The sequence below is a fragment of the Lysobacter sp. 05T417 genome, assembly GCF_056396405.1.
In genome coordinates this window covers 113609-226652 of the sequence record NZ_JBFTLK010000007.1, presented here as the reverse complement: position 1 = coordinate 226652, position 113044 = coordinate 113609, and the positions used below count along the sequence as shown (strand labels likewise).

At 68.1% G+C, this 113044-nt stretch carries 100 protein-coding genes (2 of these 100 cut by a window edge); 36 read left to right on the top strand and 64 right to left on the bottom strand.

From position 1 onward, the window contains the following. On the bottom strand, positions 1-398 hold the 5' portion of the coding sequence (locus AC1DER_RS14575) for a fimbrial protein (protein ID WP_477358084.1). It extends 160 nt beyond the left edge of the window; only the first 398 of its 558 coding nucleotides appear in the window; the start codon lies at positions 396-398; its stop codon lies beyond the left edge, outside the window. Between the two features lie 180 nt (positions 399-578). Continuing rightward, the gene (locus tag AC1DER_RS14570) at positions 579-1211 is read right to left on the bottom strand and encodes a response regulator (RefSeq protein WP_477245348.1); all 633 of its coding nucleotides are present in this window, start codon (positions 1209-1211) and stop codon (positions 579-581) included. Positions 1212-1470: 259 nt separating this feature from the next. Here AC1DER_RS14570 and AC1DER_RS14565 point away from each other — a divergent pair, with 259 nt between their 5' ends. The 3 genes from AC1DER_RS14565 (at position 1471) to AC1DER_RS14555 (ending at position 7457) form a co-directional block, all read left to right on the top strand. Then, the gene (locus AC1DER_RS14565) at positions 1471-5727 is read left to right on the top strand and encodes an ATP-binding protein (protein WP_477245350.1); all 4257 of its coding nucleotides are present in this window, start codon (positions 1471-1473) and stop codon (positions 5725-5727) included. A 196-nt stretch (positions 5728-5923) separates the two neighbouring features. After that, entirely contained in the window at positions 5924-6535 is a 612-nt protein-coding gene (locus AC1DER_RS14560) for an outer membrane beta-barrel protein (protein WP_441815771.1), read from the top strand. A 283-nt stretch (positions 6536-6818) separates the two neighbouring features. Then, on the top strand, positions 6819-7457 hold the full coding sequence (locus AC1DER_RS14555; RefSeq protein ID WP_477245352.1) for a hypothetical protein: 639 nt from the start codon (positions 6819-6821) through the stop codon (positions 7455-7457). Positions 7458-7517: 60 nt separating this feature from the next. On the opposite strand, the gene AC1DER_RS14550 is transcribed toward AC1DER_RS14555, so the two are convergent. The 5 genes from AC1DER_RS14550 to AC1DER_RS14530 form a co-directional block, all read right to left on the bottom strand. Further along, a complete protein-coding gene (locus AC1DER_RS14550; RefSeq protein WP_441815769.1) occupies positions 7518-8546 on the bottom strand; it encodes an NAD(P)H-dependent glycerol-3-phosphate dehydrogenase in 1029 nt (342 codons plus the stop codon). Between the two features lie 13 nt (positions 8547-8559). After that, positions 8560-9078, bottom strand: coding sequence for a protein-export chaperone SecB (gene secB, locus AC1DER_RS14545; protein ID WP_441815768.1), 519 nt, complete (start codon positions 9076-9078; stop codon positions 8560-8562). Positions 9079-9284: 206 nt separating this feature from the next. After that, the gene (locus AC1DER_RS14540; protein ID WP_441815767.1) at positions 9285-9722 is read right to left on the bottom strand and encodes a rhodanese-like domain-containing protein; all 438 of its coding nucleotides are present in this window, start codon (positions 9720-9722) and stop codon (positions 9285-9287) included. A 125-nt stretch (positions 9723-9847) separates the two neighbouring features. Further along, positions 9848-10276 (bottom strand): hypothetical protein, encoded by a 429-nt coding sequence (locus tag AC1DER_RS14535; RefSeq protein WP_441815766.1) that lies wholly within the window; start codon positions 10274-10276, stop codon positions 9848-9850. Positions 10277-10340: 64 nt separating this feature from the next. Then, positions 10341-10844 carry a YiiD C-terminal domain-containing protein gene (locus tag AC1DER_RS14530; protein WP_441815765.1) on the bottom strand — a complete coding sequence of 168 codons (504 nt, stop codon included), beginning with the start codon at positions 10842-10844 and terminating at the stop codon, positions 10341-10343. 53 nt (positions 10845-10897) lie between these two features. On the opposite strand from AC1DER_RS14530, the gene AC1DER_RS14525 reads away from it, so the two are divergent. From AC1DER_RS14525 to AC1DER_RS14515, 3 genes are read left to right on the top strand one after another with little or no spacing between them, the layout of a single operon-like run. Next, entirely contained in the window at positions 10898-11674 is a 777-nt protein-coding gene (locus tag AC1DER_RS14525) for a uroporphyrinogen-III synthase (RefSeq protein ID WP_477245356.1), read from the top strand. Between the two features lie 54 nt (positions 11675-11728). Next, positions 11729-12730, top strand: coding sequence for a uroporphyrinogen-III C-methyltransferase (locus tag AC1DER_RS14520; RefSeq protein ID WP_477245358.1), 1002 nt, complete (start codon positions 11729-11731; stop codon positions 12728-12730). Positions 12731-12753: 23 nt separating this feature from the next. Beyond that, entirely contained in the window at positions 12754-14004 is a 1251-nt protein-coding gene (locus AC1DER_RS14515; RefSeq protein WP_477358081.1) for a heme biosynthesis HemY N-terminal domain-containing protein, read from the top strand. A 44-nt stretch (positions 14005-14048) separates the two neighbouring features. Here the strand turns inward: AC1DER_RS14515 and AC1DER_RS14510 are convergent, their stop codons facing one another. Further along, on the bottom strand, positions 14049-15326 hold the full coding sequence (locus tag AC1DER_RS14510) for an acetyl-CoA C-acetyltransferase (RefSeq protein ID WP_441815761.1): 1278 nt from the start codon (positions 15324-15326) through the stop codon (positions 14049-14051). 108 nt (positions 15327-15434) lie between these two features. On the opposite strand from AC1DER_RS14510, the gene AC1DER_RS14505 reads away from it, so the two are divergent. After that, complete coding sequence (locus tag AC1DER_RS14505; RefSeq protein ID WP_477245362.1) at positions 15435-16352, top strand: hypothetical protein; 918 nt, start codon at positions 15435-15437, stop codon at positions 16350-16352. Positions 16353-16371: 19 nt separating this feature from the next. Here AC1DER_RS14505 and AC1DER_RS14500 read toward each other — a convergent pair whose 3' ends face one another. The 12 genes from AC1DER_RS14500 to AC1DER_RS14445 all read right to left on the bottom strand — a co-directional run bounded on the left by AC1DER_RS14500 (position 16372) and on the right by AC1DER_RS14445 (position 26897). Continuing rightward, entirely contained in the window at positions 16372-16857 is a 486-nt protein-coding gene (locus AC1DER_RS14500; protein WP_477245364.1) for a GNAT family N-acetyltransferase, read from the bottom strand. A 22-nt stretch (positions 16858-16879) separates the two neighbouring features. After that, the gene (locus AC1DER_RS14495; RefSeq protein ID WP_477245366.1) at positions 16880-17443 is read right to left on the bottom strand and encodes a superoxide dismutase family protein; all 564 of its coding nucleotides are present in this window, start codon (positions 17441-17443) and stop codon (positions 16880-16882) included. A gap of 212 nt (positions 17444-17655) precedes the next feature. After that, a complete protein-coding gene (ntrC, locus tag AC1DER_RS14490) occupies positions 17656-19059 on the bottom strand; it encodes a nitrogen regulation protein NR(I) (RefSeq protein ID WP_477245368.1) in 1404 nt (467 codons plus the stop codon). Beyond that, positions 19056-20129 (bottom strand): two-component system sensor histidine kinase NtrB, encoded by a 1074-nt coding sequence (locus AC1DER_RS14485; RefSeq protein WP_477245370.1) that lies wholly within the window; start codon positions 20127-20129, stop codon positions 19056-19058. The genes ntrC and AC1DER_RS14485 overlap by 4 nt, the downstream gene beginning before the upstream one ends. Before the next feature lie 9 nt (positions 20130-20138). Continuing rightward, on the bottom strand, positions 20139-20336 hold the full coding sequence (locus AC1DER_RS14480) for an antibiotic biosynthesis monooxygenase family protein (protein WP_477245372.1): 198 nt from the start codon (positions 20334-20336) through the stop codon (positions 20139-20141). A 21-nt stretch (positions 20337-20357) separates the two neighbouring features. Further along, positions 20358-21272, bottom strand: coding sequence for a helix-turn-helix domain-containing protein (locus tag AC1DER_RS14475; protein WP_477245374.1), 915 nt, complete (start codon positions 21270-21272; stop codon positions 20358-20360). A gap of 106 nt (positions 21273-21378) precedes the next feature. Continuing rightward, entirely contained in the window at positions 21379-21759 is a 381-nt protein-coding gene (locus tag AC1DER_RS14470; RefSeq protein WP_477245376.1) for a hypothetical protein, read from the bottom strand. 83 nt (positions 21760-21842) lie between these two features. Next, the gene (locus AC1DER_RS14465; protein WP_477245378.1) at positions 21843-22196 is read right to left on the bottom strand and encodes a response regulator; all 354 of its coding nucleotides are present in this window, start codon (positions 22194-22196) and stop codon (positions 21843-21845) included. Then, a complete protein-coding gene (locus AC1DER_RS14460; RefSeq protein WP_477245380.1) occupies positions 22171-23961 on the bottom strand; it encodes a sensor histidine kinase in 1791 nt (596 codons plus the stop codon). Before AC1DER_RS14460 ends, AC1DER_RS14465 begins: the two co-directional genes overlap by 26 nt. Position 23962: 1 nt before the next feature. Continuing rightward, a complete protein-coding gene (locus AC1DER_RS14455; RefSeq protein ID WP_477245382.1) occupies positions 23963-25273 on the bottom strand; it encodes a tetratricopeptide repeat protein in 1311 nt (436 codons plus the stop codon). Then, positions 25270-25422, bottom strand: coding sequence for a hypothetical protein (locus tag AC1DER_RS14450; protein ID WP_477245384.1), 153 nt, complete (start codon positions 25420-25422; stop codon positions 25270-25272). The genes AC1DER_RS14455 and AC1DER_RS14450 overlap by 4 nt, the downstream gene beginning before the upstream one ends. Next, complete coding sequence (locus AC1DER_RS14445) at positions 25419-26897, bottom strand: glycosyltransferase family 2 protein (protein ID WP_477245386.1); 1479 nt, start codon at positions 26895-26897, stop codon at positions 25419-25421. The genes AC1DER_RS14450 and AC1DER_RS14445 overlap by 4 nt, the downstream gene beginning before the upstream one ends. Positions 26898-27061: 164 nt before the next feature. Here AC1DER_RS14445 and AC1DER_RS14440 point away from each other — a divergent pair, with 164 nt between their 5' ends. Genes AC1DER_RS14440 through AC1DER_RS14430 form a run of 3 tightly spaced genes read left to right on the top strand, consistent with a single transcriptional unit; the run spans position 27062 to position 29017 of the window. Beyond that, complete coding sequence (locus AC1DER_RS14440) at positions 27062-28030, top strand: ATP-grasp domain-containing protein (protein ID WP_477245388.1); 969 nt, start codon at positions 27062-27064, stop codon at positions 28028-28030. Next, positions 28006-28632, top strand: coding sequence for a histidine phosphatase family protein (locus tag AC1DER_RS14435; protein ID WP_477245390.1), 627 nt, complete (start codon positions 28006-28008; stop codon positions 28630-28632). The genes AC1DER_RS14440 and AC1DER_RS14435 overlap by 25 nt, the downstream gene beginning before the upstream one ends. Further along, entirely contained in the window at positions 28622-29017 is a 396-nt protein-coding gene (locus AC1DER_RS14430) for a hypothetical protein (protein ID WP_477245392.1), read from the top strand. Before AC1DER_RS14435 ends, AC1DER_RS14430 begins: the two co-directional genes overlap by 11 nt. Positions 29018-29041: 24 nt before the next feature. Here the strand turns inward: AC1DER_RS14430 and AC1DER_RS14425 are convergent, their stop codons facing one another. From AC1DER_RS14425 to AC1DER_RS14360, 14 genes are all read right to left on the bottom strand, one after another. Continuing rightward, positions 29042-30046, bottom strand: coding sequence for a PIG-L deacetylase family protein (locus AC1DER_RS14425; protein ID WP_477245394.1), 1005 nt, complete (start codon positions 30044-30046; stop codon positions 29042-29044). A 9-nt stretch (positions 30047-30055) separates the two neighbouring features. Continuing rightward, positions 30056-30928 carry an acid phosphatase gene (locus AC1DER_RS14420; protein ID WP_477245396.1) on the bottom strand — a complete coding sequence of 291 codons (873 nt, stop codon included), beginning with the start codon at positions 30926-30928 and terminating at the stop codon, positions 30056-30058. Between the two features lie 85 nt (positions 30929-31013). Next, complete coding sequence (locus AC1DER_RS14415) at positions 31014-32060, bottom strand: sialidase family protein (protein WP_477358078.1); 1047 nt, start codon at positions 32058-32060, stop codon at positions 31014-31016. A 31-nt stretch (positions 32061-32091) separates the two neighbouring features. After that, positions 32092-33651, bottom strand: coding sequence for a sodium/sugar symporter (locus AC1DER_RS14410; RefSeq protein WP_477245400.1), 1560 nt, complete (start codon positions 33649-33651; stop codon positions 32092-32094). After that, positions 33648-34571, bottom strand: coding sequence for an SMP-30/gluconolactonase/LRE family protein (locus AC1DER_RS14405; RefSeq protein WP_477245402.1), 924 nt, complete (start codon positions 34569-34571; stop codon positions 33648-33650). The genes AC1DER_RS14410 and AC1DER_RS14405 overlap by 4 nt, the downstream gene beginning before the upstream one ends. 2 nt (positions 34572-34573) lie before the next feature. Then, positions 34574-35365, bottom strand: a complete 792-nt coding sequence (locus AC1DER_RS14400) for an SDR family NAD(P)-dependent oxidoreductase (protein ID WP_477245404.1) — start codon at positions 35363-35365, stop codon at positions 34574-34576. Between the two features lie 7 nt (positions 35366-35372). Further along, entirely contained in the window at positions 35373-36521 is a 1149-nt protein-coding gene (gene dgoD / locus AC1DER_RS14395) for a galactonate dehydratase (RefSeq protein WP_477245406.1), read from the bottom strand. Continuing rightward, positions 36518-37168, bottom strand: a complete 651-nt coding sequence (locus AC1DER_RS14390; RefSeq protein ID WP_477245408.1) for a 2-dehydro-3-deoxy-6-phosphogalactonate aldolase — start codon at positions 37166-37168, stop codon at positions 36518-36520. Before AC1DER_RS14390 ends, dgoD begins: the two co-directional genes overlap by 4 nt. A gap of 10 nt (positions 37169-37178) precedes the next feature. Then, entirely contained in the window at positions 37179-37895 is a 717-nt protein-coding gene (locus tag AC1DER_RS14385; protein WP_477245410.1) for a FadR/GntR family transcriptional regulator, read from the bottom strand. Between the two features lie 102 nt (positions 37896-37997). Continuing rightward, positions 37998-39560, bottom strand: coding sequence for a sialidase family protein (locus AC1DER_RS14380; RefSeq protein WP_477245412.1), 1563 nt, complete (start codon positions 39558-39560; stop codon positions 37998-38000). After that, positions 39557-42319, bottom strand: a complete 2763-nt coding sequence (locus AC1DER_RS14375) for a TonB-dependent receptor (protein ID WP_477245414.1) — start codon at positions 42317-42319, stop codon at positions 39557-39559. Before AC1DER_RS14375 ends, AC1DER_RS14380 begins: the two co-directional genes overlap by 4 nt. Before the next feature lie 68 nt (positions 42320-42387). Next, on the bottom strand, positions 42388-43554 hold the full coding sequence (locus AC1DER_RS14370; protein ID WP_477245416.1) for a cellulase family glycosylhydrolase: 1167 nt from the start codon (positions 43552-43554) through the stop codon (positions 42388-42390). A gap of 127 nt (positions 43555-43681) precedes the next feature. Then, positions 43682-44785: an aldose epimerase family protein gene (locus AC1DER_RS14365; RefSeq protein WP_477245418.1), complete on the bottom strand. Its 1104-nt coding sequence runs from the start codon at positions 44783-44785 to the stop codon at positions 43682-43684. A gap of 164 nt (positions 44786-44949) precedes the next feature. Then, on the bottom strand, positions 44950-45879 hold the full coding sequence (locus tag AC1DER_RS14360) for a 2-dehydro-3-deoxygalactonokinase (RefSeq protein ID WP_477245420.1): 930 nt from the start codon (positions 45877-45879) through the stop codon (positions 44950-44952). Positions 45880-46069: 190 nt separating this feature from the next. Between AC1DER_RS14360 and AC1DER_RS14355 the strand changes: the two genes are divergently transcribed. Continuing rightward, positions 46070-47098: a glycoside hydrolase family 43 protein gene (locus AC1DER_RS14355; protein WP_477245422.1), complete on the top strand. Its 1029-nt coding sequence runs from the start codon at positions 46070-46072 to the stop codon at positions 47096-47098. 105 nt (positions 47099-47203) lie between these two features. Further along, positions 47204-48571, top strand: coding sequence for an amino acid permease (locus tag AC1DER_RS14350; protein WP_477245424.1), 1368 nt, complete (start codon positions 47204-47206; stop codon positions 48569-48571). A gap of 169 nt (positions 48572-48740) precedes the next feature. On the opposite strand, the gene AC1DER_RS14345 is transcribed toward AC1DER_RS14350, so the two are convergent. The 4 genes from AC1DER_RS14345 to glnA all read right to left on the bottom strand — a co-directional run bounded on the left by AC1DER_RS14345 (position 48741) and on the right by glnA (position 53150). Then, positions 48741-50105, bottom strand: a complete 1365-nt coding sequence (locus AC1DER_RS14345) for an ammonium transporter (RefSeq protein WP_477245441.1) — start codon at positions 50103-50105, stop codon at positions 48741-48743. Between the two features lie 241 nt (positions 50106-50346). Further along, on the bottom strand, positions 50347-50685 hold the full coding sequence (locus tag AC1DER_RS14340) for a P-II family nitrogen regulator (RefSeq protein WP_158732090.1): 339 nt from the start codon (positions 50683-50685) through the stop codon (positions 50347-50349). A 60-nt stretch (positions 50686-50745) separates the two neighbouring features. Further along, positions 50746-51504, bottom strand: coding sequence for a TorF family putative porin (locus AC1DER_RS14335; RefSeq protein WP_477245427.1), 759 nt, complete (start codon positions 51502-51504; stop codon positions 50746-50748). A gap of 236 nt (positions 51505-51740) precedes the next feature. Next, on the bottom strand, positions 51741-53150 hold the full coding sequence (gene glnA / locus AC1DER_RS14330) for a type I glutamate--ammonia ligase (protein WP_441815738.1): 1410 nt from the start codon (positions 53148-53150) through the stop codon (positions 51741-51743). Between the two features lie 265 nt (positions 53151-53415). Between glnA and AC1DER_RS14325 the strand changes: the two genes are divergently transcribed. Together AC1DER_RS14325 and AC1DER_RS14320 are read left to right on the top strand one after the other, a co-directional pair. Next, the gene (locus AC1DER_RS14325) at positions 53416-54270 is read left to right on the top strand and encodes an undecaprenyl-diphosphate phosphatase (RefSeq protein ID WP_477245430.1); all 855 of its coding nucleotides are present in this window, start codon (positions 53416-53418) and stop codon (positions 54268-54270) included. Between the two features lie 83 nt (positions 54271-54353). Continuing rightward, positions 54354-55193: a DUF4377 domain-containing protein gene (locus tag AC1DER_RS14320; protein ID WP_477245432.1), complete on the top strand. Its 840-nt coding sequence runs from the start codon at positions 54354-54356 to the stop codon at positions 55191-55193. Between the two features lie 13 nt (positions 55194-55206). On the opposite strand, the gene AC1DER_RS14315 is transcribed toward AC1DER_RS14320, so the two are convergent. The 13 genes from AC1DER_RS14315 to AC1DER_RS14255 all read right to left on the bottom strand — a co-directional run bounded on the left by AC1DER_RS14315 (position 55207) and on the right by AC1DER_RS14255 (position 69297). Then, on the bottom strand, positions 55207-56283 hold the full coding sequence (locus AC1DER_RS14315; RefSeq protein WP_477245434.1) for a diguanylate cyclase: 1077 nt from the start codon (positions 56281-56283) through the stop codon (positions 55207-55209). 47 nt (positions 56284-56330) lie between these two features. After that, positions 56331-56957 (bottom strand): YbhB/YbcL family Raf kinase inhibitor-like protein, encoded by a 627-nt coding sequence (locus AC1DER_RS14310; protein ID WP_477358075.1) that lies wholly within the window; start codon positions 56955-56957, stop codon positions 56331-56333. Between the two features lie 22 nt (positions 56958-56979). Continuing rightward, a complete protein-coding gene (locus tag AC1DER_RS14305) occupies positions 56980-59046 on the bottom strand; it encodes a tetratricopeptide repeat protein (RefSeq protein ID WP_477358072.1) in 2067 nt (688 codons plus the stop codon). Positions 59047-59206: 160 nt separating this feature from the next. Then, positions 59207-60199, bottom strand: coding sequence for a YheT family hydrolase (locus AC1DER_RS14300; protein WP_441815732.1), 993 nt, complete (start codon positions 60197-60199; stop codon positions 59207-59209). 55 nt (positions 60200-60254) lie between these two features. Next, positions 60255-61061, bottom strand: a complete 807-nt coding sequence (locus tag AC1DER_RS14295; RefSeq protein WP_441815731.1) for a lysophospholipid acyltransferase family protein — start codon at positions 61059-61061, stop codon at positions 60255-60257. 180 nt (positions 61062-61241) lie between these two features. Then, complete coding sequence (locus tag AC1DER_RS14290) at positions 61242-63629, bottom strand: glycoside hydrolase family 3 protein (RefSeq protein ID WP_477246962.1); 2388 nt, start codon at positions 63627-63629, stop codon at positions 61242-61244. 294 nt (positions 63630-63923) lie between these two features. Further along, positions 63924-64283, bottom strand: a complete 360-nt coding sequence (locus tag AC1DER_RS14285; RefSeq protein WP_441815858.1) for a hotdog fold thioesterase — start codon at positions 64281-64283, stop codon at positions 63924-63926. A 350-nt stretch (positions 64284-64633) separates the two neighbouring features. After that, positions 64634-64819 (bottom strand): hypothetical protein, encoded by a 186-nt coding sequence (locus AC1DER_RS14280; RefSeq protein WP_441815730.1) that lies wholly within the window; start codon positions 64817-64819, stop codon positions 64634-64636. Positions 64820-64863: 44 nt separating this feature from the next. Continuing rightward, entirely contained in the window at positions 64864-65061 is a 198-nt protein-coding gene (locus AC1DER_RS14275; protein ID WP_477246913.1) for a hypothetical protein, read from the bottom strand. Positions 65062-65413: 352 nt separating this feature from the next. Beyond that, complete coding sequence (locus AC1DER_RS14270) at positions 65414-67462, bottom strand: phospholipase D family protein (protein ID WP_477246915.1); 2049 nt, start codon at positions 67460-67462, stop codon at positions 65414-65416. Next, positions 67462-68082 (bottom strand): YceI family protein, encoded by a 621-nt coding sequence (locus AC1DER_RS14265; RefSeq protein WP_477246917.1) that lies wholly within the window; start codon positions 68080-68082, stop codon positions 67462-67464. Before AC1DER_RS14265 ends, AC1DER_RS14270 begins: the two co-directional genes overlap by 1 nt. Continuing rightward, a complete protein-coding gene (locus AC1DER_RS14260; RefSeq protein WP_477246919.1) occupies positions 68073-68549 on the bottom strand; it encodes a SixA phosphatase family protein in 477 nt (158 codons plus the stop codon). The genes AC1DER_RS14265 and AC1DER_RS14260 overlap by 10 nt, the downstream gene beginning before the upstream one ends. 115 nt (positions 68550-68664) lie before the next feature. Beyond that, entirely contained in the window at positions 68665-69297 is a 633-nt protein-coding gene (locus AC1DER_RS14255; protein ID WP_441815725.1) for a nucleotide-binding protein, read from the bottom strand. Positions 69298-69491: 194 nt separating this feature from the next. Between AC1DER_RS14255 and AC1DER_RS14250 the strand changes: the two genes are divergently transcribed. Then, the gene (locus AC1DER_RS14250; protein WP_477246921.1) at positions 69492-70979 is read left to right on the top strand and encodes an AAA family ATPase; all 1488 of its coding nucleotides are present in this window, start codon (positions 69492-69494) and stop codon (positions 70977-70979) included. A 26-nt stretch (positions 70980-71005) separates the two neighbouring features. On the opposite strand, the gene AC1DER_RS14245 is transcribed toward AC1DER_RS14250, so the two are convergent. The 6 genes from AC1DER_RS14245 to AC1DER_RS14220 all read right to left on the bottom strand — a co-directional run bounded on the left by AC1DER_RS14245 (position 71006) and on the right by AC1DER_RS14220 (position 81635). Next, positions 71006-72646: a putative 2OG-Fe(II) oxygenase gene (locus AC1DER_RS14245; protein ID WP_477246923.1), complete on the bottom strand. Its 1641-nt coding sequence runs from the start codon at positions 72644-72646 to the stop codon at positions 71006-71008. Position 72647: 1 nt separating this feature from the next. Further along, entirely contained in the window at positions 72648-74348 is a 1701-nt protein-coding gene (ggt, locus tag AC1DER_RS14240) for a gamma-glutamyltransferase (RefSeq protein ID WP_441815722.1), read from the bottom strand. 110 nt (positions 74349-74458) lie between these two features. Next, positions 74459-75067, bottom strand: a complete 609-nt coding sequence (locus AC1DER_RS14235) for a tetratricopeptide repeat protein (RefSeq protein ID WP_441815721.1) — start codon at positions 75065-75067, stop codon at positions 74459-74461. Positions 75068-75302: 235 nt separating this feature from the next. After that, on the bottom strand, positions 75303-77663 hold the full coding sequence (locus AC1DER_RS14230) for a family 20 glycosylhydrolase (RefSeq protein WP_477246926.1): 2361 nt from the start codon (positions 77661-77663) through the stop codon (positions 75303-75305). 123 nt (positions 77664-77786) lie between these two features. Further along, complete coding sequence (locus AC1DER_RS14225) at positions 77787-80465, bottom strand: TonB-dependent receptor (RefSeq protein WP_477246928.1); 2679 nt, start codon at positions 80463-80465, stop codon at positions 77787-77789. Between the two features lie 147 nt (positions 80466-80612). After that, the gene (locus tag AC1DER_RS14220) at positions 80613-81635 is read right to left on the bottom strand and encodes a glucokinase (RefSeq protein ID WP_477246930.1); all 1023 of its coding nucleotides are present in this window, start codon (positions 81633-81635) and stop codon (positions 80613-80615) included. Positions 81636-82009: 374 nt separating this feature from the next. Between AC1DER_RS14220 and AC1DER_RS14215 the strand changes: the two genes are divergently transcribed. From AC1DER_RS14215 to AC1DER_RS14200, 4 genes are all read left to right on the top strand, one after another. Further along, positions 82010-83314, top strand: coding sequence for a sugar MFS transporter (locus AC1DER_RS14215; protein ID WP_477246932.1), 1305 nt, complete (start codon positions 82010-82012; stop codon positions 83312-83314). A gap of 115 nt (positions 83315-83429) precedes the next feature. Further along, positions 83430-84464 carry a LacI family DNA-binding transcriptional regulator gene (locus AC1DER_RS14210; protein WP_441815716.1) on the top strand — a complete coding sequence of 345 codons (1035 nt, stop codon included), beginning with the start codon at positions 83430-83432 and terminating at the stop codon, positions 84462-84464. Between the two features lie 82 nt (positions 84465-84546). Beyond that, positions 84547-85878, top strand: coding sequence for a flavohemoglobin expression-modulating QEGLA motif protein (locus AC1DER_RS14205; protein WP_477246934.1), 1332 nt, complete (start codon positions 84547-84549; stop codon positions 85876-85878). Positions 85879-86152: 274 nt separating this feature from the next. Then, positions 86153-86515, top strand: a complete 363-nt coding sequence (locus AC1DER_RS14200) for a cupin domain-containing protein (RefSeq protein WP_477246936.1) — start codon at positions 86153-86155, stop codon at positions 86513-86515. Positions 86516-86586: 71 nt separating this feature from the next. On the opposite strand, the gene AC1DER_RS14195 is transcribed toward AC1DER_RS14200, so the two are convergent. The 5 genes from AC1DER_RS14195 to zwf form a co-directional block, all read right to left on the bottom strand. After that, positions 86587-88056, bottom strand: coding sequence for a DUF1254 domain-containing protein (locus AC1DER_RS14195; protein ID WP_477246938.1), 1470 nt, complete (start codon positions 88054-88056; stop codon positions 86587-86589). 92 nt (positions 88057-88148) lie between these two features. Next, positions 88149-88775 carry a bifunctional 4-hydroxy-2-oxoglutarate aldolase/2-dehydro-3-deoxy-phosphogluconate aldolase gene (eda, locus tag AC1DER_RS14190; protein WP_441815713.1) on the bottom strand — a complete coding sequence of 209 codons (627 nt, stop codon included), beginning with the start codon at positions 88773-88775 and terminating at the stop codon, positions 88149-88151. Between the two features lie 136 nt (positions 88776-88911). After that, positions 88912-90735, bottom strand: a complete 1824-nt coding sequence (gene edd / locus AC1DER_RS14185) for a phosphogluconate dehydratase (protein WP_477246940.1) — start codon at positions 90733-90735, stop codon at positions 88912-88914. Positions 90736-90749: 14 nt separating this feature from the next. Then, a complete protein-coding gene (pgl, locus tag AC1DER_RS14180) occupies positions 90750-91544 on the bottom strand; it encodes a 6-phosphogluconolactonase (RefSeq protein WP_477246942.1) in 795 nt (264 codons plus the stop codon). Continuing rightward, complete coding sequence (gene zwf, locus AC1DER_RS14175) at positions 91528-93003, bottom strand: glucose-6-phosphate dehydrogenase (RefSeq protein ID WP_441815710.1); 1476 nt, start codon at positions 93001-93003, stop codon at positions 91528-91530. Before zwf ends, pgl begins: the two co-directional genes overlap by 17 nt. A gap of 173 nt (positions 93004-93176) precedes the next feature. On the opposite strand from zwf, the gene AC1DER_RS14170 reads away from it, so the two are divergent. The 12 genes from AC1DER_RS14170 (at position 93177) to AC1DER_RS14115 (ending at position 107032) form a co-directional block, all read left to right on the top strand. After that, complete coding sequence (locus AC1DER_RS14170; RefSeq protein ID WP_441815709.1) at positions 93177-93920, top strand: GntR family transcriptional regulator; 744 nt, start codon at positions 93177-93179, stop codon at positions 93918-93920. A gap of 49 nt (positions 93921-93969) precedes the next feature. Next, complete coding sequence (locus tag AC1DER_RS14165) at positions 93970-95004, top strand: SIS domain-containing protein (protein ID WP_477246945.1); 1035 nt, start codon at positions 93970-93972, stop codon at positions 95002-95004. 10 nt (positions 95005-95014) lie between these two features. Continuing rightward, positions 95015-96145: an N-acetylglucosamine-6-phosphate deacetylase gene (nagA, locus tag AC1DER_RS14160; RefSeq protein ID WP_477246964.1), complete on the top strand. Its 1131-nt coding sequence runs from the start codon at positions 95015-95017 to the stop codon at positions 96143-96145. Positions 96146-96342: 197 nt separating this feature from the next. Next, positions 96343-100026 carry an indolepyruvate ferredoxin oxidoreductase family protein gene (locus AC1DER_RS14155; RefSeq protein WP_477246947.1) on the top strand — a complete coding sequence of 1228 codons (3684 nt, stop codon included), beginning with the start codon at positions 96343-96345 and terminating at the stop codon, positions 100024-100026. 194 nt (positions 100027-100220) lie between these two features. After that, the gene (locus AC1DER_RS14150) at positions 100221-100805 is read left to right on the top strand and encodes an RNA polymerase sigma factor (protein ID WP_477246949.1); all 585 of its coding nucleotides are present in this window, start codon (positions 100221-100223) and stop codon (positions 100803-100805) included. After that, on the top strand, positions 100798-101472 hold the full coding sequence (locus AC1DER_RS14145; protein ID WP_477246951.1) for an NrsF family protein: 675 nt from the start codon (positions 100798-100800) through the stop codon (positions 101470-101472). The genes AC1DER_RS14150 and AC1DER_RS14145 overlap by 8 nt, the downstream gene beginning before the upstream one ends. Positions 101473-101570: 98 nt before the next feature. Further along, positions 101571-102023 carry a BufA2 family periplasmic bufferin-type metallophore gene (gene bufA2 / locus AC1DER_RS14140; protein WP_441815703.1) on the top strand — a complete coding sequence of 151 codons (453 nt, stop codon included), beginning with the start codon at positions 101571-101573 and terminating at the stop codon, positions 102021-102023. 2 nt (positions 102024-102025) lie between these two features. Continuing rightward, positions 102026-102913 carry an MNIO family bufferin maturase gene (gene bufB / locus AC1DER_RS14135; protein ID WP_477246954.1) on the top strand — a complete coding sequence of 296 codons (888 nt, stop codon included), beginning with the start codon at positions 102026-102028 and terminating at the stop codon, positions 102911-102913. After that, on the top strand, positions 102910-103707 hold the full coding sequence (locus tag AC1DER_RS14130) for an HvfC/BufC family peptide modification chaperone (protein WP_477246956.1): 798 nt from the start codon (positions 102910-102912) through the stop codon (positions 103705-103707). The genes bufB and AC1DER_RS14130 overlap by 4 nt, the downstream gene beginning before the upstream one ends. Positions 103708-103789: 82 nt before the next feature. After that, a complete protein-coding gene (locus tag AC1DER_RS14125) occupies positions 103790-104188 on the top strand; it encodes an MmcQ/YjbR family DNA-binding protein (RefSeq protein WP_477246958.1) in 399 nt (132 codons plus the stop codon). A gap of 55 nt (positions 104189-104243) precedes the next feature. After that, the gene (locus AC1DER_RS14120) at positions 104244-105596 is read left to right on the top strand and encodes a M20 family metallopeptidase (protein ID WP_477246966.1); all 1353 of its coding nucleotides are present in this window, start codon (positions 104244-104246) and stop codon (positions 105594-105596) included. Between the two features lie 74 nt (positions 105597-105670). After that, on the top strand, positions 105671-107032 hold the full coding sequence (locus tag AC1DER_RS14115; protein WP_477246960.1) for a M20 family metallopeptidase: 1362 nt from the start codon (positions 105671-105673) through the stop codon (positions 107030-107032). 300 nt (positions 107033-107332) lie between these two features. On the opposite strand, the gene AC1DER_RS14110 is transcribed toward AC1DER_RS14115, so the two are convergent. Beyond that, entirely contained in the window at positions 107333-107974 is a 642-nt protein-coding gene (locus tag AC1DER_RS14110) for a glutathione S-transferase family protein (protein WP_477248453.1), read from the bottom strand. A gap of 128 nt (positions 107975-108102) precedes the next feature. Here AC1DER_RS14110 and queF point away from each other — a divergent pair, with 128 nt between their 5' ends. The 3 genes from queF (at position 108103) to AC1DER_RS14095 (ending at position 109884) form a co-directional block, all read left to right on the top strand. Then, a complete protein-coding gene (queF, locus tag AC1DER_RS14105; RefSeq protein WP_441815697.1) occupies positions 108103-108924 on the top strand; it encodes an NADPH-dependent 7-cyano-7-deazaguanine reductase QueF in 822 nt (273 codons plus the stop codon). Between the two features lie 116 nt (positions 108925-109040). Beyond that, a complete protein-coding gene (locus AC1DER_RS14100; RefSeq protein ID WP_441815696.1) occupies positions 109041-109340 on the top strand; it encodes a LysM peptidoglycan-binding domain-containing protein in 300 nt (99 codons plus the stop codon). Between the two features lie 52 nt (positions 109341-109392). Continuing rightward, positions 109393-109884 carry a hypothetical protein gene (locus AC1DER_RS14095; RefSeq protein WP_477248450.1) on the top strand — a complete coding sequence of 164 codons (492 nt, stop codon included), beginning with the start codon at positions 109393-109395 and terminating at the stop codon, positions 109882-109884. Between the two features lie 74 nt (positions 109885-109958). Here AC1DER_RS14095 and AC1DER_RS14090 read toward each other — a convergent pair whose 3' ends face one another. Continuing rightward, complete coding sequence (locus AC1DER_RS14090; RefSeq protein ID WP_477248448.1) at positions 109959-110339, bottom strand: YchJ family protein; 381 nt, start codon at positions 110337-110339, stop codon at positions 109959-109961. Between the two features lie 97 nt (positions 110340-110436). Here AC1DER_RS14090 and AC1DER_RS14085 point away from each other — a divergent pair, with 97 nt between their 5' ends. Next, positions 110437-111144, top strand: coding sequence for a UPF0149 family protein (locus tag AC1DER_RS14085; protein WP_441815693.1), 708 nt, complete (start codon positions 110437-110439; stop codon positions 111142-111144). Positions 111145-111359: 215 nt separating this feature from the next. Then, positions 111360-113044 carry the 5' portion of an NADP-dependent isocitrate dehydrogenase gene (locus AC1DER_RS14080; protein ID WP_477358069.1) on the top strand. Its footprint extends 541 nt past the window's final position, so only the first 1685 of its 2226 coding nucleotides appear in the window; the start codon lies at positions 111360-111362; its stop codon lies off the right edge, out of view.

The following is a 113044-nucleotide window of genomic DNA, read 5'->3' as shown; positions in this document are numbered from 1 at the left end:
CCCACGTTGATGACGGTGCCGTTGCCGTTGAGGAGCTGGATGCGCAGGCTGCTGCTGGCGCCCGCGCCGGACGTGATCAGTTCGCCGGACGCCGCGTGCACGGTGGCCCCGGGTTCAAACCGCGTGTGCACCCTGCCCTCTTCGGGCGTGCAGCCGGTGAGCGAGATGGTGAATGCGGTGTCGCCCGCGGTCGAGTTCAGTGCGGTCAGACTTGTCTGCGTTGCCCGTGGCAGCGACACCGAGATGTTCCGCGCGCCATCGGCCGCGGTGCCGTTGATCGAGCAGGTCTGGCTGGTGATCATTCCGGTGAAGGTGATCGTGCCATCGGAGGCGTTTGCGGCCCTCGACGTCATTGCCAGTCCGATCAGCGCAATTGCGCAGGAGAGCTTGTGGTCCATCATGCGACCTTCCCTGTGTGGCAGTTGATGGGCGGGCTCTGCGGTGGGACATGCCGCCTACCGGGCTTGGACATGTCAGTGACCCGCCTGCTGCAGAGCTGTTACAGGCTAGGAACCCGGCTGCATAGGCGGTATGAGAATCGTCTTGGAATACCCCCGATGGGCGCTTACGCGGGGCAATCAGGCCAGCAGGCCGTGCTCACGCGCGTAGGCATAGACTTCGAGATCGGTCTTGAGCCCCAGCTTGGACATGCCGTCCATTTTTTGCCGGCTTACGGTCTTGATGCTGCGGTCGAGCCGCTCGGCGATCTGCGACACGGTCAGCCCCGAGACGAACAGACCGAGCACTTCGGCTTCGCGCGGCGACAGAGGCAACCGGGTCGAATCATGCCCTTCCATCTGATCGAGCTGATGACCGCCTGCAGCGCTGACGTACTCGCGGCCATGCGAGACCGCCTGGATCGCCAGCGGCAACTCCGACAGTGCGTCGGACTTGTTCAGCAGCCCGCGCACGCCGGTGCCGAGGATGGAACTGAGCACGCCGGGGTTGTTCATCATCGTCAGGACGATGATCGGTACCTGCGGCCAGCGGCTTCGCAGGTGCTCGAGCATGGCCAGGCCATCGGGCAGCTGGCCGCCCGGCATGCTGAAGTCCGTCAGAAGTACGTCGCACGGGTGCTCGTCGAGGGCCTTGACCAGCTCGCCGGTGCTGCCGGCTTCGGCCACGACCTGCATGTTGTTGCGCTCCAGCAGGACGCGGACACCGCTGCGGACTATGGGGTGGTCGTCGGCCAGGATTATTCGTAGCGTCATGGCGTCGGTGCAGCCGAATCAACGTTGAATCATCGCTCTGGCAGTGCACGTACGCAACTCGGATGCGCGCAGTAAATTGAGACGATTCTGATGGATTTGCAGGAAGGCACTCACTAGCGTGGGCCGTTCAGGGGTCCTCTCAGTGCGATCGGTTATGCCACTCCGACATCGACCCGGACATAGTCCGGCGGTCCTCCTGTTCGTCACTCTGGTGGCGTTCTTTGGCGTGCTCGCTCCTGCGCTGGCTCAGGACACGGGCATGGCGTCGCTCAGCGCGGACGAGCTGGCGTGGAGGCGAAGCCATCCGGTCGTGCGCGTGGGCGTGTTCGCCGGCGACCACCTGCCGGCCGAGACCTGGGTGGCGGGGCACCCGGAGGGGCTCGGACCCGACTATGCGCGGCTGCTGGCATCGAAAGTCGGGCTGCGCCTCTCGTTCGATCCGTTCACGGACTGGGAACCGGTGTCGTGGCCGGCGGCTTCGGCGATGCCGCGTTACGACCTGTTGCTCGGACAGCCCAATACCGCGACGCGGCGCAGTCACTTCCAGTTCCTCCGGCCCTACCTCAAGGGCTACCTGATGCTCGTCGCGCGCCGCGGCGACGTGCGCATCCGCGACGAGGCCGACCTGGACCGCGCACGGATCGTGGTGGAGCGCCGCTATCTGGAGACGGCGACGTGGGCGGTAAAGCGGTTCCCGCGCGCCCTCATCCTGTACGCCGAGGACGGCCGCGAAGCTTTGCGCATGGTCGCCGACGGCGAAGCCGATGCCTACATCGGCCACACCGAGTACCGCACGCAGACGCTGTTGCACCAGCGGCCAGCCGATGATCTCGTCCTGCTGGGTGCGCTGAATGTTCCGGCGGTGCAGATCGGGCTGGCGATCCCGCTTCGCGATGCAATGCTCACGCGCGTGCTGCGCAAGGCCGAGGCCGCGGTCAAGCCCGCCGAGCTGCTGCGCCTGCAGCAGCGGTGGGGCGTGGACATGCTGCCGCAGGCGATGTCCCCCGTCGCCGGAATGACCGCCAATGACCGGCGCGTGCTCGACAATCTGCCGGTGCTGCGGCTCGGCTACGAAACCAATCGACCGCCGTACTCGTTCGTCAATGCCAATGGCGAGTTCGACGGGATGGCGGCCGACTATCTTGCCGCCGTGCGCAAGGTGCTTGGGCTTCGCCTGCAACTGGTGCCGGCGAGGGACCTGAACGAACTGCAGCAGATGGTGCAGGCCGGCGAAGTCGACATGGTCGCTGCGGCGATGATGGGCGACTTCCGTGGCGACGACCTGATGTTCAGTCGCGCCTACGAGCGTTTTCCCGAAGTGATCGTCGCGCGCGTGCACGGGCCGGTGATCGCCGGGCCCGAAGACCTGCGCGGGCGACGCGTCGCAGCGCGCGAAGAGGCCGGATTGCTGGCGCGGCTGAGCATCGTCCTGGACCAGAGCACGCTGGTGCCGGTGGGCAGCAATGAAGCCGGCCTGGCCCTGGTCGCGGATGGCAAAGCCGATGCTTTCATCGGCACGTTTCCGGCGATCGACGCCCTGATTCGCGACCGTTATGCGGCGCGTCTGCAGATGGTCGGCCCGACCGGGCTTGACCACGAGCTCGCCTTTGGCGTCCGCCGCAACCACGCCGCGCTGTTGCCGATGGTGGATCGTGTCCTGGCCGGCATCGGCGATGACGAGAAGCGTACGATCCGCGCGCGCTGGCTGAGCAACGAGTACCGGTTTGGCGTGCCGTGGGGCTGGGTGCTGGGCATCCTGCTCGCCGGTGGCGCCATCGTCGCGGTCATGAGCATCGCGCACCTGGGCATGCGCCGGCAGGTGCGCGCCCGCACCGCTGCCGAACGCAAACTCGCCGATCAGCTGCAGTTCCAGGAGCGGCTGCTCAACAACATCCCCTATCCGGTGTTCGTGAAGGACACCCAGGGGCGATACCTGGCGGTGAATCTCGCCTACTCGAAGCGCTACGGGGTCGATTCGCGCCAGCTGATCGGCCGCACGCTGCTGGAGACCCGGCACCTGCCAATCGAGATCGAGGCGATCCACGCCTTCGAGATGTCGGTGTTCGACACCGGCGAACAACTGACCAGGGAGTTGCGGACCGTATCGCCGGACGGCCCCGGAGGCGAGCGCTACGAGTTGTTGTGGATCCAGATGTTCGAGCTCGACAACGGCGAGCATGCCGGACTGCTGGGGACCGCGGTGGACATCACCGAGATCCGCGTCACCGAGGCGCGTGCACGCGCGTCGGAACTGCGACTGGCAGAGATCGCCCGCACCCTGCCCTCGGCCGTGTTCGAATTGCGGGTATCGGCTGACGGCAAACGCCGGTTCACCTACGCTGGCGGCGACACGCTGGGAACCATCGGGCTGACTCCGGAACAGATGGTGGCGGACGAGACGCTGGCGTTCTCGCACGTGTACGTCGACGATCGCCAGCTGCTGGCCAGCAACGTTGCCGCGGCTGCGGAAGCGATGGAGCCGATGCAGCAGTTCGACGTGCGCATGCACTCGGTGCATGGGCTGCGCTGGATCCGTACCGCAGGCGGACCACCACGGCGTGGCAACGACGGATCGGTGGACTGGAGCGGCTACTGGATCGACGTCACCGACAGCCACGAGCAGGCCCAGGCGCTGGCGCGCGCCAATGCCGAGGCCAAGGCCGCGGTCGCGACCAAGGCGGCGTTCCTGGCGATGATGAGCCACGAGATCCGCACGCCGATGGCCGGCGTGCTGGGCCTGGTCGAACTGCTCGCGCAGACGCATACCGACCGCGAACAGGCGAACATGCTGTCGATGGTGCAGGACTCGGCGCGGACGCTGCTGCAGATCCTGGACGACATTCTCGACTTCTCGCGGATCGATTCCGGCCGGCTTGAGCTGGAGAGCGCGCCGTTCGACCTGCGCGCCCTGGCCGACGGTGTCATCGGCCTGTTCTCCGCGCGGGCACGGGAGAAGGGGCTGCGCCTGTACTGCGTCATCGATTGGCGGCTGGCCGCGCAGTTCACGGGTGACGCGGTGCGGATCCGCCAGATCATCACCAACCTGCTCAGCAACGCGATCAAGTTCACCCACCATGGCCATGTCGAGGTGCAGATGGACCTGGTCGGGGAGAGCGAAGATGGACAACGCCTGTCGATCACCGTCGTCGACACGGGCATCGGAATTTCCGGCGAACAGTTCCTGCGCCTGTTCCGTCCGTTCACCCAGGCCGAATCGTCCACGACGCGGCGCTTCGGTGGGTCAGGGCTGGGGCTGATCATCTGCCAGCGCCTGGCCACCCTGATGGGCGGCACCGTACAGCTGCAGAGCACGCCCGACGAAGGCACGCGCGCAACATTCGAGCTGAAGCTGCCTGTCGCGGCGACATTGCAGCCGCTGCCTGGCTTCGCCGGCAAGACGGCCGTGCTGTGCACGCGGGATGCGATGTTCGCGCGCGAGCTGGCCAATGCGCTTTCTTCGATGGGGTTCAGCGTGGCCGAGGTGGAGCCTGCGGACTGGGACACGCTCGATTGCGATCGCACCGATCTGTTCCTGGTCGACCGCAGGCTGGTCGAGGGCGGCCAGGGTCCAAAGCACGGGCGCTGCCTGCTGCTGGATGACTCCGACGCACACGCGGGCGATGCGATCGCGGCGCGGGCCGATGGCGTGCTGCACGGCAACCCGCTGCTCTGGCGATCGCTTCGCGATGCCTGCCATGCAGTGTTCGAGCAGCCCGCGCCGATCGAAGCCGCTAGCGAACGCAGCGGGCCGCGTTCACGGCAGCACCGGTGGGCGCGCATCCTGGTGGCCGAGGACCATCCGGTCAACCGCGCGGTGATCTCCCGGCAACTGGGGCACCTGGGCTTCGACCATTCCCTGGCTACCGATGGCGAACAGGCGTTGGCCATGCTCGCCGACGATGCATTCGACCTGCTCATCACCGATTGCGACATGCCACGCGTGGACGGCTACGCCCTCACGCGGCGCATCCGCGCCAGTGAGCCGGGCGCAACAAGGCGCCTGCCGATCATCGCCTTGTCGGCCAGTGCGCTGCCCGAGGACGTGCAACGCTGCAACGATGCGGGCATGGATGGCTTCCTGGCCAAGCCGATGACGTTGCACGAGCTCGATTCGATGCTGGCGCGTCACCTCGATCCCGGCCCGGGCGGCAGGCCCTGGGATGTCGCGCCGCCGATGCTTGCCGACCCGATGGCATTGCTGACCGAGACGCTCGGCAGCGCCGATGATGCGCAGCGCTTGTTGAAGGAACTGCTGTCGACCTGCCGCGAGGACATGCGCGAGTTCGATGCGGCCGTCGCGGCCGGCGACACGCTTCGGCAGACCCGGCTGTTGCATCGTATGAACGGCGCGCTGGCATTGTTGCGCGACATGCCGCCGGCGAACCGCGACGGAATCGGAGCGCTCCCGCTCACGCGCCAGCGCGATCTGCTGCTGCGCTGCCTCGACCGGCTTGACCGCGTGTTGGACACGCCCGACGACGACGTCGCAGGCCATGTCGCCGATGGCCGGGCCTGAGCCCGCATGGCCTCCGCCCGGCCCCCGACCACGCCTTCACCTGATTGGTTCCTGCACGGGTCGGTTCAGTATTCAGGTTAAATTTCGGTTACGTATGGATACTCACGCCACCGGTGCCGGTCAACGTTTCCCCCGAATGACTCTGTTTTCGAGAGTCCGGCATCGGATCCAAACCAAAAAAACAGGCTGAGACCTTATGAAGCGTTCCCTGATTGCTGCCCTGACCCTGCTTGCCGCCGCCCCGTTTGCTGCTTCCGCCGCTGACGGCGTGTCGTACACCTACGTCGAGGCGGGCTATGCCGCCACCAATGGCGACAATTCGCTCGATTCCGATGGCTGGGCCATCAACGGTTCGGCTGCGATCGCGCCGAACTTCCACCTGTACGGTGGCTACAGCGGCCAGAAGACCGACGACTTCGATACCGGCCTGGGCCGCGTCAATGGCATCGATGTCGACCAGTGGAATGTCGGCGTGGGCTACAACCATGAGCTGAACTCGCAGCTCGACCTGCTGACCCGCGTTGGCTACCAGAAGGCCGAGACCGACAGCTTCAACGTCGGCGCCGTGAACTTCGGTGGCACCGATGCAGACGGCTGGAACGTCGAGGCCGGCGTGCGCGGCGCGTTCACGCCGAACTTCGAAGGCTACGCTCTGGCCGGCTACGAAGACTACGAACATGCCGATGGTGAGTTCTACGGCCGCCTCGGCGCCCAGGTGAAGTTCAACCAGACCTGGGGCGTCAACGGCGAAGTCAAGTTCGTCGACGGCAACACCTCGTACTTCGTCGGTCCGCGCATGAGCTTCTAAGCGTTACCCGTCCCTCTCCCGCGTTCTGCGAGAGAGGGACGAATGTGTTTCATCGCGATGGCTCTCTCTCCCCCACCTCGCGAACTGAAAGCCCGGCCTCGGCCGGGCTTTTTTTTGGCCCACGGCCAGTTGAGCGCCGCGGCGGTGGAAGCGCTCCAGGCGCAACTGGGACCGGCGTTGCAGTTGCCGACACCGGCCCGCGCCGGGTTGCCATGGGCGCGTGGCGTTCCGCGATAATGCGTTCATGCCGCGCAACCCGCGGGCATCCACTCTTGGGGACATCATGAACAAGCAACTCGTGCTGGCGCTCGCGCTGGCAGCGGCTCCGTTTGCCGCCAATGCCGGCAGCCACAGCTATACCTACCTGGAAGGCGGCTACGCCCAGCTCAACCAGGAACTGCCGCAGGTGGATGGCATCCACATCGACGACGTCAAGGCGGGCGGATTCTTCGTCGGCGGCTCGGTCGCGCTGGGCGAGTCGCAGTTCCATGTGTTCGGCAGTTACCGCAAGGGCGACGACGACGTTGGCGTGTCGGCGCCGATCATCGGCGACCTCGGCAGCGCCGGCATCGACATGGACCAGGGCATCCTCGGCTTCGGCTATCACCAGAGCCTGAACCAGCGCACCGACCTGGTCGCCGATCTGAGCTACCTCAGCACCAACATCGACGTGAAGGACGACGGTGAAGGCGGCCAGGACGGCGACGACTTCCGCGTCGCGGTCGGCGTGCGCCATTGGATCGCCAACGACGTCGAGATCTGGGGCAAGGGCAACTACACCGATGGCGATGTCTACGATGGCGCCTTCAGTGCGACGCTGGGGCTGCAGTACCGCATGACGCCGGTCTGGGGCGTGGTCGGCGAAGCCGAGTTTGGCGACGAGTTCTCGCAGGTCACCGTGGGCGTGCGCGCGAGCTTCTGAAGCCGGCGCCAGGTACACCAGGAAAAAACCCGGCTTGCGCCGGGTTTTTTTTGACCGCTGTCAGCCGAACAGATCGCGCGGATATTCCGGTTTCTGCTCGCGCGAGAGCAGCAGGCGCAGTCCTACGGCGGGCGTGATCTCGCCATGCAGAACCGCCTGCACGGCGCTGGAGATCGGCAGCTCTACGCCGTGCCGCTCGGCCTGGCGCATCACCTCATCGGCGGTCTGCACCGACTCCACCACCTGCCCGATCTCGCGTACGGCGTCCTCGATCGACTGGCCGCGGCCCAGGGCCAGGCCCAGGCGACGGTTGCGCGACAGGTCGCCGGTGCAGGTCAGCACCAGGTCGCCGAGTCCGGCCAGGCCCATCAGGGTCTCGGCCTTGCCGCCGATGGCGTGGTTCAGGCGCAACATCTCGTTGAGCCCGCGCGTGATCAGGCCAGCGCGTGCATTGAGCCCGAGCTGCATGCCGTCGGCGACACCGGTCGCGACCGCCAGCACGTTCTTCATCGCGCCGCCGAGTTCGGCGCCGAGCATGTCGTTGCCGGTGTAGGCGCGGAAGGCTGGGCCGTGCAGTGCATCGGCGACCTCCTGGGAGAAGTCGGCGTGGCTGCCGTGCACGGTCAGCGCGGTCGGCAGGCCCTGGGCGACTTCCTTGGCGAAGGACGGGCCGGTGACAACGGCCAGCGGCACGTCGGCGCCAAGCACCTCTTCGGCGACTTCATGCAGGAAGCGACCGCTGCCGGGTTCGAAGCCCTTGGTCGCCCAGGCCACGCCGGCATGGGCCGGTCGGTACGGGGCGAGGTTGCGCAGGGTCTGCGCGAAGGCGTGCGAAGGCACGACCACCAGCACCAGGTCGGCGCCCTGCAGGGAGTCGGCCAGGTCGGTGGTCGCGCGTAGCGATTCCGGCAGGGCGATGCCCGGCAGGTAGCGTGGGTTCTCGTGGCGGCCGTCAATGGCCGCGATGCCTTCGGCATCACGGCCCCACAGCACGGTCGGATGACCGTGCCGTGCGATCAGGGCTGCCAGGGCGGTGCCCCAGGAACCCGCTCCCAGGACCGCGACGCTGGGCAGTGGTTTCGCTTCCATGCCGCGGGCGCGATCAGGCGTTGCCGGCGGTCTCGGCGTCGGCCAGGCCGGCCTCGCCATTCTGCTGGGCGGCACGCTGGCGCAGGCCTTCGGCGTACAGCGCTTCGAAGTTGATCGGCTGCAGGTAGAACGGCGGGAAACCACCGGTCTGGATCAGCTCGCTGATCAGCTGGCGCGCATACGGGTAAAGCACGTTCGGGCAATGGGTGCCGAGCATGCCGTCGAGCGTCTGGGGGTCGAAACCGGCCAGGCCGAACACGCCAGCCTGCTTCACTTCGGCCACGTACAGGGTCTTGTCGCCGGCGTTGCAGGTCAGGGTGATGCCGAGCACGACTTCAAAGGCGCTGTCGTTGAGGCGCTGCACGCTCTGGTTGAGGTTCATCTGCAGCTGCGGCTGGGCCTGCTCGTTGAACACGGCCGGTGCGCCCGGGACCTCGAAGGAGACGTCCTTGGCGTAGATCTTCTCGACGGTGAATGCCGGGCCGTTGGCTTCAGCAGACGCGGCGCCGCCGTTGACGTTTTCTTCGGACATCTCGTAACTCCAGACAATTAATACGGAAAGAAATCGATTATGGCACGCGCCCTTGGCGCGGCCGGCTGTTCAGATTGCGCGAGGCCAAGCCGTTGCGGCAAGCCTCGATCGCGATCCCCACGAGTGGGTGTTGGGGCGTGGCGACGGCGATCAAGACCGCCGCCGCAAATGGCACCGCGATCGGCACCGCAACCCGGCGTGTCGCCTCAGGCGCGGCCCTTCACCAGCGGAAGATCGGCCTGCTGCCATGCGGCGATGCCGCCGTCGAGCCAGAAGACCTTGGTGAATCCGGCCTTCTTCAGGCGCTTGGCGGCGTCGCCCGAACCCTGGCCGGTACGGCAGACCACCACGACCGGCAGGTCCCTGGCATTGGCCAGGAGCTTGTTCTCGGGATCGAACTGGCTGGGCTGCACCGACTTGCTGCCGGCGATGTGGCCCTTCTCGAAGTCGTTGCTGGCCGACAGGTCGATGACCAGCGCGTTCTCGCGGTTGATCAGGCCGGTCAGTTCGGCCGGGCGCAATGCCTTGTAGCCGCGGAACAGCCGCGCGACCTCGGTGTAGATGATGGCGATCGTCAGGCCGGCCAGCGCCAGCGAGAGGGTGGTGTGGCGCTCGGCGAAGGCCAGCAGTTCTTGGAAGGTCACGGCATCACTGCAGATGAAACGGGGCCGGGATTGTCTCCCACGGCCGCCGGCTGCGCAAAATCCGCAGGTTCCAGGCGTCCAGGCATGCCTTGGCGGGCAGGCCCCCGGTCACGCCGGCGAGGCGGCTACTGGCCTTCCCAGAGGTCGGGCAGGCCGCCGACCACCCACCAGGTCTTGGCTTCCTCGTCCCAGCGCCATTGCTCGCGGAAACGCACGGTGCGCTCGGCCTGGGTGTGACGGTTGACCACCGCGATCTCGATTTCGCGGACGGCGACCCCGGCCTTCCAGTCCACGCTGCTGCCGTGGTCGCGGTAGGCGGTGATCTGGACCTGCTCGAAGCGGGCCAGCTCCAGTTCGCTGACGGGATGCTCGGCCAGGTATTTCGGGTCGACGAGGGTCAGCGCCGCATCGAAATCGCCCCAGCGGATCGCACCGGCCCAGGCGTACTGGTTGCGGTCCAGGGTGTCGGTCTTGCGGCTGGCCATGGCGCTGCCGGCGACCGCCAGCATGCCCAGCAGCAGGGCCAGGCTCATCAATCGGGTCAGGCGGCGCATCGGTGTTCCCCCAGGGCTCGGCGACATCCTAAGGGCAAACCGCGGCGCTGGTCCGCGCTGCGGTTCACGCCCGAAGGGGTTGCTTCAGGATCGCGACATAGCGGGCGACGAACTCGGTGGCGACCCCGCCGTCGGGCAGCATCGCCCGCGCGACCAGTCCGATACGGGCACGGCCACGCTCACGCAGGGTGGCGATGAAGCCGGGCCAGTTGGAATCGGCGGCCAGTTCGGCATGCACGTCCAGGTCGGCGAACAACGGTGCGAGGTAGCGGATCTGGCTGTCGGCGACGAACACCTCGGCCTCGAGCCCGGCCGCCTCGATGTGCAGGGACACCACGCCCCACGAGGCCAGCGTCATCATCGAGGCCAGGCTGCCACCGAACGCGCAGCCCTTGTCGTTGACATGGCGCGACAACGGCGCGTGCAGGCACAGGCGCTGGCCGTCGTAGGAGGCAATGCGCACGTCCATCGCCGCGACCGGCGGCATCGACTGGTAGTGGTGATGCAGGCGCTCCAGGGCGGAAGCGTGGTCGTAGTCCTGTTCGGGAACGGGCGATGGCTGATTCATGCGGCGTGCGTGCGAGCGGTGGGGGATGCGGGCGGGGCGGCTATGCTGATGGCATGCCAGCCCCTGCGCCGCCCGGATGGTACGTGATCTCGCTGCGTCCGCGCGGCGAGCACGACGCGTTGCGGCGTGCCGTCGCCCGCGCGGGAGGCGGCATGGTGGCGCTGTCGCCGTGGCGCCTTCGGCTGCGCGACGACGATGGCACGCGCCAGTCGCTGCGCGTCGCCCTGGATGCCGCGCGCGTGGTGGTGACCAGCCCGGCCGCGGTGCGGGCGGCGCGCGCGTTGCAGCCGCTGCGGACGCAGCCAGGCCAGCAATGGTTCGCCGTTGGCGCAGGCACCGCGGCGGCGCTGCGGCGCGCCGGCGTGGACGACGTCTCGGCGCCATCGCGGATGGACAGCGAAGGCCTGCTGGCCCTGCCCGGGCTGCAGCAGCTGGCCGGGTCCGATCTGGGCTTCGTCAGCGCTCCGGGGGGCCGCGGCGTGCTGGTGCCGGCACTGCAGGCGCGCGGCGCGCAGGTGCTGCGGGCCGATGTGTATCAACGCGACACGGTCGCACCGCCGCCGCGTGCGGTCGCGCAGCTGGTCTCGCTGACGGCGCCCACGGTGATCGCACTGTCGAGTGGCGAGGCGCTCGAGGCGATCCTCGACGCCTTGCCAGCAGCGGCTCGCGAGCGGCTGCTGCAGTCTTCCGTCGTTGCCGCCAGCGAGCGGCTGGCGGAGCTGGCGCGGCTGCTTGGCTTCACTGGTGTGACGACTGCCCGCAGCGCGCGCCCGAACGATCTTGTGGCGGCGGCGGCAATGGTGATCAGCCGCCTGAACGACGGGGCGTGACGCACATCGTCATCCGGTAGCATGGCGGCCGTCCTCCCGCCCCAGCCAGCAGCCGTGTCCTCCACGCCGGAATCAACCCCCGCTCCCGCCCCCGCGCCTGTCGCTTCCGCAACGCCACGCCGTTCGCGCGGTTGGCTGTGGCTGGTGGTGGTGCTGATCGTCGCGGCCGCTGCCGGCTACGGCTGGATGCAGTGGCAGGCGAAGCTCGAACGCGACCGTGCACAGGCCAGCGATGCCGGACAACGGCTGGACGCCCTGGACGGCCGCATAGACTCGATCCGCCGCGACCAGCGCGCGCAGGTTCAACGCCTGCAACAGGCCGACGCCACCAACCGCGTGCTGCGCGACGAACTGCTCGGCGTCGGACAGCGCGCGGCGCTGCTGGAGGACACCGTTTCCAAGCTGGCCGATCCCGATCGCCATGGCGCGCAGGCGTTGCGACTGGACGAGACCGAACTGTTGCTGAGCCTCGGCCAGCAGCGCCTTCTGATCGCCGGCGACCTCGATGGCGCGCGCCGTGCCTATGCGCTTGCCGGGCATGTGCTCGACGGCGTCGACGACCCTGCCTACCTGAGCCTGCGGCAGACGTTGCAGCAGGAGCGCGCCGGTCTTGATGCACTGGGCGTGGAGCCACGCGTGAAGGCGATGGCCGAACTCGACGCGCTGGCGCAGACGGCAATGGCCGCGCCAAGCGCGACCGTCGCGCACGACGAACCCCTGGCGCCGTGGTGGCGGCGCGCGTTTGCGAGCCTGATCGACGTGCGTCCGAGCGATCGCACGGTGGCGGTGCAGCCGTCGGATCGCATCGCGGCGACGGCCGGCCTGCAACTGGAGATTTCGCTGGCCCGTGCCGCGGCCGAACGCCGCGACGAGGCCGGCTTCCGCGCTGCGCTGCAACGTGCTGAAGCCTGGCAGGCGCGACTGTGGCCGGAGTCGCCATCGCTGCAGCAGCAGCGCACGCGCATGCGCGAGCTGGCGCAGCGCCCGCTTTCACTGACGCTTCCGACGCTCGGCAGCACACTGCAGCAGCTGCGCCAACTGCGCGCGGCGGACTGAAGGACGCAACGGAGCAGGCGCCCATGAACATCTTCCGCAACCTGCTGTTCTGGATCGTGCTGGCGCTCGTCGGCGCACTGGTTGCGCAGGTGCTGCTGCAGGATCCGGGCTACGTGCTCGTGCGCTACGGCGGCAACGACTACATCACCAACGTGCCCAAGGGCGTGGCGATGCTGTTGCTGCTCGCCGCCGGCCTGTGGCTGGTGTGGAAGCTGCTGAGCCTGCCGTTCGCGGCGATGCGCCGGCACCGCAAGCGCCAGGCGCGGGCGCAGCTGATCGATGGCCTGAGTGCGCTGGACCAGGGTCAGTGGAGCCGCGCCGAGAAACTGCTCACGCAGGCGTCGGCGCAGGCGGAGGTTCGCGCACTTGCCCATGCCGGCGCAGCGCGCGCGGCGGCCGCGCGCGGCGACGACGCGGCAGCGCAGCGGCACCTGGCTGCACTCGCTGACGGCCATGCAATCGAACGCGCGCTGGTGACTGCCGAACTGGCCCTGCAACGCGACCGTCCGGCCGATGCGCTGGCCGCGCTCGACAGCGTGGCTGCGGCGCCGCTGCCGCCGCGTGGACTGGCGCTGCGCGCGCAGGCGCTGGTCGCGCTTCGCCGCAGTGGTGAGGCCTATGGTCTGCTTGGGGCTTTGCGCCAGCAGCAGGCGTGGCCCGGCGATCGCCTGGCAGCGCTGGAAGCGCAATGGGGTGCGGCCTCACTGCGTGAGGCCGGCGACGCCAATGTCCTGGCCGACCGCTGGGAAGCGCTGCCCAAACCGCTGCGCAACGATCCGGCCGCAGTGGCCGCGTATGCAGAGCGCGCCGCGGCGCTGCGCTGGGACGAAGCGGCGGCCAGAAGCATCGAGCAGGCGCTGGATGCACGTTGGGACGAGTCGCTGGCGGGACTTTACGGACAACTCCCGATCGGGCGCCTCGACGCCCGTCGTGGCAATGCCGAGCGCTGGCTGCAGGCGCACCCGGCCAGCCCGGCGTTGCTGGTGACGCTGGCGCGACTGGCGCGCGCGCAGGGCCAATGGCCACAAGCGGAGACGTACCTGCATCGGGCACTGGCGCAGGGCGCCAACAGCGAGGCCTGGGAAGAACTTGGGCACGGCTTCAGCCAGGCCGGCGACGAGAAGCTCGCGCGGTTGTGTTACGCCAATGCGCTCAATGCCGCGCGTGGCGCGGCGACACAGGAATTGCCGGGGCGCGACCTGCGCCAGAAGATCTTCGACCAGGCCGTGGTCGAGGAGCGCAACGAGCACGGCGTGCCGCGTCTGCGCGGCTGAGCAAGGCTTGCGCCTGCCCCGCGGCGTCCGCGTCGGCGCTTGCGTCAGCGCTCCAGGATGGCGACCACGCCCATGCCGCCGGCGGTGCAGATCGACACCAGGCAACGTCCGCCGCCGCGCTGCTTGAGTTCCTTCGCCGCCGTGGCGACGATGCGAGCACCGGTTGCTGCGAACGGATGTCCGGCCGCCAGCGAAGAGCCATTGGGATTGATCTTCGCCACATCGATACGGCCCATCGGTGCCTCCAGGCCGAGGCGGTTCTTGCAGTACTCCTCGCTCTCCCAGGCGCGCAGCGTGCACAGCACCTGTGCTGCGAAGGCTTCGTGGATCTCGTAGAAGTCGAAGTCCTGCAGGGTCAGGCCATTGCGCTTGAGCATCTCCGGCACGGCCACCGTCGGCGCCATCAGCAGCCCCTCGCCGTGGACGAAGTCGACCGCGGCCACGTGGGCGTCGCGCAGGTAGCACAGCACTTCGTGCCCGCGCGTGCGCGCCCATTCTTCCGAGGCGAGCAGGCAGGCCGACGCGCCATCGGTGAGCGGGGTCGAGTTGGCGGCGGTCAACGTGCCGCGACCGGAGGTCTTGTCGAAGGCCGGCTTCAGCGAGGCCAGCTTTTCCAGGGTGCTGTCGGGACGCAGGATGTTGTCGCGCGAGACGCCACGGAAGCTCACCACCAGGTCGTCGAAGAAGCCGCGCTCGTAGGCGGCGGCGAGCTTCTGGTGCGACGACAGCGCCCACTCGTCCTGCGAGTCGCGCGAGATGTTCCACTGCTTGGCCATGTCCTCGCAGTGGTCGCCCATCGACTTGCCGGTGCGCGGCTCGGCCACGCCCGGAAACTCGGGCTTGAGCTCGCGCAGATGGAATCCCTTGAACGCGGCCAGCTTGTCGCGCGGGGTCTTGGCGCGGGCGGCTTCGAGCAGGCGGCGACGCAGCTTCTGGCCGTAGACGATCGGCACGTCGGAGGTGGTGTCCGATCCACCACCAATGCCGACCTCGATCTGGCCGGCGGCGATCTTGTTGCCGATGTGGACGATCGAGTCGAGCGAGGTGCCGCAGGCGCGCTGCAGGGTGATGCCCGGGGTCAGCGGCGACAGTCCCGACGACAGCGCCGCTTCGCGACCAAGGTTCCAGTCGCTGGAGTGCTTGATGACCGCGCCCATCGCCACTTCGCCCAGTTGCTGGCCATGCAGGCCGTATTTCTCGACCAGGGCGCCCAGCGTCCGTACCGACATGCCCAGGTTGCCGACGTCCGCATAGGCCGTGTTCTGGCGGCAGAACGGGATACGGACGCCACCGAGCACGGCAACGGGACGGGCAGGCTGCATCGCAACACCTCATGCGGATGGGGGGATCACCCGGCCGTTAACGGCGGCACGGGCATAATGGCCGCAGTGTAGCGCCGCCTTCGCGTGCGACCAAACGCCACCGTATCCATGAGTCTTGCCGAACCTGCCCCGACTGCCCCTTCCACCACGCTGCACGTGCTCGGCGCGCTGGCGCTGGAGCTGCGTGGCGACGCCCCGGTGTTCCGCCAGGCCCTGGCACAGGCCGAGGTCGGGGCCCTGGCCGGGCTGATCGCGCACGACCTGGCCGGCTTCGCCCCGGAAGCGGCAGCGCTGGAGCTGGTGACGGTGGGCGCCCACTACGACCCGGTCGAATTGTTGCGGCCGGGCTGGCCGCTGCACCTCGAACTCGACCAGCTGGCTGCACGCGCACCGCGCACGGCAGCCGATGGTGGCGGCCGGATCATCGCCTTCGGCGCGCACGACGCGCAGCTGCCTGGCGCGCTGACGCCATCGCCGGACTTCGTCGGCGGACCGCTGCGGCTGGTGCCGTTCGTGCTCGGTGGCGATGCCGCGATCGCCACGCGCGTCGGCGACGCCTTCGAGCGTGAACTGCTCGAGCGCGGCATGGCCGGTGCGGCCACCGCACTGGCGGCGCAGGAAGCGTTTGGCCTGCAGGTGGAGCACGCACGCTACCTCACCGTGCACGACCTCACCGCGATGATGGCGATGCAGTACGACCACGCCGGCCTGGGCCCGCTGTGGCCGCTGCTGGAGACCGCGCTGCTGCAGCCCGAGGGCGAGCACTGGCTGGACGCGCCGCCTGAGCCGCTCGTGCACTACGCCAACGGCGAGGCGCGCATTGCCCTGTTCGAGCCGCGCGCATGGAAGGCGCGCTACGCCACCGACGCCCCCTGCGCGACGCAGGAGTGCCGCGACAAACTCGAACGCCTGCACCAGCATTTCCAGGCCAGGCAGCGCCAGATCGCGGCGGTGCTCGGCGCGCATGGGGTGCCGGTGAATTTCGTGCACTGCGGTGATGAGCAGGCGCGCGAGGCGCTGGACTGAAGCAGCCCCGGCTGAAGCCTCAGAACTGGCTTTCGTAGATCGCGTAACCGGCGTCGACCATTCCCAGGGCCTGGTAGGTCCGCTGCGCGTCGGCGTTGTCGCGTTCGACATACAGGCGCAGGCCGATCACGCCGGGCGTTGTCCGCGCCAGTTGTTCGACGTGCCGGTACAAGGCCGCGAACACCCCCTGCCGCCGATGCGCAGGCGTGACGTAGACGCTCTGGATCCACCACCAGTCGCCGTTGCGCCAGTCGCTCCACTCGCGCGTGAGCATCAGCGTGCCGGCGGCGCTGGCAATGGTTTCGCGGCCGGCGACGGTCGCTTCGCGAACCGCCACGAAGTAGCGGGCCTTGGCCGGATCGGCAATCGCCGCCTCGACGCCGGCCAGCACCGTGGCCGGGTCCAGGTGCTTGTGCTCGGTTTCCAACGCCATTGCCGCCGCCCACTGCGCGAGCAGGTCGCGGTCGTGCGCGCTGGCCGCGCGTATGCGCAGCGGGGCATGCATCGGGCGATCGGGCACGGTGCGGTTACTGGGTGACGGTGATGACGCCGCAGGCCACGCGGCCGCCGGCATTGCCCGTGGGCTGGGTCTTGTAGTCGTCGGGACTGGCGTGGACGATCACCGCCTTGCCGGCGACGTCGTTGCCGGCACCGCCGCCGAGGGTGACGCCACTGGCGTGCACGTCGACCTTCGCCACGCCGTCGGCATCGGCGACGATGTTGTTCATGTCGCCGCCGTGGTGCGCGCTGCTGTCCACCTTTCCGTGCGGCGAACCCGTCGGATTGAAGTGGCCGCCGGCGCTGCTGGCGTCGGCTGCGCTGCAGTCGCCCTTCTCGTGGATGTGGATGGCGTGGGTGCTGTTGGGAGCGAAGCCGCCGATCTCGCCGGTGATGTGCACGCCATCGCCCATCGGCACCACGCTCAACTTGCCGCTGACCAGGCTGGCCGATGCCGCGGCGAGATTGACGGTTGCGGCCTTGGCGGTCGACACCGCGGTCGGCGTGGCTTCCCTGGTCTTTGGCGTGGAGCTGCAGGCAGCCACGACCACCACTGCGGTGGCGGCGAGCAAAGTGTTCAGCGTCTTGTTCATCGACTTCTCCGTGGGGTGACGGGTCCGGCGCACCGGGCCGCGTCGTTTGATCCGAGCCGGATCGCATCGCAGCCTAGCTGCGCGGCGGTCATCCAGCGGTGAAATGGCAACCGGCCGGCGTTCACGCCGGCCTCGCAAACCTCGGCGCGCCTGCGCCGCGGGCATCACGACATCTTCCGCTGCGGGCGGCGGCGAGCCGTTGCAGCGACGGCTCAGGATCGACGCCGGCCGGGGCCAAGCTTGCGTGTCAGCGTGTTGCGACCCAGGCCCAGCCGCGCCGCCGCCTCGGTGCGGCGGCCGCCGGTGTGCTCCAGGGCCGCCTCGAACAGCGCCCGTTCGAAGCGCTCGCGCGCCTGCGCGTGGATGTCGTCACTGCCGAGCGCCAACTGCGCCCGCGCCCATGCCGCCAGCCGCGCGTCCCAATCATGGTCGTCGCCAGCGGCGCTGTCCTTGCCCGGCGTGGCGGCAAGCGCTTCGTCCAGGTCGGCGCGCGCGATGGTTTCGCCCGGAGCGAGTGCGGCCAGTCGCCAGCACAGGTTTTCCAGCTGACGCACGTTGCCGGGCCAGTCGTAGGCGAGCATGCGTTCCAGCGCCGGTTTGGCCAGGCGCTTGGGTGGCGCATCGAATCGCACTGCCGCCGAGGCGAGGAAGCGTTCGGCCAGGCGCGCGATGTCCTCGCGCCGCTCGCGCAGCGGTGGCAGGTGCAGCCGCACGACATCGAGCCGGTGCAGCAGGTCGGCGCGGAAGCGACCGTCGGCGACCAGCGCTTCGAGGTCCTGGTGGGTGGCGGCGATCACGCGCACGTCGACGCGGATCAGTTCGCGTCCGCCGACGCGGAAGAACTCGCCTTCGGCCAGCACGCGCAGCAACCGCGTCTGCAACGGCAGCGGCATGTCACCGATCTCGTCGAGGAACAGCGTGCCGCGGTGGGCCTGTTCGAAACGGCCGGTGTGACGGCGCTGGGCGCCGGTGAAGGCGCCGGCCTCGTGGCCGAACAGTTCGCTTTCCAGCAGCTCCGACGGTATCGCCGCGGTGTTCAACGCAACAAACGGCTGCCCGGCGCGCGGCGATTCGCGGTGCAGCGCGCGAGCGACCAGTTCCTTGCCGGTACCCGTCTCGCCGGTGATCAGCACCGACAACGGCGCCTGCGCCAGGCGCCCGATCGCGCGGAACAAGGTCCGCATCGCCGGGGTATCGCCGATCAGGGCATCGTCCTTGGGCAATTCGGACGGCGCCGGCGCTGCGCTCTCGCCAACCGCCGCCAGCGTGCGCGCCGCCAGTGCGACGGCTTCGTCGAGGTCGAAAGGTTTGGAGAGGAATTCGTGGGCGCCGCCGCGGAAGGCGCCGGCGGTGCTGGCGACGTCGGTGTAGGCGCTCATCACGATCACCGGCAGTTGCGGCACCTGCGCCTTCAGGCGTTCGAGCAGGACCAGGCCGTCATCGCCCGGCATGCGCACGTCGGTGAAGAGAAGGTCGGGCGCGCCGCGGTCGGCCAGCGCGGCCAGGGCATCGGCCGTATTCTCGAATCCGTCGACGCTGTAACCGCCCTCGCGCAGTGCCGTGGCGAGCACGAAGCGCACGCCACGATCGTCGTCGACCACCCAGATCCTTTTCACGTGCCTTCCTCTTCCTCGATCTGCAGCGGCAACAGCAGGGTGAACACGGTGTGGCCGGGTCGCGAACGGTACGCCAGCGAGCCGCGGTGCTCGCGCGCGACCTGCTGGGCCAGGGCAAGGCCCAGGCCGCTGCCTTCTGCACGGCCCGAGACCAGCGGCAGGAACAGCTGTTCGGCCAGCTCGTCGGGAACGCCGCGGCCGTCATCGACGATTTCCAGGCGCATGGCGATGGGGTGCACGGCATCGCCGATGCGAACTGCGTGCTCGGCGCGCGTGCGCAGGGTGATGTTGGTGGCGCCGGCTTCGATGGCGTTGCGCACCAGGTTCCATACCGCCTGCACCAGGCGATCGGCGTCGCCGCCGAATTCGGGCAGGCTGGGGTCGTAGTCGCGGACCAGGCGCACGGCCCAGCCGGCGTCGCTCTCGGCCAGGCGCAGCACGCGTTCGAGCACAGCGTGGATGTTCAGCGGCGCATGCGGGCGCGGCGGTGCGGGTGTGAGCAGCTGGTCCACCAGCGCGGTCAGGCGTTCGACTTCGCTGCCGACCAGGGCCACCAGTTCGCCGGCGTCGCTGTTGACGGCGGTGTCGGCGTCGATGCGCCGGGCCAGCAGCTGCGCGGCGCCCTTGAGGCCGGCCAGGGGATTGCGCAGTTCGTGCGCCAGGCCCTTGAGCGAGGCCGACAGGGCCGACGGCAGCAGCAGCGCCGGGTCGTCGCCGGGAAATTCGTCGACCGGATGCGCTTCGAGCAGCCAGCCGCCTTCTTCACGGCGGCTCAGCCAGACATCGGCGAAGCACTCGTCACCGTCGGCGAAGCGCAGGCGGCTGCGGCGCAGTCGCAGCGGCGCATCGGCGGCCGCATCGAGACGGCGCATGGCATGGGCGAAGTGGCCGTCACCGCCATCGAGCCCGGCCAGTGGCCAGGCCACCAGCCGCCTCGCACTGACCCCGAGCCAGCGCGAGAACGCGGCATTGCAGCCGACGATCGCGCCTTCCTCGTCGCTCCACGCCAGCGGCGTGGTCAGGCCGTCGAGGTCGGGCCGGTCGAAATCGGTCGGGGCGGGCACGGACATTGCACCATGTTAGTGCAAGAGCGCGGCCCCGGTCGCCGTCGTGTAGCTGTACCAGACGTCGTCCGGGCCTCGATGCAGCCGCGAGCCGAGTGAGCCGCGCTCGGTCAGCAGCAGGTGGGTGACCTTCGACCAGGCCTCGACGAACCCTTCTTCGCGGCCAGGATGCAGGCGCCAGCGATAAAGGGCGCAGAAGACAGGCGTCGACATCACTTCGAGTCTTTGTCAGTGTCACGTTGATCGCGTTGTGCCGGGCGTTGCTGCCAGCTGCGATGGGCTGACGCCGAGCATGCGCCGCATGCATCGTGCCATGTGGCTGGGATGGGCGAAGCCGGTTGCCAGTGCGATGCCGGTGATGTCCAGGTCGCCCTGGCTCAGCAGCAGGCGCGCGCGCTCCACGCGACGCTGCATGACGAAGCGATGCGCGGGCATGCCCACCGCATTCCTGAACAGCGGCTTGAAGTGCGAAACGCTGTAGCTGGCAACCGCGGCGAGGTCGGCCAGCGACAGGTCTTCGTCCAGGTGCGCTTCGATGTAATCGACCACGCGCTGCAACCGCCACGCCGGCAACGCACTGGCCTGACCAGGCAGTCGTGGCAGATGCGCATCCGCGGAGGACCTGCGCGAACCGACTGCCAGCACGCGCGCCGCCAGTGTGCACGCCAGGCTGTCGGCGAAGAGGCGACCGGATGGATAGCCGTCGAGGGCCTCGCTGCGCATCATCCAGCCGATCCGTTCGATCTGGGGATCGCGGACATGGATCGCAGGCGCGGGATCGGACGCGTCCGCACCCAGGCGCATTGCATCGGCTGCCTGCCGCATCATCTCCGGCGCCAGCCGCAGCAGCAGCGATGTGGCGGGCGCGGACAGGATCCAGCGCGTGCTGGAACCGGCGGGCACCACGCAGAACTGTCCATGCAGGCGGGTTCCGCGGCGCTCGGCCCGCTCGGCCCGGTACGAAACCGGGACCGGACCACCGACGTGCAGGCAAAGGACGTGGCGATGGTCGACGGGCGAATCAAAGCGCCCCGATGGCACGGGCGAGGTGAGCACGTCGAGCCATGGCAGGCGCGATCCCGGCGGGGAACCCGCCAGGGCTTGTGTCGGAGCAACCGGGTAGCACGAGGGCCGGGCGGCGTCGGTCATGGCCGTCATGGTTCTACCTCCCCCGGGGAGCGAAGAAGGCCCGAAAGTCACCCTTCGTGCCTGCAGCTCCGTATCGCCGACGTTGCCGTCGCGGTGGCTGCCACGCCTAGTGCGCCCCCGCCAACCTGGCGCACTTGGACATGGTGTCGAACACTTTCTTCTCCGCCGCGGGTGGCGCGGGGAGGGTGTTGAGCGCCTTGAGTTCTTCGATGGTGCTGGTACTTGCGATACCTGCTGCCGAGCATCGGCAATAGACCTCCCGTCGGGCCGCGGTCAGTCCGCGTTTCAGTTGCGTCTTGCTCAGGCAGCTGTCGAGTGTGGTCTGGCGGAAGTTTTCCCTGAAGGCCTGGTCCGCCTTGTCCGCCTGGTCAGCGCAGGCAGCGATGGACAGGCAGGCGGCCACCAGCAGCGCTGGAAGGCACCTGCGAATCCGCTGACCTGTAACCCTGACCGCAGCAGGACCATCCCCGAGCCTGACCAGTTGCATGCGCTTCCCCAGATGGGCGCGGCGTGGCCCCGCTGCGGATTGTAGGTCCAACGCAGGGGCATGCAAGGCGCGCAGGCATACGCTCACATTCCTTTGAACGCCGCTTCCACCGCGCCGATGCTGACCGGCTTCTGCAGGACTCCATCGAAGCCGCTCTCGAGCAGCGCCTCCATCTCCTCTGGCAGCACCGAGGCAGTGTAGGCGACGATCCGCAGCGACCCGCGCTGTTGTTGTCGCAACGCCCGGCAGACCGCACGGCCGTCCATGCCCGGCATGCCGATGTCGAGCAGCACGGCGTCGAAGGGCTGGTGCTGGAAGCATTCAAGGGCGGATGTCCCGTTCTCGCATTCGACCGTCGACCAGCCAGCGCGCTCGAGGATGGCGCGGGCGAGTTTCCGGTTGACCAGGTCGTCATCGACTATCAGAACGTGCGGCATGGCTTGCGCCCTCTGTGGTTGCGGCCTGCACCGGTGCGCCCGGATCGCCTGCGTGCGGCCCGCGTAGCGGGATCCAGAACGTGACCGTCGTACCTTCCGATTGCTTCGACACCACCTCGATCCCGCCGCCGTGCAGGGCGATCAGTTCCCGGGAGAACGCCAGGCCCAGCCCGGCGCCGGCCTGGGCCATGGCCTCTTCGTCGCGGCCTTCGCTGAAGGGTTCGAACAGATGGCTCTTGACCGTATCGCTCATACCTATGCCGGTATCGGAGACGCGAACCGTGACCTGTTCGCCCTCGATGTAGAGGTCCATGCCGATGTGGCCGGTGCGGGTGAACTTGACGGCGTTGTGCAGCAGGTTGTTCATGACTTCGCGGATGCGCACGCCATCGCAGATCACCGTTTCGGGGAAGTCGGCGGCGATGTCGAGGCGATACTCGAGTCCCTTGCCTTCGGCGACGATCGCGTGCGTCCTGGACACGCTCATCGCGGTCTGGCGCAGATCGACTTCGCGCAACTGCAGATGCAGCTTGCCGTGCCGCAGCTTGGTCAAGTCCAGGATCATGTTGACCAGGTCGAGCAGATAGCCGGCGCTGTCGTGGATGTATTGACCGTACTGGCGCTGTTCGGCTTCGCCGGAAGTGGTCTTGACCAGCTCCGAGAAGCCGAGGATGCCGTTGAGCGGCGTGCGCAGGTCGTGCGAGATCTTGGCAAGGAATTCGGACTTGAGCTGGTTGGCTTGCCGTTCGCTCCTGGCCAGGCGCTGCAGTGTCCGCCGCTCGCGCCTGGCGAGCACGGCCGCGAGAACGGTGAGCATGCCCACGCCCAGCGTGAACGCCGAACTCCCGATCAGGTAGATCCGCCGATGCCGATGGAACTCGCGCAACGCGTCGTGGCGGGAGATGCCGACCACGAGGATCAGCTGGTAGTCGCCGAGGTAACCGCCCGACCACAGCCGCGGAACGGCATCGACTTGCGGTTGCGAGACCTGCTGGATGGTGCCGTCCTTGAGGCGGTAGATGACCGGACCCTTGGGCCACCGCGACATCGAGATGGGTGCGCCGCCGACCAGCACCGCGCGCACGCGTCCGTCCAGGCCGAGGATGGCGGCGATGTCCCGGGGACCGAGCTCGACCGTCCCGAACTGACGTGACATCGGACCGACGTTGAGTTTGCGCAGGTTGCTGAGGATCTGGTCCGGGCGGATGCTGGCAATGGCGGCGCCGGAGAACGAACCATCCGGCAGCCTCACCGGCCGGCTGAACACCAGCGTGTCCGGATGCCCCGCATGCGCCGGCAGCGGCGTCGACACCCGTGGCCGGTCGACCACCGGCATGCCCGAAGGCAACACCTTCGACAGCCATGACTTGTCCACCGGAACTTCGCCCAGGACGGTCCGGTTGGCGGCATCGACCACGCCCAGCCGGACCCGATGCGGCCTGACATACCCGGCGCTTCTGAGCAGCTCGATGATGTCGAGGTCGGCATCGTCGGCGACATAGGCCTGCCGGACCACGCGCACCATCCGGTCGAGATCGTCGAGGCGATGCTGGGTCTGTTCGGCGAAGGAGCGGCTGAGTCCATTGGCCTCGCGGTAGCCCTCGGCCAGCGCGCGGTTGCGGTCCTTGGTGATCTGTCCGAGGGTGACGATCCAGGCGAAGCAGATCATCAGCGGACCGATGAGCAACATCAGCACGGCCGGATCGATCCGGCTCGTCCAGCGGCGCAGGCGTGACTCGCGCAGGGGAGGCGCCCCGGTCGTCATGCTATTGCCACTCCAGCCGCCAACCCGCGATCAGCTCGGTTTCGTTTCCCAGCGTGCGGTGTTCGATGCCGAAGGTGATGGCCTGGCGATGCGGCAATGGCCACACACCACGTACGTGCGAGATGAAGTTGTCCGGGTCCGTGCCGTAGCCGACGCCGGCGGTCAGCTGCAGGCGTTCGCGCTCATGGGTGAGGTCGGCAACGTAGGCGGTCGTGTTCGTGCCGAAGGTCGGATCGCCGTGGTACGCGACCAGCGTGGCGTAGGTCCAGGTCGACGTCGGCACGCTCAGACCCAGGTGCCAGAGCCGGTCGTGCGCGGGCGTGGCGCCGAATTGCTGGCGCACGCCGGCAAAGCCCTGCACGCGGCCGCCGAGTTTGTGGCCGACGTTGAGCTCGACGCGTTGTTCGTCCTCGACGCTGTCGTGTTGCCGGTACTCGTAAGCGACTTCCCAGAAGTACTGGCCCGGAACGCGCCGAAGCCAGCTGAGGCGGCCGGCATTGAGCGGCAGCACGGCCCGGTCCCTGGGGTCGAGCGAAACCAGTTCGCGATCGTTGTTGACGTACGTCGCGCGGAAGACGTCGCGCACGTTCGGCGCGATCTCCAGGTCGGCGAGCAGGCGGTTGGAATCGCCCGCCGCCAGATCCTCCCGGCCCGCCATCAGGTCGAGTCGATAGCGCCAGCCCTGCGCCAGCTGGGCAAATCCGGCCTGCACCTCCGGATCGTCGGGCCATGCCGCCTGCAACGGTTGCAGGCGCTCGCGCGCGAGGGCGTAACGGCGCTGTTGCAACGCCACCATCGCCAGTCCCGTTTGCGCATCGCGGTCGTCGGGGCTGGTGGCCAGCAATTGCCGATAGATCGCTTCGGCCTCGTCGGGGCGGAACTGCTGGCGCGCGACCCGGGCAAGGCCCAGTCGTGCCGCGCGCGACGACGGATCGGCCTGCAGTACCTGCTCGTAGAGGGTGCGTGCCTTGTCGGGACGTTGCTGGAATTCGTAGGTGACGGCCAACTCCAGCGTTGGCGCCGGCTCACCCGGCGCCTGCTGGTGGGCGCGGGACAGGGCGGCGGCGGCATCGCCCAGGCGCCCCTCGTCGCGCGCACGCACACCGGTCAGCAGGTCGACGCGGTAGTCGGCGGCGGCGACGTCGCGGCACTGGAGCAGCAGCGCGTCGATCTGCGCCGTCGGTGGCGGCTGCTGCGCCATCAGGCGCTGTGCACGGTCCAGATCACACTGCGCGGCAGCGGCGAGCGGTGCAGCGCACGATGCGGCCAGCAGTGCGGCGAGCAGCGGCGGCGGCACGATCGCGGCCTTCATTGTCCGATCCCGTAGCGCAGCAGGACCAGCCCCGCCAACAGGACGAGGATGACGATCTCCGCGTACAGCAGCTGCCGCTCGCGCCGGATGTCGGCCTGCAGGTCTGCGCGGAAGCGGGCCGCGGCTGCGGTGGAGTCGGGTGCGCTCATTCCAGTTGCCTCACCCGGCCGATCTTCACGGTCTTGTCCCAGCTGCGCTCGGCGCCGCGCAACTCGGCGACATAGGCGGCGAACGAAACCGCGCACAGCACCGGGCCATAACCCACCACCGCCAGCAGCGGACGCACCAGCCAGGGCGGTGCACCGGCGCGCTCGAGCCGGTACAGGCCCCAGCCGGCGACCATGCAACCGCCGACCCAGGCATACAGGAGCACCACGACAACGGCGCGCCAGTCCCAGGCCTGGTGCAGCGTCGGGAACGAATTGATCAGGTAGTGCGGCCGATCCGGGAAGATCGACAACGCCATCAGGCCGAGCGACACAAGACCGGGAAACAGGATCCCTTCCAGCCAGGCGCGCCTGGCGGTGAACGGATCGATGAGGCACGAGAACAGCAGCACGAACAGATACACGAATGCGTTGATCAGCCACAGCAGGTGGAACGCGCGCCATGCCCAGCCGTGGTGCAACAGCAACAGGGTCAGGCATGCCGCCATGGCCAGCAGCATCAGGATCGGTGTGAGCACGGTGGCGAACCAGATCAGCCCGAACATCCAGCCGCCGATGCCGCGGTGCGAGAACGGGCGGAACCAGGCATGGCGGAAGGCCCAGGTCAGTTGCAGGTTGCCGCGCGCCCAGCGCAGGCGCTGCTTCCACAGGCTCGACAGCGCATCGGGCTCTTCGGCCCATACGATCGCGTTGCCGTCGAACAGTGCGCGCCTTCCTTGGAGCTCGGTCAGGAAGGTCGTATAGGTGTCCTCGGCCAGTGTCGAGGTGTCGATTGCGCCACCGATGGCGATCAGGTTATCGCGTGAGTGCAGTTGCGCGCCGCCGGCGACGCAGGCCATCACGCCCATCACGTTCTGCGCGCGGCGCGAGGCCGCCTGGGCGGTGATGTACTCGAAAGCGATCGAGCGCGAAACAAACCCGCCCGGCGCGCTGCCTTCCTTGATGTACGCCGTGACCGCACCCACCTCGGGATCGGCCAGGTGGCGCACCATCTTCGTCAACGCGTCGCGGGAGAAGACCACGTCGGCGTCGGTGATCAGCACCGCCTCCATCCAGTCGTCGTCCAGCACGTGCGCCAGGCCGTAGTTGAGCGTGTGCGCCTTGCCCTGCCCGCCCTTCTCGCGACGCAGGTGGAAAACGGTGCCGGGATAGCGCAGGGCCGCCTCGCGCGCCACCTGCGGGGTCTGGTCGGTGCTGGCGTCGTCGATGACGTAGACGCGCAATGCATCGCGCGGGTAGTCCAGCGACATCATGTGCTCGATGGTGTTGTCGATCACCAGGCCTTCGTTCCAGGCCGGGATCAGCACGGCGACGCGTCGCCTCACCGGTGCGCAGCGCGCGTAGTGGTTGCGCACGCCGTGCACGCCCACCAGCAGGAACTGGATGAACGCTGCCAGCTGCGGCGCCGTGCCGAGGAAGACGGCGACCACACACACCCATACCCAGGATTCCTGCATGCGCGTCGCCTCCGGATCGCCTGCGGGCACGCATCCGGCGATGACCGTGGCGCCTGTTTACCACAACGCCTCGTTGCGGCCTGCGAATGCCGCGGCACGTGAAGGCAACCATCACAACGAAGCGGATAGCGTTTCCACGCACCAGCTCCCGGATACGAAGAACCATGCGCGTGTTGGTCACCGGTGCGGGCGGACCTGCAGCGGTCAGCGTCTGGAAATCGCTGGCCGCCGAGCATGAACTGCTGCTCGCCGACATGGACCCCGATTCGCCGGGTCTGTACCTGGTGCCCGCGCAGCAGAGGTTCCTGATTCCGCGGGGCGAATCGCCCGAACTGGTTCCCGCCCTGCTCAAGCTGTGCCGCGCGAACTCGGTGGAAGTGCTGATCTCCACCGTCGATGCCGAACTCGCCCCGGTGGCCGAGGCCACGGCTGCGTTTGCCGCGATCGGCACGCGCGTGCCGCTGTCGCCCGCGCAGGTCCTGCACCGCTGCCGCGACAAATGGGCGCTGCTGTCGCACCTGTCCGGGAATCCCTTCGTTCCGTCCTGCGTGCAGCTTTCGGCAGAGACGTTGCCCACCATCACGCGCTTTCCGTGTTTCGCCAAACCGCGCGCAGGCTCGGGCTCGCGTGGGATTGCCCTGATCGAGAGCGCGCAGGACCTGGCCGACCTGCCGCTGGACGATACGTATCTGGTGCAGGAGCTGTTGCCTGGCCCGGAGTTCTCGGTCGATGTCTATGTGAGCCAGCACGGCGAGCTGGTCGCGGCCGTGCCGCGGGAAAGGATCCGCACCGACTCGGGCATCGCCATCACTGCGCGCACGCTGCACATGCCCGAGCTGATGGAGGCCGCGGCAAACATCGCGCGCACCGTCGGCATCCGCTACGTCGCCAATGTCCAGTTCAAGCAGGCCGTCGATGGCCATTACAAGTTGCTGGAGATCAACCCGAGGTTTCCCGGCAGCCTGCCGTTGACCGGCGCCGCGGGCGTCGACATCCCGCGCCTGCTGATGGACGATCTGCAGGGCAGGCCGCTGCCGGCCGGGCCGATGCCATTCACGGAAGTGTTCATGGTCCGCTATTGGACGGAGAAGTACCTGGACCCGTCGGAATGGCAAGCGCTGTGCCGCCGCTGAGCGTCCAGCTCATCCGACATGCGCAAACCACGGCCAATGCCGGCCAGGTCACGGACAATCACGCCGACATCCGCTTGACCGAACTGGGCGAGCACCAGGCACGCAAGGTGGCCACGTCAATCCGGAATGCGCCGGACCTGATCGTGGTGTCGCCATACCGCCGCACCCTGGATACGGCCCTGCCGCTGATCGAGGCCTATCCGGGGACGGCCGTGGAGACGTGGCCGATCCAGGAGTTCTCCTACCTGGCGCCGGCGCGGGCGAACCGCACCAGCTTCGCCGAACGCAAGCCGATGATCGCCGAGTACTGGCAACGCGCCGACCCCGGGCACGTCGATGGCGAAGGCGCGGAGTCGTTCGCGCAGTTTGTCGCGCGCTTGCGCGCCTTCCACGAGCGGCTGTGGCAACAGTCCGGCCGCGTGGTGACGTTCGGCCACGGCCAGTTCCTCCGCGCCTTCACGCTCGGTCTTCGCGATGGCTTTTCCGGCTCGCGCGAGGCCATGCTCAAGTTCCGCCAGGCCGAGGTCTCCAAGCCGGTGCGCAACGGCGAGATCATTACCGTGACGCTGCCGCCGCCGGGCGAGGTGATCGGTGGACGCTGATGGCGATCTTGATCTGGCTTCGGCGGCGCGCCTGCTGGGCGATGCCGCGCTGGTGCCGCTGGTGGTCGAGGCATTCGCGGCATCCGCGCCACCGCTGCTGCAGCAACTCAGGCAACGCGTGCTGGCCAACGACGAAACCGAAGTGCGACGCCACCTGCATCGCCTGACGCCGACGTTGGCCCTGCTGGCCAGCGGCGACCTGCAGGACCAGTGCGGGCAGGTGTTTTCGATGTGGCACGCGCCGCAGACCGCCGAACGCGAGGCGCGCTCGCTGGCGTTGGTCGACCGCATTGAGTCGCTCGTGCACGAGGCCGCGCACGCTGCCGATCGAGCGGGCGACGACGATCCGCTGACGAAGTTGCGTCCTGACGACGATCCGTCCTGACTGGCGCGAACCTCTCCGTCGAGTTCACGGCCCCCGCTGCCGGACCACTTCCAGCGGTTCGGCCATGACATAACCGGCGAATCGCCCCCAATAGCGCGCAGTTGCCACGATCAGGTCCGGCGCAAGGTAGGCACGCAGCGACGTCTGGCTGGAATAGGCCTCGATGGCCTGGAGCTTGCGCTGCAAATGGTCGCTGATGTCGATGAACTGCCCGGGACGGAATTCGACCGTGGCGGACGGCGTCTGGTAGCAGAAGATGTTGCCGACCGAACGCGCGGCGACCATGCTCGCGCGGTAGGTATTGCGGTGGTCCTGGTGGGTGTCGTACTGGGAATGCGTGTAGATGTGGGTCGGCTGGATGTCGGCGATCGCCTGTTCGATCAGCTCGATGCTGGCGCCGCCCTCGGGCACCATCGTGTCGTTGAGTTCGGCCAGGATCAGGCGCGCCTGCAGCAGCTCGGCTGCAGCGTGCGCCTCGCGCGCGCGGATCCTCGCGTCGCCGCCCTGTGAACCGTGACTCAGGGTAAGGATCGTCACCTCGTCCTGCCTGGCCGCGTGCATCGACAAGGTGCCGCCGCAACCAATCTCGACATCGTCGGGATGCGCGCCCACGGCCAGCACCGAGCGGCGCTCCTGCTTGCGGCGCCGGCGCGTGAGCTGTGCCAGCTTGTGCACCTGCTCCAGGAACACGTCCTTGGCGAAGGGCTTGAACAGCATGCCGTCGGCATGGTTCTGCACGGCGGTGCGCGCGTACTCGGCGCTGACCACGCCGGTCATCACCAGCACGCAGGTCCATTTGTGCGCCGCCTTGACCTCCTGGATCAGCTCCAGCCCGCTGGCGCCGGGCATTTCCACATCGGTGATGACCAGGTCCCAGTCACGGGCGGGCAGCGCCGCCCTGCCCTGCGCGGTGTCCCCGGCGAGTGTCACCTGCGCCAGGTCGCCCTCCTCGAGCCATTGCCGCACGATCAGGGCGTACTCGGGGCTGTCTTCCACCACCAGCACCTGGAGCGGCGGGTTGGGGGACATGTGCGCGGCCTACAGCACGCGCTCGAGCTTGCGCTGCAGCGCGGTCGATTCGGCCGCGCAGTCTCGGCCCGGGGTCAGCCCCTGGCTCCGCGCGGCGGCAATCTCGGCCTTCGCTGCCGCCATGTCGGCCTCGAACGTCGGATCGGCGTGCAGCCTGGCAACGGTCGCCGCTCCCATGAAGCGACCTTCGAGGATGTCGCTCTGCCAGTGCACGTTGCAGACCAGGCGGCTTTCGCCGAACGTGCGCCCGCGCGCGATCACGGCGTCGGCGCGATCGGGGGCCAGCTCGGTGAGGATCAGCGCCCATGCCCAGCCGATCGTCGTGTGACCCGAGGGATACGAGCCATCCTTGCGCAGCGCGGCTTCGTCGTCCGGCGTGCAGCTGGCTTCCTTTGCGAGCACGAACGGACGCGTCCGGTTGTATTCGTTCTTGGCGCCGTAGGTCGAAAGGCCAGCGTCGACCATGCTGCGCTGGAGCAGCATGTACAGGCGCGGCGTCGCCTGTTGCGACACCGGGATGCCAAGCGCGCACTCGAACGTGCCGGCGGCGTGGGGGAAATGCAGTTCGGCATCGCTGACCGCCTGCTGCCAGCGCGGTGTGCCACGCAGGGTGATGGCTTCCTCGCGCACGGCCTGGTCGTGGGCGAACGCGGCCGAACCGGCCGTCGGCGGCTTGGGCACCAGCGCAAGACTGTTGAGGTACTGCTCCTTGTGCAGGTAGCCGGCGGGGATGCCGGGGCGGATTTCGGGTACGGCCGACGGTGCGGGCATGGCCGGTTCCGCGGCGGCAGCGGGCGGGGCCTTGTGTGCCTGGCTGGCGCAGCCGGCGAGCAGGGCCAGGTTCATGCACAGGGCGACATGCAGGACGTGGTGATTGTTCATCGGATGTCTTGGCGGCTCGCTCGACGGTAGACGGAACCTTCCCGACGACGCGGTGAAAGCACCGTGACAGCCGCTGCGCCGTGGCTCAGTGCCCGCTGGATTCCACCACGCGGCCGAAGCGGATCTTCACCGCTCCCGCCTCCACGTTGTTGACGACACCGATCTCGCCGGGCGCGAGTTCATACACGGCCGGCCAGGTATGGCGGAAGCCGAACGGCCACGCCGGCTGCGGCAGGCGCTGCCAGTGCGCGCCGCCATCTTCGCTCCAGCTGACTTCGTTCTGGCAGGAGCTGACAAACGCGGTACCCGCTGCAGTGACCATCACGTGCGGTCCGCAGCGCTGATCGGGAAGCGCGCTGCCCAGGCCCTGCGGCCATCGCGTCCCGTCGGGCGAGACCTTGAAGGACACCGGACAATGCTTGTCCTCTCCGCAGATCTCGAACACAAGCAGATAGCGGCCATCGGGCAGGCGCGCCATGACCGGCATGCCCGGACGCAGCTTGCCGCCGCCGGTTTGGGCGACGATCGATGCCCGCGGTTGCCAGGTCTTGCCGCCGTCGCGCGAGATCCGCTGCGATACCACCTGGTTGTAGGCGGGCGTCGCGTCGGCCAGCGTCTCGTCGGCGTAGAGCACCGACAAGGCGCCATCGGCGAGCACGGACAGCATGGGCTCCCACAGGCCGCGGTCCTTGCGTCCGTTGGGCGCTTCGTTGCGGTCGATGGTGCTCAGGAAGTTCCAGCTGCGCCCCTGGTCATCGCTTGCGTAGAGGTTCAAGCGGTATGACGTGCCATCCACGAGAGAGCGCATCGCCAGCAGCACGCGGCCATCGGCCAGCACCCGCAGTTCGCCGTTGTCGATCTGGCGCCCCGCTTCCGCCCCCACTGAAAGGGGCTGCCACGTTCGCGCGCGATCGCTGCTCGAGGAGATCGCCAGTGTCGACGGCGCGCCCTTCTGGAAGCGGGTTGTCACCGCAAGCCAGCGACCGTCCGGCAAGCGCGCCAGCCGGCCCCAGCCCGCATCGCGCGCTGCAATCGTGGCCGTGTCGCCCCATTCGACCGTGGCAGCGGCGACAGCGATCGACGCCGTCGTCGCGAAGAGGGCGAGGAAGGCGCATGCGAGCCGCTTCCCCATCTGTCGAGCCGCGTCGCCGGGCCGCATGGCGTCACCAGAACGTCGCGTAGAGCGCCACCAGGATCGCCACGACGGCGAACGCGGCGATGTTGAACGACGGCGCGGTGGCATAGCTGACATCGCCGGTGCGGATGCGGTCGCGATGGCCGCTGGCCGTCGTCGCCAGCGCCACCACCGTGGCCAGTGCGAAGGAGAGCAGGAACACCACGCCGATGCGATCCATGAATGGCAGCGTCGGCCAGGCAAACTTGAGCACCAGCGACAGCACGAACGAACCGCTGGCTGCCGCGAGCGCGCCGGCTTCGTTCGCGCGCTTCCAGAACAGGCCTTGCAGGAAGATCACGACGATGCCAGGGGTGAAGAAGCCGGTGAATTCCTGGATGTACTGGAAGCCCTGGTCGAAGCTGCCCAGCAGCGGCCGCGCGGTGAGCACGGCGATCACGATCGCGGTCGCCGCGGCGATGCGGCCGACCCTGACCAGCTTCGCCTGCGGCGCCTGCACGTCGCGCTTGGCATAGAAGTCGAGGGTGAAGATCGTCGCCACCGAATTGATCTTGGATGCCAGCGAGGCCACGATCGCGGCCACCAGCGCGGCGAACACCAGCCCGAGCACGCCACTGGGCAGCAAGCGCATCATCGTCGGGTACGCGGCGTCGGGACGCTCCAGGCCCGGCGCCAGCATCACCGCGGCGATGCCCGGCACGACCACGATCACCGGCATCAGCAACTTCAGGAAGGCGGCGAAGACGATGCCCTTCTGCGCCTCGCGGATGTCCTTGGCGGCGAGCGCACGCTGGATGATGTACTGGTTGAAGCCCCAGTAGCTCAGGTTCGCGATCCACATGCCGCCGATCAGCACGGAGATGCCCGGCAGGTCCTTGTAGAACGGGTTGTCGCGGTCGAGGATCATCTCGAACTTGCCCGGATGCTGCGACCACAGCGTCATGAAGCCATCGGCGATGCTGCCGTGCCCGATCTGCCCCAGGGTGATTCCGGTCACCAGGAGGCCGCCCAGCACCAGCAGCGTCACCTGGACGATGTCGGTCAGCGCCACGGCCTTCAGGCCGCCGTACAGCTGGTACACCAGCGCGAACGCGCCCAGCAGCACCAGCGCCAGCGTCTGGTTGATTCCGGCCACCTGCGACACGGCGATCGATCCCAGCCACAGGATCGAGGTGAGGTTCACGAACACGTACAACCCCAGCCAGAACACCGCCATCAGCGTGCGGATGCGGTTGCCGTACCGCTCCTCGAGGAACTGCGGCATGGTGTTGATGTCGTTGCGCAGGAACACCGGCAGGAACCACTTGCCGACGATCAGCAGCGTCAGCGCGCCCATCCATTCGTAGGACGCGATCGCCAGACCGATGGCATAGCCGGACCCTGACATGCCGATGATCTGCTCGGCCGAGATGTTGGCCGCGATCAGCGACGCGCCGATCGCCCACCACGGCAGCGCGCGGCTGGCGAGGAAATAGTCCTGCGCGGATTTCTGGTGCCCGCCTTTCTCGCGCGAGACCAGCTGGGCCAGGATGAAGATGCCGGCCAGGTAGGCGAGCACGATACCGACGTCGAGAGTGGAAAGGCTCATGCCTGGTCTCTAGCAAGGTGGAGTTTGGTTGCCGCGTGCGGATCGCCGGCAAAACGCGGTTCGGCCAGTCCGGTCACACCCGGTTCCAGCGCGAACACATCGCCGGCATGGCGGTCGGTCGCGCGCGCGGCGGCGTCCATTCCGTCGTGGGCGCTGGTGACATAGAGCGTGCGCAGGTCCGGGCCGCCGAAGGCCGCGCGCGTGGGCTGCGCGGTGGGCAGCCGGATGCTGCGGTCCTGGCTGCCATCGGGGCGGTAACGGACAAGGCGCGATGCGCCCCATTGCGCGTTCCACAGTCCGCCCTCTGCATCAACGGCGGAGCCATCGGGTTCACCCTGGTGCGCCGACAGGTCGACGAAGGTCGAGACCGGGCCGAGCTCGTCGCCGTAGGCGCAGCGATCGATGCGCTGTCGCAGCGAGTCGCAGAAGTACAGCGTGCCGCCGTCCGGGCTGAAGGCGACGCTGTTGGCGATCGCCACGCGCGGCAGCGGCAGGCTCTGCAGCGACAGGTCGGCATTGAGCCGGAAGAACTGGCCCAGCGCCTGTTTCGGCCCCGCGGACGGCTCGTGCATCGTGCCGAAGACGAAGCGGCCCTGGCGATCGCACGCGCCGTCGTTGGCGCGGGTTTCGGGCGCCTGTTCGAGGTGGAGCAGCTCGCGCAGTTCGCCGCTGTCGAGGTGGAAGAACGCCAGCCGCGACGCCAGCGCCAGCAGCAACCAGCCATCGGCCTCGCACAGGGCGAACGAGGCCAGGCGTTCGGGCATCGGCCACGAGCGCACCGCGCCGTCGGCCGGCACGTAGCGCCACAACATCGCGGCGTGGATGTCGGTCCAGTACAGCGCCTGTGCGCGTGGGCACCACACGACGCCCTCGCCCAGCCGGTTGCCGGCGGGCACCGCCACGCGCAGGTCTTCGCCCATGGTCAGACCCAGCCGCCGTCGACGATGAAGCTCTGGCCGGTGCACATGCGGCTGTCATCGGCGGCCAGGAACAGCGCCATCCGCGCCAGGTCGTCGGGCTGCAGGTGGCCGGGCAGGCACTGGGCGCGGCGAATCTGTTCCTCGCCTTCCTCGTCGAGCCAGAGGCGTCGCTGCTTCTCGGTGATCACCCAGCCGGGCACCAGTGCGTTGATGCGGATCCGCTCGTGCCCCAGTTCGCGCGCCAGGCCGTTGACCAGGCCGTGCACCGCCGACTTGTTCATCGCGTACATCGGGTAGCCGGCGTTCTTGATCATCCAGCCGGTCGAGCCCAGGCAGATGACCGAGCCGCCGCCGAGGGCGCGCATGTCGGCGGCCACCGCCTGCGTGGCGAAGTACTGGTGGCGCAGATTGACGGCGACGTTGCGTTCGAAATCGGCGGCGCTGGTCGCGCCGAAGGCATGGCGCACATCGTTGGCGGCGTTGTTGACGAGGACGGCGATCGGACCGATGCGTTCACGCGCCTGCACGATCGCGGCATGCAGCGCGTCCAGGTCGGTGACGTCGCAGCGCAGGTAGAGCGGCGCGTGCTCGACTTCGCCCAGGCTGGCGATGAGGGCCTGGGCGCCGGCGTCGTCGATATCGAGGAACGCTACCCGCGCGCCCTGGGCGGCGAAGTGCGCGACGAAGCTGGCGCCGATGCCGGTCGCGCCGCCGCTGACCAGCACGCTGCGTCCGGACAGGCTGGGGTAGCGGGCCATCTGCCCGGAACCGCCTGGGTTCGTGTGGTCGCTCATCGTCGCCTCACCATTCGGCCACGCTGCCGTCGGCATGGCGCCAGATCGGATTGCGCCAGCGGTGGCCCTCGACGGCGCGTTCGTCAACGTAGCCCTGGTTGATCTCGATGCCCAGCCCGGGGCCGGTCGGCATGGCGACGTAGCCGTCCTGGTAGGCGAACGGCGAACGGTCGGCGAGGTAGTCGAGCAGGTCGTTGGCGGCGTTGTAGTGGATGCCCAGGCTCTGTTCCTGGATGAAGGCGTTGTAGCAGACCGCGTCGAGCTGCAGGTTCGCGGCCAGCGCAATCGGCCCCAGCGGGCAGTGCAGCGCCAGGGCGACGTCGTAGGCTTCGGCCATGGCGGCGATCTTGCGCGTCTCGGTGATGCCACCGGCGTGCGATGGGTCGGGCTGGATGATGTCGACGCCGCCCATCTGCAGCACCCGCTTGAAGTCGAAGCGCGAGTACAGGCGCTCGCCCAGTGCGATGGGCGCGGGCGACAGCGCGGCCAGCTCCGGAATGGCCTCGAGGTGTTCCGACAGCACCGGTTCCTCGATGAACATCAGGCCGAACGGCGCCAGCTCGCGCATCAGCACGCGCGCCATCGGCTTGTGGACGCGGCCGTGGAAGTCCACCGCCAGGCCGATCTCCGGCCCGACCGCATCGCGGACGGCCTGCACATTCTCGAGCACGTGCGTGACCTTCTCGTGCGAATCGACGATCTGCACTTCCTCGGTGGCATTCATCTTGACCGCGGTGAAGCCACGCGACACCGCTTCCTTCGCCGCACGCGCGGTGTCGGCCGGGCGATCGCCGCCGATCCACGAGTACACGCGGATGCGATCACGCACACGGCCACCGAGCAGTTCGTACACCGGCACGCCCAGGGCCTTGCCGTGGATGTCCCACAGCGCCTGGTCGAGGCCGGCCAGGGCGCTCATCAGCACCGGGCCGCCGCGGTAGAAGCCGCCGCGGTAGAGCACGTTCCAATGGTCCTCGATGCGGCGCGGGTCCTTGCCGATCAGGTAGTCCGACAGCTCGTCGACCGCGGCGGCGACAGTGTGCGCGCGGCCTTCCACGATCGGTTCGCCCCAGCCGCTGATCCCCGCATCGGTGTCGATGCGGACGAACAGCCAGCGCGGCGGAACGAGGAAGGTGGTGATGGCGGTGATCTTCATGGATGGGGGTCCGTGTGGGTGCTGCTGGTATTCGTCTGGTGCCAGCCGTCGACGAAGGCGCGCGCACGGCGCCCCACCTCGACGGAATCCATTCCAGGTGCGTAGAGCGCCGAGCCGATGCCGAACCCTGCGGCGCCGGCCTGGCGATAGGCGGACATGCGCTCAGGGGTGACGCCGCCCACGGGCAGCAGCGCCGTGCCGGCAGGCAGCACGCTGAGCCAGGCCTTCAGCACCGGCGGCGGCAACTGCTCGGCCGGGAACAGCTTCAGCGCGTCGGCGCCGGCGTGCAGCGCGGCGAATGCCTCGGTCGGCGTGGCCACGCCGGGGGTGCAACGCATGCCCGCGGCGTGTGCGGCGGCGATGACCGCGGTGTCGGCATGTGGCATCACGATCAGGCGGCCGCCTGCGCGTGCGACCTCCTCGACCTGTCGCGGCGCCAGCACGGTACCGGCACCGACCAGGCAGTGCTCGCCCAGGTCGCGGGCCAGCAGGGCGATGCTTTCCATCGGCCGCGGCGAGTTCAGCGGCACTTCCAGGATGCGAAAGCCGGCATCGAACAATACGGCGCCAATAGCCGGCGCTTCTTCCGGCGTGAGCCCGCGCAGGATGGCAACCAGCGGAAGCGGTTGCAGCCAGGCGGCGCTCATGCGAACACCTTCAGCGCGCGGGTTTGCGGGCCTTGCCGCGTCCCCGTATGTTCGCGCGCGAATCGACGATCATCCCGTGCATCGCGTCGCGCGCCAGCTCGGGGCGCTTGAGCCGGATCGCGTCGTAGACCGCGAAGTGTCGCGGCAGCGAATACTTGAAGTCGACCGCGGTCTTGGCCGAGAGCAGGAAGTACGCACCCAGCGCGGTATCGATGACCGAGAACAGCGACCCCATCAGCTCGTTGTTGGCCGCGTCGAGTACGCGCTCGTGGAAATCCAGGTCGGCCTTCGCCCACTCGTCCAGGTCGGCCGCGGCCGCCATGGCCTCGTAGGCCGTCTTGATTCGCGCCAGTTGCTCCGGCGTGCGCCGGCGCGCCGCCGCCGCCGCCGCGGCCGGCTCGATGATCTCGCGCATCTCCACCAGCTTCTCGACGAAGTCCTCGGTGGGCATCGATGCGCAGCGCCAAGCCAGGATGTCGGCGTCGAGCTGGTTCCAGTAACGGGTGTCGCGCACACGCGATCCGGTCTTCTGCCGGGTCTCGATCAGGCCCTTGGAACCGAGCACCTTGAGCGCTTCGCGCAGCGCCGTGCGGCTCACCGCCATGCGCTGGGCGAGTGTCTCCTCGCGCGGCAGCAGCTCGCCGGGCTTGAGCTCGCCACTGACGATCAGCCGGCCGATTTCCTGTATTACCTGGTCGTGCAGGTTGCGTACCGCGATCTGTCTCACTGGTTCCCCTTTGGCACGGCGCCGGGCACGTGGCAGCCACTCGTATTATCCGACAATAGGGGTATAGCACGACTGTGGTCGGGCCGGAGATGGGGTCCTGGGTCATGGCGCGACCTGCGTGAGTTCGATGTAGTCGTAGTCGAGCGGGCGCTGATCGTTGGCAATGACGATCCGGTTGCTGCCGGCCTGCAACGGCGCGTCGAATTCGGCAATCCGCCAGCCTTCGGCCGTGACTGCTGCGGCGTTGCCGGCCAGCTTGCGACCGTTGACCTGCACCTGCGGCACCGCGGCGAAGCCGATGTCGGCGTAGCGCACCTGCAGTCGGCGCGTAGCAGCCTTGCCGGCATTGACCTCGAAGCTGAGGTCGGCGCCGGCGCCGCTGGCCAGCCGCACCTTGCGACCCGCCGACGCGGCCGCATCGTCGATCTGCGCGCCGCGCCTGCGCACGGCGTCCTCGGCTTCATAGCGATTGAAAGCCAGCGGCACCGATGCGTACAGGATTTCGTTGGCTTCTTCGCTGGCGGGGGCTGCCGCAGTAGAGGACGACGTCACATGCAGAAGCTTGCCGTCACCGCGCATGACCATGGCCTGGGTCCAGCCGGCGTGGATGTTGCCGGTGAGCTTCTGCACCGGTGCCGGCATTTCCCACCAGGGGCCGCGGCCGCCGTTGTCGTTCCAGTACAGCGTGCGACCGCCGGCATCACCGCCACCGCCGGCGCGCTGCGCGGCGACCAGCAACACGCCGTCGGCGGTCTCGCCCGGGAACCAGCGCACGGTCGGGCACGCCGATGGCCAAGCGCCGGATGCAGTGCGGATGGCCACGCCCGGGTCGGCCGGGTTGCCCCAGTCGAGCCCGTCGCGGCTGGTTTTGAGATGCACCTGACCATTGCGCTCGCCGTCGATGTTCTCGTAGACCATCGCGTAGCCGCTGCCGGTCCGGGTGACGATGGCCATGCCTGGCCGTTCGACGCCGCCCGGCAGGGCGACGTCGACCTTTTCCTGGCCCCAGCTGCGGCCACCATCGTTGGATACCTTGTGCCCCAGCAGCTGGTTGAAACCGCCCTGCTTGTGCTGCTCGCTCGAGTAGTAGGCGACCATGCGGCCGTCATCGAGAACGACGATGTACGGCTCCCACACGCCCTGGTTGAGCCGGTCGCTCGGCTGGCCGCGGCCTTCCACTATCGTGCTGCGCCCGGACCAGCTCTTGCCGCCATCGTTGCTGGCATACAGCTGCAGGTCCTGCTGGATCAGCTGGCCCTGGTCGTTGCGATGGATGGCGTTGGCCGCCAGCAGCAACGTGCCCGCCGCCAGGTCGCCGCTGGCGCGGACCAGCTCGCTCAGATGCGGCTGCCAGCGCAGTTGCCAGTGCTTGCGGTCACCGTGGGACTGATCGTCGACTTCACCGATCTGCTTCCAGCGATCGCCATCATCGCGACTTTCGTACAACGGAATGCCACCGGCGGACGATGGCTCGAACACCAGCAGCATCCGGCCGTTGTCCTGCGCGCCCGGCTGATGGGCCAGGCGCACGGCCGATGCGTAGCCGACGCCGGCAGCGAGGCGCTCGCCGACGGCCACGGCCTTGTCTTGCGCGGCCGCAACCGCACCGGTGCACAGCAGCACCGGCAGCAGAAGGCTTGCAGCGTTGGCCGCGCGCAGGGTCACAGCTTGAACCGGAAGCCCAGGCCGATGGTCTGGTCCTGGAAGCGGATATCGCGCGGACGCGTATCGCCGTCGCCCCAGAACTGGTGCAGGTTGTTGCCCAGCAGGTTGGTGGCCGACAGCACGATGGTCGACTGCTCGGTCACGTCGTAGCTGATCGAGAAATCGAGCGAGCTGGCCGGCTCGATCTGGTCTTCGTTGCTGGCCACGGTGGGCTGGGTGAAGAAGTCGATGTAGCGACTGCGGTAGCCATAGGCCAGTCGCGCCGACACGCCGAAGTTCTCGTAGAACAGCACCGCGTTGTAGTTGTTCTTGGAGACGTTCTGCAGCGGCTGTTCCACCTCCGGCCCGCCGATGAACTCCGGCGAGCGGGTGGAACCGTCGATGTAGGTGTAGTTCAACTGCGCGCCCAGGCCGTTCCATGCGCCGGGCAGGAAGTCGAAGGTCTGTTGCCAGGCCATTTCCACGCCCTGCAGGTGGCCGCTGCCGGCGCTCTGCGGCGACGACAGCTCGAATGGTTCGCCGCCGATGGTGACGTCGGTGACGTAGTTCTGGATGTAGCCGTCGATGTCGCGGTAGAACAGGCCGGCGCTGACGTAGCCCACCGGCGAGAAGTACCACTCCAGCGAGGCGTCGTAGTTCTTCGACTCGATCGGGGTCAGGTCCGGGTTGCCGCTGGCGGCGATGCCGGCGCGGTTGATCGTGCCCGGGTTGAGCGAGATCGACGGATTGAGGGCGCCGAAGTCCGGATAGCTGAGGGTCTTGGCCGCGACCAGGCGCAACTGCCACTCGTCGTTGAAGTGGATGTTGGCGCTGGCGTTGGGAAGTGTGTTGGTGTCCTTGGTGTTGCGCGTGATCGGGCTGTAGACGCCGGTGCTGGCGTCGAACGAGAACGCATCGAGGTCACGTTCGACCTTTTCGACGCGCACTCCCACCAGGCCGTCGACGCGCACGCCGAACAGGTCGGTGTCGTACTTGGCCTGCAGGTAGCCGGCGAACTTTTCCTCGCCGATGTCGAAGAAGCGGCCCGGATTCTCCGGCGCCAGACCGGTCGGCAAGCCGTACAGCGTGCGCAGGTAGTCGGAGCTGTCGATCAGGTAGTCGTAGCAGGGCACGAGGAACTTCTGGTGCAGCGCTTCGTTGCCGCGCTTGCTGCAGAAGAAGTTGGCGCCCGGGAAGCGGCTGACCACCTGGTTGTCGGGATTGGGGTTCTCGACGATGTTGCCGGTGCCGGCGCCGCCCGGCGGCGGCGTCGATATCTCGACGCTGCCCTTGGCGGTGGAGGTGCGGTCGGCGTAACGCAGGCCGAACTGCAGCGAGGCGATCGGACCGTCGGTGAAGTCGAAGTGGCCATCGCCGCGCCAGTCGTTTTCCTCACCGTAGGAGTAGCCCCAGGTCTGAAACAGGCCGTTGAGGTAGAAGCGCGACGGATCCAGTGCCGGATCGCCGGCCAGGTACCAGTTCTGGTGGGCGCCCGCGGTGCCTTCCCAGACCGTGGTGATCGGCCCGGCCAGGAAGGTGTCGATGATGAAGTTCTCGTCGCGGTAGTAGCCCGACGTGCGCGACAGCTCGGTCGACAGGTGCAGCTGGTCGCCGTCCCACTTCACGCCCAGCGCATTCTGGATGTCCTGGCCGCGCTGCTTGTGCGCCTGGGTGCTGGTGGCCGAATAGGTGTCGCCGGTCCAGGAGCCGCTGGATGCGTCGCACACGGTCTGGCCGGCCAGCGGCCCGTCGAGCTGGTTGGCGTAGCAGTTGTTGCCGACGCCAAGCTGCGTCGGCGTGACCACGCCGACCGGGAAGGTGAAGTAGAAGGCCTGCGAGAAGCTGTCGCGGACCCAGTCGTACATGCCTTCGAGGTAAACCTCGGTGTCGTCTCGCGGCTTCCATTGCAGGGCGTAGTTGAACGCGCCGCGCTCGCGGTAGCCGTCGTTGTAGGCGGTGCCCCAGCCATTGGGCGCGGCAATCAGGTCGCCGCCGTCGGTGCGGATCGGCGCGCCGCTGCCGTCGGTCACGATCTTGGGGAAATCGCCCCAGACCGCGTCATAGGCGTATTCCTTGGCCTGGTAGCCGAAGTTGACCAGCGCACCGAACTCGCCGGCGTCAGTGTCCCAGCGGTCGGAGAACAGCAGGCTGGCGTTGGGGTCGACCTTGCCACCGTACTTGCTGTGGGTGGCGGTATAGGTGCCGGCGATTTCGCGGCCATCGAAATCGAACGGACGGCGGAGCTGGATGTTCACCAGGCCAGCGATGCCACCGAGAGGGAGGGTGGCGTCGCTGGTCTTGTAGACGTTGAGCTCCCTGACCGCGGTCGCCGGCAGGTTCTGGAAGGCAAAGCCACGGCCGGATGCGCTGAATATCTCGCGGCCGTTGAGGGTGCTGATGACATTGGGCAAACCGCGGATCACCACCGAGGTGGCCTCGCCCTGCCCGCCCTGCGCGATCTGCACGCCGGTGACGCGCTGCAGGGCGTCGGCGACGCTGTTGTCGGGCAGCTTGCCGATGTCCTCGGCGACGACGGAGTCGACGATCATGTCCGACTCCTGCTTGATGTTCTGCGCGGTCTCCAGGCTCTGGCGCAGTGCCGTCACCACCACCGTGTCGAGATCGGTCGCCTGCTGCGAGTCGGAAGGGCTTCGATCGTCGGGCTGCGCCTGTTGCACTGCGGCGCCAGCCGCGGCCTCCTGCGCTTGCGCCATCACCGGCAGCATCAACGCGGACAGGATCGACAGCGACAACAGCGAGCGGGAATAACGTCGGTTCATGGCATCGTCTCCGGACGAAGGCGTGAGCGTTCCGCGCCGGTCGCACATGCGACCGGTGGAAGCTCGAGTCAGAGGGCGGGAACTTCTTTCTTGGGGGCCTTGGTGAGCGTGCGGATGATCTCGATCTCGCGTGCCCGGTATGGCTTTCCGTCGCCGTGCAGCAGGTCATGGAACCAGAGCGTCGGCGGCTTCTGGGTGTACGGACGCTCCCACGAATCCCACGGGAAGCGGGTCTGGGTCTTGCCGTCGACGAAGCCCCAGTTGTACATCGCGATGTTGTGGCGCTTGGCCACCGGCAGCACACCGTCGATGGTGGAGCCGGCGCCGCGGGCGAGGTACTCGGTGCACAGCAGCGGGCGTCCATAGACCTCGAGTTCGCGCACGCGCTGCTCGAAGTCCTCCGGCCACGAATAGGTGTGGAACGAGATCACATCCGACTGCTCGATCTGCACCTTCTCGACGCGATTGAGCTTGTCGAGCTGGTTCCAGTCCGGGTTGTGCCAGATGCCGCTGGTGAGCGGCTGGCTCGGATTCTGCGAGCGCGCCCAAGTGAAGACCTGCGGCAGCAGCTCGGCGACGCGGTCGAACTTGTGCTTGGACTCGCGCGGCGTGTAGTAACCGCTGCCACCGCCTTCGTTGTCGGGCTCGTTCCACACGTCCCAGGCCAGCACGCGGTCGTCCTTGCCGAAGCTGGCGACGATGTCCTTTACGTAACGCTCCAGGCGCGCGTGCTGCTTCGGGTCGTCGAGCGCGGCGGTGCCCGGGCTCTGCACCCAGCCGGAGTTGTGCACGCCGGGGATCGGCGGGCGCTGCGGGCCCAGCGCGGGATCGGGGTCCCAGCACGAATCGAACAGCACCAGCATCGGCCGGATGCCGCGCTTGGCGGAGATCTTCAGGAAGGTATCGAGGCGGCGCTTGAAACCGGCCGGATCCTTCTGCCAGGCCAGGTCGTGCAGGAACACGCGCATGGTGTTCATGCCCATGTCCGCGGCCCAGCCCAGTTCCAGATCGATGCGCTCGGGGTCGAACGTTTCGGCCTGCCACATCTCCAGCTGGTTGATCGAGTTGGCCGGGATGTAATTGCTGCCCACCAGCCACGGCTGGCGCTCGTACCACTCGTTGGCCTGGGTCTGCGACCAGCGTGCGCCGTCGGCGGCCTGCGCCAGTGGCGCTGCCGCGAGCAGCACGCCAGCCAGCAGCGCGCCTGCCAGCGAATGCGTAAGCCACTTGTGCATCGGATGCTTCTCCTTTCACTTGGATTCGGACATGCCTCCGGCATCCACGATGGTCTGGACCATCGCGCCGCGGTGGCATCGACGCCTTCCAGGCCGCCGCTCAACCGTTGTTTTGAAACACTGCTCTTCAGCGGGTCTTGCTTGCGCCCTGGTCGACCGAGAACCGGTACACCATCCGGTTCACGTATTGCTGGCCAGGCGCCAGGCGCGCCGAACCGAAGCTGCTCTGGTTCGGCGTGTCGGGGAACAACTGCGGTTCAAGCACGAAGGCATCGCCCTGCCGGTACACGTGGCCGCTCTTGCCGACCGTGGTGCCGTCCAGGAAGTTGCCGGAATAGAACTGCAGGCCAGGCTGTGCCGACGACAGCGACATCACCCGGCCGGAACGCGGATCGTGCACGCGCGCGACTTCGCGCAATTGCTTTACCGGTGCACGGCTGATGACCCAGTTGTGGTCGTAGCCGCGGCCATACAGCAGCTGCTGCTCCGAGCCGGTGCGCAGGTCGCGGCCAATCGCCTTGGGCGTGCGGAAATCAAAGACGGTGCCGGCAACCGGCGCGATCTGGCCGGTCGGGATCAAGGTGTCGTCGACCGGCGTGTAGGCATCGCCGGCGATCATCAGCTCCTGGTCCATGGCCGCGCCCGAGCCTTCGCCGGAGAGATTCCAGTAGGCGTGGTTGCTCAGGTTGACGATCGTGGGCTTGTCGGTGCGGGCGCGGTACTCGATGGCCAGCTGGCCGTTGCCTTCCAGCGCGTAGGTGGCGGTGACGGTCAGCTTGCCCGGGTAGCCCTGGTCACCGTCGGCGCTGACGTAGCGCAGCGTCACGCGATCGGGCTTGGCTTCCACCACTTCCCACACGACCTTGTCGAAACCGCGGGTACCACCGTGCAGGCTGTTGACGCCGTTGTTGACCGGCACCGTGTACTGGCGGCCGTCGAGGGTGAACTTGCCCTTGGCGATGCGGTTGGCGAAACGGCCGACCGTGGTGCCGAAGTACTGCGGCGTGGCAAGGGTGGCGGCGAAGGTGGCATCGCCGAGCACCACGTCGGCGTAACGGCCGTCGCGATCGGGAACATCGAGGGAATACAGGGTGGCGCCGAGCGTCGACACGCGCGCCTTCATGCCGCTGCCGTCGCTCAGCGCGATCGTTTCAACGGTGCTGCCATCGGGCAGCGTGCCCAGTGGTGCGCGCTCCTGCGCGCTCGTCGTCGCGGCAGCCGCAAGCGCCATTGCGCCCGCGCACCACATCGCCTTCGCGTTGCCTTGCCCCGTCACTGTCGACCTCCCAAATCGGCGTGGACGTTACAAAAACATATAATCAGACAATACGCACGTTGCGCCGCAACAACGGACGAATTGCCCGGTTCTGCCCGAGATCCAGCCCCGTGCCGGCCCTACTTCGAGGGCCGGCCGAGCGCGTCGATTTCGAGGAATCCGCGCACCACCGCATCGGCCGACGGGACCGGGCGCGACGCGATCCCTGCTTCGTCCAGCGCGGCCTGGTACAGCGCGCCGACCGCGGCGGACCCCACCAGTGGGACCTCGGTGCCGCACATCTCGGGGAACAGCGCCAGCGCATCGGCGATTTCCGCCCCGATCAACAGTCCGCGCAGATAAGCGCTGGCGTCCGTGCGCTCGAGCACGCCGCGGATCACCCGGGCGCGGGCACCGAACAACAGCGCGCCCAGGCCCAGCGCGCGTGCACTGGCGTTGCGCACGCCTTCGCGGAAAGCGGGTCCATCGTGGGCCGGGCCGTCGATGATGGAAGCGAGCAGGCCGGCGGCGGTGAGGCGATCGAAGATTTCCCCGGACATCGCGGTCATGAACTCGGTGACGAGCCCGTCGTGCATGCGCACCCATTTGGTATGGGTCCCCGGCAAGGCGACCACAGGGGCAGCGCCGAGTTGCCCGGAGGCGAGCAGTCCGAACAGTTCGGTTTCCTCGCCGCGCATGATGTCGGGCGAGCCGTCGGCGCTGCGGACGCAGGCGATGCCCGGCACGATCGACACGTCCAGATCGCCGATGGCAACCGGCAGCAGGCCGCGCGACAACTGTTCGAGGCCGGCGGGACTGTCGATGTAGCCCGCGTCTGCCCAGCCGATGTTGGAGCCGATCATGCCGGCCGCGTAGACACGCGATGCCTGCGGCCAGCGCGCGCGGACTTTCGCCGCCATTGCCATCATGCCGTCGCGCGACAAACCTGCCACGCCGGCCGCCTCCTCGAGCGTGTCATGCACCTGGCCGTCTTCGCCGATGAGGTACGCGCGGAAATTGGAGCTGCCCCAGTTGATGCCGACGATGGCGTCGCTTTGCAACTCACTCATGCTGGTACTCGCGATGGGCGGACGATGGCCGAGCGCATTGCATGGCTCGGCGCTGGCAAAGGGCCACTGCTGCGGCGCAGCTTTGCATTTGTCGGATTATATGATTATGTCGCCGACCACAGGCAATGTGCCGATCCACCCTGGTCCGGGCCGACTGCGCCCGATGGCGATCCATGCAGGAGTAGAAGTCATGTCCCACTGGATGTTGCGAGCCGCAGCCGGCCTGCTGATGCTGGGCTCCACGATGTCGCACGCGGCCGACGCCGACACGTTCGTGAATCCGCTGCTGCCGTCCGGTCCGGACCCCTGGATCGTTCGACACGGCAACAGCTACTACTACATGAACACCCTGGGCAACCGGCTGGCCATACGCAAGACTGGCGACGTCACCCGCCTGGCGGATGCCGCGGAGATCACGGTATGGCGGCCACCGGCGACGGGGCCGAATGCGATATCGATCTGGGCACCCGAACTGCATCGCATCGACGGACGCTGGTACATCTACTACACCGCCGCAGCCAGCGGCCATGACGACGACGACCATCGCGGCATCTTCGTGCTTGAGAACGGCAGCGACGATCCGACGCGGGGGACGTGGACCGATCGCGGCCAGCTGAAGACGCAGCACACGGGCATCGACGGCACCACCTTCGTCCATGGCGGCAAGCGCTATTTCGTCTACTCGCCGTATGTGGGACCGGACAGCGTCCTGTCGATCGTGGCGATGTCCGACCCGTGGACCCTGAGCGGCGCGGAAACCGTGATCGCACGGCCCGACCACAGCTGGGAGCGCCAGGGCGGCCGGCAGATTCTCGAAGGGCCGGAGTACCTGGCCGGCCCCAAGGGCGATCTTTTCCTGTCCTATTCCGGCAGCGCCTGCTGGTCGGACGACTACGCGATCGGCCTGCTCAGCGCCGCACCGGGCAGCGACCCGCTCGATGCCTCCGCCTGGCGCAAGGCGCCTGCGCCGGTGCTGGCCAAGGATGCGCAGCGTGGCGTTTTCGCGCCGGGACACAACGGCTTCTTCCAGTCGGCCGATGGCAGCGAAACCTGGATCGTCTACCACGCCAACCCCGGGCCGGACATGAAGTGCACGGCCAAGCGGTCGCCGCGTATCCAGCGCGTGTTCTGGACTGACGACGGTCGACCACGGTTCGAGCGCCCGGCCGGCTCGAGTATCCGATTGCCCAAGCCGGCGCAGGGTGCGGGCTCGAAGTAGGCCCGTCGCGGGGCCCAGTCCCACAAAGTCGCGGAACAGGCTCGGCCAATGCGGCGTGGGCCGGACACGCTATTGTGGCGGCCCGACCGTTGCCCGGACCCGTTGATGCCCGCACCCGCCGCTCCAGCCGCCGCACCGACCCGACTCAGCCACGCGCTCAAACCCCGTCAGCTGATCATGATGGGGCTGGGCAGCGCGATCGGCGCCGGCCTGTTCCTCGGCTCCGGTGTCGGCGTGCAGGCAGCAGGGCCCGCGGTGCTGGTGTCGTACCTGGTTGCCGGCGCGCTGGTGATCATCGTCATGAACGCCCTGGGCGAAATGGCCGCGGCCAAGCCGGCCAGCGGCGCATTCTCGGTGTATGCGGCCGACGCCATGGGCGCCACCGCCGGTGCGACGGTGGGCTGGTTGTGGTGGGCGCAGCTGGTGATCGTGATCGCCGCCGAGTCAGTCGGCGCCGCCGGATTGCTCTCTACGGTGTGGCCATCGCTGTCTGTGCCGTTGGCGTCACTGACCTTCATGCTGTTCTTCACCGCCATCAACCTGATGGGCGTGAAGAACTTCGGCGAGTTCGAGTTCTGGTTCGCGATCCTCAAGGTGGTCGCGATTGTCGCCTTCATCCTGGTCGGCATTGCGCTGCTGCTGGGCCTGCTGCCCGACGTGGCATCGCCGGGCCTGTCGAACTTCTTCGACCACGGCGGCTTCGCGCCCAAGGGCCTGGCCGGCATCGGCGCGGCCTTGCTGGTGGTGGTGTTCGCCTTCGGCGGCACCGAGATCGTTGCTGTCGCCGCGGCCGAGACGCAGGACCCGGAGCGCAGCATCGCCCGCGCGATCCGCACCGTGGCCTGGCGCATCCTGGTGTTCTACATCGGCTCGCTGAGCGTGATCATCGCGGTGGTGCCGTGGACGAGCACGGCGTTGTCGTCGCCGTTCGCGGCGGTGCTGGAGGCGGCGCGGATTCCCGGCGCGGCCACGGCCATCACCCTGATCGCGGTGATTGCGCTGCTGTCGGCGCTCAATGCCAACCTCTATGGCGCTTCGCGCATGATCCATTCGCTGGCCGAGCGTGCCGAGGCGCCGCGCTGGCTGGCGCGCGTCAATGCCCGCCACGTGCCGGTGGCCGCGGTGCTGTCGTGCGTGGTGTTCGGATTCATCGCCACCGGCATGGAGCTGCGCTACCCGGGCAAGGTGCTGCCGGTGCTGCTCAACGTGGTCGGCTCGACCTGCCTGCTGGTGTGGACGATCTCGCTGCTGTCGCAACTGATCCTGCGTCGCCGCGCCGATCGCGCCGGTACGCCGCTGCCGTTCCGCATGCGCGGCTTTCCTTACCTGACGGTGATCGCGCTGGCGATCCTCGGGCTGATCTTCCTGCTGCTGCTTTCCGGCTCCGACACGCGGTTCCAGTTCCTGTCGATGCTGGGGCTGACGTTGGGGATTGCGGCGGTCAGCGAGGTTGCGCGGCGGCGGCGGGGGTGAGTGGCGGGCGGTTTGGCAGTCGACTTCTTGTCGTAGCTCGGGCACCCATCCCCTCCCAACCCTCCCCTTGAAGGGGAGGGCCGGTGCTCCGGACCTTGTCGGTGGGAGCGCTTGTGCTCCGGACTTTGATGTTGCCCCTCTCCATTGCGGGAGAGGGGCGTCGTCTGCATCAGTTCTCGTACGCCGACTCACCGTGTGAGGTGATGTCGAGGCCTTCGCGTTCGGACTCTTCGCTGACGCGCAGGCCGACCGTGTACTTCACGATCAGGAAGCTCGCCAGGGCGACCACGCCCGAAAGCACCACCGTCACCAGCACGCCCTGCAGCTGGATCCAGACCTGCGAGGCGATCGAGTACTCCGGCAACGCAGTCTCGGTGACGTAATCCCAGATGCCCGAACCACCCAGCGCCGGCGATGCGAACACGCCGGTGAGCAGCGCACCGAGAATGCCGCCGATGCCGTGCACGCCGAAGACGTCGAGCGCGTCGTCCGCGCCCAGCAGGCGCTTGAGACCGTTGACGCCCCACAGGCACACCGCACCGGCCAGCGCACCGATGATCATCGCGCCGCAGATGCCGACGAAGCCGGCCGCCGGCGTGATCGCCACCAGGCCCGCAACCGCGCCCGACGCCGCACCGAGCATGGACGGCTTGCCCTTGCTGATCCACTCCAGCACCGTCCAGCCCAGCACCGCAGCGGCCGTGGCGAGGAAGGTGTTGACGAACGCCTGCGCCGCCACCGCGTTGGCCTCGAGCGCGGAACCGGCGTTGAAGCCGAACCAGCCCACCCACAGGATCGACGCGCCGACCATGGTCTGGGTCAGGTTGTGCGGCTTGATCGCCTCACGCCCGTAACCCACACGCTTGCCGACGACATAGGCGCCGACGAGGCCGGCAACGGCCGCGTTGATGTGCACCACCGTGCCACCGGCGAAGTCGAGCGCGCCCTTGGCGAACAGGAAGCCGGACTGGGCCAGCACGCCCGGGACGGCATCGTTGCTGGTGAACGCATCCGGGCCCGGGAAGAACCAGACCATGTGCGCCATCGGCGTGTAGGCGAAGGTGAACCACAGCACGGTGAACAGCATCACCCCGGCGAACTTGATGCGCTCGGCGAAGGCGCCGACGATCAGCGCGCAGGTGATGCAGGCGAACGCGCCCTGGAACACGAAGAACACCAGCTCCGGGATGTAGACCCCCTTGGTGAACGTCGCGCCCATCGCCGTGGCATCCAGGCCCTTGGCGAACAGCCGGTCCCATCCGCCGATGAAGGCATTGCCGCTGGTGAAAGCCAGCGAGTAGCCATACAGCGCCCACAGCACCGCCACCAGCGAGAACACCAGCAGGCACTGCATCAGCACCGACAGGACGTTCTTGCTGCGCACCAGGCCGCCATAGAACAGCGCGAGCCCGGGCAGGGTCATGAAGATCACCAGTGCCGAGCAGACCAGCAACCAACCGACGTCGCCCTTGTTGGCGACCGGCGCGGCAGCCGCGACCGCTGCGGCGTCCTGTGCGAGGGCAATGCCGGGCATCGCCAGCGCGGCGAAGGCGGCCAGCAATCGCGGATGGCGGAAGGCGTCGACCAGTCGACTCTGCTCGCGTTTGTGTGCATCGTCATTCCCGCGAAGGCGGGAACCCAGTGTCGTTGCGTGTGCCACGTCGGCGTTCTCCGTGGAGGCGATATCAGGCGAAGCGGAGTCGCTGGGTCCCCGCCTGCGCGGGGATGACGGCTCCGGAAGGTGATGGGAGGTGTCGAGGTTCATGGCCGCCTCCTCACAACGCATCGTCATCGAGCTCGCCGGTGCGGATGCGCACCGTGTGCTCGAGGGCTTGAACAAAGATCTTTCCGTCACCTACCTTGCCGGTGCGCGCGGCCGTCTGCAGTGCTTCCAGCGCCGCCTCGAGCACCGACTCGGCAACCGCGCACTCGACCTTGAGCTTGGGCAGGAAATCGACGACGTACTCGGCGCCGCGATAGAGCTCGGTGTGACCTTTCTGTCGTCCGAACCCCTTTACTTCGGTGACGGTGATGCCGGACACGCCGACTTCGGTGAGCGCTTCGCGCACCTCGTCGAGCTTGAACGGCCGGATGATCGCGGTGATCAGTTTCATCTCGCAGCTCCGTGGGTCTGGATGGCTCGTCTGTGATGGTTCATCTCGGATGCGCCTGCCTCAGAAGGTCTTGGTCAGGGTCAGCACCACCGTGTCCTCGCCGAGGAAATTGCCGTAGCGGTTGGTGTACAGCGCCTCTTCGGCATCGGTGTCGAGATAGGCAAGGGCAATGGCGAAGCCGCCGTCGAAAGACTTGGTGACGCCGAGCTTCCAGTCGACGTATTCGAAGTCCTCGTTGTTCTCGATCCACTGCTTGCCGGCGTGGGCGTTGAGCGTCCACGTCGGGACGAACTCCCAGTTCACCGCGGCGTCGAGATAGCCGCTGCCATCCGAATCGGCGTAGCCGAACAGATCGGTGAGGGCATAGGAGTACTTGGCGGAGAACACTCCGGCGCTGATGCCGAAGTAAAGCTCGCCGGTGTCTGGGCTGTTGAAGCCCGAGGGGTAGTCGCCGGGATACCAGTAATAGAGCGCACCGACGTCGAAGCCGACGGACTCGCCGATCTTGCCGCGATAGCCGCCGTAGAAGTCGAGCTCTACGCTGTTGGAGATCGAATCAGGGAAGACGTTTGTGTCGGACAGCCAGCTGACATTGCTGCCCCAGCTGCCGACGTAGAAGCCACTGTCGGCGGCATACTCGATGCCACCCTGCAGGGCCGGTTCCTGGTTGTTCTGCGAGATGCCGCGGAAGAGATAGTCACTGGTCAATGCCAGTGAGCCGGACGTGCCGGCGTGTGCGCTTGCCATTCCCATGCCGACGAGCGCGATGGAGACGATGGTTGCAGCGCAGGTCTTGCTTGCAGTGGTTCGAGACGACATGACGCAGGCTCCTCATAAGCGGTGGCCCCTCCCCGGTCATTGCTTCGTGCTCTTGCAACGCGGACGTTGGTGTCGTCTCCCGCGCCATCACAGGGACGCACTTCGCCTTGCGGCGGGCGCAGCCCGTCGATCTGGGTTACCTCATGGATTAGTTGAAGCGGTGGCTGGCTGGAAGGGGGCTCGAAGAGCGCCCCTCCCCAACCCTCCCCTGCATTCGCGGGGGAGGGAGTCGGGCGTCAGACGGTGTAGTACATCTGGTATTCGAGCGGGTGCGTGGCCGCGCGGAACTTGGTCACTTCCTGCATCTTCAGCGCGATGTAGCCGTCGATGAAGTCGTCGGTAAACACGCCGCCGGCCTTGAGGAAGTCGCGATCCTTGTCGAGTGCTTCCAGCGCCTGGTCGAGGCTGTGGCACACGGTCGGGATGTTCTTCTCTTCTTCCGGCGGCAGGTCGTACAGGTCCTTGTCGCTCGGAGCGCCCGGGTCGATCTGGTTCTTGATGCCGTCCAGGCCGGCCATCATCAGCGCGGCGAAGGTCAGGTAGCCCGACTGGATCGGATCCGGGAAACGGATCTCGATGCGGCGCGCCTTCGGGTTGGCCACGAACGGAATGCGGCAGCTGGCGGAACGATTACGGGCCGAGTAGGCCAGCATCACCGGCGCTTCGTAGCCCGGCACCAGGCGCTTGTAGCTGTTGGTGCCCGAGTTGGTGAAGGCATTCAGCGCGCGGGCGTGCTTGAAGATGCCGCCGATGTACCACAGCGCCATCTGCGACAGGCCGCCGTAGCCGTCGCCGGTGAACAGGTTGACGCCGCCCTTGGCCAGCGACTGGTGCACGTGCATGCCGCTGCCGTTGTCGCCGACGATCGGCTTGGGCATGAAGGTCGCGGTCTTGCCGTTGCGGTGGGCGACGTTCTTGATGACGTACTTCATCGTCATCAGCTCGTCGGCCTTCTTCACCAGCGAGTTGAACTTGGTGCCGATCTCGCACTGGCCGGCGTTGGCCACTTCGTGGTGGTGCACTTCCACTTCCATGCCGACCAGTTCCAGGGTCTTGCACATCTCGGCGCGCAGGTCGTGCAGCGAGTCTAACGGTGCGACCGGGAAGTAGCCGCCCTTCACCATCGGACGGTAGCCGGTGTTGCCACCGTCGTATTCGCGGCCGGAGTTCCAGTGCGCTTCTTCCGAGTCGATGTGGAAGAAGGTGTGGCCCATTTCATTGGCGAAGCGGACCGAATCGAAGATGAAGAATTCCGGCTCCGGGCCGAAGAAGGCCTGGTCGGCGATGCCGCTGGACTTGAGGAAGGCCTCGGCGCGCTTGGCGACGCCGCGCGGATCGCGCGAGTAGGCCTGCATGGTCGCCGGGTCGAGGATGTCGCAGGTCAGGACCAGGGTCGGATCGGCCGTGAACGGGTCCAGGAATGCGGTGCTGGCGTCCGGCAGCAGGACCATGTCGGACTCGTTGATGCCCTTCCAGCCGCTGATCGAGGAACCGTCGAACATCTTGCCGTCCTCGAACAGGCCCGGCTCGACGATCGACTTGGGGAAGGTCACGTGGTGCTGGACGCCGCGCATGTCGACGAAGCGCAGGTCAACGAATTCGACCTTGTGGTCCTTGATCAGCTTTTCTACGTGTTCGAGCGACATGGGTACTCCGGGACAGGGGATGGCTACTTGGGAAAAACTCGGCCGCGTCGGCCGCACTTGTCTATATCAAAGCAATGAACGTGCCAATGTTTCAGGTTTCGCAAGTCGTTGATTTTCAAGACCTCGCCAGGGTCCAGCCAGTACCACTGCACCAACATGGTGCGGTTTCGAGTGCGACTTGCCTCAACCGGGTGCATGAGCCCTATCCGGTATGCTGCCGCGTCGCGCGTCCTTTCCCACCCCAGTTTTCCTGACGGCCCATTGCATGACTGACCTGTTCGCCGCGCTGCTGCTCGGCATCATCGAAGGCATCACCGAATTCCTGCCGATCTCCAGCACCGGCCATCTGCTCATCGCCGAACGCTGGCTCGGGCACCGCAGCGATCTGTTCAACATCTCGATCCAGGCCGGCGCGATCCTAGCGGTGGTGCTGATCTACCGGCAGCGGCTGTGGGACCTGGCGATGGGCTTCATCGGCCGCGGCGCCGGCGCCGGGCACAGCCCGGCCGGCACGGCGCTGACGTCGGCACAGGCGCGCGACTACGCCTTCAAGCTTGCCGTGGCATTCGGCGTGACCGCAGTGCTCGGCCTGGTGGTCAAGAAGCTGGGCTTCGAACTGCCCGACCACGTGACTCCGATCGCCTGGGCGCTGATCCTCGGCGGCGTGTGGATGATGGCGGCCGAGTACTTCGCCGCCAAACGCGCCGACAAGCTCGGCGAGCGCGCCGCGATCACCTGGACGGTGGCGATCCTGGTCGGCATCGCCCAGGTCGTCGCCGGTGTGTTCCCGGGCACCTCGCGTTCGGCGGCGACGATCTTCGTCGCGCTGCTGGCCGGCACCACCTCGCGTGCGGCGGCCACCGAGTTCGCCTTCCTCGTGGGTATCCCGACCATGTTCGCGGCGACCGGTTACGAGTTGCTGCACGTGCTGGGCAATGGCGAAGCCGCGCATGAGGACTGGACCGCGCTGGCGGTGGCATTCGTCGCTTCGGCGATCACCGCGTTCGTGGCGGTGAAGTGGCTGCTGCGCTACATCCAGAGCCATCGCTTCACCGCGTTCGCGGTCTATCGCCTCGTGCTTGGCGCGGCGCTGCTCCTGCTGGTGCCGTCGGGAAGCTGAACCGGCACCGGCTTGCGCCGGTGCGCCTTCACCCCGTTTTAGGCCGTGTTGCGTTCCCATTGGCACCCGCAATGGAGACTGCAATGAAACGATTCGTGATGCTCGCCCTTCCCCTGGCCCTCGTCGCCTGCGCCAAGGCGCCGGCTCCGCCGGAAGCAGCGACGCAACCTGCTGCGCCGACGTCGGTCGTGGCGGCACCGGCCGAGCCTGTCAGCGCGATCGATGCGACGCTGCTGGGCAGCCAGCACTGGCAGCTCGAGAAAGCCGTCGACGCCAAGGGACAGGCCATCGAGGCGCTGTTCGCCCGCGCCGACAAGCCGCTGCAACTCGATTTCCGCGACGGCCGCGTCAGCGTGAGCAATGCCTGCAACCGCATGGGCGGCGGCTACACGCTCACCGGCGACCGCCTGCAGGTGGCACGCATGGCCGCGACGCTGATGGCCTGCACCGACCCGAAACTGATGGCGCTGGACCAGGCCATCGGCAAGCGCCTGGAAGCGGCGCAGACGGTCGCGCTGCGCAATGACGGCCAGCCGCAGCTGACGCTGACCTCCGCCGATGGCGAGGTGCTGACGTTCCGCGGCGAGGCCACGGCCGAAACCCGTTACGGCGGCCCGGGCGAGACGGCGTTCCTGGAAGTGGCCGCGCAGGCCAAGCCGTGCAGCCATCCGCTGATCCCGAACAAGCAGTGCCTGCAGGTACGCGAGCTGCACTACGACGATCACGGCCTCAAGACCGGCACGCCCGGCCAGTGGCAGCCGCTGTACGAGGACATCGAGGGCTACGAGCACACCGATGGCGTGCGCAACGTGGTGCGCGTGAAGCGCTACACGATCAAGAACCCGCCGGCAGATGGTTCATCGATCGCCTACGTGCTCGACATGGTGGTCGAGTCGGAGAACGCGGCAGCCGGCAAGAAGTAAACCGGCGCGCAGGTCAGGCCGGCACGCGCGAAGGCTTGCCGGCCTTGATCGCATACATCGCCGCGTCGGCCTGCACCAGCAGTTCGGCGAGGCTGGCACCCGGTGTGTCGGCCGGGTCGATCACGCCGACGCTCAGCGACAACGTATAGGGCTGGTTGGCGTGCATCGCCGCCAGCTGTGCCGCGCCGACCTCGACCCGCCGGCGCACGCTGGCCGCGTCGATGGCGTCGAGCGCGAGCACGGCGAACTCGTCGCCACCCCAGCGTGCCAGCACGTCGGCTTCGCTGAACACCACGCGCAGCAGTTCGGCGGCCTGGCGGATCATGATGTCGCCGGCGGCGTGGCCGTGGCGATCATTGACCGGCTTGAGGCCGTCGAGGTCGATGAAGATCAGGCGACACGGCTGCTGCAGGCGCCGCACCACTTCCAGTTCCTGCGTCGCCAGCAGCTGGAAACCGCGGCGATTGTGCAGACCGGTCAGTTCGTCGGTCAGCGACAGCAGGCGCACTTCGTGCTCGGCGCGTTCACGTTCGGCCATCTCCTCGCGCAGCAGCTGGTTGGTGCGCGCCAGCTCCTCGGTGCGGTCGAGCACGCGCTGTTCGAGATCGGCGTGCATCTGGATGTTCTCCAGCGCCACCGATGTTGCGTTGGCCAGCGTCTGCAGCAGGTGGGTCTCGTCGGCGCTGGGCGTGTGGTGCTCCGCCCAGTAGCTGCCGATCGCGCCGATCGGCTCGAGGGTGCGGATCGGCGTCATCAGCAGGCTGCGGACGAACGTTGGCCGGTACGCTGCGTGCGGGATGCGATCGTCGGCGTAGATGTCCTCGATCGCCACCGCGGTGCGGTTGAGCATGCACCAGCCGCTGATGCACTGGTTCAGCGGGAAGCGCTGGCCTTTCCACAGCGGCGAGATCGCATCTTCGTCGAAGTAGTAGCACTGCCCGGCGTCGCGCAGGACCAGCGACGCGCCGTCAGAGCCGGCCAGAGTGCGGGCGGTGCCGCGCACGATCGCGGCGACGCTGTCGAGGTCGCGCGCCAGCGACAGCTGCTGCACGGCCTCGACGAGCGATTCCAGTTTTGCCTGGTACTGCATCGCAACCCCCCTGGTGCGATGTCTGCCCGCGCAGGCGGGCAGGTCGATCAGTCCTTGACCTGTGGATTGAGCGAATACGTTGCGTAGATCGAGACTTCGTCCAGGACGTGGCCGTGCATGGCCTCGAACACCTGCGCGGCGGTGAAGCGGTCCGGCACGGTCAGGTGATCGATGTCGAGGGCGAACAGACGGAAGAAGTAACGGTGCAGACGCAGATCGTTCGGCGGCGGGAACGGCCCGTCGAAGCCGTACCAGTCGCCCGCCATGGAGGCGTCGTCGGCGAACCAGCCGGTGTAGTCGTTCAGGCCCTGGCGCGCGCCGGCCGGTCCGGACGGTCGGGTCTTGCCGTGCGGCACGACACCGTCGCTGCAGCTGCCGGCGACGATCTGGCTGACGCCGGCGCCAATGTCGACCATCGCCCAGTGCACGAAGTCGCACCGCGGTTGCTCGGATGGGATCAGCACGCCGGGCTTGCCGACCATCTCCGCCATCGTCGGCACGTCCGGATCGATGCACAACAGCACGAACGACTTCGTCCCCGCCGGGGCATCGCCCCAGGCCAGGTGCGGATTGCGGTTGGGCGCAAAACCAAAACCGTCGGCCGTGGCCTGGCCGGCGGCGAATTCGGCCGGCAGGCGCTGGCGGTGTTCGAAGCTGTCGCTGCGGATGTGCATGGATCGTCCTCCTTGCTTCAGTTCATTCCGCCGGATAGCCCAGGCGCTGGGCAACCGGCGTCAGCACTGCGAACTCCTCGGCCAGGGCATCGCGGAAGTCGCGCCAGTGACCGGCGGGGAAGTGCGGCGGGCCGAGCATCTGCTGCGGGGCGACGGCCACATTCGCGCCCAGCGCATCGGCGATCGCCTGGGCGATGCCGGCGGGGTTGGCGTCGTCCATGCGGATCAGGCGATGCGGGAACAGGTCATGCTCGCTGAGCTCGGCGATCTGCTCCATCGTCCTGGCCATCCAGCGCGCGCCTTCCAGCGGCGAGGCCAACGCCAGCGGCACCGGGCCACCGAAGGCGAGCCAGTCCAGCAGCATGTCGCGCGGGTCGCGCACGGCCACCATCAGCACCGCCTCGGGCAGCTGCGGGCGCAGGCCCAGCAGCAGCGCGTTGTCCCACCACAGCAGCCAGTCGAAGGCATTGCCATCGTGGATGCCGCGCGCGGGCAGGCCGGCGCGCCACAGGCTGACCAGGTAGGCCGGATCGAGCGAGCCGTCGAGCAGGCCCGACACGGTGTCGTAGCGCTGCAGCGGATCGGTCGGCGGCTGCGCGCCGAAGCGGTCCACCAGCAAAGGCGCGGCGGAGTGCTTGATGGTCGCGGCGATGTATTCGACCAGCGAGCCCGGCGCGCCCCACAGCAGCAGCACGCCCGGGGCCGGATCCGGCAGCGGCGCCAGTTCCGGCCACTGCGTGATCGGCGCGCTCGGCTGCGGCAGCGGCAGGCGCTCGCCGACAACCTCGGCGTGCAGCTCGGCCCAGGTCGCGGCGGCGGCATCGGGCTGGCCGGCGGCGTCGAAGCAACGGCCCAGCAGCTGGCGCAGGCTGCGCTTCACGTTCGGGTCCGGCGCCTGTGCAAGCAGGCCTTCCACGCGCAGGACCGCGGCGTCGGGGTCGCTGCGCAGCAGCTGGTCGATGATGCGCAGCTCGGCCATGGTGTGGCCCGGCTGCAGTTCGGTGATGCGCTGCGCGGTGGCGTAGGCCAGTTCCGGCTCGCCGGCCTGGTCGTGCAGGGTGGTCTGTGCTTCCAGCGCCGGCACGAAGTCGGGCATCGCCTCGCGCCAGCGCGCGATCACTTCGCGTGCCGGGTCGCTGGCGAACTCCTCGAACAGCAGGCGCGCGCGCCACAGGTCGGGCGCCTGCGGGTGCTCGAGCAGAACCGAGTCGATCGTGGTGCGGGCTTCATCGAGCAGCTCCAGGCGGCGCCAGGCTTCGATTAGCGGCAGGATGCTGCGGCGGTCCAGCGGCTGGGCGAGGAAGGCCTGGCGCAGGCGCGGCAGCGCGCGGTCGTTGCGGCCCGCATCCAGTTCAAGCTCACCGACCAGGCGATGCATGCCCGGCGTGCCGGTCTCGCCGTCGAGCAGCGGCGCCAGTTCGTCGGCAGCCTCGCCCGGACGCGATTGCAGGCGCATCAGGTTGGCGACCATCAGGCGCAGCGGGCGCGAACCCGGATCGCCCTCGAGCAGGCTGCGGAAGGCCTGCTCGGCGAAAGCGTAATGGCCCTTGCCGAGGTAGGCGAAGGCGAGCGCGTGGCGCAGCTGGGCGTCGCCCGGGGCGCGCTCGGCGGCGCCGCTGAGGATCGCCAGGGCGCGGTCGGGTTCGCCGCGGCGCAGCGCCAGGGTGCCTTCGACCGCGGCCACGTGCGGGTGCTCGGGGGCGATGCGCGCTGCGGTGCGGATCAGGCGCTCGGCCTCGTTCAGGTCGGCGCGGCCGATCGCCAGGTGGGCCTGGATGATGTAGGCCGGGAACTGGTTCGGATCCAGTCCGGTGGCGCGGGCCAGCGCAGCCTGGGCTTCGTCGAGCTGGCGTTCGGTCAGAAGCAGGCCGGCGCGCTCCAGGTGCAGGTTGGCGTCGTCAGGCGCCAGCTCGATGGCCTGGCCAATGGCGGCAAGCGCGCCTTCGCGGTCGCCGTCCAGGCGCAGTGCAGCGGCGAGCAGGCGGTGCGCGGTGGCGTCCTGCGGTTGCGCGGCGATGGCGTCGCGCGCGGCGCTGAGCGCTTCGCTGGCCACGCCGCGGCGCAGTGCGTCAATGATCGGTTCGTACATGGACTGCTCGATGATTCAGGCGAAAGCGCGATTGTAGCGGCAGCAGGCGCCATGCCCGGCCTGCCAACAGGGGTTTATCGGCAGTTGCGGCGGGGACTTGAGCCGCGCCGGGGCGTGGCGGCGCGATTTCGGGGGCCGGGGCCCGGCCAGGCCCGGTCCTTCAGGCGCTATCGGCCGCGTCGAGCATGCGCTGGGCGATCCAGCGTTCGGCAAAGCCGTCGAGGGTGGCGCCTTCGAGGAAGCCGCAATGGCCGCCCCAGGGTGCGATTTCCAGCGCCGCGCTGCGCGGCAGGGTCAGGGCGTGGAATCCCGCCACCGGAATCACCGGGTCGTCCTGCGCCATGAGGATGCTGGCCGGGACCTGCAGCGCGGTCAGGCGGTCGCCGGCGATCGAGTACCCGTCGAAATAGCGCTCGAGGGTGCCGAAGTCGGTGTGGCGCTCGACCATCCACTGCGTCAGCGGTCGCATGCGCAAACCCAGGACCTCATCGTCGAAGGCATGCACCTGGGGGAACAGCTCGCGCTTGCGCGCCAGCGAACCGCGCCATTTGCGCTCGAAGTACCACAGGTACAACGGCAGGCCCTGTTCCATCTGCTCCATCGTGCGGGCCGGATCGAGTACCGGGCATACCGCCGCCACGTGGGTCAGCGCCAGGCCGGCGTCCGGCGCGCGCAGCGCCAGGCGCAGGGCGAAGTTGCCGCCGAGCGAATAGCCGGCCACGGCCATCGGCCGGCCCGGGAAACGGCGCGCCACTTCCACCGCCGCGCGCACGACTTCGTCGATGCGGTTGGAATGGAACAGCCCTTCGTTGAGGTGATGGGTGTTGCCGTGGTCGCGGAAGTTGAGGCGGAACACTTCGAATCCGGCCTTCAGCAGCTGCACCGCGGTCAGGCGCATGTAGCTGGAATCGACGCTGCCCTCCCAGCCGTGCAGCAGCAGCACCAGGCCGCGCGACTCGCGATCGGGCATGACGCTGTGCAGGCCGTGCAGGCGGGCGTCGCCGGCGTCGATCAGGTGTTCGCTGCTCACTGCGCCCAGCTCGGCCAGGCTGCGTTCGCCATGGCGGCGACGCAACACACTGGAGCCGAGCGCGGACTGTACGTGCGCGTTGCGCAACCAGCGGGGTGGTTGGTAATCGGCGGCGGTCAGCATGCCTGGGACCATAGCGGTACGAATTCGAGTGCGCCCACTAAACCCAACGTACTCTTCAACTCGTCATGGCCTCGACAATGCGCGATCGGGCCAGATCGGCGAGACGGCGGCGTCCGTCGGCCTGGCCAGGCGCGATTGGTTCGAGGAAATGCACTTCGGCCAGCCGCGTCGGCTCGCCGAGCAGGCGCACGAAGTTGCCCAGGAAGCTCTCGCCGGGCTGGAACGCGACCACCTGCTGGGCCTGGCCGCCCTCGCCGTAGCGCAGCGCGACCGGCTGCACGGGGACTCCGGCTTCGACCGCGGCCAGGAAGATGCGGGCATGGAACGGGCCGATCTCACGACCGCCGCGAGTGCCGCCCTCTGGGAACACGCCAACCGAACGGCCGCCGCGCAGTCGCGCCAGCATCTCGTGCAGGACGCCGCCGAGCGATTCGGTGCTGCCGCGCGAATGGAAGATGGTCTCGCCGCGCGAAGCCAGCCAGCCCACCACCGGCCAGCCCTCGATCTCGCGCTTGGCGACGAAGCCCATCATGCGCTGGCTGTGCAGGGTCTCGATGTCGATCCAGCTGACATGGTTGGCGACGAACATCGCCGCGCCGGGCAGAGGTTCGCCGTAGCGGCGCAGGCGGAAGCCGAAGATCCACATCAGGCCGGCAGACCAGGCGCGGATCGCGCGATGGGCCAGGTTCTCGTTGCCGACGCGCACGCCTGCTGTCAGCGGTGTGCCAAGCAGCAGCACCAGCGGCAGGTCGACGAGGATGTGCCACACCAGCAGCGGCACGCGGATGAGATAACGGAGGGCGCGCGCGGCGGGCGCCGCGGTCGGCGCCGTCGCGCCGGCATGGGGGGACGGCGCATTCATTGATGGCACGATACCGAAGCGATGTCGCTGCGGCCAGAACTGTTTCGCCATACGTCGATGGATGTTGCGGGCGTGAATGGCCGCCACGGCCGGTCGACCGCATCGCGGGACGGGGTCGCCGGCAACCCCGTCCCTGCGGCAATCGCGTCAGGTCATTTCAACGCGAACATTCCAGCGCGATCATTTCAGCGCGCACGCCATCACCTTCTCGGCGTCGCCCTGCGCGCCCAATGCCACCTTCGACAGCGACAGCTGCGCCTTGCCCTTCGCCCGCAGGCTGAGCAGGGTGTCGAGCTTCGAGGTGTCCGCGCCGGCCGCGGCGAAGCACTTCAGCGCGATGCCGAGCGTGGTCCAGCGCGCGGGTTCGAGGCTGGCCAGCGACTCGGCCAGCGGCAGCTGCGCGCCGCAGCCCGGGCCGCAACCCACGCCGACGGAAACATCGCCCGGCGCATCGGCGCGTACCGTCAGCACCAGCATCACATCGCCGTTGGTTTCGCGGGTGAGGTCCTTGGCGGCGTCGGAATGCAGCGACACGGTGGCCTCGCCGCTACCGGTCCATTCGATGCGGCGAGCATCTTCCTGGGCCAGGTGGTCGATTGCGCGCACGCGCACGCTGCCGTCGGGCGACGCGGCCGGCAAGGCGGCGACGTCGACCGCCGCGCCCTTGGCGCCCTGCAGCCGCATCACGATGCCGGGCGTCAGCACGCCGCGGGCGTAGTACACGCCCGGCCGCCCCATCGCCGCGGAAACGCCCGGCTCTTCCGGCAATGCCGCCAGGGTGCCGTCATCGCCATAGGTCAGGCCGAAGCCGAAGGCGAACTGCGGTGAATAGTCCGGCTGGCCAACGTTGTTGGCGTACTGGTCGGCGCGGCGCGGCCACGAGAAGCCGAGCTTGCCCTTGAAGTCGTGGGCGAGCTTGCCGTCGGCGCCGCGCAGCAGCACGTCGGCGATGCCGCCGCCTTCGCTGCCGGGCAGCCAGGCGGCGACGAACGCATCGGCGGCGTTGATCTCGCGGTTCATCCACAACGGCCGGCCGCTGAGGAACACCGCCACGACCGGGATGCCTTCGGCCTTCAGGCGCTGGATCAGTTGCAGGTCGCGATCGTCGCCCGGCTTGTACCAGAGCGTTGGAATGTCGCCCTGGAATTCGGCATACGGATCCTCGCCGAAGACGACGATCGCGGCGCCGGGCTTGCGCGTGTAGCGGCCGTCGATGGCCAGTTCGGCGTGGCCACCGGCGCTGCGCACGGCTTTGTCGATGCCTTCCCAGATCGTCTCGCCGTTGGGGAAGTCGGCTCGCGTGCTGCCCACGCCCTGCCAGTTGAGTGTCCAGCCGCCGCTCTGCTTGCCCATGTCGTTGGCGCCGTCGCCGGCCACGAGCAGGTCGAGTTTGGGATCGAGCGGCAGCACGCGGTGGTCGTTCTTCAGCAGCACCAGCGATTCGCGCACGGCCTGGCGCGCGACCGCACGGTGTCCGGGCGCGCCAAGCAGTTCGAACTTGCCGCCGAGCGGCCGCTGCGACGGCTTGCCGGCGTCGAACAGGCCGAGGCGGTACTTCACCCGCAACACGCGGCGCACGGCATCGTCCAGGCGCGCGCGCGGCAGCTCGCCGGACTGGGCCGCCGCCAGCGTGCTTTCGTAGATGCCTTTCCAGGTATCGGGCGCCATCACCATGTCGATGCCGGCGGCGATCACTTCGGGGCAGCGGTCGTTGCTGCAGCCCGGGACCTGGCCGTGGGCGTTCCAGTCGGTGACGACGAAACCGTCGAAGTTCATCCGCCCTTTGAGGACGTCGGTGATCAGGGGTTTGTCGGCGGCGAGCTTGGTGCCGTGCCAGCTGCTGAAGGAAGTCATCACCGCCTGCGCGCCGATCGCTATCGCGGTGGGATAGCCGGCGCCGTGGACGTCGCGCAGCACATCCTCGCTGGACTGGTTGTCGCCCTGGTCCTTGCCGTCGGCGGTGCCGCCGTCGCCGAGGTAGTGCTTGACCGAGGAGATCACATGCTGGCCGTCGAGGAAGCCCGGCGTGCCGGGCTTGCCCTGCAGGCCTTCGACCATCGCGGCAGAGTACGCGGCGACGACTTGCGGCTGTTCGGAATAGCCTTCGTACGAGCGCCCCCATCGGTCGTCCTGCGGCACGGCCACGGTGGGTGCGAACGCCCACTCCATGCCGGTGACGCGGGTCTCGATGGCGGTGATGCGGCCGATCTGGCGGATCAGCTCGGGGTCGCGGGCAGCGCCAAGGGCGATATTGTGCGGAAACACGGTGGCGCCGACGACGTTGCTCTGTCCGTGCACGGCGTCGATGCCGAACAGGATGGGAATGGCCTTGCCGCCGCCGCTGGTGTCCATCGAGGCTTCGTAGAAGGCATCGGACAGCGCGAGCCACTCTGCGGGGGCGGCGTTGTACTTGCCTCCCGGATCGGAGTTGCCACCGGCGAGCACGGACCCGAGGCGGTACTTGCGGACGTCGTCAGGCGTCAGGCTGGCGATGTCGCCCTGGACGATCTGGCCGACTTTTTCTTCCAGCGTCATCGACGCCAGCAGTTTGTCGATGCGGCGCTCCATCGCGCGGTCCACTGGCAACGCGCACGCCACCTTCGGCCAGCGCTCGGGATGGATGGCGCTGTCGTCGGCGGCAATGACGGCGCCGGCGCCTGTCGCCAGTCCCGCGGCCAGCAGGCAGAGCCAGATTCGCTTCGTGCGCGGGCACGCCGCGGTTGCTGCAGTGTCCAAGGGCCGTCTCCGTGATCCCCACACCAGGCGCTTTCGCTGGCGGGGCAAGACTGCGGCCCTCGTGCCTGCTGCGTCAATCAACCCTTGGTCTAGCGGGGTGTGTTGGCGGGGGAGTGGGCGCTGCAGCTAGGTGCGGGCGACCACGGCCAGGGTCAGGCGGGAGATGCAGACCAGGCGGCCGCGTTCGTCTTCGATGCGGATGTCCCAGACCTGGGTGCGGGCGCCGATGTGGATCGGGCGCGCGGTGCCGGTGACGATGCCATCGCGGGCGGCGCGCAGGTGGTTGGCGTTGATCTCGATGCCGACGCAGACTTCGTCGTCGCCGACGCACAGGTTGCCGGCACTGCTGCCCAGCGTTTCGGCGAGCAGGACCGAGGCGCCGCCGTGCAGCAGTCCGTACGGCTGGCGGGTGCGCTGGTCGACCGGCATCGTGCCGCGCACGAAGTCGTTGCCGATCTGGGTGAAGACGATGCCCAGCGGTTCCATCGCGGTGCCCTTGGACAGCGCGTTGAGTTCGGCCAGGTCGGGAACGCCGCGGAAAGGCGAGCGCTGCGGTGCGGGGGAAGTGTCGTCGCTCATTGCGCCACATTAGCCCAGCGGGGGCAGTGGCAGCCAGCCGTTGCGGTGGCTCAGGCGACAGTCGCGAGGCGTGCGCCCGCGGAGGAAAAAATGGGCCCGGTGGACGGCACGTCGCCACGGAGAGAGTCCGACGTGCCGGCCCCGGGCCAGGGGGAAGCGGGAAGTACCGTTGTGTGTTGCGGTGTTGCCGGTGGTGCTACAGCGCGATGGGGTGCGTCATCCGTTTTTTTCATTCGTTGCGATCACGTCCGGGCCAATCACGCGCAACGGAAGCGCGGCTGCATCCAGTCCTGGGCATAGCGACGGTTGCTGGCGTAGCCGCTGCTGTTGCCGTAGCCGACGCCAAAGTCGCGCTCGCGGTGAACATGGCGCTGCGGCATCGGAACAACGTTCGAGCGCGTGGCAGTGGCGGGGACGGTCGGGGTGCGGGTGAAGGCGTTCATGGCGTGATCCTGGCGAAGAGGTGGTGCGGTGTGGCGAGGTGCGGTCAGGCGCAACGGAAGCGCGTCGGGCCCCATTCGGAGGTGTAGCGGCGGTTGCTGGCGTAGCCGCTGCTGTTGCCGTAGCCGATGCCGAAATCGCGTTCGCGATGCTGGCGGGCCGGGGCGGCGTTGAGCAGGTTGGCGGTCAGGCGGGCCGGGGCTACCGACTTGGCAAACAGGCTGGAGAGGCGGATGGCGTTCATGGCGGTGTCCTGTGTCAGCGGGGGAGTGACTTGGTGTGTTGGTAGACTACAACACCAGATCTATTCCGCCATGGGCCAGAAGTCACCCCACCTAAGACCTACCTGGTGAAGCGGGACCACATTCGGAACTTGCTGATATAGATAGCTATTTGGAGCGAACCGTTGCCATGACTGATGGCAGGGGTCCGGGCCCGGGGCGCGGCTGCCGGGCTGGAGGGGCCCGATCCGGGCCAACGGGGACAGTGACGAGCGTCACGGTCAGCACACTGAACGGGGCGCCACGCCAGGGGGGCGAAGCGGCCAGTGCGCGAAACCGGCGCGAGAAGCGGGCCTGGAAGCGGCGAAACCGGCCTCAGAGGATCGGTGCGAGCCCGGCGCCGAACGCGGTGAAGATCCGCGTGGTGATGCCTTTCAGGCCCAGCGCCACTTCCGGGAAGTCACCGACCGGCTCGTAGCAGGCGCGGAAGCCCGGATCGCTCGGCAGCATCGGTTGCGGGCAATGCGGGCCGGGGGCGAATTCGTAACTGGTGGCGTAGCGCATCGGCCACAGGTCGAAGATCGGCATCGCCTCGAACATCTTGCCCAGCGAGTAGTCCAGGCCCGAGAACACCGGCGGCTTGTCGCGACGCGCGATCACCCACGAGTTGCCCGGCTCCATGTCGCGGCGGATGCTCTGCGCCAGCGCCTGGGCGAATGCCGCATCCTCGATCACCACCGCGCTTTCGGTGTTGTAGTGATCGCCGCGCGGATCGAAGTTGTGCGTACCGACCACGCCGATCTTCTCGTCGATGACCATCGACTTGGCATGCATGCCGATGCGCACGCCGGCACGCTCGAGCGGCACCGGCTGGTTGGCCTTGCGCGAGCCATAGCGCAGCGCGGTGTACTCGCGCGACAGCGCGCGCCGGTACTGCTCGCGCTCGACGGCGCTGCGGCGGTCGTAACGTTCGCGCAGCTCGCGGTGGGTTTCCTGTGGCGTGGCCGAGCCGCGCTGCGTCGTTTCCGGCTCGATGCCCTCGCCCGTCAGCGCGCGCTCGGGCTCGAGGGCGGCCGGATCGATGTCCGGATCGTCGTCGTCGATCCCGCTGCCGGCGTTGTCGAAGGCCGGCAATGTGGCGCCGGTGGTGGCGACATCGATCGGCGCATCGCGCGGGAACGGCTTGTACTCGAAGATGTTGAAGCCGAACTCGCGCAGGTAGCGCCGCTTGTACTTGTACGACAGCGCGTAGGCGATGAAGGCGTCGGTCGCGGCCAGGCTGTTGGTCGACACGATCACCCGCGGGCGCTCGCCCGGCGGACGCTTGTGCAACTGGCGGAACATTTCCTGCGCGGAATCCGACAGCACCAGGTAAGGGGTCTGCAGCAGCACTTCCGTGCGCGCCGACTCGATCAGCTCACGCAGCGAGCCCGATGCCACCGCCTGCTGGGCGGCGCCGTTGCTGCGGTGCTTTTCCGGGGTGTCGGAGATATAACGCACGTCGCCGACCGGCAAGGCGCGCTGCGCCAGCCGTTGTTCGACCAGGCTGGCATCGGCGGCATCGCGCTGCATCGCCTGCGCGCGCTGCGGCCGTTCGTACTGGATGTGCGGCAGCGCCGGCACGCCGCCGCGGAGCAGGCGATCGCCAACGTCGTTGAGGCGTTCGACCGGCACGCTGCGGCGATCATTCCAGAACAGCGAGAAGTCCTCGCCCATCACGTGCGCGACCGGTCCGGCCACGAGCAGATCACGGTCGCGGAAGTTGTACTCGTCGTCCCAGTCGTAATAGTCGTCCTGGTAGTTGCGCCCGCCGGTGATGCCGACCGCGCCGTCGACCAGCAGCAGCTTGGTGTGCATGCGCTGGTTGAGCTTGTTCCAGCAGCACGCCGCGGCCAGCGCGTACTGCGGGTAGCTGGTCTGGGCGCGGCCGAGCACCGGGCTGTACAGGCGCAGCTCGAAGTTGACGTGCGCGGCCGCCAGCGCGGCCAGCGTGTCGACATGCTTGAGCGCGGACAACTGGTCGATCAGCACGCGCACGCGCACGCCGCGGCGCGCGGCGGCAAGCAGTTCGTCCATCACCAGCCGGCCGGCATCGTCTTCGTCGAAGATGTAGGTCTGCAGGTCGATGGCGGTGGTGGCGCTGCGGATCAGGTTGATGCGCGCCAGCAGGGCATCCGGGCCGACGTCGATGATCAACGCGTAATGGCGCGGAGCCTGCGGGGTGGATTCGGCGAATGCGCGCGCCGCCAGCTGGCGCAGTGGCGAGGATTGCGCGCAGGCGTCCTCGCGGGTGCAGTCGACCCGGGTCGGTCGCGCCGCGGCCGCGATCGCGCTGGCGCGGTCGCGCTGGGCGTTGGACAGCGAGGCGCAGCCGGACACTGCCAGCGCGAATACCACCGCTGCCAACTGCACGAACCTGGACATCACCGTTCCTCGACCAGGCGCACGCGCATGTTGAAGCGAACGCGGTCGGTCAGCGCCAGTTGCCAGCCGTCCAGGCCGTAGTCGGAGCGGTTGATGCTGCCGCTGGCGACCACATCGCAGTCCTTGCCGGGCAGGTCACAGGTGGCCGGCGACAGGTAGAACGACTCGATGCGGCTGACACCGTGCATGGTCAGCCGCCCACGCAGGCGGCCGCCGGCGCGGATCAGCAATTCGGGGTGCGGATCGGACTCGAACTGCACGCTGGGGTAGTGGGCCGAGTCGAAGAAACTGTCGCCACGCGCCATCGCGGTGTAGCGCTCGGAGCCGGCAACGGTGACGGCCCCGGTGCGCAGGACGATGCGCACGACGTAGCGGCCGTCGGCCAGCTTCGTCACTTCGCCGTCGTACTGCGGGAACATGCCGACGACCTTCTGCCCCCAGCGCGTGCGCAGTTCGAAACCGAAACGGGTGAAGCGGCCGTCGAACGCCTGCGTGGTCGAAGCCCCCGCAGCGGCGGGCGCCGCCGACGGCGATGCCTGGTAGGCCAGCGCCGGCCAACCCGTCAGCACGCACGACAACAGCGCCACCAGGGCGCATCGCGAACTCGACGTCACGGCCACCAGAAGGCGCTGAGCTGGGCTACCCCCGGTTCCAGGCTGGTGTCGGCCGGAACGCTCAGCACGGCAATGCCACCGGGCGGCATGCCGCGGTAGTCGCCGGACTGGCCGCTGTGGAGCAATGCGGCCAGGCGCTCCAGGCCCGGGTTGTGCCCCACCACCATCAGCCGCTCGGACTCGCCGTGGGCGTCGGCCAGGGCGATCAGCGTGCCCGGGGTCGCCTCGTAGATCGACGGTTCGATGCGCTGGTCGACGTAACCGATGGCGCCCAGTACCGCTTCGAGGGTTTCGCGGGTTCGCCGCGAGGGCGAGCACAGGACGCAGTCGGGCACCAGCTTGTTGGTCGCCAGCCAGCGGCCGGCGGCTTCGGCCTCGGCCAGCCCTTCGGCCGACAGGGGACGGTCCAGGTCGGCCTGGCCGTTACCGGCGGGTTCGGCGTGGGCATGGCGCAGCAGGATCAATTCACGCATTCGCGTCACTACCTTTTTCGCGTCTGGACCGGGGAATCGGAGGGAGATCGTGCGGGCATTATCCTCGACCGGCGTGACGCCGCGCTGATTGATGTCGCACAGAGCGACAACGCCCTCACGCTTTCTTCAACCACTTCAACAGGGGCTGCCAGTCGTCCTGGTGGTCGCGCACCTGGGCGGAGTGGTAGTCGAAAAGGCTTTTGCCCAGTCCGGTCAGGACCACGTAGGCCTGGCTGTCGCGCAACTGCGCCACCACCGGGTACGGCCAGGCGCCGAGCAGTTCCAGCGCCTGCTGCGAGGCATTGGTCCACGGCTTGATCTTGTTGCCGACCAGGCCGACGCGCAGCTGGCCCTTGCGCACGCGCGGGTGCCTGGCCAGCGAATCGAGGAACGGCACGGTCGCGTCGATGTCCAGCGCCGACGGCTGCACCGGGACCAGGATCGCGTCGGCCTGGTCGAGGAAGCTGTCGAGATCGTCGGCCATCGCGCCGGCAGGTGCGTCGATCACCAGACGCTGGGTGTCGTCGGGCAACTGCTTGCGCCAGGCCTTGCGGCGGGTGCCGTCGAGCGGCAGCACGGCGCTTTCGAGCAGCGCGCGCCGTTGCGCCCAGCGGGTGGAGGACTCCTGCGGGTCGGCATCGACCAGCGCGGTGCGCAGACCTTCGATGGCCGATTGCGCGGCGAGATGGGTGGCGATCGTGGTCTTGCCGACGCCCCCCTTGGAACTGGCCACCAGCACGGTCTTCATGCGAACTCCCTCTGGATGGAAGCCGCAGCGTACACCGGGGCCCGGGGCGCGACCATCGCAGCGACGGGCGGCTCAGCCGGGCGGACCGAGGGTGATCAGCCGGGCCGTTGCGAGACAGCCTGCTGCCCGCGGGGGGATGACTGGGCAACGGCTATCATCAACCACAGACACGGATGCCCGGAAAGCCACACGTAATGAGCGAGCTGCAGGACCTGACCGCGCTGATCCGCGCCAACACCCCCCTGATCGTCATCGAGACCCGCGACGAGGCGCGCGTGGTCGAACTGTTCCGCCAGGCGCTGATGCAGGTGTGGCGTGCCCTGCACCGCTGGTCGATCACCGAGGGACTGCGCCGGATCGACCTGGACAAGGAGGATCCGCCGGAGGTCGCGCCCGATGCGTCCACGACCTTGCATGCGATCCGCGATGCCACCCAGCGCGGCATCTACGTGCTGCTCGACATCCATCCCTACCTCGGTTACGCCAGCACCCAGCGCCTGCTGCGCGACATCATCCAGCGCCGCGACTGCCAGCCACACGTGCTGGTGCTGGTCGGCCACAAGGTCGAGTTGCCGCCGGAACTCGATGCGCTGGCCGTGCGCTTCACCCCGCGCCTGCCCGATGCCAACGCGCTGCTCAAGCTGGTGCGCGAAGAAGCGGAGTCCTACGCACGCGAACACGGCGGGCGCCGGGTCGAGGTCGATGCCGAGACGGTGCAGCAGATCGTGCGCAACCTGCGCGGGCTCGATCCGATCGATGCGCGCCGCATCACCCGGCACCTGATCCACGACGACGGCGCACTCGGCCCGGCCGACCTGCCGCAGCTGGCAAAGCTCAAGTTCGAGCTGCTCAACCGCAGCGGCCACCTCCATTACGAGTACGACAGCGCGCGCATGGACGATGTCGCCGGTGCGCGTCGCTTCAAGCGCTGGATCGAGCAGCGCCGCGGTGTGTTCACCAGCGGCGATGCCCCGCCCGGCCTGGACCCGCCCAAGGGCGTGCTGCTGCTGGGCGTGCAGGGTTGCGGCAAGTCGATGCTGGCCAAGGCGGTCGCGGCCGGTTTCGGCGTGCCGCTGGTGCGCCTGGACTTCGGCACGCTTTACGACAAGTTCCATGGCGAGACCGAGAAGAACCTGCGCGCAGCGCTGTCGTCGGCCGAGCAGCTCGAGCCGTGCGTGCTGTGGATCGACGAGATCGAGAAGGGCCTGGCCGGTGATGGCGGCGACAGCGACGGTGGCGTGTCGCGACGCGTGCTGGGCTACCTGCTGACCTGGATGGCCGAGCGCAAGTCGCGCGTGTTCCTGGTCGCAACGGCCAACCAGATCGATGCACTGCCGCCGGAATTGCTGCGCAAGGGCCGCTTCGACGAGATCTTCTTCATCGACCTGCCCGACGCCAGCGCGCGCGAACAGCTGTTCGCCCTGCACCTGCGCCGGCGCGCGCTGGACTCTTCCAGTTTCGACATGGCATCGCTGGTTGCAGCCAGTGACGGCTTCTCCGGTGCCGAGATCGAGCAGGCGATCGTCGCCGCCCTGTACGCCGCGCACGCGGCCAAGGCGCCGCTGAACGACTTCACCCTGCGCGGCGAACTCAAGCAGACGCGGCCGTTGTCGGTGCTGATGGCCGAGCAGGTGCAGGCGCTGCGCGAGTGGGCCAACGGGCGGACGGTACCGGCGGACTGAGCGCTGCCAGGAGCGCGCTGCTGGACTCAGACCGCGGCGAGGTCGAAGGAAATGCTGATGCGTTCACCGCTGCCGGTGTAAGGCAGGGTCCGATGGAACAGGTAGGACGGGAACAGCAGCAGCGTGCCCGTTCGCGGGCAGACCTGGCGCAGCTCGGCCTCCGGCCACTGCGGCAGGCTGGCGAACGGGCGGCCGAACTCGATCCAGCCGGCATGGCCGGCGTCGTCGGCGCGGATCGCCGGTGGCAACTCGACGTAGTAGGCGCCCGACAGCCACGAATCCTCGTGGATGTGGGTATCGATATAGCCGCGCTCGGCGGCCTGGGTCGCCCAGACGTGCAGCCGGTACTGGTTCGGCACGTTGCGCAGGAAGACATCGGCGTCGGCGCCGGCCGTGGCGGCCTGCGCGCGGCAGCGCTGCAGGAAGGCATCAATCGCCGAACGCAGCCGCTGCTCGAAGCCGGTGATCGCGGCGGTGCGGTCGGCCAGCAGGTCGCCGCTGAGGTAGGCATTGCGCGCCGCCAGTCCGGCCGGCTCCCAGCGTTGCTGGCTGTGGCGGCGGATGTCGGCGGCGAGCGCGGCATGGAATGCGGTGTGATCGATATAGGCCTCGGGCGGAAGCAGCTCGATCGCGTGCACGTGCCGATGCAGGCCCAGCCACTGCCCGGCCGCTTCGGCCTGGCCCTGCGCGGCCATGGCAACGCCGAGGTGGGCGATCGCGCGCTGATCGTCGGGTTGCTCCCGCAGCACCTTCGACAATGCCTGGCTGGCGCTCGCGGGCTGTCCGTCCTGGAGCAGGGCGATGCCGTGCTGGCGTTGCAGCACTGGCGAGCTCACGCCGGCGGCGATGGCGTGGGCGTAGGTGGCCACTGCCGCCGTGGTGTCGCCATTGAGCAGCAACTGCTCGCCGAGGGTGTCGACCGTGTCGACGTCGCGCGGCGCCAGTTGCAATGCCTGCCGGGCGTGCGCTTCGGCGCGCGCCGGTTCGCCCAGCTTGCGCAGCACGATTGCGGCGTTGCGGTGGGCTTCGGCGAAACCGGGTTGCAGCTGCAATGCACGTTGTGCACAGCGCAGGCCTTCTTCCAGGGCGGTGCGGTCGAACAGGTTCGACAGCAGCGCCGCCAGGGCCTGGTGCGCGCTGGCGGCGCCGGGCTCCAGGCGCAATGCATTGCGTGCGGCCGCAATCGCCGCGGGGTAGTCCTGCAGGCGGCCGTGCGCGGCGGCGAGGTTGTTCCAGGCCTGGGTCCATTGCGGATCCAGCCGCGCCGCCGCTTCGAAACCGCTCGCCGCGGCGCGAAAATCGCCGCCCACGTAGGCCGCGGTGCCATAGCGGAACGCGGCCCGGGGTTCCTGCGGCAGCGCGCGCATCGCCGTCGCCAGCAATGGCAGCGCGGCCGCGCCATCGCCGGCCTGCAGCAGCAGCGTGCCCAGGTCGAGTGCGGTGCCGGCATCGCCGGGGCGCAGCGACCAGGCGCGTTCGAGCGCGACGCGGCCACCGCCGCCATCGCCCTGCGCCTGCAGCACGATGGCATACAGGCGCCAGGCGTCGAACGACTCCGGTGCAAGCTGCAATGCCGCCTCGCAGTCGGCACGCGCTGGCACGGGCTGGCCCTGCTGCAACGCGGCCCAGGCGCGACGCAGCAGCGCCGGCACCTCAACGCTGCTCATGTCAGTAACCTGCCGCCTGGCCGTCCTTGCGCGATTCACTGGCGCCGACGTAGCCGCCGTTGGGATTGACCATGATCGCCTGGTAGCCGCCATACGGGCCGTCGGCGAAGCGCACCGAGTGGCCCTTGCGCATCAGCGCGCGCACGGTCTCGTAGGAGTAGCCGGTTTCCAGGTCGAGCTCGCCGCCGTCGCTCATCACCGTCGCCTGCCCGGCCGGCTCGGTGCTGCCGTCGTGCTGGATGCGCGGCGCGTCGCCGGCTTCCTGCAGGTTCATGCCGAAGTCGATCAGGTTGAGCAGGATCTGCACGTGGCCCTGCGGCTGCATCGCCCCGCCCATCACGCCGAAGCTCAACCATGGCTTGCCGCCCTTGGTCACGAACGCCGGGATGATGGTGTGGAACGGACGCTTGCCCGGCTGGAACGAATTGGGGTGGCCTTCCTTCAGCACGAACTGCTCGCCGCGATCCTGGAAGATGAAGCCCAGCCCCGGCGGCGCCATGCCGCTGCCCATGCCGCGGTAGTTGGACTGGATCAGCGAGACCATCATGCCGTCGGCGTCGGCCACGGTCATGTAGATGGTGTCGCCTTCGTCGAGTTCCTTCGGCGTGGCCGGCTGCACTTCCTTGAGCGCCTTGTCCATCGAGATCAGCTTGCGGCGCTGCGCGGCGTAGTCTTTGGAGATCAGCTGCTTCACCGGCGACTTGGCGAAGTCCGGGTCGGCGTACCAGCGCGCGCGGTCGGCGAAGGCGAGCTTCTTGGCCTCGGCGAACAGGTGCACGTGCTCGGGGCTGCCGAAGCCGTAGGACTTCATGTCGTACGGCTCGAGCAGGTTGAGGATCTGCAGCGCGGCGATGCCCTGGCCGTTCGGCGGCAGTTCCCAGACGTCGTAGCCACGGTAGTTGGTGCTGACCGGATCGACCCACTCACCCTGGTGCGAGGCCATGTCCTCGTAGCTGAGGAAACCGCCGTTGGCCTTGAAGTAGGCGTCGATGGTGTGGGCGATGTCGCCCTTGTAGAACGCATCGCGACCGCCCTGGGCGATCTTCTCCAGGGTGTTGGCCAGGTTCGGATTGCGCCACATCTCGCCGGTGGTGGGCCCGCGCTTTCCGTCGACGGTGAACTGCTCGCTGAAGCCCGGCCACTTCGACAGCGTCGGCACACTGCGATCCCAGTAGTAGGCGATCACTTCGTGCACCGGATGGCCTTCGCGTGCGTAGCGGATCGCCGGAGCGAGATCGTCGGCCATGGGCTTGCGACCGAAGCGGCCGTGCAGCGCGAACCAGGCATCGACCGCGCCCGGCACCGTCACCGGCAGCGGGCCGTGTGGCGGAATGTCGGTCAGGCCACGGCGCTGGAATTCGGCCAGCGTCAGCGACTTGGGCGAACGGCCCGAGCCGTTGTAGCCGTAGAGCTTCTTCGTCTTGGGATCCCAGACGATCGCGAACAGGTCGCCACCGACGCCGCTGCCAGTGGGCTCCATCAGGCCGAGCGCGGCATTGGCGGCAATCGCCGCGTCGACCGCGCTGCCGCCGCCCTTCATCACGTCCAGCGCGATCTGCGTGGCCAGCGGATGCGAAGTGGCCGCGATCGCATGCGGCGCATAGACCTCGCTGCGGGTGGCGAAGGGCTTGCCGGTGATGCGGTCGGCGCACATGGCGGAAAGGGGAAGGCTCAGGAGGACAGCGGTGAACAGCAGACGCATTGCCGGTGATCCGCGCGGGAAAGCCGCATCCTAGCGCGGGATGCGGTTGCCGGTACCGTGTCGGTTCGCCCGGTCATGAATACGCGGGCGAACGGACGCAGTTCAACTCATCAGGGCCAGGCTGGCGGATTGGCCGCCCAGGCTGCCTGCACTTCGGTCAGCGTCGAGCGCTCGTCGTCGCGCCAGTCCGGCAACAGGCGGGCGAACTGGCTGGCGGTGTTCCACAGCTGCGGCTCGGTGCGCACCGCCGCGGCGTACCACTGCACGGCTTCGTCCTTGCGGCCCAGCGACCACAGCGTCATCGCGAACGTCGGCGGAATCCAGCTGGCCGTGACGCTGCGCGCTTCCAGCAGCGTGCGCCACTGGGCGAAGGCGCCGTCGCTGTCGCCCGCGCGGTAGAGATCCCAGCCGTAGTTCCATACGACCGAGCGCCACATGCCGTCGGTGCGGTCGATCTGGCCGAGCGCGCGTGCATACAGCTGGCGCCCGAGGTCGGCGCGGCCGGCCTCCATCGCCAGGTGCGCAAGCTGTGCGACCTCGGCCTTGGCGTGCGGATTGCGCTCGGCGGCGCGGGCGAGTTTTTCCATCGCCACTTCGCCGGTCTCGCGTACCACCACCACCGGCTTGACGGTGTTGGCATCGGCGGCGAAGTAGAACTCCGCGGGCTTGGGCAACGATTGCGCCGACGCGGCGCCGGTGGCGGCCAACAAGGCCGTCATGAGTAGGCTTCGAGCAAGCATGGTGGGGTCCCCTGTAACGAGCCAATCGTAACCCGCAATTGGCGCGCTGCGTCACGATCCGCAGGAACGATCTGCACGATTTTTTCGCCCCCCCGGCATGCCCGGGGAGCAAAGGCGGAACGACCCGCGGGACGGCCTCACGGTGGGCGGGCCCGACCCCGGCCGGTCGCGACGGCAAGCCGTCACGGCCGGGGCGGCGCTTGCTGCCACCGGGTCAGGGCAGCAGCACGACCTCGTCGAGTACCCACATCGGGTTGTATTCGCCCGCGGCGAAGGTGAAGCACAGGTCGTGCTTGCCAGCGGTCGCCGGCAGCGTCGCCTGCAACGTGGTCAGGCCATCGGACTTGCGCGCGGGCGCCAGCGGCAGGGTTGCCACGGGCGCGCCTTCGCAACCGTCCAGCCGCACCTCGAGCGCTCCGCCGGGGACCTTGGCCGGACGCGTCACCACCTGGCTGGCGTCCTTCCACAGCTGGAAGTTGTGAGGCAGCTGGCCGACACGGACCTCCAGGCGGGTGATGCCATCGAGGCTGGCGGCCTTGTAGGTCCAGCACGGGTCGAACACGTCGGCCGTCAGCAGGGCGCGCTCGCTGCCCTCGCCCGCGGCCGGCGCGTCGTCCTCCATGCGCAGTGTCAGGCCCTTCTTGCACGATTCCAGCGCGTTGCTGTCGCGCGCGCGCAGGCTGCGCAGGTCCAGGGCGAACGTGCGCGGCGCAGCGAGAGCGAGACCGTCGGCAAATGCGTTGGCGCTGATGGTCGCGGGCAGTGCGAGGCTCAGCGGTTCGCCGTAGGCCGGCGACTTCGCCGTCGGCTCGCTGCCGTCGGTGGTGTAGCGGATCTGGCCGAAACCACTCTGGTTGGAGAGCGTCAGCGTGCCCTTTCCCTTGTCCTTGCCCTCGCCGGCCGGCGCGGCGGCGAAGCGGACGGCAAAGGCGCTGTCGGCGGCGTCGAAACCTGCCGCGCGGTAGCGGGCCATGTCCGGCGCCATGCGCCGCAGGAAATCGTCCCAGTCGTGGCGCGCGGTCGGCGTCCAGACGTTCTCGGCCAACGCTGCCGCGCGCGGGAACATGGCGTGCTGCATGCGCTGGTTGGTGCGCTGGTGTTCGGTCCACAGGTTGGCCTGCGCGCCGAGCACGTGGCGGGCCTGCTCGGGGTCGAGCTGCGCCGGAATCACGTTGTAGTTGTAGTAGTCCTTGAGCGTGAACACGTCCAGGCGGCCAGGCGTCTCGTCGGCGGCATCGCTCTGGACATGGTCGAGATACAGGTCCGGCGACGGCGCCAGCACCACGTCATGGCCGGCGCGCGCGGCTTCGATCGCGCCGTCGGTGCCGCGCCACGACATCACCGTGGCATCGGCCGGCGGCCCGCCTTCGAGGATCTCGTCCCAGCCGATCAGGCGGCGATCGTGCGTTTCGATGTAGCGACCCAGCCGTCCCATGAACCAGCTCTGCAGCTGCATCTCGTCCTTGAGGCCGAGTTCTTTCAGCTTGGCCTGCACGGCCGGCGACTGCTGCCACTGGTCCTTGGCCGCTTCGTCGCCGCCCAGGTGGATGTACTTGCCGGGGAACAGCGTCATCACTTCACCCAGCACGTTCTCCAGGAAGGTGAAAGTGCCGTCGTCGACGTTGAACAGCCAGGTGTGCACGCCCCAGTCCGGCGACACCGGCGGCGCCTTGCCGGTCGAGCCCAGCTGCGGGTAGGCGGCGATTGCGGCCTGCGCGTGGCCCGGGAGGTCGACCTCCGGAACGATGGTGATGTAGCGGTCGGCGGCGTACTTCACCACGTCGCGGATCTGGTCCTGGGTGTAGAAGCCGCAATAGGGCCTGGGCTCACCCTTGGCGTCGCGACCGGCGGCGCCGGCCGGGATGCGGCAGCCGCCGACTTGGGTCAGCTTCGGGTATTGCTTGATCTCGATGCGCCAGCCCTGGTCGTCGGTGAGATGCCAGTGGAAGGTGTTGAGCTTGTGCAGCGCCATCTGGTCTAGCAGCGCCTTGACCTCGTCGGTGCTGCGGAAGTGGCGGGCGACGTCGAGCATCAGGCCGCGCCAGGCGAAGCGCGGGGCATCCTCGATGCGCTGCGCGGCAATGGCGGTGGTGCCCTGGCTGCCGTCGGCGGTGGCCAGCTGCCACAGCGTGACCGCGCCATAGAACAGGCCGGCCGGGGCGCGCGCCGTCAGCTTCACGCCCTGCGCGGTGATGTCGAGGACATAGGCCTCGTCGCCCGGCAGTGCGGCCTTGGGGTCGACGGTGAAGGTGATCTTTGCCGCGGCGTCGGTGCCGACGGCAGGAGCGAAGCCACGCGACTTCAACAGGCGGGCGGCGAAATCGTTGGCGATGCGGCCGGCCTCGGCGTCGCCGCCAACCACCGCGATGCGGGCATCGGGATCGAGGACGAAGCGGCCCTGGCCCGGTTCGACCTTGGCCGGGCGCGGAATGACCGGCGTGGCGGCGGCCGCAGTCAGGGGCGCACTGCCGGCAGGGGTGACGCTGGCGTCAGGCGCGGCCTGGCGGTTGCATGCCGACAGCCCGATGGCCATCGTCACGCCGGCTACTGCGGTCAGAACGGTGTGCAGTTTCATCGATCCCTCTTCTCATCTGCGGGCGGCGCGGACGGATGGACGCCGCCGGTGACTGTCGCAAAGCAAGCGGGCCCGGAATGACCGGGCCCGCTGCTTGGAACGGTTCCCTTGCGGGAACCTGCATCAATACTTGAAGCGGAAGTTCAGATAGTACTGGCGACCGTTGTTGTAGAACGCCTGCGGGTGGCCGTCGGCGACGTAGTACTTCAGGGTCGGGTTGTTGAGGTTCATCGCATCGAGCGTGACCGAGAACCAGTCCGTCGCCTTGTAGCCGACCGACGCCGCCAGCGTGCCCAGGTCATCCTGGAAGTACTGATTGGCGCGCAGCATGCCGTGGTAGAACGACGAACGGTAGGTGTAGGCCAGGCGGGCGTTGAAGACGTCGTTCTCGAAGTACGCCGACAGGTTGTAGTTGTTCTTCGAGGTGCCCACCAGCGGGTCGCCGCCATCGGCCTCGCCATCGGCGTAGGTGTAGTTGGCGGAGATGCCGAAGAACTCGCCGATCGGCTGTTCGTAGGTCAGCTCCACGCCCTTGACCTTGCCGTCGCTGTTGATCGGGATGGTGACTTCGTAGTCTTCGATGTTGCCGGTCTGGTCGTTCACGAACGGACGGGTGACCGTGCCGTACTTGACGTAGTTGTCCAGGTCCATCGAGAAGACGCTGGCCGCCAGCAGGGCGCGATCAGCGAAGTACCACTCCAGCGAAGCGTCGAAGTTGGTCGAGATGATCGGTTCCAGGTCCGAGTTGCCGGCCGTGCCCGTGTGGGTCAGGTTCGACAGCGAGACCGCACCGGCCAGCGCGGAGTAGTCCGGCAGGGTCATCGTCTGCGAAGCGGCCAGGCGCAGCACCCAGTCTTCGTTGAAGGTGTACTTGAAGTTCGCGCTCGGCAGGACCTTGTCGTGCGTGTTGATGTCGCGCACGCGGGCGAAGTCGCCGAACAGGCTGCTCACGTCCGGAGTGATCGCCGTGCCGGCCAGGGCGCGGAAGTACTGGATGTCCTGGCGGATGTCGACGTAGCGCAGACCGGCGTTGCCGCTCCAGTTGTCACCTTCGAAGTTGGCCTGCGCGTAGACGGCCGTGTTCTCTTCGTTGATGTTGAACTCGCTGCCGTAGTTGTGGCGAGCGCCGTCGTTGCGGACGGTGGAGTTGTTCTTGACGGCCTGCTCGAGCGCACCCTGGGTGAAGTACCAGATGTTGCTCGGGAAGTTGCCGCCGAGATCGTTGCCGAAGTCGCCCGGGTAGTAACCGACATCACCATTGGCCAGCGCGCCGGCGATGTTGCCCGGATCGGAGCCGTACGGGCTGTTGACCTCACGGGTGTGTTCGGCGTAGCGCACGCCGAAGTCGACCGACGACAGCGCGCCGCCGTGGACGAACCAGGAGGCATCGGCCGAGAACCAGTCTTCCTTGTCCTGCACGTCGTAGTACTGGATGCCCCAGGTGCCGAAGCCGTTGGTGGTCGGGCCCGACGGATCGTTGAGGTACCAGTCGACCGGGTTGCTGCCGCCGTTGACGGTCCAGCCGCCGCCGTTGCTGCCGGTCACCACTTCCGCGATGTTCTGGGTCGGGGTTTCGCCCTTGCCCTTGGTGGTGCCGACCTGGGTCTTGAGCGAGAAGTCCTCGCTGATGTCCCAGGCAGCGTCAAAGGTGACGTAACCGGTCTTCGCGGCCGATTCCGGGCGCGAGATCATGTCGTAGATGCCGTAACCGACCGGCATGCCGTTGGCATCGGTCTGGCCGGAGTAGTCGGCGTGGACCAGCGTGCCGTTCTGCACGACATAGCCCGGGTTCGGTGCCTGGTTGGGCACGAAGTTGCCGGTCCACAGCATGTAGTTGCGGTTGTAGTTCTTGGCGTCCATGTCGGACACGAACGCGCTCAGGCCCAGGGTGATGTCGTCGCTGGGCTTGGCTTGGAACTCGACCAGTCCACCCTTGCGCTCACGGGTCTGGGTGAAATAGACCGAACCGGGCAGGTTCGGGTACATCACGCCGGCGAGGTCGGGGTTGGAGATGGCGGCTGCCGAATCCGGAGCGATCGTCGAGAAGCCGCCGACGATTTCCTGGCCGTCACGACGCAGTTCGCGTTCCTGGTAGAACAGCTGCGCCATGAAGCCGAAGGTGCCGGCGTCGTTCTTGTAGTTGAACAGGCCGCTGACCTGCGGCTTGGTGCTGCCCGGCAGGTCGGAGTAGACCGCACCGATCGAGCCTTCGGCCGAGATCTGGTTGGCGAAGTCGAGCGGCTTGCGGGTGATCACGTTGACCGAACCGGCGCTGCCGCCTTCGACCAGCTTGGCTTCGGAGGTCTTGTTGACGATCGCCTGGCTGACGATTTCCGACGGCAGCAGGCTGTAGCTGACGCTGCGGCCCACGGTCTCGACCTGGCTGAGGATGAACCAGTCGGCGCTGCCGATGGTGTGGCCGTTGACCAGGGTCTGGGTCAGGCTGGGGCTGGTGCCGCGCAGGCTGACGCGGTCGCTTTCGTCGAAGCCGCCTTCATTGGCGCTCGACGAGCTGATGCTCACGCCCGGCAGGCGCTGCAGGGTGTCGGCGACGTTGTGCGCCGGCAGCTTGCCCACGTCTTCAGCGGTGACCACTTCGATGTGGGTCTTGGCATCGCGCTTGGTGTCCAGGGACTTTTCCTGGGCGCCGCGGATACCGGTGACGACGACGGCGTCGAGGTCGGTGGCTTGCTGGCTGGAAGCCGGAGCCTGACCTGCAGCGGCGTCCTGCGCCATCGCGTTGCCGGCAAAGCCGAGCGCGGCGACGATACTGATCGATAGCATTGACTTGCGAAGTTTCATTGCTCTCCCTCCCACGGGCTGTGTGCGACTCCGCGATACCGTTTCTTGCGTCGGCGTTGCGGAATCAGTTTTCTGGTCCGGGCCCGGCTTTCGCCGCGGCCCGGTGCCGTTGTGCTGTGCTGTGTCGTGCCTGGTTCATGCGTGCGTTCACTCGCCCGCCTGGCCTGTTTCGTGCTCGATTGCGTGCTCGAGGTACCAGCTGGCCGCGCCAATCACGCCCAGGCGTTCGTTCTCGATCAGCCGCACCGGTACGCGCTCGAGCGCGGCGTGCATCACGCCCTTGTCGAGCAGGCGCGCATGGAACTGGCTTTGCGGCAGGAAGTCCTTCAGCCGCGGCAGGATGCCGCCGGCGATGAACACCGCCTTGGCGCTGCTGACGGTGATCAGGTCGCCGATCACGCTGCCGAGCAGGGCGCAGAAGGTCATCACGGCCTCACGCGCGGGCACGTCGCCCAGGCGCGCAGCCTCGGTGATCGCGGCCGGGGCGCGCAGGCTCGGCTCGATGCCGTCGATGGCGCAGATCGCGTCATACAGATGCACCAGGCCGGGGCCGGAAACGAAACGTTCGGTCGGTACGTGCGAATGGCCGCGCTGACGGGCCCAGTCGAGCATCGCCGCCTCGCGGGCGTTGCCCGGGGCGAACGCGGTCTGGCCGGCTTCGGTTGGCAGCACGACGGTGCCGCCACGGTGCGGGATGCGGATCGCCGCGCCCAGGCCGGTGCCGGGGCCGACCACCAGGACCGGACCGGCCGCGGCTTCGCTGACGCCCGGGGTGAGCAGCAGCGAGTCGCCCGGGTCCATGCACTGCGCGGCATGCGCGGCAGCCTGGAAGTCGTTGATGTACTGGAGTTCGCTCAGGCGAAGTTCGCTGCGCAGCTGCGACAGCGAGATGCGCCAGGGCAGGTTGGAATTGATGACGGCATCGTCGAGGACCACGCCGGCGCTGGCGATGGCGACGCGGTCGATGCCGGCGCAGGCGCTGTGGCCGTCAATGAAGTCGGCCAGGATCGCGGCCAGGCTCGGGTAGTCGGCGCATACATAGGTGCGATGCGCCAGGACCACGACCTGGGATTCGCCGACGCCACCGGCGCGGACCAGGCCGACGCGGGTGTGGGTGCCGCCGACGTCGGCGGCAATGAAACGTGCATCGGGATGTGCGACGGCAGCCACGGCGCTCACCCGCGGACGGCGCGCATGGGCAGCGCGCTCACGTGAGGGCAGGATTGGCTTGGCGTTTCCTTCGAATCCCACTGCATGTTCCCTCCGCTGGCGCCGGTTCCCCACCGGCACGGGCCGAATTTGGCTCGCCTCTGACAACGTTGTCAACAGAAAGTTACGAAATTGTCAGAAAGGCCGTAAACACGGCCCGGACACGGGCAATTTTTGCTGCGTCGCAGCATGCCGAATCAGGCGGATGCACCCTGACAGCCTTATTTGAAAGGGTCTCTAGCGTGCCGGCCCGAGTTGTGACAACGTTGGCCGAGGGATGTCGTATGAGTCATCGTGCGACATTGACCGCATTCCTTGGGAGGGGAACCTTGAGCATGTCCACCACCACTGCCACTGGACCGCGCAGCCATTACGGCTCGATCGCGATCATCGGCGCGCTGTTCTTCATCTTCGGCTTCGTCACCTGGCTCAACGGCCCGCTGATCTCGTTTGCCAGGCTCGCCTTCGATGTCAGCGAGACGCTCGCGTTCCTGATTCCGAGCGCGTTCTACATCTCCTACTTCTGCCTGGCGCTGCCGTCTTCGATGATCCTCAAGAAGACCGGCATGAAGAAGGGCATGGCGCTGGGCCTGTTCCTGATGGCGATCGGCGCGGCCGTGTTCGGCCAGTACACGACGGCGCGCGTCTACGGCGGCGCGGTCGGCGGCATCTTCATCATCGGCGCCGGCCTGGCCGTGCTGCAGACCGCGGTCAATCCGTACATCAGCATCCTCGGCCCGATCGAGGGCGCGGCGCAGCGCATCGCGGTGATGGGCATCTGCAACAAACTCGCAGGATGGGCTGCGCCGTTCGTTATCGGCACGCTGGTCATGCACGGCATGGGCGATGTCGCCAGCGCGGTTGCCGGCGCCGATGCGGCGACCAAGGAAACGGTGCTCAACGAGTTCGCCGCGCGCATCCACACGCCTTATATGGTCATGGCGGGCCTGCTCGCGCTGCTGGCGGTGGCGATCCTGTTCTCGCCGCTGCCGGAAGTGCGCGCCGAAGAGGTGAACTCCGAAGGCGACGCGGGCGAGAAGAAGAGCCTGTTCCAGTTCCCGCACGTGTGGCTGGGCGCGCTGTGCATCTTCGTCTACGTCGGCGTCGAGGTCATGGCCGGTGACGCCATCGGCACCTACGGCCAGGCCTTCGGCCTGCCGCTGGACGAAACCAAGTTCTTCACCGGCTTCACCCTGGGCTCGATGCTGCTGGGCTACGTGGTCGGCCTGATCCTGATCCCGCGCTTCATCTCTCAGGAACGCTACCTGAGCCTGTCGGCGGTGCTCGGCGTGCTGCTGGCGCTGGGCGCGTACCTGACCACCGGCTACGTCTCGGTGGGCTTCGTCGCCGCGCTGGGCTTTGCCAACGCGATGATGTGGCCGGCGATCTTCCCGCTGGCGATCCAGGGCCTGGGCCGTCTCACCGAGAAGGGCTCGGCGCTGCTGATCATGGGCATCTCGGGCGGCGCGGTGATCCCGCAGCTGTTCGTGCACTTCAAGCAGCACTACGACTTCCAGCTGGTATTCGTGCTGTTGATGGTGCCGTGCTACCTGTACATCCTGTACTTCGCGCGGCGCGGCCACAGCGTTGGCCATGCGGCGGCCGTCACCGGCGGCGCAACGGCGTCGCAGCACGGTTGAGCCGCACCGCGATTCCCATCGTCGGCGGCGGTCGTTAGGCTAGCCGTCTTTACGCCGCGTCACCGGACGCGGCGGTTCCACCGGCGAAACTCCGCCGGAACCACGCGAGGATTCGGTGCGCAGACCCACGATCAAAGACGTCGCCGAGCGCGCCGAGGTGTCGCTCAAGACCGTCTCGCGCGTCATCAACGACGAACCCAGCGTGCAGGCCAGCACCCGCGCCCGCGTGCAGCAGGCCATTGCCGACCTGGGCTACCAGCCCGATCCGTCGGCGCGCAGCCTTCGCAGTGCGCAGAACTACGCGCTCGGCCTGGTCTACGACAATCCCAACCCCTACTACGTGATCGCGGTGCAGAACGGCGTGCTGTCGGTCTGCCGCGAGACCGGCTACGGCCTGCAGATCCATCCGTGCGACTCGTCCTCGCCCAATCTCGCTGGCGAGCTGATCGACTTGGTGCAGCATTCGCGCCTGGCCGGACTGGTGCTGGCGCCGCCGATGTCGGAGCGCAACGAGCTGGTCACCGAGCTGGTCGCGCACGGCATCCGCCTGGTTCGCATCGTGTCTGCCGCCGCCGATCCGCAGGACGGCAGCGCCTGCATCTACGTCGACGACCGCGACGCCGCCTACGAGATCACCGAGCACCTGATCCAGCTGGGCCACAGCCGCATCGGTTTCCTGTGGGGCGGCAAGTCGCACGGGTCCTCGTGGGAGCGTTACAAGGGTTACGAGGACGCGCTGCACGAGTACGGCATCACCCTCGACCCGGAACTGGTGGTCGAAGGCGATTACTCGTTCGACGATGGCTTCCGCGGTGCTCGCCGGCTGTTCGCACTGGCCGACCGGCCGACCGCGATCTTCGGCAGCAACGACGAGATCGCCGCCGGCGTGCTGGCGGCGGCCAAGTCCAGCGGCATGAACGTGCCCTACGACCTGTCGATCGCCGGCTTCGAGGACAGCCCGTTCTCCAAGCAGAGCTGGCCGGCGCTGACCACGGCCAAGCAGGCCACGCAGGAAATCGCCCGCCACGCCGCGCACCGCCTGCTGCAGGAGATCCGCGAGCACGCGCCGACGCGGCCGCTGCCCAACGAGGGCTTCAGCCCCGAGCTGGTGGTTCGCGGCTCGACCGCACCGCCGCGCCCGAAGGCCTGACCGGGCGGCACCGTCACCTGCCTTTATCGCGCCTTCGCGCAGTCTGCTGCGGCCCACGTTTCCTCGCGCGAGGGGAGCTTCGATGTCGGCCGCCCTGCCCATTGCCCCACCCGCACCCGATGCCCTGAAGGATCCGGCGCTCGTTCCGCTGTTCGAACAGGACCGCACCCTGGTCAAGCTCGGCCGCGACATCCGCGTGCTCAAGGCCATCGACTGGCCGATGGAGCTCGAGCAGCAATTCCTGGCGGGTTGGAGGGTCGGCCGCCCGGAACTGCCGCTCCCGCCGACTCAGCCGCACCCGATGGACGCGCAGATCGAGGGGCTCGATGCCCTGCTCTCGCGCATCGACCGCGGCCATCCCCTGGGCATGTGGCTGTACAAATCCGCGTGGAGTTACCGTGTCGCCGCGCAGATGCTCGGCGCCATCGGCACTCCCGAGTACACCCGTTGCTCGGCGCTGCTGTACGGCCGGCCGGACTATCTGTATCCCAGCCAGGACTCGACCAATGCCGACATGGCGCGCGAACTGCTGCGCGTCACCGACGAGCTGATCAACGACCGCCTGCTGCCCGACGTGCCGGTCGACATCGACGCACCGGAGTTCGCGCGGCGGCTGCGCGAGCGCATCGACCCGTTCTTCAATCACGACAAGGTCGAGGTCGTGCTCGATCCGAACCTGGCCTCCAAGGCCACGGCCGGCAGCAAGCGGGTGACCCTGCGGGCGACGGCGATGTTCTCCGAGCGCGACCTGGAGCAGCTGATCCAGCACGAGGCGTTCATCCACACACTGACCGCGCTCAACGGCAAGCACCAGCCCTACCTGACCTCGCTGGGTTGCGGGGCGCCGCGCACCACCCGCGCGCAGGAGGGACTGGCGACATTCTCCGAGATCATCACCGGCGCGATCGACATCGCCCGCCTGCGTCGCGTCGCACTGCGCGTGGTCATGGTGGAACAGGCGCTCAAGGGCGCCGATTTCATCGAAGTGTTCCGCGGCTTCCTGGATGCCGGACAGTCCGAGGTGGAGAGTTACCGCAGCACCGCGCGCATCTTCCGCGGCGGCAACGTCCGCGGCCTGGTGTGCTTCACCAAGGACGGCGCCTACCTGGAAGGCGTGCTGCGGATCTACGCCTTCATCTGCAAGGCGCTGCAGGAAGGCCGGGGCGAACTGCTGCCCTTGCTGTTCTGCGGCCGCGTGACCGTGGCCGACACCGTGGTACTGGAGCCCTACCGCAACAACGGCCTGATCGTGCCGCCGCGCTACGTCCCGCCGTGGGCGCGCGACCCGCAGCGGGTGCTGTCGGTGATGGCGTTCTCGTCGGTGGTCCAGCGCCTGCGCCTGGACGATCTCACCGTGCAGCGCTTCGTCGATGTCGAGGCCGAGACGGTCGAGGCGTCCGGCATCGGGGTCTAGTGGCCGGCCGGTGGCCTGCGCCGGGACGGCCCGGCGTTTACGTCTGGGCCGGCTGGATCTGCAGCTCCCCCGATGCGGAGGACACCAGCGGCCACCGCACCGTCGGACGGTGCAGCGCCACACCAAGGTCCGCCCGGCTACCTGGCCCCGGTGCGGAAGGGCGAGTCAGGCCGGGATTTCCGAACTGCGAGTGCCCGCTCCGGTTTCGTCCATGACTGCAGACATGCCCTGACATCGGATCTTCGCGCTCGCGGCGAGCCACGGAGAATCCACCATGAAACGAATCATCGTACCGGCCGCGTGCCTGGTCGCCTTCGCCTGCGCATCCGTCCTGCCGGTCGCCCTGGCCCAGGACATGGCCAAGACCGCAGGCAAGAACGTGAAGGTGCTGCTCGACAACGAGAAGGTGAGGGTGCTCGAACTGAACATGCCACCGGGCGCAAGCACCGGTGTGCATTCGCACGGCGACAACGTCGTCTATTTCGTCACGGGCGGCACCGCCACGCAGGTCACCGATGGCGTCACCAAGACGATGACCCGCAAGCCCGGTGAAGCGGTATGGAGCGGGCCGGTCACGCACGACACTACCAACTCGGGCAAGACCGCGGTCAAGACGGTGGTGATCGAGCTCAAGTAGCCGTCCGGGTGCAGCGTGCGAAAAGCAGAAGGGAGCCTTGCGGGCTCCCTTCTGCGTCAGCCCGCATTGCCTCAGCGCGTCGGTTCCAGCGGCGGCTTCTTCCAGGTGCGGTCCACCGCCGCCTGCGCCGGACTGTAGTTGCGCAGGATCGCGTAGAACGGCGCGTTCGGCGCCGGCAGCCAGTTGGCTTCCTTGTCCTTGCCTGGCGACGCGTTCTGCAGGTACAGCGTCAGTCCGCCATCGGCGTCGCGCTTGAGCCGCGGCAGCATCGGCGAATTGATGAGGTAGCGGTTGAGCGGGTTGTCCACCAGCAGCTTGCTCTTGCCGTCGTACATGGTGATCGACCAGAACGCATGGGTCGGCGGCAGGCTGTCCTTGCCGAAGTGCAGCACGTAGTCATGCTTCGAGCCATCCAGCGGCTGGCCCTTGGCATCGACGAAATAACTGAGGTAGTCGGCTTCGGCCGCCGAGTTGCCGTAGATGCCGAGCTTGGCGCCGGCAAAGCGGTACAGGTCATTGCCCTTGATGAAATCGCGCGTGCCGAACAGGTCCGCGCTCGACACCTGCTCGGTGTTGATCTTCGTCGCGGTGAATTCAGCCAGCTCCTTGTTGGCGTCGTCGATGCCGTCGAGCAGGGCCTGGCGGGTCTGCGGCGACAGTGCCGCCTCGTCGAAGGGCTTGCCCGGTGCTATACCGATCTTCGCAAAGCGTTCGCGCAGTCCGGCGTCCCCCGGGCTGGCGGGCATGAACTGCAACAGGAAGTTCAGGTAGGAGAAGAACCCGAGCTCGTTCGCCTTCTCGCCGTCATACGCCGGGAAGTCGACCGTTGCGGCCGGCGCAGGTGCGGCCGCGCCGAGGAATGCACTGAGCGGCTGCGCCTTGTACTGGGCCTGCAACTTCTTGACGTTGGGCAGGTCGTCGGCGGCGAACAGCTGCGTGCGGAACAGTCCGTAGGCGAACTGGGTCTCGGATTGGAACACCTTGTCGATGCCCTTTGGCGTCTCGCCCTTCCAGTCGGGTCCGGCGACCATGAACGTGCCGGCCTTGCCGTGCGTCAGCGCCTTGTTGATGTAGGCGAAGTTGTAGGTGTACAGGTCGACCAGCTGGACCGTGAAATAGCGCTTCTCGCCCAACGCCGGGATCGTGATCACCACCGGTTCGGCACGCAGGTCCATCCACAGGAACGAATACGGGGTGTCCGAGTTCGGCGTGATGATGGCCGTGTCCTTCGGCGTGGCGACGCTGGCAGCGCTGCCGATCCGGTTGAACGGCGCGTGGAAGTCGGCGCCGCCTTCGTCGATCGCCTGCGCGTACATCGACTTGTAATTCTCGACCACCGGAAAGCCCCAGACGTAGGCCTCCTTGGCGATCGCCCGGGCCTGCGTGGCCTGCTCGGACTGGCCTGAGTCCGTTGCGGCCGTTTTGTCACCCGCAGGTGCGGGCGGGGTCTCGGGCTTGCAGGCCGACAACGCCAACGCCAGCGCGGCGGCGGTCATCAGCGCGGGAATGCGCAGTCCGTGCATCGGGAGTGTCATGGTCATCCCCACGTTGAGAGTGGGGCGATGCTAGGCCAGCGCGCGTGTGCGCCCCCTTCACGGCGCAGGAGCGCGATGGCCGGCTCCTGCGCGGTGCGTCATGCGCGCAGCAGGGTCGCCGCGCGTGCGAGCGCTTCGATCGCACCCCATTCCTCGGCCGCGACCAGGCGCGAGGGCGTGATCCACGAACCGCCTACGCAGGCGACGTTGGGCGTGGCCAGGTAGTCGCGGGCGTTGTGCGCGCCGATGCCACCGGTTGCGCAGAAGCGGATCTCGGGCAGCGGGCCGTGCAGCGAGCGCAATGCCGCCGCGCCCCCGGCGGCTTCGGCCGGGAAGAATTTCTGGAAGATGAAACCGTGCTCGGACAACGTCATCGCTTCGCTGGCGGTGGCCGCGCCCGGCAGCCACGGAAGCGGCGAGTCCTTGGCCGCGGCGATCAGGTCCGGCGTGGAGCCCGGCGAAACGGCGAAGCGCGCACCGGCCTGCTGTGCGTCGACTAGGTCCTGCGGCTTGCGCACGGTACCCACGCCGACGATGGCGCCCTCGACTTCATTGGCGATCGCACGCACTGCATCGAGCGCGGCGCGCGTGCGCAGCGTGATCTCGATGGCGGGAATGCCACCGGCGACCAGCGCGCGCGCCATCGACACGGCATGACGCGCGTCTTCGATCACCACCACCGGCATCACCGGGGCGACGTGCAGTACGGATTCAAGCAGGCCCATCAGTCATCTCTCCAGATGCAAGGTCATCGTCATTCCCGCGAAGGCGGGAACCCAGTGTCTTTGAGGTCGCGCAGTGAATTCGCGCGGTGAATTCGCCGGGTCCCCGCCCTCGCGGGGACGACGACTTCGGATGTACTCACGCCACGCCGAAAATGCCGCCGCCCAGATCGGCCGTCGCCGCTGCATTGCGGAACACCGCAAACAGCTCGCGCCCCATGCCGACATGGCTCGACGACAGATCGGCGCTGGCGTGTTCGCGCAGCCTCCACTCGTCCGCCGGCACCAGCACGTCAAGCTTTCCGCCGCGCGCATCGACCCGGACCACGTCGCCGTCGCGCAGGCGCGCGATGTCGCCGCCGCAGGCCGCTTCCGGACTGACATGGATCGCTGCCGGCACCTGGCCGGACGCGCCGGACATGCGACCGTCGGTCACCAGCGCGACACGGTGGCCGCGCTTCTGCAGCACCGCGAGCGTCGGCGTGAGCTGGTGCAGCTCCGGCATGCCGTTCGCGCGCGGGCCCTGGAAGCGCACGACTACAACGACGTCGCGATCGAGTTCGCCACGCTCGAAGGCGTGCTTGACCTCGCCCTGCTCGGAGAACACCCGGCAAGGCGCTTCGATGACCCAGCGATCTTCCGGCACTGCCGACACCTTGATCGCGGCCGTGCCGAGCGGGCCATGCAGCACCCGCAGGCCGCCGTCGGCGCGGAACGGGTCGGCGACCGGACGCAGGACCGTGGGATCGCCGCTGCGTCCGGTCGCCGGCACGTATTCGACCTGCTGTTCCGGCGCCAGCCTCGCCTCGACCCGATAGCGCGCCAGGCCGGGGCCGGCGATGGTCTCGACGTCGCCGTGCACGAGGCCGGCATCGAGCAGTTCGCCAATCAGGAAAGCGAGGCCGCCGGCAGCGTGGAAATGGTTCACGTCGGCGCTGCCGTTGGGATACACGCGCGCCAGCAATGGCACCACCGACGACAGCGCGTCGAAGTCTTCCAGGCGCAGTTCGATGCCGGCCGCCGCAGCGATCGCGATCAGGTGCAGCAGGTGGTTGGTCGAGCCGCCGGTCGCATGCAGGCCGACGACACCGTTGACGATCGCTCGCTCGTCGATGATGCGCCCGACCGGACGGTAGTCGTCACCAAGCGCGGTGATCTCCGCGGCGCGGCGCGCGGCCTGCGCGGTGAGCGCATCGCGCAGCGGGTTGTCCGGGTTGATGAAGCTGGCGCCCGGCAGGTGCAGGCCCATCAGCTCCATCAGCATCTGGTTGGAGTTGGCGGTGCCGTAGAAGGTGCAGGTGCCGACACCATGGTAGCTCTGCGCTTCGGCTTCGAGCAGTTCCTCGCGGGTGGCTTCGCCGACCGCGTAGCGCTGGCGCACGCGCGACTTCTCGTCGTTGGGCAGGCCCGAGGTCATCGGACCGGCCGGCACGAAGATCGCCGGCAGGTGGCCGAAACTCAGCGCACCGATCAGCAGACCCGGCACGATCTTGTCGCACACGCCCAGGTACAGCGCGGCGTCGAACATGTCGTGCGACAGCGACACCGCCGTCGACAGTGCGATCACTTCGCGCGAGAACAGCGACAGCTCCATGCCGGCGCGGCCCTGGGTGACGCCATCGCACATCGCCGGCACGCCGCCGGCGACCTGCGCGGTGGCGCCGACGCTGCGCGCGGCCTGCTTGAGCAGGAACGGGAAGCGCTCCAGCGGCTGGTGCGCCGAGAGCATGTCGTTGTAGGCGTTGACGATGCCCAGGTTGGGCGCCTGGCCGCTGCGCAGCGCCGCCTTGTCGCTGGGCGAGCAGGCGGCGAAGCCATGGGCGAGATTGCCGCATGACAGCGTCGCGCGATGCGGCCCGCGACCGGCGGCGGCGTCGATGCGCGCCAGGTACGCGGCGCGACGGTCGCGACTGCGCTCGCGGATGCGTTGGGTTACTTCGGCGACTACAGGGTGCAGGCTCATTGCGGTTTCCGGTTTCATGGGCTCCAGAACAACATCGGGGCCACCGGCGCGCCGGACAGCACCGAACGGATCGGCAGCCTGGAACGTGGGTCGCGTGCGGCAGCGTCGAGCACGTTGCGCTTCTTCGCGCCTTCGATATGCAGGTACAACGACGGCGCGGTGAAGATCGCGCTCAACGTAAGGGTGATCCGCGGCTCCGGTGCGGCGGCGCTGCGCACGGCCAGCACCGGCGCGCGGCCGCTGGGCTGCAGGCCGATGTCGCGACGCTGCAGGTCCGGGAAGAGCGAGGCGACATGGCCGTCCTCGCCCATGCCCAGCACCACCACGTCGAGCGGCAACGCCTCGTTGGCGACCTGGGTCAACACCGGCAGCAAGGCGCTTTCCGGCGTTGCGGTCGGGCGCCGCAGCGGCAACAACTGGGCCTGCGCGGCCGCGCCCTGGAACAGCGTCTCGCGCAACAGGCGTTCGTTCGAACGCGGGTGGTCGGGCGCGACCCAGCGATCATCGACTGGGACCACGGTGACGTGGGCCCAGTCCAGCGTCTGCTTCGACAGTTCGCTGAGGAATTCGCGCGGCGTGGTGCCGCCGGACACGGCCAGGCGTGCGTAGCCGCGTCGGGCGATGGCGCCGCGCAGATCCGCGGCGACCGCCTTGGCCAGCGCCAGCGCCAGTTGGTTGCGATCATCGAAGAGGTGCTCGCGCAGTGGCAGTGGATCCGGTGTCAGCACGGTCAGTCGCTCCGCATGGATTCGTTCGGCCTGCATGCCCGCTTGCCGCGGGCTGGACAGCGGGTCAGACAGCGTCTTCATGCCAGGTCCTGCCATCGCGTTCGATCAGTGCCACTGCGGCGCTGGGCCCCCAGCTGCCGGCGGTATAGGGTTTGGGCGCTTCGGCGCTGGCTTCCCAGGCGGCACGGATCGGGTCGATCCAGCCCCATGCCGCTTCGACTTCATCGCGACGCATGAACAGCATCGGATTGCCGCGCACCACGTCCATCAGCAGGCGCTCGTAGGCTTCCGGCTGGCGACCGCCGAAGGTCTCGGCGAAGCTCAGGTCCATCGGCACGCGACGCAGGCGCAGGCCACCGGGGCCGGGCACCTTGTTCATCAGCCACAACTTCACGCCCTCGTCGGGCTGCAGGCGGATGACCAGCTGGTTGGGATAGATCGGTTCGGCCAGCTCGCCGAAGATCGAATGCGGCACCTGGCGGAAGGTGACCACGATCTCCGACATGCGGTCGGACAGGCGCTTGCCGGTGCGCAGGTAGAACGGCACGCCGGCCCAGCGCCAGTTGCGCACTTCGGCCTTGAGCGCGACGAAGGTTTCGGTGCGCGAATCGTTGCGGCCGAGTTCTTCCAGGTAGCCCGGCACCGGCCGGCCTTCGACCGCGCCGGCGCGGTACTGGCCGCGCACGGTCTGTTGCGCGGTCGCACCGTTCTCGATCGGGCGCAGCGCGCGCAGCACCTTGAGCTTCTCGTCGCGGATGGCATCGGCCGCCAGCGACGACGGCGGTTCCATCGCCACCAGGCACAGCAGCTGCAACATATGGTTCTGGACCATGTCGCGCAGCGCGCCGGACTTGTCGTAGTAGCTGGCGCGACGCTCCAGGCCGACGGTCTCGGCCACGGTGATCTGCACGTGGTCGATGTGCTCGGCCTTCCACAGCGGTTCGAACAGGGCATTGCCGAATCGCAGCGCGATCAGGTTCTGCACCGTCTCCTTACCGAGGTAATGGTCGATGCGGTAGATCTGCGATTCGTGGAAGACCGCGCCGAGGGCGTCGTTGATGGCGACCGCGCTGGCGCGGTCGTGGCCGATCGGCTTTTCCACGACGACGCGGGTGTTCTCGCCGGTCAGGCCGTGCGCCTGCAGGCGCGCGCCGACGCTGCCGAACAGGTCCGGACCGACGGCGAGGTAGAACACGCGCACCCGCGATTCGTCCGGCAGCTCGCTGGCCAGCTCGGGCCAGCCGGTGTCGGCGCTGAGGTCGATGCGGCGGTAGGAGAGCATCTCCAGGAACGGTTCGAGCGCGGCCGGCGACCGCGGGTCGTCGGCGAGGCCCTTCTGCAGCGCCTCGCGGACGCGGTCGCGGTAGTCGCCATCGCCCAGGGTGTCGCGGGCCAGACCGAAGATCCGGGTCCCGCTGACGATCTGGCCGTCGACATAGCGGTGGAACAGGGCCGGCAGCAGCTTGCGCAGGGCCAGGTCGCCCGTGCCGCCGAAGATGATCAGATCGAAAGGCGCCATCGGCGCGATGGAGGGGCTCACGGGACGCTCCGCGCGGAGGGATTGGGGGCTGCTACCAAGAACAAGACCAGAACCATACCAGTGACGATACCAGTCAAATACCAGGCCCGCAAACCCCCGACTTTAGTCGAGTCCTGAATACGTATTCCCGGGCCGGTTGCCGTCATTGGTATCTCACTGGTATCTTTTGCCGCATGCAGGAGTATCTAGTCAACGAGTTCAGCCGCCAGGCCGATGCGCGACGCGCGCCGGCCTACCAGCACCTGCGCCGGACCCTCCAGCACGCAATCGAGAACGGCGAGCTGACGGCCGGCCAGGCGCTGCCGAGCGAACGCGAGCTGAGCAAGTTGCTCGACCTGTCGCGCGTGACCGTGCGCAAGGCCATCGCCGGACTGGTCGGTGACGGCCTGCTGATGCAGCGCCAGGGTGCGGGTACGTTCGTCGCCGAGCGCATCGTCAAATCCTTCTCCAAGCTCACCAGCTTCACCGACGACCTGCGCGCGCGCGGCCTCGACCCGAAGTCGCGCTTCCTCGAGCGCAGCGTCGGCGAGGTCACGCCCGACGAGGCGATGGCGCTGAACCTGTCGCCCGGCGCCCAGGTCGTGCGCTATTACCGCCTGCGCATCGCCGACGAGATGGTCCTGGCGCTGGAGCGCACGGTCGTTCCGCAATCCGTGCTGGCCGACCCGGGCCTGGTCGAGAACTCGTTGTACGAGGCGTTCACCAAGCTCGGCCTGCGCCCGACCCGGGCCCTGCAGCGCCTGCGCGCGATCGCCTTCGACGCCGAGCAGGCCCGGCTGATGAATCTGGCCGAGGGCAGTCCCGGCCTCTTCATTGAGCGCCGCACCTTCCTCGACGACGGCCGCGTCGTCGAATACACGCGTTCGTTCTACCGCGGCGATGCTTACGATTTCGTTGCCGAGCTGCAGAGCGAATGAGCGCGGGCGACTCTCAACCCCCTTCTACCCGTCTTTCCAGGACCACCGCATGATCGCCCCCACCGCGACCCGGATGTACGCCGAAGCCGAGCAGACAGCCGACGTCGTTGCCGGCCAGTTCGCCGCCAATGCCGGCATCATCGATGCACTTGTCGCCCGCCTGAAGCAGGACCCGCCGCGCTTCATCGTCACCTGCGCGCGCGGCAGCTCCGACCACGCGGCGACCTACGGCAAGTATCTGTTCGAGACCACGCTCGGCTTGGTCACGGCCTCGGCCTCGCCGTCGGTGGGTTCGGTCTATGCCGTCCAGCCGCACATGGAGGGCGCCCTGTTCGTCGCCATCTCGCAGTCGGGCAAGAGCCCGGACCTGGTCCGCAATGCCGAGATCGCCAAGGCCGCCGGGGCGCTGGTCGTCGCCCTCGTCAACGTCGAGGACTCGCCGCTGGCGAAGCTCGCCGACACCGTGATCCCGCTGCGCGCCGGCCCCGAGACCAGCGTCGCGGCGACCAAGAGCTACCTGTGTTCGCTCGCTGCATTGCTGCAGCTGACCGCCCGCTGGAGCGGCGACGCCGCCCTGCTCAAGGCCACCGATGAACTGCCCGCCGCACTGCGCGCCGCCTGGGCGCAGGACTGGTCGCCGCTGGTCGAAGGCCTCAAGGACGCGCACAACCTGTTCGTGGTCGGCCGCGGCCTTGGCCTGGGCGCCGCGCAGGAAGCCGCATTGAAGTTCAAGGAAACCTGCGGCCTGCACGCCGAGGCGTTCTCCTCGGCCGAGGTCAAGCACGGCCCGATGGCCATCGTGGGCCCCGGCTTCCCGGTGCTCGCGTTTGCCCAGGACGACGACACCGGCGCCGGCACGGTCGCGGTGGTCGAGGAATTCCACAAGCGCGGCGCCCCGGTCTGGCTGGCGCGTCCGGGCGAGCACCGCGACGACGCCCTGCCGATGCCGGCTTCGCCGCATCCGGCCTGCACGCCGCTGCTGGCGGTGCAGAGCTTCTACAAGGCGGTCAATGCACTGGCGGTCGCGCGCGGTCACAACCCCGACGTGCCGCCGCATCTGAACAAGGTCACCGAGACGGTTTGATGCCATGACCATCACGACCGCCTTCCACAACGGCCACATCCTCACCGACCACGGCTTCGAATCCGATGTCTGCGCGCTGGTGGAAGACGGCCACATCGTCGCCGTGCTGCCCGGCGCCGCGCCGAAGGACGCCAGGATCGTCGACCTCGCTGGCGGCTACCTGGTGCCGGGCTTCATCGACACCCAGGTCAACGGCGGCGGCGATGTGCTGTTCAACGACGAGCCGACGGTGGACGGCCTGCGCACGATTGCCGCTGCGCACCGCAAGTTCGGCACCACCGGCCTGATGCCGACGCTGATCAGCGACGACACCGCCGTGATGGCGCGCGCGATTGCCGCCACCCGCGACGCGATCGAGCAGGGCGTGCCGGGTATCCTCGGCATCCATCTCGAAGGCCCGTATCTCAACGCCGCGCGCAAGGGCGTGCACGACCCGGCCAAGTTCCACACGCCGGGCAAGGACGAACTCGACCTGATCGCCTCGCTCGGCAAGGGCCGCACGATGCTGACCCTGGCGCCGGAGCGCTTCAGCACCGACACCCTGCGCGAGCTCGCCGCCCGCCGCGTGCTCGTCTGCGCCGGCCACACCGCGGCCACCTACGAACAACTGCGCGACGGCTTCGCGGCCGGCATCCGCGGCGTTACCCACCTGTTCAATGCGATGACGCCGTTGAACAGCCGCGAGCCGGGCGCCGTCGGTGCCGCGCTCGAAAACCCGGACGCCTGGTGCGGCCTGATCGTCGACGGCTACCACGTCCACGACGCCGCCCTGCGCGTGGCGATCGCCGCGCGCCCGGTCGGCAAGATGATGCTGGTCACCGACGCGATGCCGCCGGTCGGCGGCGTGCGCGAGGATTTCGCGCTCTACGGCGTGACCATGACCTGCCGCGACGGCCAGTGCACCACCGCCGACGGCACCCTCGCCGGCTCGGCGCTGGACATGGCTGGTGCGGTCCGCAACACGGTCGAACGCCTGGGCCTGCCGCTGGCCGAAGCCTGCCGCATGGCCTCGACCTATCCGGCCGAATTCCTCGGCCTGGGCGGCGAACTGGGGCGCATCGCCCCGGGCTTCCGCGCCGATCTGGTGATGCTGGACCACGACCTGCAAGTGCAGGGCACCTGGATCAACGGCCAAGCTTGACCCCGGCGGCAGCATTGCCTGAATGGGGCGCGGCGCCGCCCCCGTGGCTTCGCCGTGCCCGGCAACCGGCTCAAAGTGGTCTGACTGCTACAATTCCGAGTCTTTGCTCGGACTTTTGCGTCGCGACCACCCGTCGCGAGGCATGGTTACGGGCGTCCGCAGCCACCCACGCGCCCCCCGGCGCGCCGGAGCCACGCATGACCAGCACCGCCGAACTCAGCTCGCCGTCCTCGGCGAACACCGCGCTTACCAACTCGGTGCTCGATACCGACTACTCGCTCGAGCACAAGTACAGCCGCGAACAGGGCCGCATCTATCTGAGCGGTGTGCAGGCGCTGGTGCGCCTGCCGCTGATGCAGCGCCTGCGCGACCAGGCCGCCGGCCTCAACACCGCCGGTTTCATCTCCGGCTACCGCGGCAGCCCGCTGGGCGGCTTCGACCTGGAGCTGTGGCGCGCGCGCAAGCACCTGGAAGCGGCCGGTGTGAAGTTCACCCCGGGCCTCAACGAGGACCTCGGCGCGACGATGGTCTGGGGCACGCAGCAGACCAACCTGTTCCCGGGCGCCAAGGTCGAAGGCGTCTACGGCATGTGGTACGGCAAGGGCCCGGGCGTGGACCGCACGGGCGACGTGTTCAAGCACGCCAACGCCGCCGGCACCTCGAAGTTCGGTGGCGTGCTCGCGCTCGCCGCAGACGACCATGCGTGCCGCTCGTCGACGCTGCCGCACGGCTCGGAAGACGAGTTCGTCAGCGCGATGATGCCGATCCTCAACCCCGCCGGCGTCCAGGACATCCTCGACATGGGCGTCATCGGCTGGGCGATGTCGCGTTACACCGGTCGCTGGGTCGGCTTCAAGACGATCGCCGAGACGGTCGAGTCGTCGGCCTCCATCGACGTCAACCCGCTGTCGATCCAGATCGTCACGCCGGACGATTTCGAGATGCCGGTCGGCGGCCTCAACATCCGCTGGCCCGATCCGCCGATGGACCAGGAAATGCGCCTGCACCGCTATGCGGTCAAGGCCGCGCAGGCCTTCGCCCGCGCCAACGGCATCGACCGCACGGTCATCGATTCGCCGCGCGCGCGCCTGGGCATCGTCACCACCGGCAAGTCCTACCTCGACGTGCTGCAGGCGCTGGAATACCTGGGCCTGGACGAGAACGCATGCGCCGACCTCGGCATACGCGTCTACAAGGTCGGCATGACCTGGCCGCTGGAACCGGTCGGCATCACCCGCTTCGCGCAAGGACTTGAAGACATCGTCGTCGTCGAGGAAAAGCGCGCCTTCATCGAGCGCCAGATGAAGGAGTACATGTACAACTGGAGCGGCCAGCGTCCGTCGATCGTCGGCAAGTACGACGAGCAGGGCGAGTGGATCCTGCCGTCGACCGGCGAGCTGACCCCGGCGACCATCGCCGGCGTGATCGGCCGTCGAATTCAAAAGTTCCACAACAGCGAGCACATCGAGAACGTGCTGCGCTGGATGGCCGAGAAGGAATCCGAGCTGGCCCTGCCGCGCGCGCAGTTCCCGCGCGTGCCGCACTACTGCTCCGGCTGCCCGCACAACACCTCGACCGTCGTGCCGGAAGGTTCGCGCGCGCTCGGCGGCATCGGTTGCCACTACATGGTGACCTGGATGGACCGCAGCACCGACACCTTCACCCACATGGGCGGCGAAGGCGTGACCTGGTCGGGCCAGGCGCAGTTCACCGAGACCCAGCACGTCTTCCAGAACCTCGGCGACGGCACGTACTTCCATTCGGGCTCGCTGGCGATCCGCCAGTCGGTCGCGACTGGCGTCAACATCACCTACAAGATCCTCTACAACGACGCGGTCGCGATGACCGGCGGCCAGCCGGTCGACGGCACGCTGTCGGTGCCGCAGATCGCCCACCAGGTGCGTTCGGAAGGCGTGCAGACCATCGTGGTGGTCTCGGACGACATCGCCAAGTGGAACAAGCGCGAGATCTTCCCGTCCGATGTCGAGTTCTTCGACCGAAAGGAACTGGACACCGTCCAGAAGCGCCTGCGCGAAGTGAAGGGCACCACCATCCTGATCTACGACCAGACCTGCGCCACCGAGAAGCGCCGCCGTCGCAAGCGCGGCAAGATGGTCGACCCGCAGAAGCGCGTGATGGTCAACTCGCTGGTCTGCGAAGGCTGCGGCGACTGCGGCAAGAAGTCGTTCTGCGTGTCGGTGCTGCCGAAGGAAACCGAGTTCGGCCGCAAGCGCGAGATCGACCAGTCGAATTGCAACAAGGACTACTCCTGCGTCAACGGCTTCTGCCCGAGCTTCGTGACGGTGGAAGGCGGTGGCTTGCGCAAGAAGAAGAGCAGCGGCGCGAAGGATCGCCTGAGTGACCTGCCGATGCCGCAGCTGCCGTCGCTCGACCAGCCCTGGAACATCCTGATCACCGGCGTCGGCGGCACGGGCGTGGTGACGATCGGCGCGCTGCTCGGCATGGCAGGGCATCTGGAAGGCAAGGGCGCGACCGTGCTCGACCAGACCGGCCTGGCGCAGAAGGGCGGCGCGGTCACCACCCATATCCGCATCGCCCGCACGCCGGCCGACATCCACGCCGTGCGCATCGCCGCTGGCGAGGCCGACCTGGTGCTGGGTTGCGACATGGTCGTGGTCAACGACTACTGGGCGCTGTCGAAGGTGCGTGCCGGGCGCAGCTCGGTCGTGATCAACAGCTACGAGGCGATGCCGGGCACGTTCACCACCCGTCCGGACATGCAGTTCCCGGCGACCGACATCATCGCCGCGATCAAGGTCGCGCTCGGTGGCAAAGACCCGCACGTGGTCGACGCCACCCAGCTCGCCACCGCGCTGATGGGCGATGCGATCGCATCCAACCTCTTCATCCTCGGCTACGCCTGGCAGCAGGGCCTGGTGCCGCTGTCGCTGGATTCGATCATGCGTGCGGTGGAGCTCAACGGCGCGGCGATCGAGATGAACAAAACCGCATTCGCCTGGGGCCGCCTGGCCGTGGTCGATCCCAAGGCCGTCGCCGAGTCGGCAGGCCTGGTGCGCAACGCGCAGACGGCCGCAGAAGCCACTCCGGGCGAGCTGCCGATGCTGTCGCCGGGCGCGTGGGAAGGCAACGAGTGGGGCGCGACCAGCGCGCCGCGCACGACCCGCAAGGAGGACGAGCTGCGCCATGTGCCAGCACACGGAGGCGACAACGTCGCGTTCCTGCCCCTCGACGACGCGCGCCTGTCGCGTTCGCTCGATGAGGTAGTGTCGCGCCGTGTCGCCTTCCTGACCGAGTACCAGGACGCCGGCTACGCCAAGCGCTACAGCGATTTCGTCGCGCGCGTGCATGCGGCCGAGCGCAACGTCGCCGGTACCACCGACCTGACCGAGGCCGTCGCCCGTTACGCCTTCAAGCTGATGGCCTACAAGGACGAGTACGAGGTCGCGCGCCTGTACACCAGCGGTGATTTCCAGAAGAAGCTCGAGCAGCAGTTCGACGGCGACTACAAGCTGAAGTTCCACCTCGCGCCGCCGCTGCTGGCAAAGAAGGACGCGCAGGGCCGGCTGATCAAGCAGGAGTTCGGCCCGTGGGTGTTCACCGCGTTCAAGTGGATGGCCAAGCTGCGCTTCCTGCGCGGCGGTGCTTTTGACATCTTCGGCAAGACCGAGGAGCGCAAGATGGAGCGCCAGCTCATCGTCGATTACTTCGCGACGATCGAAGGCCTGCTCGGCAAGCTCGACCGCAGCAACGTGGGCCTGGCTGCGGAGATCGCCGGCATCCCGGAGCACATCCGCGGCTACGGCCACGTAAAGGAAGACCACCTGCACAAGGCCAAGGCCCGCGAGGCCGAGCTGCTGAAGGAATGGGACAACCCGCTGCGGATCGTCAAGGTGGCGTAAGCCGCAAGCGCAGTGTTTCCAGCAAAGGCCGGCTCGCAAGAGTCGGCCTTTTTCTTTTTGGGGGGGCAGCACCACCGCGAATCCTTTCGCCCCTTCGCTGCCTCTTGTGGAGTGACGGCGCGGCCGCGTGTCAGGGCATCCCGCGCCCTGTGTGCTGCCGCAGCCGTCGCCCCATTCCCCCCGAGGATCCAGCGATGTCCGCAGACACGGCGCAGGCCGACGATGTCCTTTGGGGGCAGTGGATGCTGCAGGCCCAGTGCGGCGACCGCAGCGCCTATCACGCACTGTTGCGGGCGGTGACGCCTTACGTGCGTGCGATCGCGCGGCGCTATGTCGGCCCGGGCGAGGACGCCGAGGACGCGTTGCAGGAAGTGCTGATGGTGGTGCACCGCATCCGCCATACCTACGAACCCGGTCGCCCGTTCAAGCCCTGGCTGGCCACCATCGCCAGTCGGCGTTGCATTGACCTGCTCCGCCGCCGCAGCCATCGCCAGCAGCACGAGTGCGGCAGCGACCCGGACTTCGATGCAGCGACGCAGGTGGCCGGGCCCGACGAATCGCTCGCCCGCGTCCACGTCGCCGACCGCATGCGCGACGCGGTGGGGGCGCTGCCCGAGCGCCAGCGCGAGGCGATCCGGCTGCTGCGGCTGGACGAGTTGTCGCTGCGCGAAGCATCCAGCCAGAGCCGGCAGAGCGAGGGCGCGCTCAAGGTCGCCTGCCATCGCGCGCTCAAGACCCTTCGGCGCATCGTCATCGACAAAGGCCACCTCCATGAGTGACACCAACGTTCTGATCCGACGACTCGCCGATGCGGCCACACCCGTGCGGCCGATTGCCTCGCCGCTGCGGCGGACACTGGCCTGGATGGCAGCGGCCATCGTGGTGCTGGCGCTGGTCGTGGTCGCCATCGGCCTGGATCCGGGGGCGCTGCGGCACCTGCGCTCGCCCGCCGCGGCGATCGAGTGGGGCGCGAGCGCGATCACCGGGCTGTTCGCCGCCTTCGCGGTGTTCCAGGTGAGCGTGCCTGGCCGCAGCGCGCGATGGCAGTGGTTGCCACTGCCCACGGCGCTGCTGTGGCTCGGTGGCATCGGCCTGGGCTGTGCGGGCGACGTGGCGCAGTTGGGCGCCGGCGCGTTTGCCTACGAAGGCTTCAGCGTCGAGTGCGCGCGCGCGATCGTCCTGACCAGCCTGCCGCTGGGCCTGGTCATGTTGCTGATGGTGCGCCACGCCGGCGTCATCCGCCCGACGGCGACGGCGGCACTCACGGCGTTGTCGGCGGCCGCCCTGTCTTCGGCGACCGTGGCGCTGGTGCACCGCGGCGAGACCGCGCTGATGTCGCTGCTGTGGCATTTCGGTGCGGTGCTGGTGCTGTCGGCGCTGGCCGCCGTGCTCGCCGGGCGCCTGTTCGCCTGGCTGGGATCCCCGACTGCGCGGCGGCGCGTGTAACCAACGCGATGCCTCGTGCGAACTGTTCCCTGGCGACGGAATTCCCCGCGCTCGATCTCTTCCCCCGATCTCTTCCTACTGTTCTGGAGAACCATCCAATGAAAGCTTCCCTGATCCCCGTTTCCGGCGTCGCCCTGGCCCTGGTGGCCGCCGGCCTGGCGTTCGCGGCGCCGGCCGCAGTCGCCAAGTCCAAGTCGGCCGACAAGGTCGAGCTCGTGCACTGTTCCGGCGTCAACGCCTGCAAAGGCCACAACGACTGCAAGACCGCCGACAACGCCTGCAAGGGCCAGGGCAGCTGCAAGGGCAAGGGATTCGTCGCCGCATCGGAGAAGGCCTGCAGCGACATCGGCGGAAGCCGCGTCGACCCCAAGGTGAAGTTCAGCGCCGCCGCCGCCAGCCAGGTGCACTGCTACGGCGTCAACGCCTGCAAGGGCCACAACGACTGCAAGACCGCCGACAACGCCTGCAAGGGCCACGGCAGCTGCAAGGGCAAGGGCTTCGTCGCGCTGCCGGCGGCCAGCTGCTCCAACGTCGGCGGCAACGCGGGCTGATCATGCAGCCGCATGCAACCCGTCTCTGCCCCTCCGGCGCACTCGCGCCGGAGGTCCGTCCCTGGCTCGGCTTCGGGCTGGGCCTGCGGCCGGAATACTTCGAGCAGATCCTGTCCGGTTCGCCCGCCGTCGACTGGTTCGAGATCATCTCGGAGAACTTCATGGTCGATGGCGGCAAGCCGCAGCACTACCTCGAACAGATCCGCGGTCGATATCCGATCGCCATGCACGGCGTGTCGCTGTCGATCGGCAGCACCGACCCGCTTGACCGCGCCTATCTGCATCGCCTGCGCGAACTGATGCTGCGCATCGAACCTGCCTGGGTCTCCGACCATCTGTGCTGGACCGGCGTGGATGGCCTCAACAGCCACGACCTGCTGCCCCTGCCCTACAACGAGGCCACCATTGCCCACGTCGTCGATCGGGTGCAGCAGGTGCAGGACCACCTCGGCCGCGAGCTGCTGCTCGAGAACCTCAGCAGCTACGTCGAGTTCCGCGACTCGGACATGCCCGAGTGGGAGTTCGTCGCGCAGATCGCCCGCCGCAGCGGTTGCCGGATCCTGCTGGACGTCAACAACATCCAGGTCAGCGCGCGCAACCACGGGTTCGATCCGAACGACTACCTTGCCGGCATTCCGGTCGACCGGGTCTGGCAGATCCACCTCGCCGGGCACAGCGACTACGGCACGCACTGTGTCGATACCCACGACCACGACGTGCCCGATGCGGTCTGGTCGCTGTACGAGAGTGCGATCGGCCGGTTTGGCGCGGTCAGCACGATGATCGAACGCGACGATCATTTCCCGCCGCTGCCCGAACTGGTGGCCGAGCTCGACCTCGCGCGTGCGGCATTCGCGCGCGCCAGTGCCGGCGTGGCGGTGGCGGTATGATTGCCACTCGCCGCCGCGGCGACGGCCTGATGGCATTGCAGCGCCGGTTCCTGGCGCAGATGCGCGGCGGCGATGCGAGCGGCGAAGTCGGCGGCCTGCTCGCCAGCGGCCGCATGCCCGTCGCGCTGGGACTTGGCATCTACGGCCACGCCTACGGCGCGCGATTGCGCGAGGCGCTGGACAACGACCACCCGGTGCTCGGTACGTATCTCGGCGACGAGTTGTGGGAGCGCATGTGCGCCGGCTACATCGCCAGCCATCCCTCGCGCGTGCGCTCGCTGCGCGATTTTGGCGCTGGCCTGCCCGACTACCTGGCGTTTGCCGAACCGTTTTCCGCACATCCGCAGCTGGCCGAGCTGGCGCGGTTCGAGCGCTGCCTGCTCGATGGATTCGATGCCGCCGACCGCAGCCGCCTGGACTGGGGCCAGTTGCTGGCGCTTCCGCAGGCGGCCTGGCCCGGGCTTCGGTTGCAGTTCCATCCCAGCGTCCATCGCTACCGAACCGGGTTCAACACCGTGGAGACCTGGCAGGCGATCAAGGCCGCGCAGGCTCCGCCGCTGGCGGTGCCGGTGGAGGCGCGTTGGGCGCTGTGGCGCGACGAAGACCGGGTCGGCCGCTTCCGCTCGCTCGATGGCAGCCAGGACCTGGCCCTGGGCCACTTCCTGCAAGGCGGCGACTTTGCCGGGCTGTGCGAGGCGCTGCTGGCGGACCTGCCCGCCGCCGAGGTGCCCGCGGTGGCAGTGGGCTATCTGCAATCGTGGTGCGAGGACGGCTGGCTGTCGCAACTGTGCTGACAGGTTCGGGACCACGCCGGTGCAACAATCCCGGCATCGTCCTCCCGGCCCAGTAGCCCGCCCCAGAAGCGCGCCCAACAACATGGACACTTTGCAGCTACAGGCGCACTGCGCCCGCTTCCGCGGTGCCGCGCAGGTGCTGCATGCCGCGCCGAGCAACATCCTGGTCTACAGCGTCGGTGGCAAGACCTTCGCCTACTTCAAGACCAGCGAGCCGGAGCGCTGGCGTTTCAGCATCAAGGTCAGTCCGGAGCGCTTCGTTGAACTCACCGACGTGCCGGGCATGAAGCCGGCGCGTTACATGGGCCGCTACCGCTGGATCACGATCGTCGATGTGCGGCGCGTGCCCCAGGACTACCTGATCGAACTGGTCGACTGGTCGTACAGGCAGGCGCTTGCCGGGCTCAGCCGGAAGCGTCAGGCGGAGATTCTGTCGGGCAGTACCTGGCCCGGGCTACAACAAGGGGGCCTTGGCAGCTAGCATCGGGGCCTGTTCCGCGGAGTCTTCCTTGATGCGCCAGCCGAAGCAACGCGCCATGCGCCACGCCCTGCACCTCGCCATCCTGCCGGCCGTGCTCGCCGCATTGCTGGCCCCGGCGGCCCATGCCGGCGCTTCCGCCACTGACGCCACCGACCCTCACGCCATCGACGCTGACGCCACCGACGTCGTCGCCGCCGCCAAGGCCGTGCAGCCGCAAGTCGTGGCCTGGCGCCGCGACCTCCACCAGCATCCCGAGCTGGGCAACCAGGAAGTGCGCACCGCCAAGGTGATCGCCGACCAGCTGCGCAAGCTCGGCCTGCAGCCGCGCACCGGCATCGCCCATACCGGCGTCGTCGCCGTGCTCAAGGGCGGCCGGCCCGGTCCGCGCATCGCCATCCGCGCCGACATGGACGCGTTGCCGGTCACCGAACAGACCGGCCTGCCGTTCGCCTCGAAGGTGACCTCGCAGTACCGCGGCCAGCCGGTCGGAGTGATGCATGCCTGCGGCCACGACGCGCACGTGGCGATCCTGCTTGGCGTGGCCACTGCGCTTGCTGCACACAAGCAGGACCTGCCTGGCGAGGTGATGTTCGTGTTCCAGCCAGCCGAGGAAGGTCCGCCGAACCCGGGCGAGACCTTCGGCGCGAAACTGATGCTCGATGAAGGCGTGTTCCGCGATTTCAAACCCGACGCGGTATTCGGCCTGCATGTCTGGGCCGGGTTGCCGGTCGGCCAGGTCGGCGTGCGCAGCGGCCCGATGCTCGCCGCGGCCGACGAGTGGAGCCTGACCGTCAACGGCAAGCAGACGCACGGCTCACGCCCGTGGGACGGCGTCGACCCGATCACGGTTGCCGCCCAGATCCTGCTCGGCACGCAGAGCCTGATCGCGCGCCAGGTCAACATCGCCGCCACGCCGGTGGTGCTGACGGCCGGCCAGTTCAATGCCGGCGTGCGCTTCAACATCATTCCCGACGAGGCACGCGTGGTTGGCACGTTGCGAACGTTCGACGCCAAGGTGCGCGAGGACGTGATCACCCGCTTCCGCCGCACCGCCGAGGATTTCGCCCACGCCAGCGGCGCCACGGCCAAGCTCGATGTCGCGGCCAATGCGCCGGCAACGATCAACGACCCGGCGCTCACCACGCGCGTGCGGCCGTCGCTGCAGCGCGCGGTCGGCGCCGAGAACGTCGTCGAGATGCCGATGGTGACCGTGGCCGAGGACTTCGCCCAGTTCGCCAACACCGTGCCCGGCCTGTACTTCTTCGTGGGTTCCACGTCTCCCGGCATTGATCCGGCGCACGCGCCGATCAACCACTCGCCGCAGTTCATGCTCGACGAGCAGTCGCTCGATGTCGGCACCCGCGCCATGCTGCAGGTGGCGCTGGACTACCTGCACGGCGGCGGCTGACCGCTTCACCCCGACACCCTTTCACACACCTGCCGCGGTCGCCGATCGCGGCAACGACCACACCGGAGCCCTTGATGCGTCGTCCCGCCCTGCACGTCCTGCCCGCCCTCATCGCCGCGCTGCTGGCCGCGCCCGCCCACGCCGCGGACGGTTCCGGCGCCGAGCGACCGGAAGTCACCGCGGCGGCAAAGGCGGTGCAGCAGGAGGTCGTGGCCTGGCGCCGCGATTTCCATGAGCATCCGGAACTGTCCAACCGCGAAACCCGCACCGCGGCCAAGGTCGCCGAGCATCTGCGCGCACTGGGCCTGAAGCCGCAGACCGGCATCGCCCACAACGGCGTGGTCGTCATCATCCAGGGCGGCAAGCCCGGTCCGCGCGTCGCCCTGCGCGCCGACATGGACGCGCTGCCGGTGACCGAGCAGGTCGACCTGCCGTTCGCCTCCAAGGCCACCGCGACGTTCCGCGGGCAGACGGTCGGCGTGATGCACGCCTGCGGTCACGATGCTCACACCGGCATCCTGCTCGGCATCGCCGATGCGCTGGTGAAGATGAAGGCCGACCTGCCCGGTTCGGTGATGCTGGTGTTCCAGCCCTCCGAGGAGGGCGCGCCCGATGGCGAGGAAGGCGGTGCTTCGCTGATGCTGAAAGAAGGCGTGTTCAAGACCTTCAAGCCCGATGCGATGTTTGGCCTGCATGTGTTCTCGACGCTGCAGGCCGGCCAGATCGGCGTGCGCCAGGGTCCGCTGATGGCGGCCTCGGACAAGTTCACCATCAAGATCAAGGGCCGGCAGACGCACGGTTCGCGTCCGTGGGGCGGCATCGATCCGATCGTCGCCGCGGCCGACGTCATCGGCACCGCGCAGACCATCGTCAGCCGCCGCACCGACATCGCCAAGCTGCCGGCGGTGGTCACCTTCGGCGCCATCAACGGTGGCATCCGCTACAACATCATTCCCGATGAAGTCGAAATGGTCGGCACCATCCGCACCTTCGACGAGGGCATGCGGCAGAAGATCTTCAGTGATCTGAAGAACGTCGCCGAGCACGTCAGCATCGCCAACGGGGCCACGGCCATCGCCAATGTGCCCGACAGCGAGGGCAATCCGGTCACGGTCAACGATCCGGCGCTGACGGCGCGCATGCTGCCCAGCCTTCAGGCGGTTGCCGGCGCCGACAACGTGGTCGAGCCGTCGCTGCAGATGGGCGCGGAGGACTTTTCGTACTTCGCCAAGGAGGTGCCGTCGATGTTCTTCTTCGTCGGCGCCACGGCCAAGGGCATCGATCCGGTGACGGCGCCGAGCAATCATTCGCCGCAGTTCGCGCTGGATGAGTCGGCTCTCGACCTGGGCCTGCGCGCGCTGCTGCAGGTGACGCTGGATTACCTGCACCAGCCGCAGGCGGTGGCCGTGGCGGCGACGGACGCTGCCAAGGACTGACACCGGCAACTCCTCACATCCCGTCATCCCGGCGAAGGCCGGGACCCAGGCCCGAAGCCCGTAAGTCCCGTCACCGTCATCCCGGCGAACGCCGGGATCCATCTTGATCGTGACCTTGCAGGTTGCCGCCTCCTCCGGAACGGCGCCGTCCACCACGCCGGGGATTGCTCCGCCCCTTAGTCGGACATCCATGTCCGATGCGGGGCGCGGGCCATCCATGGCCCGCTGCTGCGCAATCCCCGGCGCGGTGGACGACGCTTCGGCGATTCGTCGCAAGGTCTTCGTCTTCCTTCGTCTGCCTCAACCCAGCTCCTTCACCGAATGCGGGTCCATGGCGTAAGGATGGACGTCTGCAAGGTGACCTGGCTGGGCCTGCACACGGTCGATCCACCGCTGTAGATTCGGCCGGGCGCTGATGTCGAAACCCGCTTCACCGGCAACGCTGACGTAGGCGAAGATTGCGATGTCCGCGATGCCATAGCGGTCGTCCACCATGAAATCGCGCGTCGCCAGCTCTTGTTCGAGAATGGCCAATGCTTTCTCACCCGCGCCACGCTTGATCGCCACCAGCGCCTCCGGCCGCCGCGACAGCTTCCCGGTCAGCGTCCAGTGCCGCAGCGCGCCGATCTGGCTCTCGATCCGCTCCTGTTCGAACGACATCCACTGCCATGCCTTCGCCCTCGCGTACGCATTGGCGGGCATGTAGTCGGTGCCTTCGGCCAGGTACATCAGGATGGCGTTGGACTCGGCCAGCGTGCGGCCATCGTCGAGCTCGATCGCCGGCACCGTGCCGGTGGGGCTGATCGCCAGGTAGTCGGGCTGGCGGCCCTCGCCTTCGAAGATGCTGACCACGCGGGTCCGGTGCGGCTGGTGCAGGTGCTGCAGCAGTTGCCGGACCTTCCAGGCGTTGCGGGAGGGCAGGTAGTCGTAGAGCGTGAGCATGGTGGTGGCCGCACGGGTCGAGGGGCGCAGTCTGGGCCGGTGGCGGCGCGGCCGATATCCGATCCTTGCGGCGCCATCACGGGCCGGTGGTCAGGTTGGGGCGGTCCGCCACGGGTAAAATCGCCGCCATGACCCCCCAAGACCTTCCGCTCGGCCGCCACGTCGACTACCCGCGCAAGTACGACGCCTCCCTGCTGTTCCCGATCGCGCGCGCGCTCGGCCGCGGCGAGATCGGCATCGATGACCGCGCCCTGCCGTTCATCGGCCTGGACCGCTGGCACGCCTACGAGCTGAGCTGGCTGGATGCACATGGAAAGCCGCACGTCGGCACGGCCACGATCACGGTGCCGGCGACCGCGCCGAACCTGGTCGAATCGAAGTCGCTGAAGCTGTACCTGAACTCGTTCAACTCCACGCGTTTCGACAGCGACGAGGCGGTGCGCGGGCGCATGGTCGACGACCTGTCGCGCGCGGCCGGCGCGGCGGTCGACGTTGCATTCGGCCTGCCGCCGATCGACGAGAGCGCCGACAATGCGGTCATCGACTGCATCGACGGCCTGGATGTCAGCGTCGACGATTACGGCCCGCCCAATGCCGACCACCTCGCGGCCGACGCCTCGCATGTGGTCAGCGAGACGCTGACCAGTTCGCTGCTGAAGTCGAACTGCCCGGTCACCGGACAGCCCGACTGGGCGCGCGTGGTGATCAGCTACCACGGCCCGAAACTCGATCGCGCCGGCCTGCTGCGTTACCTGGTGTCGTTCCGCGACCACGCCGAGTTCCACGAGCAATGCGTGGAGCGGATCTTCTGCGACCTGATGGCGCGCGCAACGCCGCAACGGCTGTCGGTGGAAGCGCGCTACACCCGTCGCGGCGGCCTGGACATCAATCCCTGGCGCGCCACGCCCGGGCATGAACAACCGACCGCGGGTCGCGACGAACGGCAATAGCGCCGCGCCGCGACGCGACTGATAACGACTTGTGACGAAGCTCACCCGGTCGCCATATTTCCTTAACAACGTGCGTGTCATGGTGCTCCCGCCATTCCGGCAGGAGCCGTTCACCCATGACCACACCGGATAAGAAAGCCGATTTTTCCGGCGTCAGCGCCAACGTCGACACCACCGCCGAGAAGGTCGAGAAGGCCGATTTCTCAGGCGTGAGCGCCACGGTCGACACCACCGCCGAGAAAGTAGGCGAACAGTCCTACACCGTCGCCAAGGGCGACACGCTTTCGCACATCTCCAAGCAGTTCTACGGCAGTGCGAACAAGTGGAACGCGATCTTCGAAGCCAATCGCGACCAGCTCGACGACCCCGACAAGATCCAGCCCGGCCAGGTCCTCAAGATCCCGCCGCTGGACTGACCCGCCGCTGGACTGAAGTTTTCCGCGCACAGAATTCCAAGGAGATCGACACATGATGATCCGCAACCGCGTGAACTACGCCGTGGCCGTAGCCCTGCTGGCATCGCTGGCGGTGGTGGGCTGCAAGAAGAAGGAAGAACCGGTCGCGGTGACGCCGCCGCCGGCCGAGACCGCGCCGATGCCGCCGGCCGAACCGATGCCGGCAGCCGTACCGGCTGGCGTGAGCGTCACCAGCGTCACCCTCGGCACCGCCGCGGGCGCCGACAAGAAGATCGCCGCGCCGACGATGGCCTTCACCTCGAAGGACAAGATCATCGTCTCGGTGGCCACCGACGGTACCGCCAGCAACGCCGAGATCGGCGCGCGGCTGCTCTACCAGGACGGCCAGACCGCCGGCGACATGAAGCAGGCGCTCAACACCAATGGCGCGGAAACCACCAACTTCGAGTTCACCAATGCCAAGCCGTGGCCGGCCGGCAAGTACAAGGCCGAAGTCACCGTCAACGGCGCATCGGCCTCTACCACCGAGTTCGAGGTCAAGTAAGGCAACCCTCTCTCTCCCCCACCTCATGGTGGGCAAGCATGGGCGCGGTCCTTTGCCGCGCCCTTTTTTTTACCTTACGCAAACTCACCGTCGAGGTAGAACCAGCGGCCATCCTCGCGCGCGAACCGGCTGACCTCGTGCAGGCGCACGGCCGGCGCTCCGCCCACTTTGCAGCGGGCGACGAACTCGACGGTGGCGCGGTCGGCGCCGGTCATCGCGTGGCGCCTGACCTCCAGCCCGAGCCAGCGCGTGGCGCCTGCCTCGCCCAGATCCAGCGCCGGCGGCCGCGTGTCGCGATGCCACGTGGCCAGCAGGTAGGAGACGTCCGCAAGGACAAACGCGCTGTAACGCGACCGCATCAGCGCTTCGGCCGTCTCGGCAACCCCGCCTGCGTGGAGCGGGCCACAACATTGGGTGTAGGGGCGGCCGAGGCCACATGGGCAGAGGCTGGTCATCTGGATACAACACTGAATCGGGCGGAATGGCTGCATTCTCGGCGAGAAAACACGCATGCGACTACCATGTCGCGTTTCTGCGACCCCGAGTCCCCCGATGAAAGCCCCCGCCTATCTCGACGACACCCAGATCGAACAACTGGCCGAACTTCTGGAACAGCGCGCGGTGCCCTTCAAGGGCTTCAACCTGGAAGCGCTCGACGGCTACCTGTCGGCGCTCGCCGTGGGCCCGGAAACCATTGCGTTCGAGCAGTGGCAGGGGCCGGTCTGGGGTACGCAGCCGCGCTGGAAGGACGACGAAGAGCGCCAGCAGGTCGAAGCCCTGCTGCAGGGCCACTGGAACATGGTCAGCCAGCGCGTGCGCTTCGGCGAAGACGACCTGCCCGACCACCTCGCCCCGCTGCTGTGGCTGCCCGAGGACCCGGAAGAGGAACAGGAGGACGACCTCGATGTCGGCCGCGACTGGGCCTTCGGTTTCTTCCGCGGCGTCGAACTGAGCGAGATCGCCTGGGACACCTGGCTGGACGAACACGAGTGGATCGACGAGATCTTCCTGCGCTTCGACCGCCTCGCCAGCGGCGAGATCGTCGGCGAAGACCCGGAGCAGCCGGGCACCCCGGTCAGCTATCGCGAGCGCCTGGAAGTCATCGCCAGCCTGCCCGCCATGCTCGCCGACCTGCACCACCAGCGCATCGATGCGCTGACCCCGCGCGAGCCGATCCGCAAGGAAGCCACGCCGGACCGCAATGAGCCGTGCCCGTGCGGCAGCGGCAAGAAGTACAAGAAGTGCTGCGGCGCCAGCTGAGGCCCGCACACGGGGCCAACACTCCGGCGTATGGACGGCGCCAGCGCACACAGCGTTGCGCCTGGCGCTTTGCCCGCCCCAGCTGAAACCGCGACAATGCGACGGTTGCGCGCCCGCGGGCGCGCGTCGCCATCGGCACCTACCGGCAGCGCCGGTATTGCCGGGCCTGCCCAGGCCTCCCGACCACACTGCATCCGCAAGCGAGTCACGCCGACATGTCCAACACTCCCAAGATCATCTACACGCTGACCGACGAAGCGCCGTTCCTGGCCACGCAGTCGCTGCTGCCGATCGTCGCGGCGTACACCGCCACCGCGGGCATTGCCGTGGAGACGCGCGACATCTCGCTGGCCGGCCGCATCCTGTCGCACTTCCCGGACTTCCTGAAGGATGACCAGAAGATCGGCGACCACCTGGCCGAGCTGGGCGAACTGGCGACCACGCCGGACGCCAACATCATCAAGCTGCCCAACATCAGCGCCTCGGTGCCGCAGCTCAAGGCGGCCATCGTCGAACTGCAGCAGCAGGGCTATGCGCTGCCGGACTATCCGGAAGAGCCGCAGGGCGAGCGCGATAACGACATCAAGACCCGCTACGACAAGGTCAAGGGCAGCGCGGTCAACCCGGTGCTGCGCGAAGGCAACTCCGACCGCCGCGCGCCGGCGTCGGTGAAGCAGTACGCACGCAAGCATCCGCACCGCATGGGCAAGTGGAGCAGCGAATCGAAGTCGCATGTCGCGCACATGGACGGCGGTGACTTCTACGGCAGCGAGCAGTCGCGCCTGATCGAACAGGCCGGCACGGTCTCGATCGACCTGGTCGGCAAGGACGGCCGCCGCAACATGCTCAAGACCAACATCAAGGTCAAGGCCGGCGAGCTGATCGACGCTTCGGTGATGAGCGCCAGTGCGCTGTCGAGCTTCGTCGACGCGCAGATCGAGGATGCCAGGGCCCAGGGCGTGCTGTTCTCGCTGCACCTGAAGGCGACGATGATGAAGGTCTCCGACCCGATCATGTTCGGCATCGTGGTCAAGCGCTTCTTCCGCGACACGCTGGCCAGGCACGGCAAGGAACTCGATCAGGCCGGCTTCGACGCCAACAACGGCCTGGGCGATCTGTACTCGCGCCTGCCCTCGCTGCCTGCCGACGTTGCCGCCGCGATCGAGATCGAGATTGCCAGCGAGTACGCCCGGCGTCCGGCGCTGGCGATGGTCAACTCCGACAAGGGCATCACCAACCTGCACGTGCCCAGCGACGTCATCGTCGACGCCTCGATGCCGGCGATGATCCGCGACTCGGGCTGCATGTGGAACACCGACGGCAGGCTGCAGGACACCAAGGCGGTGATCCCGGACCGCTGCTACGCCGGCATCTACCAGGCGGTGATCGACGACTGCAGGACCAACGGCGCATTCGACCCGGCGACAATGGGCAGCGTGCCCAACGTCGGCCTGATGGCGCAGAAGGCCGAGGAGTACGGTTCCCACGACAAGACCTTCCAGATCCCGGCCGACGGCACCGTGCGCGTGCTCGACGAGGCCGGCAACGTGCTGATGGAGCATGCGGTGGAAGCCGGCGACATCTGGCGCATGTGCCAGACCAAGGACGCGCCGATCCAGGACTGGGTCAAGCTTGCCGTCAACCGCGCGCGCCTGAGCCACACCCCCGCGGTGTTCTGGCTGGACCCGCAGCGCGCACACGACGCCAACGTGATCGCCAAGGTCGAGCGCTACCTCAAGGACCACGACACCAGCGGCCTGGACATCCGCATCCTGGCGCCGGTTGACGCGATGAAGCTGTCGCTCGAGCGCATCCGCAAGGGCGAGGACACCATCTCGGTGACCGGAAACGTGCTGCGTGACTACCTGACCGACCTGTTCCCGATCATGGAGCTGGGCAC

Excerpts from the sequence above, each read along its gene's own strand:
- AC1DER_RS14570 (WP_477245348.1), bottom strand. The coding sequence starts at position 1,211 with ATGACGCTACGAATAATCCTGGCCGACGACCACCCCATAGTCCGCAGC.
- AC1DER_RS14565 (WP_477245350.1), top strand. The coding sequence starts at position 1,471 with ATGGCGTCGCTCAGCGCGGACGAGCTGGCGTGGAGGCGAAGCCATCCG.
- AC1DER_RS14560 (WP_441815771.1), top strand. The coding sequence starts at position 5,924 with ATGAAGCGTTCCCTGATTGCTGCCCTGACCCTGCTTGCCGCCGCCCCG.
- AC1DER_RS14555 (WP_477245352.1), top strand. The coding sequence starts at position 6,819 with ATGAACAAGCAACTCGTGCTGGCGCTCGCGCTGGCAGCGGCTCCGTTT.
- AC1DER_RS14550 (WP_441815769.1), bottom strand. The coding sequence starts at position 8,546 with ATGGAAGCGAAACCACTGCCCAGCGTCGCGGTCCTGGGAGCGGGTTCC.
- secB (WP_441815768.1), bottom strand. The coding sequence starts at position 9,078 with ATGTCCGAAGAAAACGTCAACGGCGGCGCCGCGTCTGCTGAAGCCAAC.
- AC1DER_RS14535 (WP_441815766.1), bottom strand. The coding sequence starts at position 10,276 with ATGCGCCGCCTGACCCGATTGATGAGCCTGGCCCTGCTGCTGGGCATG.
- AC1DER_RS14530 (WP_441815765.1), bottom strand. The coding sequence starts at position 10,844 with ATGAATCAGCCATCGCCCGTTCCCGAACAGGACTACGACCACGCTTCC.
- AC1DER_RS14525 (WP_477245356.1), top strand. The coding sequence starts at position 10,898 with ATGCCAGCCCCTGCGCCGCCCGGATGGTACGTGATCTCGCTGCGTCCG.
- AC1DER_RS14515 (WP_477358081.1), top strand. The coding sequence starts at position 12,754 with ATGAACATCTTCCGCAACCTGCTGTTCTGGATCGTGCTGGCGCTCGTC.
- AC1DER_RS14510 (WP_441815761.1), bottom strand. The coding sequence starts at position 15,326 with ATGCAGCCTGCCCGTCCCGTTGCCGTGCTCGGTGGCGTCCGTATCCCG.
- AC1DER_RS14505 (WP_477245362.1), top strand. The coding sequence starts at position 15,435 with ATGAGTCTTGCCGAACCTGCCCCGACTGCCCCTTCCACCACGCTGCAC.
- AC1DER_RS14500 (WP_477245364.1), bottom strand. The coding sequence starts at position 16,857 with ATGCATGCCCCGCTGCGCATACGCGCGGCCAGCGCGCACGACCGCGAC.
- AC1DER_RS14495 (WP_477245366.1), bottom strand. The coding sequence starts at position 17,443 with ATGAACAAGACGCTGAACACTTTGCTCGCCGCCACCGCAGTGGTGGTC.
- AC1DER_RS14485 (WP_477245370.1), bottom strand. The coding sequence starts at position 20,129 with ATGTCCGTGCCCGCCCCGACCGATTTCGACCGGCCCGACCTCGACGGC.
- AC1DER_RS14480 (WP_477245372.1), bottom strand. The coding sequence starts at position 20,336 with ATGTCGACGCCTGTCTTCTGCGCCCTTTATCGCTGGCGCCTGCATCCT.
- AC1DER_RS14475 (WP_477245374.1), bottom strand. The coding sequence starts at position 21,272 with ATGACCGACGCCGCCCGGCCCTCGTGCTACCCGGTTGCTCCGACACAA.
- AC1DER_RS14470 (WP_477245376.1), bottom strand. The coding sequence starts at position 21,759 with ATGCAACTGGTCAGGCTCGGGGATGGTCCTGCTGCGGTCAGGGTTACA.
- AC1DER_RS14465 (WP_477245378.1), bottom strand. The coding sequence starts at position 22,196 with ATGCCGCACGTTCTGATAGTCGATGACGACCTGGTCAACCGGAAACTC.
- AC1DER_RS14460 (WP_477245380.1), bottom strand. The coding sequence starts at position 23,961 with ATGACGACCGGGGCGCCTCCCCTGCGCGAGTCACGCCTGCGCCGCTGG.
- AC1DER_RS14455 (WP_477245382.1), bottom strand. The coding sequence starts at position 25,273 with ATGAAGGCCGCGATCGTGCCGCCGCCGCTGCTCGCCGCACTGCTGGCC.
- AC1DER_RS14450 (WP_477245384.1), bottom strand. The coding sequence starts at position 25,422 with ATGAGCGCACCCGACTCCACCGCAGCCGCGGCCCGCTTCCGCGCAGAC.
- AC1DER_RS14445 (WP_477245386.1), bottom strand. The coding sequence starts at position 26,897 with ATGCAGGAATCCTGGGTATGGGTGTGTGTGGTCGCCGTCTTCCTCGGC.
- AC1DER_RS14440 (WP_477245388.1), top strand. The coding sequence starts at position 27,062 with ATGCGCGTGTTGGTCACCGGTGCGGGCGGACCTGCAGCGGTCAGCGTC.
- AC1DER_RS14435 (WP_477245390.1), top strand. The coding sequence starts at position 28,006 with ATGGCAAGCGCTGTGCCGCCGCTGAGCGTCCAGCTCATCCGACATGCG.
- AC1DER_RS14425 (WP_477245394.1), bottom strand. The coding sequence starts at position 30,046 with ATGTCCCCCAACCCGCCGCTCCAGGTGCTGGTGGTGGAAGACAGCCCC.
- AC1DER_RS14420 (WP_477245396.1), bottom strand. The coding sequence starts at position 30,928 with ATGAACAATCACCACGTCCTGCATGTCGCCCTGTGCATGAACCTGGCC.
- AC1DER_RS14415 (WP_477358078.1), bottom strand. The coding sequence starts at position 32,060 with ATGGGGAAGCGGCTCGCATGCGCCTTCCTCGCCCTCTTCGCGACGACG.
- AC1DER_RS14410 (WP_477245400.1), bottom strand. The coding sequence starts at position 33,651 with ATGAGCCTTTCCACTCTCGACGTCGGTATCGTGCTCGCCTACCTGGCC.
- AC1DER_RS14405 (WP_477245402.1), bottom strand. The coding sequence starts at position 34,571 with ATGGGCGAAGACCTGCGCGTGGCGGTGCCCGCCGGCAACCGGCTGGGC.
- AC1DER_RS14400 (WP_477245404.1), bottom strand. The coding sequence starts at position 35,365 with ATGAGCGACCACACGAACCCAGGCGGTTCCGGGCAGATGGCCCGCTAC.
- dgoD (WP_477245406.1), bottom strand. The coding sequence starts at position 36,521 with ATGAAGATCACCGCCATCACCACCTTCCTCGTTCCGCCGCGCTGGCTG.
- AC1DER_RS14390 (WP_477245408.1), bottom strand. The coding sequence starts at position 37,168 with ATGAGCGCCGCCTGGCTGCAACCGCTTCCGCTGGTTGCCATCCTGCGC.
- AC1DER_RS14375 (WP_477245414.1), bottom strand. The coding sequence starts at position 42,319 with ATGAACCGACGTTATTCCCGCTCGCTGTTGTCGCTGTCGATCCTGTCC.
- AC1DER_RS14370 (WP_477245416.1), bottom strand. The coding sequence starts at position 43,554 with ATGCACAAGTGGCTTACGCATTCGCTGGCAGGCGCGCTGCTGGCTGGC.
- AC1DER_RS14365 (WP_477245418.1), bottom strand. The coding sequence starts at position 44,785 with ATGGCGCTTGCGGCTGCCGCGACGACGAGCGCGCAGGAGCGCGCACCA.
- AC1DER_RS14360 (WP_477245420.1), bottom strand. The coding sequence starts at position 45,879 with ATGAGTGAGTTGCAAAGCGACGCCATCGTCGGCATCAACTGGGGCAGC.
- AC1DER_RS14355 (WP_477245422.1), top strand. The coding sequence starts at position 46,070 with ATGTCCCACTGGATGTTGCGAGCCGCAGCCGGCCTGCTGATGCTGGGC.
- AC1DER_RS14350 (WP_477245424.1), top strand. The coding sequence starts at position 47,204 with ATGCCCGCACCCGCCGCTCCAGCCGCCGCACCGACCCGACTCAGCCAC.
- AC1DER_RS14345 (WP_477245441.1), bottom strand. The coding sequence starts at position 50,105 with ATGCCCGGCATTGCCCTCGCACAGGACGCCGCAGCGGTCGCGGCTGCC.
- AC1DER_RS14340 (WP_158732090.1), bottom strand. The coding sequence starts at position 50,685 with ATGAAACTGATCACCGCGATCATCCGGCCGTTCAAGCTCGACGAGGTG.
- AC1DER_RS14335 (WP_477245427.1), bottom strand. The coding sequence starts at position 51,504 with ATGTCGTCTCGAACCACTGCAAGCAAGACCTGCGCTGCAACCATCGTC.
- glnA (WP_441815738.1), bottom strand. The coding sequence starts at position 53,150 with ATGTCGCTCGAACACGTAGAAAAGCTGATCAAGGACCACAAGGTCGAA.
- AC1DER_RS14325 (WP_477245430.1), top strand. The coding sequence starts at position 53,416 with ATGACTGACCTGTTCGCCGCGCTGCTGCTCGGCATCATCGAAGGCATC.
- AC1DER_RS14320 (WP_477245432.1), top strand. The coding sequence starts at position 54,354 with ATGAAACGATTCGTGATGCTCGCCCTTCCCCTGGCCCTCGTCGCCTGC.
- AC1DER_RS14315 (WP_477245434.1), bottom strand. The coding sequence starts at position 56,283 with ATGCAGTACCAGGCAAAACTGGAATCGCTCGTCGAGGCCGTGCAGCAG.
- AC1DER_RS14310 (WP_477358075.1), bottom strand. The coding sequence starts at position 56,957 with ATGCACATCCGCAGCGACAGCTTCGAACACCGCCAGCGCCTGCCGGCC.
- AC1DER_RS14305 (WP_477358072.1), bottom strand. The coding sequence starts at position 59,046 with ATGTACGAACCGATCATTGACGCACTGCGCCGCGGCGTGGCCAGCGAA.
- AC1DER_RS14300 (WP_441815732.1), bottom strand. The coding sequence starts at position 60,199 with ATGCTGACCGCCGCCGATTACCAACCACCCCGCTGGTTGCGCAACGCG.
- AC1DER_RS14295 (WP_441815731.1), bottom strand. The coding sequence starts at position 61,061 with ATGAATGCGCCGTCCCCCCATGCCGGCGCGACGGCGCCGACCGCGGCG.
- AC1DER_RS14290 (WP_477246962.1), bottom strand. The coding sequence starts at position 63,629 with ATGGAGCGCCGCATCGACAAACTGCTGGCGTCGATGACGCTGGAAGAA.
- AC1DER_RS14285 (WP_441815858.1), bottom strand. The coding sequence starts at position 64,283 with ATGGAACCGCTGGGCATCGTCTTCACCCAGATCGGCAACGACTTCGTG.
- AC1DER_RS14280 (WP_441815730.1), bottom strand. The coding sequence starts at position 64,819 with ATGAACGCCTTCACCCGCACCCCGACCGTCCCCGCCACTGCCACGCGC.
- AC1DER_RS14275 (WP_477246913.1), bottom strand. The coding sequence starts at position 65,061 with ATGAACGCCATCCGCCTCTCCAGCCTGTTTGCCAAGTCGGTAGCCCCG.
- AC1DER_RS14270 (WP_477246915.1), bottom strand. The coding sequence starts at position 67,462 with ATGTCCAGGTTCGTGCAGTTGGCAGCGGTGGTATTCGCGCTGGCAGTG.
- AC1DER_RS14260 (WP_477246919.1), bottom strand. The coding sequence starts at position 68,549 with ATGCGTGAATTGATCCTGCTGCGCCATGCCCACGCCGAACCCGCCGGT.
- AC1DER_RS14255 (WP_441815725.1), bottom strand. The coding sequence starts at position 69,297 with ATGAAGACCGTGCTGGTGGCCAGTTCCAAGGGGGGCGTCGGCAAGACC.
- AC1DER_RS14250 (WP_477246921.1), top strand. The coding sequence starts at position 69,492 with ATGAGCGAGCTGCAGGACCTGACCGCGCTGATCCGCGCCAACACCCCC.
- AC1DER_RS14245 (WP_477246923.1), bottom strand. The coding sequence starts at position 72,646 with ATGAGCAGCGTTGAGGTGCCGGCGCTGCTGCGTCGCGCCTGGGCCGCG.
- ggt (WP_441815722.1), bottom strand. The coding sequence starts at position 74,348 with ATGCGTCTGCTGTTCACCGCTGTCCTCCTGAGCCTTCCCCTTTCCGCC.
- AC1DER_RS14235 (WP_441815721.1), bottom strand. The coding sequence starts at position 75,067 with ATGACGGCCTTGTTGGCCGCCACCGGCGCCGCGTCGGCGCAATCGTTG.
- AC1DER_RS14230 (WP_477246926.1), bottom strand. The coding sequence starts at position 77,663 with ATGAAACTGCACACCGTTCTGACCGCAGTAGCCGGCGTGACGATGGCC.
- AC1DER_RS14225 (WP_477246928.1), bottom strand. The coding sequence starts at position 80,465 with ATGAAACTTCGCAAGTCAATGCTATCGATCAGTATCGTCGCCGCGCTC.
- AC1DER_RS14215 (WP_477246932.1), top strand. The coding sequence starts at position 82,010 with ATGTCCACCACCACTGCCACTGGACCGCGCAGCCATTACGGCTCGATC.
- AC1DER_RS14205 (WP_477246934.1), top strand. The coding sequence starts at position 84,547 with ATGTCGGCCGCCCTGCCCATTGCCCCACCCGCACCCGATGCCCTGAAG.
- AC1DER_RS14200 (WP_477246936.1), top strand. The coding sequence starts at position 86,153 with ATGAAACGAATCATCGTACCGGCCGCGTGCCTGGTCGCCTTCGCCTGC.
- AC1DER_RS14195 (WP_477246938.1), bottom strand. The coding sequence starts at position 88,056 with ATGACCATGACACTCCCGATGCACGGACTGCGCATTCCCGCGCTGATG.
- eda (WP_441815713.1), bottom strand. The coding sequence starts at position 88,775 with ATGGGCCTGCTTGAATCCGTACTGCACGTCGCCCCGGTGATGCCGGTG.
- edd (WP_477246940.1), bottom strand. The coding sequence starts at position 90,735 with ATGAGCCTGCACCCTGTAGTCGCCGAAGTAACCCAACGCATCCGCGAG.
- pgl (WP_477246942.1), bottom strand. The coding sequence starts at position 91,544 with ATGAAGACGCTGTCTGACCCGCTGTCCAGCCCGCGGCAAGCGGGCATG.
- AC1DER_RS14170 (WP_441815709.1), top strand. The coding sequence starts at position 93,177 with ATGCAGGAGTATCTAGTCAACGAGTTCAGCCGCCAGGCCGATGCGCGA.
- AC1DER_RS14165 (WP_477246945.1), top strand. The coding sequence starts at position 93,970 with ATGATCGCCCCCACCGCGACCCGGATGTACGCCGAAGCCGAGCAGACA.
- AC1DER_RS14155 (WP_477246947.1), top strand. The coding sequence starts at position 96,343 with ATGACCAGCACCGCCGAACTCAGCTCGCCGTCCTCGGCGAACACCGCG.
- AC1DER_RS14150 (WP_477246949.1), top strand. The coding sequence starts at position 100,221 with ATGTCCGCAGACACGGCGCAGGCCGACGATGTCCTTTGGGGGCAGTGG.
- AC1DER_RS14145 (WP_477246951.1), top strand. The coding sequence starts at position 100,798 with ATGAGTGACACCAACGTTCTGATCCGACGACTCGCCGATGCGGCCACA.
- bufA2 (WP_441815703.1), top strand. The coding sequence starts at position 101,571 with ATGAAAGCTTCCCTGATCCCCGTTTCCGGCGTCGCCCTGGCCCTGGTG.
- bufB (WP_477246954.1), top strand. The coding sequence starts at position 102,026 with ATGCAGCCGCATGCAACCCGTCTCTGCCCCTCCGGCGCACTCGCGCCG.
- AC1DER_RS14130 (WP_477246956.1), top strand. The coding sequence starts at position 102,910 with ATGATTGCCACTCGCCGCCGCGGCGACGGCCTGATGGCATTGCAGCGC.
- AC1DER_RS14125 (WP_477246958.1), top strand. The coding sequence starts at position 103,790 with ATGGACACTTTGCAGCTACAGGCGCACTGCGCCCGCTTCCGCGGTGCC.
- AC1DER_RS14120 (WP_477246966.1), top strand. The coding sequence starts at position 104,244 with ATGCGCCACGCCCTGCACCTCGCCATCCTGCCGGCCGTGCTCGCCGCA.
- AC1DER_RS14115 (WP_477246960.1), top strand. The coding sequence starts at position 105,671 with ATGCGTCGTCCCGCCCTGCACGTCCTGCCCGCCCTCATCGCCGCGCTG.
- AC1DER_RS14110 (WP_477248453.1), bottom strand. The coding sequence starts at position 107,974 with ATGCTCACGCTCTACGACTACCTGCCCTCCCGCAACGCCTGGAAGGTC.
- queF (WP_441815697.1), top strand. The coding sequence starts at position 108,103 with ATGACCCCCCAAGACCTTCCGCTCGGCCGCCACGTCGACTACCCGCGC.
- AC1DER_RS14100 (WP_441815696.1), top strand. The coding sequence starts at position 109,041 with ATGACCACACCGGATAAGAAAGCCGATTTTTCCGGCGTCAGCGCCAAC.
- AC1DER_RS14095 (WP_477248450.1), top strand. The coding sequence starts at position 109,393 with ATGATGATCCGCAACCGCGTGAACTACGCCGTGGCCGTAGCCCTGCTG.
- AC1DER_RS14090 (WP_477248448.1), bottom strand. The coding sequence starts at position 110,339 with ATGACCAGCCTCTGCCCATGTGGCCTCGGCCGCCCCTACACCCAATGT.
- AC1DER_RS14085 (WP_441815693.1), top strand. The coding sequence starts at position 110,437 with ATGAAAGCCCCCGCCTATCTCGACGACACCCAGATCGAACAACTGGCC.